Source organism: Sporosarcina aquimarina (genome assembly GCF_019748715.1).
Classification (GTDB): domain Bacteria; phylum Bacillota; class Bacilli; order Bacillales_A; family Planococcaceae; genus Sporosarcina; species Sporosarcina newyorkensis.
This window is the reverse complement of the sequence record NZ_JACLBZ010000005.1, coordinates 1-115,343: the sequence shown is the minus strand read 5'-3', so window position 1 is coordinate 115,343 and position 115,343 is coordinate 1. Positions and strand designations below refer to the sequence as shown.

Sequence of the window (115,343 nt, the reverse complement as noted above, 5' to 3'; positions counted from 1 at the left end):
TTCATCGTCACGGGTCCTACTGTCATTTTGCCTTTACTCAGGCAGGCCCGGTTGAAACCGCGTCCTGCAGCGATTTTGAAATGGGAAGGTATTGTAGTAGATCCATTTGGTGCGTTACTTGCTGTTTTCGCATTTGAAACTATAAAATTTATCAATGATGAAGTGACAGCAAAAGCGATGATGCTCTTCGTCGGAGCTTCACTATTTTCGGTCTTCCTTGGATGGGGAACGAGCCGCTTGTTAGGATCAGCGTTTGAAAAAGGCAGGATTCCAGAATATTTAAAAGCACCGATTTTATTCGGCCTCGTGCTGTTTGTCTTTGTGCTTTCTGATGAAATTATGCACGAGACGGGCTTGCTGGCTGTAACAGCAATGGGGATGACGATGGCGAATATGCGACTGACGACCTTGCAGGATATCCGGCATTTCAAAGAGAATATCTCCGTATTGCTCATCTCCGGAATTTTCGTCATGTTGACCGCCTCCCTTGATCCGCATATTTTAATTGAAATTTTGAATCCGAAGATCGTGCTTTATGTACTGGCAATGTTATTTATTGTCCGACCACTATCGATTTGGTTGTCAACGATCGGTACGGATCTAACGAATCGGGAGCGGACACTGATCGGTTGGATTGCTCCTAGAGGAATTGTCGCCTTAACGGTGTCCGGTTATTTTGCGACCATTTTGCTGGATAACGGCTACGAGGATGCCGAACTACTGACGGCGTTGACATTTGCGCTCGTATTTTCTACTGTTGTCGTGCACGGTTTTTCAATTGGCTGGTTAGCCAAGAAGTTGAACTTGACGACACCGGAAGAATCTGGCGTTGTGCTCATCGGAAGTTCTCGTTTCGTAGCGGAACTTGCCAAGAACATTCAGGAGGCGGAACACCAAGTGCTGGTTGTCGAAGATTCTTGGGGCGGCTTGTCCAATGCCCGAAAAATCGGTCTCCCGACCTATATGGGAGATATTTTATCGGAGCATACCGGCTACCATTTGGACTTGACGCCGTATCGGTATATATTGGCAATGACTAAAGTGGACGTCTACAATTCTCATGTATGCGCAGACTTCACTCCAGATCTCGGGCGTGACTTACTGTTCCAAACGTCCACGCATAAACGCAGTGCAGGACAGCAGTTCAATTTAACGACCGGCCAGTTTCTGTTCACACCCAATTTATCGATCAACGAATTAGAAGAACGCATGACCTCAGGCTTTGTTTTCCGTAAAACGTTATTAACGAATCAATACAGTTACACGCAGTACTTGCGGGAGAGGGATGACCAATCCATTTTACTGTATATCATGCGGGCTGATGGTGAGCTAGAGTTTTACACTGCAGAGAAAGAGTTGCAAGCACAAACTGGAGATACCATCGTCACGTTATCCACACCGAATAAAACGATCGAACGGACGATTGATCGTCTTGAAGGAAAAGACGGCAAATCCAACGTCAAAAAAGAGATGGTTGAAACTAAGTTTTCAGAAGAACCGACGAATGAAAAACCTGCTATCCCAGGAGAAGCTCCGCCAAAAATCAGTAAGACTGCTGAGTGATGCTTCCTTGGTAGAATGTTAAAAAGTACGCCTAACTGAACTGCACCCCAATTGTTAGACACAATCTAACAATTGGAGGTGCAGTTTTTTAATGACTAAATTTACAGCCGATATCAAATTAATGATCATTCAAAGATATGCTTTCAACACTATGCTTTTGATCGTAAAAGCCGTTTTACGTTACGGCTTTTCCTGCGGGATTAGCTCACCGCGAGCTCCGTGGAAAGCGTTCACCTGCAACGGAAATCAACGGATTTAACGTTTTACTTTGATCGTAAGTTATTTATTTCGATATATATAGCAGGTTTGTCTTTCCATTTATAAGGGTATCTACCCGAAATGAAAACTGCAAAGACTAGTAATTTTAACCTGTTCGATGAGAATGATTCAGAATAAAAAAGACTATGTCAAGTCAGTATGAAATAATTGATAATTAAGAATGCGTTCTTTAGGTGGATTGGTTAATTAAATGACTTTGCGTAAAATAGTAAGTAAAAATCCTGAACGAAAATTTTAAAACGGAGGTGAATGCTATGAATGCTGTAATGGGATTTGCAAGCGCTGCCGAACAACTGCAACGATACGATGCAGTCCGCAGAAGGAATGCTGAAAATGCCTATGAACGGCAATCCGAGTTTCGCGAACACACAAATAAAACAAAAGAAGATCTAGAAGCGCTGTTACGCGGAGTACAAGAACCTGTAGAACAAGCGTCGGAAGAAAAATCGAGATTCCAAAAACTTGATGCCGGCCAAGTAAAGAATATTGCCATCCCGCTTGGAAACAATTTAGAAGAAACAATTGACCTATGGCGTGATGTTCGAAGAGAAGCATATTCTGTGCCAGAACCTACGACAGCAGATTACCAACTCGGCAGTAAGGCTTCAGCAAAAATTGCCCAGGCAGAACTGCAACTGGCCTTGCACAACCGTGCTAAAACTATTCGCGACCAAATGTCAGCCTCGAATGCTGTGTTTACGCCTTTAGAAGTCATGACCGACACAGGAGCGGATCACATCCAAAAACGTTACGACAACGCATTCTCCGCCTACAGTCTCCAAAACCAGGCGAAAATCAACCACTACCAAATTGAATCGCCAGCCATGAATATCAGTGTTTGATTGGAAAAACCGGTTGTGTCATTGTTATTGAAAAGCTATGTCTAAACTGGAGCCTATTTTGCTAAAACTTAGTGAAATGGGCTTTTTGGATTTACAGCGTCTCTAGTTGATTGGGGTCGAAGGTGGGCGAATCCAGTGGGCTCATCCCAAGCCTCACAGAAAGCGCCCATCTGGAACAGAAATCAACGGTGTTAAAGCTGATTTATGCGAAAAAGGAGACGAGAACTTGGCAAAGAAAAACAAATCTATCAAAACCAATGCAATCCGCATTATTGAAAGTGAACAGATTCAATATGAAACTCGCAGCTATGAAATAGCAGACGGTCACAACGACGGACTTTCCGTAGCGAGTAAAACCAACGAACCTGCGGAACACGTCTACAAAACACTTGTCGCCATGGCTAGCAAAACAGACTTGCTCGTATTCATCATTCCAGTATCCGACGAACTTGACTTGAAAAAAGCCGCAAAAGCAGCCGGCTTCAAAAAAATAGACATGCTGCCGATGAAAGAGCTAACGAAAGAAACAGGCTACGTAAAAGGGGGCTGCTCACCAGTCGGCATGAAAAAGGAATTCCCGACATTTATTGACCAGCAGGCACAAATCCTTGACTACCTGTATGTCAGCGCCGGTAAAGTCGGCTTGCAGATGAAACTTACTCCGAGTGACTTAGCGCAAGTGACAAGGGCCCAGTTTGTGAATGTGGTCAAAGATTGAAGTAACATTTCGGGGCTTTTCTGTTACAATAGATAGAGAGAGAGTGTAACAACTAAGGAAAGAAGAATGTATATGCGCAATTTATTAGCTTGGAGATGGATTTTCTTCATCGGTGGAATGATGATCATGTCTCTTGGTATATCACTTACAATAAAAGGACAGCGTCTCGGAATCGGTCCTTGGGATGTTTTGCATGTTGGGCTGTTCCAAAATATTGGTTTGACGATCGGTTCTTGGAGTATCATCACAGGATTTATAATTGTTACGGTTACCTCATTGGTTCTTAGACAGTGGCCTAGATGGGGAACTTGGTTAAATATGATGATGATTGGGTTATTTATCGACTTTTTCAATTGGCTATTGCCCGATCTGACGTCACTGACTGCGCAAATCATTAGTTTTGTGCTAGGTGTATTGGTTCTGTCATATGGCGTAGGGATCTATGTCTCTCCAAATCTTGGAGCGGGACCGCGGGACAGTTTAATGTTATTATTCGTCGAGAAATTTGGCTGGAGTCTTCGATTGGTGCGTTCAGGAATCGAAGCGACAGTGACATTGGTTGGCTTTTTACTTGGTGGTCCGGTTGGGGTCGGTACGCTGCTGGTCGTGCTGTTTTGCGGACAGCTCATACAAATCGCCCTGCCACAGTGCCGTGAGATATTATTGAAGATAACAGATCAAGAGGACGAAAAAGTATTATGGCATTACAAAGGAGCATAAGCGGAGACGCTGTGCTTTTTTTTTATGCTTAAACATAGAATGAAAGGACGAAAGAAAGGATGGTTAGCATATACGGGCATATTACAGAATACATGGGAACGGCGTATACAGGAGAAGGCATCGTGCATAAGTACGGGGAGCTTATGGAGGAATCCAGGAAGACCATTTTCCTGAAATGTCTGCCTACCCACTCCTTATCCCAAGCATTGAATGATTTAGCTATCTATTTTGTTAAAAGAGGCCATGCCGTAGATCGTTTCATGAATCCGGGACATGTGGATAAAACGGATGCGATCTTTGTAAAAGAATTAAGTTTATTAATCTTGCAAGCATCTCATCCAATTTCATTTGAACCGGTGGATTTAGGCGGGCGTCATAAAGTATTCTGCTTTTATGATGTCTACCATCAAGAACACCTTTTCCAACAGCACGGTGAAGTGGGCAATTTGCTGAAAGAGGGAAAAAGCAGCTTTGAAAAGTCTTTGGTTGCACTGAGAGAAGCAAAAGCGATCCATGATGAGTGGGAAGTGGCCAATATTCAACGAATGGATTGGGAACGCCTCACAGAAATAACGGAAGAATTGAAGGATGAAATTTTCGGAACGATTGAACTGGCAAAAGAAGCGCATATATCCCATCGTATCGTGGGCTCATTATCCGCTGGCAAGGCGCACGATTTCATACCGTCGATTACGAAGCGAATGCGGCGTCGATTGCTGATCAAAGGTTTACCAGGTACAGGGAAGTCGACGATGATGCGCGCGCTTGGCGAAGAGGCAGAAAAAAGGGGAATAGATGTGCTCTACGGCTGGTGTGGTCTTGATCCGGCGAGTATCGATCTGGTCCTATTCCCTGAGCTGTCCATTTGTCTTTTCGATGCAACAAAACCGCATGCCTATGATGCTGAAAGTCCTCGCGACGAATTAGTGGATATCGTTTCGTTATGCGCGGAGGATGAGAAGATTGAGAAAGAAATTGAAGATATCCGCTATCGTTATCAAGAGAAGATCGCAGATGCTGGAGGCTATATGCAAACAGCCATGAAAGCACAGAACAGCGCCAGAGTACAGATGGACCGTACGTTAAACATTGAAGAGTTTGAGGGGAAATTAAAAAGTCTTTATGCGCTGATTAAAGCGATGGATGGGAATTAACATATTCCATGAAAGTAACGCACCAAATATTTATACCACCGCACCAATCGAGCAGATTAGCGAGCGAAATGAATCTCCGAACGCACCAAAATTGCCCCATGCCGAACCAAAAACGACAGGCACCGAACCAATCCACGATACTACCGCGCCAATGCTACTTCTGTAATCCATCTCATTGCAAAAGAACCGCAGAACTTCTGCGGTTTTTTTAGTCGAATTTATACGTATAAAAGGCTTCGTTGTGAAGCCAATCGAGTGCTTCTTCATCATCTTCAGCCCAACGCTTTTCCATATCGGGAAGCATCCAAATAGTTTGGGAAGCATGCGCTCGCAAAGTAGCGATTTTCTTTTCCCGCATATCAGCAGTATGGTGAATTACGTCTGGTTCACCGATTTTCTCGACCGTATCATTGTCGAACGCCTTGACATATAACGTAGGGCGCTTCGCTTCAGGAATCCGCCTCACAGCATCCACGACAGCCAGACCTGTAGCATTGTGATCCGGATGCACAGCTAATTGAGGGTGGAATGTGATAACGAGAGAAGGGTTTAATTCCTCAATCAAATCGGTCATCATCTTGATCAGTTTTTCAGGATCCTCGAATTCAACCGTTTTGTCACGTAATCCCATCATCCGCAAATCCGTCAGTCCCATAGCCGCACAAGCATCCAATAATTCTTGCTTGCGGACTTGCGGCAGCGTTTCGCGGTTGGCAAATGGAGGGTTCCCTAAATTCCGCCCCATTTCACCAAGTGTCAGACAGGCATATGTAACAGGCACGCCCATCTCAATATATTTTGAAATCGTTCCCGACACGCCAAACGCTTCATCGTCAGGGTGAGGGAAAATGACCAATACATGTCGTTCTTTCTGCAACATCAAAAAATCTCCCTTCTTAATAAGCAAATGGCGTTTCGCTAATCTCAAGCGCAACGGCAAGTTTGCCGTCAGGTCCCAGACCCGCCATCAATAAACGATCATGCTCATCCATCGTATAATGTGTGATACCTTGTGCGTAAATCCAGCCACTCGGCAATTTTAGTCCGATGCGGTGAGGGGAGTCGCCCGCAACTTTTCCAAGTTCGTAGCGAATCACGATATTGCGGATAAAGGCCCCCGCATTAAAAAAACCTTCTTGAAAATGAGAAGCATAAGATCCATTTGTCGTCTCCAAATGAATGTATACGTCCTTATTAGCAAAGGAGTCCAGTAACTCCTGCAAATGATTTACTTCAACAGTTTGCATACCCATCCTCCTATGTAGCGCGGTAATTCACGAACTGCAGACAAATGACTGCACAAATTATGTGCAATGATTTGTCTGCAGTCCATCTAGTATCAGTATATAGAAAGTCTCGTTTGAATGCGATTAGATGGCTCACAAAAAATTTGAGTGCAATTTTCCTAAACTTATTTAAATGAAGCCTATTGCTAAACCTTCCGATTACATGAAATTCCATAGAATTACATTAGCAGCCAATGAAACTTATTACCTTGTGAAACGTACAAATAGTTGTAGATTTATCAGGTATTTTGTCTGCTAGTGAGATGCTCTATCAGGCGTGTTGATTAGCCAATTTATAAGCTATTCACTTCGCATTCAGCCAACTAATTCGTGTGCTGTTTTGGAAAAAAGGAAGAAATAATGAGGAGAAAGGTGTAGTCCTCGGGATTTGCCCTCCAGTCGGGGACGTGTTCTGGAGGGCGCGCGGTGAGTCCGCCGTCGCAAGCTCCCTGGCGGTCTCACCCGTCACGCTGATCCTCCCAGAGTCGCCCCGCCTTCCAGGAAAATCCCCAACTTTTTGTTCTGGAAGGCGATGATTATTGTCTGGGAATTAGAGAGTGAAAAGGAGTTCATTCGTAAAAAAGAAGAATTCCAGCACTTAAAAAGCACCAGTTGTTTTAACGGATTTTAAACGGAAATCAAATTGGCTGATATACGCAATTTAGAGATTGGAGCGGAAGACGGTCGACTCCGAGAGGATCAGCGTGTGTCTTGAGACCCCGCAGGGAGCGCAGCGGACGAGGAGGCTCAAGCCACGCCCTCCGGAAAGCGTACCGTCTGGAGCGCAAATCCCCACGGATACACCACTGCCACGCTCACTAGATGATAACTCGCGAGTTGCATTTCAATGTACAGGCCACAAAAAAATCATGTGAAATATTGGTTAATCAACACGCCTGATGTCCTATCTCACTTTATTATAAAGAAAGGTCGTGAACCATGAGCAAGCATGATTCATCTGGGCGACAGAAAAAAGAAATCGAACTGGCGGAAGCTCAATCAGCCGTCACGGTCGATGAAATAAAGAAGCCTAAACGCAAGCGCAAAACAGGATTCTGGAAACTGGTACTAACTCTATGGTCCTCTTGGAGAAAAACCTACCTCTCCCTCATCCTACTGCTCGTTGCCGCTATCATTATCCTGCCGATCGCCGGCTTCTATCTTATAAAACTTGGCTCCACTTTTACCGAACAAAAAGGCGCTTTCGTCGAACAGGTACAAGAACTGCAAGAACTGACGACAGCCGAAGCTTACACGAAAGTATTGGTAGAACGTACAGACAATGAATTATTCGGCCAAAGCATCGGCGTCAACTTACCGGGCACAAAAAGAAATCTACTGGTCGTCATCCCCGGATCTGTGAAAGCAGGGATTGACCTCAGTGGCATAACTGAAAATAATTTGAAAATAGATGAAAACGAGAAGACAGCTCGTTTAACTGTACCGGCAGCTGAATTTCTTGGAGGAGCAGAAATCTTCTTCGACCAAGTAGAAGTTTATTCGGTAGCAGGATTATTTCGCGGAAAAGCGGATATAGAAGAAGGATACGAACTTGCTAACGAGGCGAAGAACTTGATCCTGGAAGAAGCATCTGAACAAGGCGTCTTACAGACGGCTGAGCGCAATGCTGAGAAAACATTGAAAGATATGTTTTCATTCGCGGGTTATGGGTTGGAGATTGAATTTGAGGAGTGATGCAGATGCAACCTAAATTCCACAATGATTGGGATACGGTGCTGAAGGATGAGTTTAATAAGCCGTATTATCAAACGCTACGGAAATTTTTGCAATCAGAATATGCTACACATGTTATTTATCCGCAAATGCAAGATATGTGGACCGCTTTTGAGTTAACGTCCTATCATGACGTTCGCGTCGTCATATTGGGGCAAGATCCTTATCATGGTCCGAATCAAGCACAAGGGTTGAGTTTCTCTGTCCAGCCTGGCGTTAAGGTTCCACCTAGTCTTCGCAACATTTTCAAGGAGTTGTCAACGGATATCGGCGTTCCTATCCCTGACAGCGGCACGTTGACAGGTTGGGCTAAACAAGGCGTACTTTTGTTAAATACAGCATTGACGGTGCGTGAAGGCGCAGCTGCTTCTCATCGCGGGAAGGGGTGGGAACTGTTTACAGATGAAGTGATCCGTAAATTGTCTCTGCGCAGGGAACCGATTGTCTTCATTTTATGGGGGCGACATGCACAAGAAAAAAAGGCTTTGATTAACCGCAGGCGGCATGCGATCATTGAATCCGTACATCCAAGCCCATTCAGCGCAGCACGCGGATTTTTCGGCAGCCGGCCGTTTTCTCAGGCGAATGACTATTTGCGGAAATGGGGGGACCAACCGATTGATTGGTCCAAAACATCAGCAGAACAGTTAAACAGATAGAAAGGAAGTGGTATAATGGCGGTCAACTGCTTTGAGTGTCAATATTTCTACACGACATGGGACCCAGCGAATCCGCGAGGTTGTAAAGCATATGGATTTAAGACCAAAATGTTGCCATCTATCGTTGTCAAGCGCTCGTCAGGTATGGAGTGCTTGAAGTTTGAACCGAAAAAGGGAGCGAGATTCCGATGATTTCATCTGACCAACTGCTGAAGGAAATGGAGCAGCAAGTCCGTTTGGCTAAACATGCGGCAAATGAACAAACGCGCAGAGAAGCGGTCTATGCTGTGCGGGCATTATGTAATGTACTGCTGAGCGACAATGCATCAGCTATTAACACACCCTCTATTCCTGTAGCATCTTTTGATAGCGCGCCTTCAACAACCAAGATGATTTCCACATTACAAGAACAACCACTGCGTGAAGAAGACGCAAATGGGGAGTCGTTGTTTGATTTTTGAATGAATATGGTAGAATATAGTATAGTACGTTATTGACAAGTTGCGAGAAAGAAGGAATTATCATGCCATTTTTTATTATAGCAGGGGCCATCAATGCCGCCATCGCAGTGGCTTTCGGGGCGTTTGGTGCCCACGCTTTGAAAGATCGTCTATCTGAACATTATTTGGCTGTTTGGGAAACTGCGGTTCAGTATCAAATGTTTCATGCCATCGGATTGCTGGCGGTGGGCATTTTGATGAGCAATACATTGCTTGGACCATCAACCCAATTAACATGGGCTGGTTATTTACTGCTTGCAGGTATTATCATTTTTTCAGGCAGTCTTTACGCGCTTAGCTTATCGGGAGTCGGTATTTTAGGTGCAATCACGCCAATTGGCGGCGTGGCGTTCATAGTTGGCTGGATCATGCTGATTTTAGCTGCAATTAAGTTTGGAAACTGAAGTTTTTCTTCACTATGAAAACAACCGCTCATTGCATATGCAATGAGCGGTTGTTTTCACATGGACTTAAGGTGTTTGATCAAAGTAATTCAATTCCTCATCGAATTCTGCATAATCAAAGTAGATCATTGGGAATAAGTAACGGCGTCCCGTGTTCGTCTCACTGAGGATCACGTGATCTCGTCCGGCCGCCTCGACCAATCCGTTGACGGCTATTGTATTCTCGCCAGCATTTACGGCATTCTCGAATGAAAAATGAAAGACTCCAGGTTTCCCTCTGTTTAACCTCAAAATATTTTCGATGTACGATTCCTCTCTGAATGGAGGCGTGTTTGGTCTGCCGCTTGGGATGGTCACTTGTGGCGGCATCATTTGTTGCTGACCATAGCCGGGATTCCAATAATATTGAACCATTTCAACATCCTTTCTCTAAATGAGTGGGCAGTCTTGTTCCGTCGGGGAGTAGAAACAGTGCGATTTGTAGCGACCGGTATTCCACTGGTTGTACCATTGGGCTGGGCAGTCTCCGGTTGGCATGAAAAACCACAGGGAGCGTTGGGCTGGGTGGAAACGTTCTCCATCGATCGTGCGTTTCGCTAGTTTGCGATCACGTTCCCGCGCACGCTGATAAAAATAACTTTTCGTAGTGGCCTCGAACCCTCCAGGTCGTTGGTATACCATATCATCGAGCGAACGAATGCCTTTAAAATCCAGACAATTGGCACGCACACGATTGACACCAACGTTTCCAACCATGAGCATCCCCAATTCACCTTCGCCTTCCGCTTCCGCACGCATTAAACGAGCGAGCAAATCGATTCCTTTTGCATTTGTCGCGATGACAGCCAAAGCAAAACCCCCTTGCTTGTATCCTATGTACGGAAGAAGCTAGGCATGACAAAAAAATTGGACGGGGATTTCTAGTGTATTGGGTAATGCTCGATTCCAGTCGACAGAAAGGGGTTAGTCATCAGACGCGAGAGGGACAAACAGCTTTATGAGCGGCTTGGTGCGGCTTTATGATCGTGGACAGACAAGTGAGGTAATAAAAGAACAAAAGCTGCCCAGGGCATCATTTTGCAATGATGTTCCGGACAGCCCTGAATGCTCTCTTATTTCACTTCAAAAAATGCAGCTCGTTTGTCATCTTCTAGAATCGTACCGATAAAGAATGAACCAAACACTCCGTAACGCGCGCTCACTTCGTCAAAACGCATTTCATAGACTAGTTTCTTGAATTGCAGCACGTCATCGGAGAATAGTGTGACGCCCCATTCGTAATCGTCAAAACCGACAGAACCGGAAATGATTTGCTTCACTTTTCCAGCGTAGCCGCGACCGATCATGCCATGGCTGCGCATTAAGCTTTTGCGATCATCCATATTGAGCATGTACCAGTTATCGTCGCCTTCGCGTTTCTTATCCATCGGGTAGAAACATACATATTGACTGCGTGGCAGTTCAGGATACAAACGGCCGCGCACATATGGATTTTGATACGGGTCTTCATCTGATTCGCCAGCTAGGTAATTTGATAACTCTACAACTGATACGTAAGAGTAAGCCGGGATTGTGTAATCTGCAATCGTTAGTTTATTGAATTCTGCTTCAAGCTGCTGTAATTCATCCATTGTCGGACGTAATGTCATGAGCATGAAATCGGCTTTTTGCCCAACGACTGTATAAAACGCGTGACTGCCTGTTTTCGCTTCATCTGCCTGTTGCAGACGCTCCAAATAGGCTAAGAATTCATTGACTGCTGCTTGACGTTCTTCTTTTGAAATTAACTTCCAAGAAGCCCAGTCCATTGTTCGAAAATCATGTAGTACATACCAACCGTCTAATGTAATTGCTGCTTCATTCACTTGAATTCAGTCTCCTTTAACTACAAAATGTTTTCTCATTCAAGTGTAGCATAAACAGACTTTAGACAGTAAGAATTAAGATGGTGGTAACTCCGAAGGTATGACAAAATTGTGCCTGCACACAAAAATGTCTGAAATTTTCGTAAGTAGTAGTGAATTCTACAATTAATTCAGGTATGATGAATAGGAAAATATAACAGAAAGTGGGGCTTACACATGGCAGATCTTTTTAATGGAATTCGAGAGCGATTGGAAGGAAAGGGAAAGACAATTGTATTGCCGGAAGGGGAAGACGTTAGGATACTTGAAGCAGCTGTACATCTTCAACAAGAAGGTATCGTGAAACCGTTATTACTGGGCGATGAAGAGGCGGTCGGGAAAGCAGCGGAAGAAGGCGGTTTCGACATTAGCGAAATAGAGCAAATCAATCCTGCAAGCGCTTCCTATTTTGATGAGCTGGTCGAAAAGTTCATGGAGCGCCGCGGCGGGAAAGCAACGCTTGAGCAAGCACGTGAGCAAGTGAAGGATGTAAACTATTTTGGAACTATGTTAATCTATACAGGACGTGTAGACGGCTTAGTGAGTGGTGCAGCCCATTCGACAGCGGATACGGTACGCCCGGCTTTGCAAATCATTAAAACGAAACCTGGTATAACGAAGACAAGCGGCGCGTTCATTATGATGAAGGAAGAACAGCGTTTAATTTTCGCAGATTGTGCAATCACAGTGAATCCTTCAGCGAATGAATTGGCTGAAATTGCAGTGGAAAGTACAAAAACCGCAAAAGCATTCGGTATCGATCCACGAGTTGCGATGCTATCCTTCTCGACAAAAGGTTCTGCCGTGACGGAAGAAACTGAAAAAGTGGTTGAAGCGGCGAAGATTGCACAAGAAATGGCACCTGAATTGCTGATTGACGGTGAATTCCAATTTGACGCGGCTTATGTTCCAAGTGTGGCGGCGAAGAAAGCACCGGAATCCGTTATTAAAGGCGATGCGAATGTCTTTATCTTCCCGACATTGGATGCGGGAAATATCGGATATAAGTTGACGGAACGTTTAGGTGGATATGAAGCGATCGGACCGATATTGCAAGGCTTGAATGGGCCTGTAAATGATCTGTCACGCGGCTGTTCTGCGGAAGATGTTTACAAATTATCACTTATTACAGCAGCGCAAAGCTTATAAACCGCAAAAGCCAAGATTGTGAAACGTCTACATACATATTAGATGAACAACAGTGGGAGAACTGGACATGTCACAATATAAAAATTTATTGAATCAATCTGCTTGGCGTTTCATTGACGAATCCATCACGGCGCGCAGTAGATCTGCGCTGGAATCTTTTGCGATGGATGATGCATTGTGCCAATTGGTAGGCCAGCAGAAAAGTGTGCCAGTCGTTCGGACATGGGTGCATGATCGAACGATTGTGTTAGGCATACAAGATCATCGCATGCCTTTTATTCAGCAAGCAATTGAAGGAATTGAACAGAATGGGTACCAAGCGATCGTACGTAATTCTGGCGGTCTGGCAGTGGTACTCGACGAAGGTGTACTGAATGTTTCATTGATTTTTTCTGAGGAAAAGTCCGCAATCGATATTCCGGTAGGCTATGAGGCAATGCTTGCTTTTGTAAAACTACTGTTCCCTGAATTAGGCGAGCAGATTAAAGCCTATGAAATTGTCGGTTCCTATTGTCCTGGCTCTTATGACTTGAGTGTCGATGGTAAGAAGTTCGCCGGTATCTCGCAGCGGCGTTTGCGCTCAGGTGTGGCTGTGCAAGTGTACCTGTGCATAGAAGGAAGCGGAGCAGAACGGGCGAAGGTGATCCGGGAACTCTATGAAACCGGATTGCAAGGGCAGCCGACAAAATTCAGTTATCCTGATATCCAGCCGGATGTGATGGCGTCTCTATCGGAAATTCTCGGTACTCAGTTGACGATTAATGAAGTAGTCATTCGTCTGCAATTGTTGTTGAGATCCTTGACCGATGATGTACAGCATGGCGGATTAACGGATGAAGAACTCGATTTGTACGGTTTTTATTTGCAGCGCGTTTGGGATCGGAATAAAAAAATGTTGTCTTGAAACAGAAAAAAGAGCTACCAATCAATGACTGATTGGTGGCTCTTTTGATGACACTAGATTGCCATTAGGCTCCATCGTGAAGATTGGCGCCACATGCTCGTTTTCTTCGTTGAGCGCAATGAGTCTGCGCGCACGATTCATGATTTGGACGAATTGTTCGTAATCGTCTTTTAATGTACGATTCTCTTTTTTCAATCCTTCCAATTCTGCTTCCATTGCTTTCAGCTGTTCTGTCGCAGTTTTTGCCGTCTGTTTCCAGCGGAGTGCGTCTGTGTCGGCACCGCCATTATGATGCATGCGAATCAAATACGCGATTACAGTATCAAGCGATAAAGCGGAAAGCGGAACTTGAATTTTTTCTTGGCCTTCTGCTCCTGCTTCTGAGCTGTACATTTGCTGGTTGCGTCTTTTAAAATCTGTACCTAGCACACGCAGCGTCTGTTTTCTCTCTTTCTTCGCTTCTGCCAACTCACCCTCGTATTCTCTTCGTACGACTGCATTCCATCTAAAGCCACATGCTGCCGCCGTCCTGTTTAGTGCGTCCCCAACTTCCTCGAACGCGCTCAATTGCGTACTTCCTTCTCTTACATGTCTAAGCACCGTCTCTGCCAACAGCTCGTCGTCTTGCTCTAACCATGCGTCTTGTCTAACTTTCACCATCTCCATGCCTCCTGTCTTGTACTCTCTTTCTACTGCCATTATGGACAGTCAACGAAACATTTATTCAGAGACTTACAAAATTCTATGAAATTTGTATTGTGCAAAAGTGGAAAGCGCCGTTTAGCTGCGACAGGCGTTGGAAGACTTACCGACAAAGGTGCGCTTTTTGCACCTTTTCGGAAAGTCTGAAACGACCCGAGCGGCTGGCGCTTGGAATTGGATGAGGCAAAAGTGGAAAGCGCCGTTTTGAGAGGGGTTTGGGTCGTTGCTCAACTTGTTTTGGACCTCGTATATAGAAAGGGTTGCACATTGTCACCGCTGCGCCGCTGGGGGATTGCCTCCCGCCAAGAGCCAACTAGCAAAGGGCGCTAGTTGTCTCCTGGCTACGGCCGACCCCGCAGTTGCGGCTCCGCTAGTATGGCTGAGATAAATGAGTGTGGTGTTTAAAAAGGAGAAATGGTTTTTGTAAGCGCCGAAGTGAGTTTAGCAACATCATTTAGTTATAGTCTGTTCCGTCGCTCGAATTTTTAATATATCCAAAACAGATAAAGGGTTGTGCATTGTCACCGCTGCGCCGCTGGGGGATTGCCTCCCACCAGGAGCCAACTAGCAAAGGGCGCTAGTTGTCTCCTGGCTACGGCCGACCCCGCAGTTGCGGCTTCGCTAGTGTGACTGAGATAAATGAGTAAGGTGTTCAAATAAAATTAGACACTCACTTATGGGAAGGGGAACAGCTTGAGCAAGTAAGGTTTTATTACTTCCGTCCGTTAAATGCAGGCGCCTTACAAGCGGTAGGCGGAGCGATAAGACAGACAGGTGACCTTCCTGACTGGCTTATTGCGGGAGCCATCCGCCAGCGCCGAAGTGTGTTCAGTGACGTTACATTATTTTTGTATTAGTATCTGGCAAGTCTCACAAAATGTTTTTGCTAGAAGGTATATCATTAGCTTGCACTCACCATCCGCCAGCACCGCAGTGTATTCAGTAACGTCACTCCTGCCAGCCACACACCAATCTTTTACATGTCGTAGGAACACAACGCACAGAAATTGATCTGAAATCCGTCATAGAGTCTATGTCACCTTCCGTCGATTTTTGCTATACTGGAAAGAATGAAGGATGAGGTGACGACATGGCGTACGAAAATGAAAAACTGCCGGAAGAGAAAGTCTTCAAAGACCCGGTGCATCGCTACATACACGTTCGTGACCGCGTAATCTGGGACGTCATCAACACGCGTGAATTCCAACGGCTGCGCAGAATCCGCCAACTCGGCACGACTTATTTGGTGTTCCATGGCGCAGAACACAGCCGCTTCCAACACTCGCTGGGGGTCTATGAAATCGTTCGCCGCATCATCGACGACGGCTTCAGCGGACGCGCCGAATGGAATGAAGAACAACGACTTGTCACCCTATGTGCGGCCCTTTTGCATGATTTAGGACACGGTCCGTTTTCTCATGCATTCGAAAAAGTGTTCAATTTGGACCACGAACACTTCACACAGGAAATTTTATTGGGTCAGACAGAGGTACACGAAGTGCTGAGCCGGGTATCACCTGACTTTCCGCAAAGAGTAGCGGACGTCATCAACAAAACCTATCCCGATAAACTAGTCGTCAGCTTGATATCCAGTCAGATCGACGCGGATCGGATGGACTATCTGCAACGCGACGCTTATTATACAGGCGTTTCCTACGGTCATTTCGACATGGAGCGTATTTTACGTGTCATGAGGCCGACAGAGGAACAGGTCGTTATTAAAGAGAGTGGTATGCATGCGGTGGAGGATTACATCATGAGCCGCTATCAAATGTACTGGCAAGTGTATTTCCATCCGGTTTCCCGCAGTGCCGAAGTCATTTTGATGAAAATTTTGCATCGTGCGAGATATTTGCACGAAACAGGGTATGCATTTACTCAAGAGCCCACACATTTCATTTCGTTCTTCGAGAAGGAATTTAAGTTGAAACAATACATAGCACTCGACGAAAGTGTGTTATTGACGTATTTCCAGCTATGGATGGAAGAGGAAGATCCGATACTCTCGGACTTGTGTGATCGCTTTGTCAATCGGCGCCTGTTTCAGTATGCTGAATTTGATCCGGCTTCCCAATATATGAAAATTGGCGAGCTCATGAAATTATTCCAAGAAGCTGGACTGGATCCGGAGTATTATTTAGTGACAGATTCTTCATCCGATTTACCATATGATTTTTACCGGCCCGGCGAAGAGAATGAGCGCGTGCCGATTTATTTGCAAATGAAAAATGGAGATTTGCGGGAACTGTCACGGATGTCCGATGTCGTCGATGCGATTTCAGGTAAACGAAGGACAGACCATAAGATTTACTATCCCGAAGACATTTTGATGGATGGGTCGAATTTATTGCATGAGAAGATTTTGGAAGTGTTACGAGGTTAAGAGAGGGGTTGCGCGAGTTGCTGCAAGAGCATGCAAAAATCGTTCAGTTTGTGTCGTTGGCGAATGAAGTGAATGGCCGCAAGAAAATGCAGAAGATGATTTATATCCTGAAGAAGATGGATTTCCCATTTGCGGAAAAGTACGAGCTCCATATGTACGGTCCGTATTCGGAGGAGTTGACGCTGCGTGTAGAGGAATTATGTGAAATGGGTTTCCTGGCAGAGCGTTTTGAAGATAAGGGATCGTACAAGCAATATTGCTATCAAGTGACGGATGAAGGATCAAAGTTTCTTGGCACGGCAGAGGAACCGAGAATGCAGTTGCCTGACTGTATCGAACGATTGAATGGCAAGTCATCCCGTTTTCTCGAATTGGTTTCGACGCTGTTGTTTTTCGATCAGTTGGACAAAGACGAGCAAATTGCTAAAGTACGTATCGTGAAAAACAAATTGAATTTTACAGATCAAGAAATGGATCAAGCTTTCGCGTTTATTGAAGAATTGCAAGCTTGTTCTGCGAGCTGAATCGGCAAAGAAAAAAGGATTCTCGCGATGAGAATCCTTTTAACTTTTCATTTATTGTTGGTCGATTGCTCTGACGCCGCCCTTGGACATATGGTTCTTCGGCATTTCTTCGATGTAGACAACGACATTTTCGGAAGGTGCACCGGTTGTTTCGACAACAGCTTCGGTGACTTTTTCACAAAGTGCACGTTTTTGTTCATCTGTGCGACCTTCGAACATTTTTACTGTTACGAATGGCATTTTGCTTCCTCCTTAGCAGAAAATTCAGGTATAGTACATATAATAACAGAGATGGAGGGAGATTTATATGGCGAGTGAGCAAAACTCCAAGCCGAAGTTAGGCTTTACGATTATTAAAAATGACCCGACAGATGGCCATAAAGGATTTGGCATCGGATCTTTGTCATTAGAAAATATTTCACCAGTGATTATTGATGTGGAAGCAGGCACAGCGCAAGTAGAAATGGGGGCAATGCATGCCCGCAGTGATACAGAACGAGGAATCAAATTTACGATCAATCGCGAGGATTCAGAAGGCGGAAAACCGTATTGGCTCGTTTGGGTAACAATTGATTACCGCGAGGAAGGGCCTTATTACGCTGGTGTCACAGCTTGTGAAATGGTCGTCAATCGCGAAAAGAGACGTGGCTATAAAGTTCTGGCCGATCATGTGAATCGTATGGATAAATCAATGAAACGACATATAATGGTGGATGATATGGATGACCGTTCTAAGAAGATTTTAGCGGACTTCTTGCAAACGCATAATATGGAACTATGGGAACGCAGCACACCGGAACTGCATGAAGGTCTGCGCACGGAGTAAATCGTTGACCAAGGGAATAGTACCGGCAGATGTCCAGTCAAATACGTCAAAGATGTGACAATTTGTTTTGGACTCTCTTTGAGGTTGAATGTCTGCTGGAAAGGAAGTAAACTGAACATACAGCTTTGCTGCTGTAAACTAGGACAACTATTGCAGATTCATATTGTGTAAGGAAGCCACAAAACCCAAGCGGGCGAATTTATGCAATTGGTTTGCTATAGTCAAAAAAGCCTCACTCTACGCGGATTCGGAGAGCGAGGCTTTTTTCTTTTTAAAAATATAGCTGATTGAAAGAATACGTCGCAGACAGAATCTATACATTTACTCGAAAAATGAAAATGGGAAAAGCTCCATCTTTGAATTTTCCTGTTCTCCGGAATTTTGCTCGCGCAACGAACGATCGGTGCATAGTTTTTTCGGTACATCCTTATCACGGACGTACATAAGTCGCTGCTTTGTGCATTCATTGACTGCTATGCCGCCCGTTTCGATATCCACGATCACTCCTTGGACTCCGGATGGAGGCAGAAACGGTTCGGGTGTGCTGCCTTCGTGTACTTTCTCCATAAAATCAATCCAAATCTTTTTCGAAGCGGCTTTGTCGTTCAAGTCTTCGAGTTGTTTTCCCCGGTCGAATCCTGTCCAAATTCCCGCCGTCAATGAAGGGGAGAAGCCGATCAAGTATTGGTCGGAAATCGTCGTGCCGGATTTAGCTGCATAAGGCCGTGATTGCTTCGGGCGCATGGACAAACCTGTAGCGGATAAATAGTCGCTGAATACCGGATCAAACATCCCCGTCATCAAATGCGTCAGCACGAAGGCATCTTGTTTCGATAGGATCTGTTTAGGATTCTTTTGCTCATATTCATAAACCACTTTCCCGGTTGAATCTGTAATCGACAACACCATTTGCGGTTTGACTTGAACACCTTCTGATGCAATCCGATTATAGGCAGTCGTCATTTCCAACAGTGTCACGTCAGACGTTCCGAGTGCAACTGCAGGGGATTCCTGGAACGATACGTCGATGCCGAGACGCTGTGCCATTTTGGTGTACTGTTTATAGCCAATTTCCTCCAACGTTTTTACGGCATAAATATTATCCGAAATCGCTATAGCCTGTGCCAATGAAATAGGCTTACCTGCGAATTTCCCGTTAATATTGCTCGGTTCATACGTTGAGCGACCGTCATCATACGTGAAGATGGTCTTCTCCGCAGTCATAAACGTCAGCGGGTTGAATCCTTTTTCCAGCGCGGCGGCATACAAGATCGGCTTCATCGCGGAACCAGGCTGTCGTTTCGCTTGTGTGACCCGGTTAAATGAGCTTTCCGCAAAATCCACACCGCCGACCATCGAGGTGATATAACCGGTGTCTGCCTCCATGGATACGAAACCGACTTGCAATTCGTTCTCTGGCATCCATTCTTTGATGACATTTTCTGCGGTTTGCTGATGTTGCTGGTCCAGCGTCGTGCGGATCGTCCAACCTCCTTCAGCAGGCACACGCCCTTTTTCCGCCAATATTTCCTCTGCTTGCTGCCAGGCCGCATCTAAAAAATACGGTGCGACTTGTTTCGTTTCTTTCCAGCTTTCCGTTTTCAACACGATGGCCCCTGTAGAAGCACGTTCTTTTTGAGAAGATGTGATGTATCCGTACTTTTCCATTTGATTTAACACAAGAAGCTGGCGGTCGCGTGATCTTTCCGGATTATCAAGCGGCGAATAAATCGATGGTCCTTTGGCGATTGCTGCGATCGTCGCAGCTTCTTCCAACGTTAGCTCATTAGCCGATTTCGAAAAATAGAAACGGCTTGCTGCTTCCACACCATACATACCGTGACCGAAATAAACTGTATTCAGATACCCTTCTAAAATCGTATCTTTATCGTAAAATACTTCCAACCGATAGGCAAAGAGTGCTTCCCGAATTTTTCGTGTCCAGGACTTCTCATGAGTTAAATATAAATTCCTCGCATATTGCTGAGTAATCGAACTGGCACCCTGCGCTTTACTCATCGTTTTGACATCTTTCAAAACAGCTCCTGCAATTCGAGAGTAATCAAAACCATTATGCTCATAAAATTGCCGATCTTCCGTCGCGATGAAGGCGTCTGCTAAAAAAGGGGAAACATCGTCTAATTTTATCCAGTAACGGCGCTGCTGTGAAAAGTGATCTCCGATCTGATGACCATTTTGATCTAAAAATAGCGAAGCCTTCGGAACGCTCAGTGACGGAGCCCCAAGTATTTGAGCGTAGAGTCTCAACGCGATCATCACTGTGACCGCAGCCGTAATCAATGTTATGGAAATCGAAAAAATACGCTTTCTATACTTTTTCCGATTCGTCGTTTTTTTATAGTCGGTACGTTTCATTGAACATCCCATCCCGTTCCATTCAGTATCTTTTGCTAGTATGGGAAGGATTGGTTTGGATTAAACGGCGCCTGCAAAAAAGTTTGGATTCGGTAACATTGAAAGTGGCAGTGAAAGAAGTGTATAATGAGTAAATCTATCTACATAAGGCGGTGAACGAATGGAAGCGCCAAAACAGCAAAAAGCGGTGCTTGTCCAGCTCCGTTCTAAAATTCAGCATCCGGGACAGCCGGCGGAAACACATGAAATGCAGGCGACAGGACAAATCATTGAAAAAAAAGGACAGGCCTATCTATTGTTTGAAGAACAGACAGAAGGTATGCCGTCTGTCCGTACGACAGTGAAGCTTCATGCGGAAGACGCGTTTATCATGCGAAAAGGCGGCGTTCAGATGAGATTGCCGTTCCGAACGGATGATGCGAGGTTTGGTACATATGGAAACGGCCCAGCCATCATGGATTTGTTGGTCGAAACGAAAAAACTTCAGTGGACACCAGGGATTTTTTCAGTGGCCTATGATTTGCATGCAGAAGGAAATTTATTAGGGAAATATCAATTGACAATAACCTATTCGGAGGTAACGAAATGAACGCAGTGGAACAAATACAGCACGAAATTAAAGAGGCATTGCAGCAGGCGGTTGAGAAGACAGGTCTCGTTGAACAGTCAGAGATGCCAGAAATTAAACTGGAGTCACCGAAAAATAAGGAGAATGGGGATTACGCAGCGAATATCGCGATGCAGCTGACGAAACTTGCAAAGAAACCGCCGCGCGCAATTGCAGAGGCGATTTTAGAGCATCTGGACACGTCCGCCACTGCGATCCAAACGATCGAAATTGCAGGCCCTGGTTTCCTTAACATCCGTCTAAAAGCTGACAGTCTCGCAGATGTTGTCAAATCGGTGCTTGATCAAGGTGAAGCATATGGTCATTCCGAAAGCGGTAAGCAGCAGAAAGTCCAAGTGGAATTCGTCTCTGCGAACCCGACAGGTGATTTGCACCTTGGACATGCACGTGGAGCTTCATTAGGCGATTCACTTTGTAATATTCTTGACGCAGCGGGTTATGATGTTTCGCGTGAATATTATATTAATGATGCAGGAAATCAAATCAATAACCTGGCATTGTCTATTGATGTCCGTTACTTCGAAGCGGTCGGTTTGGATAAAGAGATGCCAGAAGATGGCTACCGCGGATCTGATATTATTGAGATTGCAAAGGGGCTGGCGGAGGAACATGGCGACCGTTATGTACAAATGCCGGAAGAAGAACGCCTGGCATTTTTCCGTGAGCACGGTCTTCAAATTGAATTGGATAAATTAAAGAAGGACTTGGCTGATTTCCGAGTTCATTTCGACAACTGGTTCTCTGAAACATCGTTGTACAACAACGGTAAAATTGAAGTAGCGCTGAATAAGCTGCGTGAAAATGGCCATGTCTATGAAGAAGACGGAGCAACTTGGTTCCGTTCCACGACATTTGGTGATGACAAAGACCGCGTGCTGATAAAACAGGACGGTTCATTCACATATTTGACGCCGGACATCGCGTACCACGAAGATAAACTGCGTCGCGGATTCGATAAGCTCATCAATATTTGGGGAGCGGACCACCACGGCTATATCCCGCGTATGAAAGCAGCAATCCAAGCTTTGGGTTACGATCGCGACACGCTAGAAGTGGAAGTAGCGCAAATGGTTCAGCTATACAAAGACGGTGAAAAGTTCAAGATGAGCAAGAGGACAGGGAAAGCCGTCACGCTGCGTGAACTAGTCGAAGAAGTAGGACTTGATGCCGTACGTTATTTCTTCGCTATGCGTTCAGGAGATGCCCAAATGGACTTCGACCTTGACCTGGCAGTTTCCAAATCCAATGAAAACCCTGTTTACTATGCACAATACGCGCATGCCCGGATCTGTTCGATTTTGCGTCAAGCAAAAGAGCAAAACTTACAAGCTTCAACAGACAACGTCACTCAATTGCAAGACGAAAAAGAACTAGAACTGTTGAAAAAAATCGGCGACTTCCCGAAACTCGTCAGCGACGCCGCACGCCTGCGCGCACCGCACCGAATAACGACGTATATCCAAGAACTCGCTGCTGCATTCCATAGCTTCTACAACGCCAATAAAGTGCTTGACCCTGAAAACAAAGAACTATCCGAAGCGCGACTCGCCTTGGTGACTGCAACAAGCATTACGATTGCCAATGCATTGAAACTAGTCGGCGTAGAAGCACCTGAACGGATGTAATTCCGGATTCAAATTAAACAAGCCAAGCAAGAGTTATCGACAACTCTTGCTTGTTTTTTATTTCCGCTCTGATGCTGATTCGTTTTCTAGGAACTCTCTTTCATTCAATGAGAGTACCGAGGAAGTCCGTTTTACTTTTTAGACATTTGTCGTAGTGTAGGAAATGTCCGGTTTGCACCAGGTTTGGCACGGTTAATGTGAGGGGTGGCTCGGTTCGCATACACTTTGGTTCGGTCCTCTGTCTTTCTAGTTTGATTATGAGGTAAAGAGGTTAATGAAAGTGGCTTAGAATAGATACCTTCTAGAGGCGAATGTATAGCGTTAGGAATTCTTTTTATAAGTTAGTTCAATGGGCGATACTTATTCACTCGTTACATACAATGGTTTCACTTTATATCGCCTCTATTTATTTAGGGATTGGAGCATAAGACGGCTTTTGCGAGTAAAAGCGAAGCGTTAGGAACACATCTTTGCCTTAAATCCCTGGACATAACACCCAGGCCCACCCTTCCTAAGCAGTGAAAATAAGCTTAGCGCGCAGTCCAGCTGTACAACAGTCCGTTTTATAGTATAATAGAGCACGATTACAAATTACATAATTCCAAAAGGTTCTCTAAGTCAAATAGAGATGAAAAGGGAAATCGGTAAAAGCCGATGCGGTCCCGCCACTGTACGTGCTCCATGCACAAGCCAGGTACCTGCCTTTTAGGAAATGAAGTTCCGCAGCAGCCTACGAGGATAGGCACAGTGGTGGTAATCTGACATAGATTTCATCCTGTCCAATCCTTCGAAATGACCGAAGGATTTTTTTTATGTCTGCGGCAGACTACGTAATAAGTAATGAACGCAAAGGGAGGAAATCACATGAAGAAGTTTTGGCAGCTGTTGCTGACAGCGATGCTAGCAGTCCTAGTGCTTGCAGCATGCGGTAACGACAGCAAGAAAGAAGAAACACCAGTCGATTCTGATCAACCAGCAGAAACGGAACAGGAAGAACAAGCAGGAGGAAATTCTTCCAGCTATCCATATACAATCAATGATGCAGTCGGAGAAGATATCACATTTGAAAAAGCTCCGGAAACTGTCATCTCGTTAATTCCAAGCAATACAGAAATTTTATTTGGCATCGATGCAGGTGATAAAGTGATCGCTGTCACGGAAAACGATGATTTTCCAGAAGAAGTGAAAGATCTCGATAAAGTCGGAGATTATAACGTCAACGTGGAAAAAGTTATTTCATTGAAACCAGATGTCGTTTTCGCGCATGATATGATGCTAGGCTCTGGTGAAGAAGGCTTGAACCAAATTCGCGACGCGGGCATCCAGGTAGTCGTTATACCGACTGCAGAAACATTCGAAGAAACATATGAAACGATTAAAATCTTCGGCGAAATCATGGATAAAAATGAGGAAGCTAATAAGATCGTAGAAGATATGAAAGCAAAGGTTGAAGATATCAAAGCGAAAGCAGCGGATATCACAGACAAGAAAACGGTGTTAGTGGAAAACTCAGATGCACCAGAAATTTATGCGCCTGGTAAAAACACATTCCCGCAGCAGTTCTTGGACATAATCAATGCAGAAAACATCATCACAGAAGAAGGATGGGTGATGATCAGTCCTGAAACGATCGTCGATGAAAGTCCGGACGTCATTCTTGTGTCCTACAGCTATGTGCCGGATGTTGTTGAAAACATTAAGAAGCGTGACGGTTTCGATACGGTCACTGCAGTGAAAGAAGATCAAGTCATTCAAGTGGATGAAAATATCACAAGCCGGACAGGTCCGCGTTTAGCGGACGGATTGGAAGCTTATGCAAAAGCGATCTATCCAGAGGTGTTTGGTGAGTAAAACGGCTATCGCCTATACTGTGTCAATTGCCACGCTACTTGTGGCAATTTGGCTCGGTGTATCGATCGGCACAGTGAAGATACCGATTGAGACGCTATGGAACGATGCAGATGCAACTGCGAGCAATATTCTTTGGAAAATCCGCATGCCGCGTGTGCTGCTGGCTGGAATTGTCGGCGCATCTCTTGCAATTTCAGGCGCTGCTTTCCAAGGGTTGTTGAAAAATCCATTAGCAGATCCATACACCCTCGGAGTGTCATCCGGTGCCTCTGTAGGCGCTGTGATTACACTCTTTTTTGGTATCTCCCTGCCGTTCTTAGGCGCCTTTACCTTACCCGTCTTCAGTATGGTCGGGGCAGCTGCGACGATGTTCTTGGTCATCGGCTTTGCCCGTCTGGTCGATCGGTCAATGAAAATGGAAACGATCATTTTAACAGGTATTATTTTTGGTTCATTTTTAGGTTCTGTTTTATCCTTGATGATTGCGTTAACACAAGAAGAGCTGCGCCAAATCATTGGCTGGCTGCTCGGTAGTGTCTCCATGCGCGGTTGGAAATATATCACGATGGTGTTACCGTTTTTCATCATTGGTTCATTCATTCTTTGGCTTAATCGCAGAGAACTGAACGCCATGCTATTTGGTGAAGAGCGTGCACATCATTTAGGAGTCAATGTGAAACGCCGTAAAATGATGATTTTGATCGGCGGCTCTGTACTGACAGGCTCTGCGGTTGCAGTTTCCGGGACCATCGGCTTTGTCGGCTTGGTTGTTCCGCATATGACGCGCTTGATGTGGGGGTCGGATCATCGGCATGTCTTGCCGTTGTCCTTATTTAACGGAGCTTCCTTATTGATTATTTGTGATTTAGTGGCGCGGACGATTATTTCGCCGGCTGAACTGCCTGTTGGTGTCATTACGGCATTTATCGGGGCTCCAGTCTTTGCCTACATCTTTTACAAGCAACGCAGAAAAGGAGCGATGTGACATGCTGCAGGTAGATGAAGTGTCAGGAGGATACGGTAAGGAACCGGTTGTACGGGGGGTGTCATTCCACGTAGAAAAAGGAGAGGTCCTTGGAATTTTAGGACCGAATGGCAGTGGGAAATCCACGCTGTTGAAAATTATTTCAGGCATTTTACCGAAGCAAGGCGGAAAGGTCACGATTGATGGAAAATCCGCTTCCGCTTATACACAGAAACAATTTGCACGAAAAGTGGCAGTGTTGCCGCAGCTTCATGCCCATGCATTTTCCCATTCGGTGAAGGATACCGTCGGGCTCGGGAGATATCCACATCAGACCGGGCTGTTCTCCAGTTGGTCCGATCAGGACGAACTTGCAGTACAGGAAGCGATGAACTATACAGGTATCACGCGCTATGAAGATACGCCGATTGAGTTATTGTCGGGAGGCGAGCAACAGCGTGTATTTGTTGCCCAAGCGCTCGCCCAGGAAGCACCGATTTTATTGCTCGATGAACCGACGAATCATCTGGATATTGCGCATCAGCAACAATTGCTCGATACCATTCGCAATCAAGCGCATCAAAAAGGCATCACCGTTGTTTCTGTATTCCACGATATTAACTTAGCGGCGCTTTATTGTGATCGATTGCTGTTAATGAAGAATGGTGAAGTGGCAGCAATCGGAACACCACAGGAAGTTGTACTTGAACAGGAAATCCGCTCGGTTTATGAGGCGCGCGTCAAAACACAGCCTCACCCAGAAATGCCGAAACCGCAAATGACGCTATTGCCGGATTTGAAAGAAGAAACAGAGCAGTTCCGGATCATGAAAGAAGATGTGAAAATTCGTGAAGATCATGTAGTTTTGCAGGCGCAACAGCCACTCAAGACAATTTCATCCGCTGTCCACAATGCGGGCATGGGCTGGTATCGAACCTTTATTAACCGTGGGGTGCGGCACGATTATCACTGCGATGATGTACAAAGTGAGCTGGCGGATTACTTGTTGTCATATGATTATCAGCTGACGGATACGGTCGCGATGATGACGGCCGTCAGCCCAGAGTATGTCAACGTGCAGGAGTTCAAAGCGGAATTCGGATCGATCGTGATTGCGGTGACAGTAGGAATCGGCAATGCGGTGGATGTTTCGAAAGCTTGGCAACGCGAAGAGTTGCCGTATATTGGCACAATCAATACATGGATTTTCATTAATGGCTTACTGTCAGAAGAAGCATTCGTTCAAGCGATGATTACAGCAACCGAAGCCAAAACGAAAGCTTTACAGGACGAAGAAGTCATCGATCCCGAATCAAAGACGATTGCAACAGGCACTTCAACAGACAGTTTGTTGATCGCGTCGACACAGCAAGGGGCTTCGCTTCCTTACGCTGGGCCGATTACGCAGCTTGGGAAATTGATTGGCCGTGGGGTTTATGAATGCACTGTACACGCGATTCATTCGTACCGACAAGCGAAGGATGAAGTAGAATGATTCCTGCACATTTTATTGCGATTGCCATTGGCATAGTACTTGACCGAATCATCGGTGATCCTCCTAATTGGCCGCATCCAGTGAAGTGGATCGGCACATCGATACATAATTTGACGAAGCTGCTGAATAAAGGGAAGCTGCGTACGATGAAAGGTGCATTGCTCTGGCTGATCATTTGCGGAGTGACTTTTCTTTTGGTCATTTGGCTTGTCAGCTTTGCGTATCGCCTTCATTTACTTGCAGGAATTGCGGTGGAAGGAATTCTGGTTGCAGCGGGACTTGCGCAAAAGAGTTTGCGGGACGCAGCTCTGCTAGTCTATGAACCATTGCAGTCAGGAGAAATGAAAGAAGCGCGTGAAAAACTCAGCTGGATAGTCGGGCGAGATACGGATAAGTTAAATGCCGGTGAAATTTCACGTGCAACGATCGAAACGGTATCAGAAAACACATCAGACGGCATTACGGCTCCGTTATTTTGGGCGTTCTTGCTCGGAGCACCGGGTCTTTGGCTATACAAGGCGGTCAATACGCTCGATTCAATGGTCGGTTATAAAGATGATCGCTATCTGCAATTCGGTAAAGTGTCGGCGCGAATGGACGATTTGTTCAATGTCATACCATCGCGGATTACGGGCTTGCTGATTGTTTTATTCACTTCGAATGAAGGCGGCTTATCGCTCGGTAAACGTTTTAGAGGATGGCTGCGTGATGCCAAGCGTCACCCGAGTCCGAACAGTGGATATTTGGAAGCTGCAACAGCTTGGCAACTGAATATTCAGCTAGGGGGTAAAAATACATACCGCGGCGTGACTTCGGAACGCGCGAAGATGGGACCGCTCAAGGATCTCGTTCCGACATCTGCTTCCCATATCCGCTCTTCCATTAACCAAATGCACGTCGTTTCATGGATCTTCTGGTTCCTATTCACAGCGATTGGAGTGTTGATGTATGCAATTGCCTGAACATGGCGCGAATAGCTCAAGATTGTACGAGGTGTTTGGTTTGTCCGTGCCGGATGAAGTATTGGATTTTAGCGAGAACTGTAATCCAGCAGGGCCGCCTGCATTGATCGTGGAAGCATGGCCGTATTTAATAACGAAATTAATGAATTACCCCGATCCGGATGGTCAACCATTCAAGGCGGCTGCTGCTCAATTTCACGGCGTCAGCGAACGGCAATTGCTTGTGGGCAACGGTGCAGCAGAATTATTGTCCTTGCTTGCCGGGCGTTACCGCGGGAAACGAGTAGTGCTGATTGACCCTGCGTTTTCCGAATACCGCGCTACATTGGAAGCAAATGGAGCGGAAGTTGTATCGGTTAAAGCGAGTGAGGCAGAAGATTTCAAATTGCCCATTGCAGAAATTGAAAAGGCTTTGCCTGGTGCAGCGGCCATATATTTATGCACGCCGAATAATCCAACAGGTATTTTGCCGTCCGTTGATGAATTGCTGGCAGTTATCATTACAGCCAAGTCGAGCGGAACGGAAGTGGTGCTGGATGAAGCATTTATTGATTTTGTTGATGAAAACTATTCATTTATTCAGCATCTCGAAGCATATCCTCACGTGATTGTTGTGCGCTCTATGACGAAAATGTATGCCATACCTGGAATTCGACTGGGGTATATGGTAGCCCATCCTGAAATTATTGCGGATGTGAAACGGCAGGCTCCTCATTGGAATGTGAATGGATTGGCTGCTGAAATTGGGGTGCTATGTTTGCAAGAAGCATCATATCGTGAGCAAGCGATTCAATATGCGGAAGCTGAACGTTTGAAGATGGTGAGATTCCTGCGTGCACATGATTGCAAAGTGATTGATTCGGCAGCGAATTACCTGCTGTTCAAACCGCAACGAGATGCGAGAGAGTTGTATCGAAATTTATTGGAACAAGGCATGGTTCTTCGTCACACAGAGAACTTTCTCGGGTTGGAAGGAAAATGGTTGCGGGTTGGCATGAAATCAGAAACGATGATGGAACGGCTGCGGGAGGCGATGACAAAATGGCTCAAGGCACAGTAACCTTCATTAGCGGCGGTGCCCGCAGCGGGAAAAGCGCATATGCTGAACGACTGCTCGTTGCACAGGCGACGGGGCGACTTGTCTACATTGCGTCTGGCGTGGCATTTGATCATGAAATGGAAGAACGGATCGCGAAACATCAGCATGACCGGAAAGACCATGCCTGGCTAACGATTGAACAGCCGGTGGATCTTCACCAAGTAGTTCCTCTTTTACAACAGGGCGATTTCGTGTTGTGGGATTGCCTGACAACATGGTTGACGAATGAAATGTATAAGGGGATTGAAGACGGTGCGCCATGTTGGAAACGTCCGGATTGTCTAGATCAGAAAAGGTGTGAACTGTTACACACCATCGAGCAAATTAGAGAGATTGCCGCCCATCTCGTCATTGTTTCCAATGAAGTGCTCGATGAATGGCCGCATTATGATGAAGAAACAGAATTTTATCGGAACGCAATCGGCACGACGCACCAGCAAATCGTTCAGTGCGCGGACGCGGCAATAGAAATGGATCACGGATTACCTGTCGTTTGGAAGGGTGACGTTCGATGAGTAGCATTTTATTGGCACTCCAATTTTTTACTTCATTGCCTGTCAGGAAAGAATTGCCACTCGGAAAGAACGAAGTGTCCGGCATGTATATCGCCTTGCCGCTCATTGGCGGGGGAATCGGTTTGCTGCTTGCGGGAACTGCAATGGTCTTCAGTGATTTCAATAGTTTCCTAGCCGCGATGCTCATACTGATTGCAGGAATCATCGCAACAGGCGGGCTGCATGTGGACGGCTTCGCAGATCTCGGAGATGCCTTCTTTTCCTATCAAGACCGTGAAAAACGACTGACGATCATGGAAGACCCCCGACTCGGCGCATTTGGCACCCTTTCGCTGCTTGTCTTGCTTGGAATAAAGGTTGGACTGTTCATGGAAATTTTGGGAATGAAACATGGCTGGGTCTTGCTTGTTGTGGTGCCGATCTTGTCTCGAGCGGCAATGGTCTTCTATTTCGTAACGACAGAAACAGCGAAGCAAAGCGGCCTGGCGTACTTTTTTAAACAGCATTTCCTGCGGAAGCGTATGGTGGCAGCAGCGGCTGCTGTCAGTCTTCTAACTGCAGTAGGGGTAGGATTGCTGTACAGTTCATTGGGCATCATCGTCGTCGCGTTGCTGACACTAATCATAGCTGTTTTGTTTTATCGAAGTTGGACCGTCAAACATTTTGGCGGTGTGACAGGAGATCTATGCGGCGCGTTCATTGAAGGAATGGAGGTGCTTTTATGGCTCGTCCTTATCATTTATTTATCATTCGGCATTTGAAAACAGCTGCCAATGAAAAACGACAATATTGCGGATGGACGGATGTTGAGTTGGCTTGTGCTAAAGGAGTTCCCGTTGAATTTCCGAACAGTGTCGACCAAGTGTATGGAAGTGATCTGCAAAGAACACGTCAAACGGCAGCGATCTATTTTCCTGAAGCTGCCTATCATGAGGATTCACGTTGGCGAGAGTGCCACTTTGGAGATTTTGAAGGTAAAACCTATGAACAATTAAAGGACGACACCGATTACCGCAGCTGGTTGGAAGCACCGTGGCAAGTGGCTCCGCGTAATGGAGAAACTTTGCTGCAAGTGAAAACACGGGTCTTCGACGCCTTGTATGACTTGCCGAATGAAGCGGTCGTCGTGACACATGGCGGGGTGATTCGATTACTGTTGGAAGCATTCTCAACGGATTCACGTTCATTTTGGGAATGGCATGTAGGGAACGGTTCGGTTTGGCAATTCGAGTGGGAAAATGAGCAGCAATGGAAAGAAGGGAAGCCATGCACATCTTTATCGGTGGTGCCTATAACGGCAAAACAGAATATGTAAGGCGCTGGATTGGAGATCAACCATCGTTCTTCTGTACAATGGAAACAGCAGGTTCTGCAGCGCCTGGCGAACGGCTCGTCATCTCGGATCTACATGATTGGCTGCAATCTACATCATTAAGTGAGTCGGAATCGCTTCATGCAATTCGCGAAATCAGCTCGCCTGATACTGTGTTCATTTTAACCGAAGTGGGCCGCGGCATTGTCCCGCTCGGATCAGAACAACGTGACTTGCGTGATCGGTGCGGCCGGTTGTATCAGCAATTATTTGCAGAAGCAACAGACATCATACGGATTTGGTACGGTATTCCCCAAACTATCAAAAGGAGTGGACTGTTATGAAAATCTATACAAAAACAGGTGATAAAGGCACGACAAGTTTAATCGGAGGACGCGTCGCAAAGGATGATTTACGCGTAGAAGCATACGGAACAATTGATGAATTGAATTCGTTTATCGGAAAAGCAATGACTGAGTTGGAAGGCGATAAATTCTCAGATATTCTGACCGATTTGGAGACCATCCAAAATGAATTGTTCGACGGTGGCGGCGACTTGGCGAACGTCATGAAAGAGCGTCATTATAAGTTGGATGAAGCGCCAATTGCTGTGCTTGAAGAGCGCATCGACAAGTTGATGGAAGAAGCACCGGAACTGGAACGTTTCATCCTGCCTGGCGGCTCGTCCGCGGCCGCTACATTGCACATCGCCCGCACGATCACTCGCCGCGCAGAGCGTGTGACGGTGACGCTGATGAACGCGGCAGACGACGTTTCCCCGATAGTTCAGCGCTACTTGAATCGATTATCCGACTACCTATTCGTAGCAGCCCGAATCGTCAACGCACGCCTTGGTATTTCCGACAACGAATACGTTCGCAGTGCGAAAGTATTCCGCACGAGTGAGAAGAAAGAAAAGTGAGCAATTAAAAACAGAGACTTGGTTGGCGTCGCGTCATCCCAAGTCTCTGTTTTTGACGTGCTGTGTGACTTTTCGCGCTCATACTCCTGTGTTCCGCGCTCATAACCTACTCCTTAATCAAATAATAAAGCTCCGTCAATTGCTTCCTATTCAAAATTTCCGGCACTGGATACAATGGATTGGCTTCCGCCGCGGCCCGTTTGACCATCAAAGGGATATCCTTCTCCGCAATACCACTCACCTTGTCCGGAATATTCAACGCACGATTCAACTTTTTGATCTCCTCAATGAACTTCTGCGCTTTCATTTGCTTCGGGTCGGTTGGCAACGTAATTCCGATAAGATCTGCAAGCTCAGATAGCGGTTGGTAGACACTCTTACCGTAATACTCCAAAACATATGGCAAGATGATCGCGTTGGCTTTTCCGTGGGGGACATTATAAAATCCGCCCAGCGTATGTGCTATCGCATGGGCATTGCCGACATACGCCCGAGTAAACGCCTTGCCTCCCAAGTAAGCCGCCTTTAGCATATTTGTGCGTGCTTCCAGATTTTTCCCATTGGAATACGCTTCGAATAAATTCTCGAAAACCAACTGAACAACCTCTCGGCTCCACTGCCACGTGTTTTTTGTATTGCTTTTTCCGATATATGCTTCTACCGCATGGGTCAACGCATCAATCCCGGTAGCCGCTGTAATCGCCGGCGGTAATTTAAGAGTGAGCAACGGATCAAGCACGGCATAGTGCGGGATCAGTGACGTATCCATGATTGCATATTTTTCATGCGTCTCACTATTCGTCACGACTGCAGCTAATGTTGCTTCGCTTCCGGTTCCCGCTGTAGTCGGCACTGCAATTAACGGAGGAATAGCTTTTTGTACGCGGAACATTCCCTTCAATTGAGGAATACTCTTATCCGGCCTCGCAATCCGAGCACCGACAGCCTTCGCGCAATCGATCGGTGAACCACCACCAAACGCAATCAATGCCTCACATTGATTCGCCACGTACAAGCTGCGAGCCTCTTCAATAGAATCAATCGTCGGATTCGGAACGGTGCGATCATAGACCAAATACTTGATTCCCAATGCATCCAGCGCACACAACATCCCATCCATCAACCGGAGCTTCGCGATTTCCCGATCTGTAATGACCAATACAATGCCGATCCCCAAATCCTTAATCTTCTGCGGCAACTGACCGAGACTGCCAGGTCCTTCCAACAGCTCCGGATCTCGCCAAGGCAAAAAATTCATCCCCAACTTAAATGTTCGCTGATACAAACGGGCATATAAATCGTACATTTAACCCACCCCTTTCAAAACTATTTCATGTATAATAAAAATAGTAGCATAGAGTCGGAATATTTACTGTAGTTAAATTGTTCAATTACTTTTAATGATTCACTTCGAATTTGGAGGCATTCCTCGCATATACAATTGACTATTCTAAAAATAAATTTTCGGAAAATGGTTGACTGAATGCTCATTCATAAATTACACTGTACATATATTAAATACTTGTAAGCGATTTCTCGTAAGGGGTCTTTGGGAGAGTCAGAGGAAGGGGAGAAAGAAAATGAATGTGTTACTCATCGCAAACTGGATATTGTTTTTAGCAGTAACCGTTTATGGTGTCGGGTTATTTCTCTATCTATTGAAAACCCGGTTCGAATTTATTCGACTAGGAAGAAAAGAAGAATTTGACCACAACGTCAAAGAACGTCTCAGAAAAATCTGGGTGTACGTATTTGGACAAAAGAAACTATTGAAAGATAAAAAGAGTGGGGCAATCCATGTCCTGTTTTTCTATGGATTCTTACTCGTTCAATTCGGCGCAATCGATTTAATATGGAAAGGATTAAAACCTGGATCACATTTGCCGTTAGGCCCATTGTATCCCGCGTTTACCTTCTTCCAGGAAATCGTCGTATTCTTAATTTTAGTTGCAGTCGTATGGGCATTCCATCGCCGTTATGTTGAGAAACTTGTCCGGTTGAAACGCGGTTGGAAATCAGGATTGGTCCTTATTTTCATTGGTTCATTGATGGTTTCTACGCTTGTAGCAAACGGAGCGAACATGATTTGGCACAATGAAGGTGCAACTTGGACAGAACCGATGGCCTCGCTTATAGCCATGGCGTTCAGCGGAGTTCCTGAAGGTGTAGCAATAGCTGTTTTCTTCATAGGCTGGTGGGTGCACTTACTGACATTGCTGACATTCTTGGTCTACGTGCCGCAATCGAAACACGCGCACTTGATCGCGGGTCCTGTAAACGTTTACTTCCATCGTCTCGACAATGCCGGCCACTTGAAGCCAATTGATTTTGCAGCGCTCGAGGAAATTGAAGATGAAGAGGACATGCCTCCACTTGGAGTAGGTAAGATCACAGACTTTACACAAGCTCAAATGATCGACTTCTACGCATGTGTAGAATGTGGACGCTGTACAAATATGTGTCCGGCAACGGGTACAGGGAAAATGTTGTCACCGATGGATTTGATTACGAAATTACGTGACCACTTGACGAATACAGGCGCTGTTATGACAAAGCAAAAGCCATGGGTGCCGCAACTGATGTTCACTCAGACAAAAGGTAATCAACTGGCACTCGCAGCGGGAGCGGAAGGTGTCTCCATCGATGAATTGTACAGTCCTTCATTGATTGGCGACGTCATTACAGAGGAAGAAATTTGGGCATGTACGACGTGCCGTAACTGTGAAGACCAATGCCCGGTTATGAACGAACACGTCGATAAAATCATCGACCTTCGCCGTTATCTTGTGATGACAGAAGGAAAGATGGATGCGGACGCTCAACGCGCGATGACCAACATCGAACGTCAAGGGAATCCGTGGGGCTTGAACCGTAAAGAGAAGGAGAACTGGAGAGATGCTCGTCCTGACTTGCACATCCCGACAGTGAAAGAAGCGAAAAAAGCAGGCGAGGACTTCGAATACTTGCTATGGGTCGGTTCGATGGGTGCATTTGATAACCGTTCGCAGAAAATCGCATTATCTTTCGCACATCTATTGAATGAAGCGGGCGTAAGCTTTGCGATTCTCGGCAACAAAGAGAAGAACTCAGGAGATACGCCACGCCGCTTAGGAAATGAATTTTTATTCCAGGAACTGGCGACTGCTAATATTGCAGAATTCGAGAAAGCAAACGTCTCGAAAATTGTCACGATCGATCCGCATGCATACAATATTTTTAAGAATGAGTATCCGGATTTCGGATTGCAAGCAATCGTTAAGCACCATACGGAATTATTGTATGAGTTGGTGATGGCGGGCAAATTAGTTCCGAAGCATGCAATCGATGAAACGATCACGTTCCATGACTCTTGTTATCTAGGACGCTACAACGATGTCTATGACCAGCCGCGGGAAATCCTTAAAGCAATTCCTGGAGTGCAATTGGTCGAAATGAAACGGAATCGTCAGGACGGCATGTGCTGTGGAGCAGGCGGCGGGATGATGTGGATGGAAGAAGATACAGGTCAGCGCGTCAACGTGGCGCGTACCGAGCAGGCGCTCGAAGTCAGCCCGGGAATCATTTCTTCTGGTTGTCCATATTGTTTGACGATGCTATCTGACGGAACAAAAGCTGTGGAAGTGGAAGAGCAAGTCGGCACATACGATATCGCGGAATTGCTGGAACGTTCGATTTTCGGTGAACAACAGTTAGAACCTGAAACAGCGGAGGAACTAGTTGAAGAACTAGAGTTGGAGACTGAAATGGCTGCAACGGTCGAAAAGGTGGATGAAACACCGTAAAACACGGATAGAATGTCAAATTAAAATATTGCGAATAACATGATAATACAGTACAATTAGAGTATCTAAAACGCAGACAAATTAGATAATAGATAAATCAGAGGGTCTTAGTACCCTCTTTTTATCGAGATCTAGTCGAGTGAGCGTTCAGTCAGTATAAAACGGGAGGGAATGGAATGACGAGAACTGTTATTTTACAAGGTGCAAGAACACCATTTGGGAAATTAGGGGGCGCGTTGCACTCGCGGACAGCCAGCGATCTAGGGGGAGTGGCGATCAAGGCTGCATTGGAGAAGTCAGGGGTTCAAGCCGACCAAGTCGATGAAGTGATCATGGGAACTGTATTGCAAGCAGGGCAAGGCCAGATACCTTCAAGACAGGCGGCGACAAAAGGTGGTATTCCTTATAATGTCAAGACGGAAACAATCAATAAAGTATGCGCTTCCGGAATGCGCAGTATTACGCTTGGCGATCAGTTGATTCGATTAGGGGAAGAAAACGTCATCGTAGCAGGCGGAATGGAATCGATGTCCAATGCTCCATATTATTTGCCGGGCGCTCGATCCGGTCTGAAGATGGGCAATGCGACGCTCGTCGATGGCATGATTTACGACGGACTATCCTGTGCGTTTTCACCCGACCGTGTTCATATGGGTACATACGGCAACAGCACAGCGAATGAATTTTCATTGAGCCGCGAAAAGCAAGATGAATGGTCATTAAGAAGCCATGAACGCGCGCTTGCTGCCATGGATAATGGATTTTTCAAAGAAGAAATCGTAACGGTCAGCATCCCGCAGCGTAAAGGCGAGCCACTTGTCGTTTCCGAAGACGAAGCACCGCGCAAAGGTAGTTCACTAGAATCATTGGCGAAACTGCGCCCGGCTTTCGATAAGGACGGTACGATTACAGCGGGTAACGCACCTGGCGTCAATGACGGAGCATGTGCAGTCGTGCTGATGAATGAAGACGAAGCGAAAAAACTAGGTAAAAAACCACTTGCCATAATTCTAAGTCATACGGAAGTTGCGATTGAGCCAGAGCGATTCCCTGAAACTCCAGGTCACGTCATCAAAGCGTTACTTGAGAAAACAGGGAAGTCATTAGAAGAAGTCGATTTATTCGAAATCAATGAAGCCTTTGCCGCAGTTGCACTTGTCAGTTCGCAAATTGCCGGACTGGATGAAGACAAAGTGAACGTCAATGGAGGCGCAGTCGCGCTTGGCCATCCGATCGGAGCGAGCGGAGCACGAGTCGTCCTAACACTTGCCAATGAACTAAAACGCCGCGGCGGTGGAATCGGCATTGCAGCGATTTGTTCAGGCGGCGGGCAAGGTGACGCGATCATGATCGAAGTACCGAAAAACTAATGGACAGGAGGCATTATAAATGACGATCCAGCAAGTATTTGTCATAGGGGCAGGCCAGATGGGCGGAGGCATCGCACAAGTTTGTGCTCAAGCAGGCTACCAAGTAACACTTCACGATCTCAATGAAGAATCCTACGAACGCGGTTTTCAAGTTATCACGAAAAACTTAACGCGCAACGTAGAAAAAGGGCGCATGACGGAGGAAGAGAAACAAGCAGTCCTCGGTCGTTTCACAAAATCACTAGATTTACAAAATGCTAAAAATGCAGACATCGTCATTGAAGCTGCTGTCGAAAATATGGAAGTGAAAACATCTATCTTTGCGGAGTTGGATAAAATCACCCCAGCTCATACGATTTTAGCCTCAAACACATCTTCCTTACCGATTACCGAAATCGGCGCAGCAACGAAGCGGCCTGAAAAAGTGATCGGCATGCACTTCATGAATCCGGTGCCTGTTATGCAGCTAGTGGAAATCATCCGCGGACTCGCAACAGACGATGAGGTTTACGAAGCAGTGGAAGAGATGACGAAGAAGCTGAAGAAAACTCCAGTCGAAGTAAATGACTACCCAGGCTTTGTCGCCAATCGCATATTAATGCCGATGATCAACGAAGCGATCTTCACACTGTATGAAGGTGTAGCGACAAAAGAAGCGATTGACGATGTCATGAAAATGGGAATGAATCATCCGATGGGACCCCTGCAATTAGCGGATTTCATTGGACTTGACACATGTCTATATATTATGGAAACCCTCTATGAAGGCTTCGGAGATTCAAAGTATCGTCCATGTCCGCTGCTACGTAAGTATGTTAAGGCAGGCTGGCACGGCAAGAAGACCGGACGCGGGTTTTATACTTATTAATGATGAAGTAAAGTTTTTCATGAGCAAAAAGTTCGCTTAGATTATTTCCGTGGAAAGCGTCTGCCTTCTACGGAAATCAACGATGGGTAATCAAACAAATGATTTATTAACTAATGCCGGAAGCAAGAGGTGAAGAAGATGGATTACAACTTATCAGAAGAACAACAAATGATGCGCCAAATGGTCCGTGATTTCGCAAAAAAGGAAATTGAACCTTGGATTCCACGGATGGAAGCGGGAGAATTTCCGCGCGAGCTGCTAGAAAAGATGGGTGAACTCGGTTTAATGGGGATAACGGCACCTGAAAAATATGGGGGGGCCGGAATGGACTTCCTGTCATATATCATCGCCATACATGAGCTATCTAAAGCAAGCGCTGTCATGGGGGTCATCTTGTCTGTTCATACTTCAGTGGGAATGAATCCCATCCTCTACTTCGGTAATGAAGAACAGAAAAATCGCTACTTGCCGAAAATGGCGTCAGGTCAATACTTAGGTGCGTTCTGTCTGACGGAAACCTCTTCGGGGTCCGACGCTGGATCGTTGAAAACCAAAGCGAAACGAGTAGATGATCACTATGTATTGAATGGATCTAAAATGTTTATCACAAACGGAGGAGAAGCAGATGTCTACATCGTTTTCGCCAATACAGCACCGGAAAAAGGAACGTACGGCATCTCGGCATTTATTGTAGATCAAGATACACCTGGACTTTCAATCGGCAAAGATGAAAAGAAAATGGGCTTGCATGGCTCGCGAACCGTAGCGCTCAACTTCGATAACATGAAAGTGCCGGCAGAAAATCGACTGGGAGCAGAAGGTGAGGGCTTCAAAATCGCCATGGCGAACCTGGATGTAGGCCGAATCGGCATCGCAGCCCAAGCACTGGGCATTGCTGAAGCCTCACTAGAAGCTGCGACTGCCTATGCAAAAGAACGGGAACAATTCGGCAAACCAATCGCTGCAAATCAAGGCGTAGGCTTCAAACTAGCCGACATGGCCACAGCTACGGAAGCAGCACGACTACTAGTCTACCGAGCAGCATGGCTACGGGCAGAAAACAAATCATGCGGCAAAGAAGCCTCCATGGCCAAACTCTTCGCCTCCCAAACAGCCGTAGACAACTCAATCGAAGCCGTCCAAATCTTTGGAGGCTACGGCTACACCGAAGACTATCCGGTAGAACGTTATTTCCGAGACGCCAAAGTATGTCAAATCTACGAAGGCACCAGCGAAATTCAAAGAGTAGTCATAGCCAAGCACTTAACAAATTAGATTTAGCACGGTACGTACGTGGATTGGTTCGTTGCACAACGAGTTACGCACGATTCACCGAACGATTGGCGCGTTCCTAGATAGGTTTGGTTCGTTGCTCAACAGGAAAGGTGCGGTGCAACAACAGTTACGCTCGTTCCTCACCATGATTGGTGCGTTTCGAGTCTAGAATAGTGCGTTTCTACAAAAGATACGCTCGTTCCGGGGTGAACTTGACTATCTTTATTACTTACCAGCTACAGTGAGCTTGCAAAGTATCTTAACATATATTTTTAGGGATTGTAGCGGAGGGCGGCGACTCCGGAAGGATCAGCGTGAGCCTTGAGACCCTGGACTGAGCGAAGCGAAGGAAGCGGCTCAAGCCACGCCCTCCGGAAAGCGTCCGCCTGCAGCGCAAATCCCCGGACCACAAGCCATTGTTAACCAGAAAACAACTTTAAACAAACATAAAGGGTGGGAGAAAAAATGGATTTTAAACTATCAGAAGAACATGAAATGATCAGAAAAATGGTACGCGACTTTGCAGAAAAGGAAGTCGCGCCATCCGCGGCACAGCGCGACGAAGACGAAAGCTTCGACATGAACATATTTCACAAAATGGCCGAACTTGGACTAACGGGAATCCCGTGGCCTGAAGAATATGGCGGCATCGGCAGCGACTATCTGGCCTACGTCATCGCGGTCGAAGAACTCTCACGCGTTTGCGCATCCACAGGCGTCGTCCTGTCCGCACATACCTCACTGGCAGGATGGCCGCTATTCAAATACGGCAACGAAGAACAAAAACAAAAATACCTGCGTCCTCTTGCGGAAGGTAAGAAAGTCGGTGCATACTGTTTAACGGAGGCGGGCTCCGGCTCAGACGCAGGCGGTATGAAAACAACAGCGAAACTAGATGGCGATGACTATGTACTGAATGGTTCGAAAATCTTCATCACCAATGGCGGCATCGCGGACACATATATCGTCTTTGCTGTAACGGACCCAGAATCAAAACATAAAGGGACGAGTGCATTTATTGTAGAAAGTTCATTTGAAGGATTCTCAGTAGGTAAGAAAGAGAAGAAAATGGGGATTCGTTCTTCACCTACTACAGAAGTCGTTTTGGATAACTGTCGTGTGCCGAAAGAGAACCTTCTCGGCGAAGAAGGCGACGGATTCATTATCGCAATGAAAACGCTCGATGGCGGACGAAATGGGATTGCATCACAAGCAGTCGGTATTGCGCAAGGCGCACTCGATGCAGCGGTGAATTACTCGAAAGAACGTGTACAATTCGGAAAACCGATTGTTGCGAACCAAGGTGTCAGCTTCAAGCTGGCAGACATGGCGACTTCCATCGAAGCATCCCGTCTGTTGACGTATCAGGCAGCATGGCTGGAATCCAATGACCTGCCATACGGTAAGGCATCCGCCATGGCAAAATTAATGGCTGGGGATACAGCGATGAAAGTCACGACAGAAGCGGTTCAAGTATTCGGTGGCTATGGTTATACAAAAGACTACCCAGTGGAACGCTATATGCGTGACGCGAAGATCACTCAAATTTACGAAGGAACACAAGAAATTCAACGTCTCGTCATCTCTCGTATGCTGACAAAATAACAGAGGGGAAGGGAAGGGACCCAATGCCAAAACATGAAGTGAAATCTACCGTGAAAGACGAAGATTTGATTCAGAAACGACGCGAACAAATTAGCCAAGGCGCCGTGAAACTATTTATCGCGAAAGGGTTCCATCGAACGACAACGCGCGAAATCGCCAAGGAAGCCGGCTTCAGCATCGGTACGTTGTATGAGTATATTCGTACGAAGGAAGATGTCTTATATCTCGTTTGTGACCATATTTATCACGAAGTGAAGATCCGTCTTTCTGAATTGGATACGAATGACAACACGGTGGAAGGGTTGCGAATGGCGATAGCGAAGTACTACGAACTGATTGATGACATGTCCGATGAGTTTGTCGTCATGTATCAGGAATCGAAGTCCTTGCCGAGTGAAGCACTGCGTTATGTGCTGACGAAAGAACTTGAAATGGTGGAATTGTTTGAAATGATTGTGCGGCGCTGTATGGAAGCAGGCAATCTGCGCATCGGTCCTGAGGAAGTATCGCTCGCAGCGCATCATATTCTTGTGCAAGGTCAAATGTGGTCATTCCGAAGATGGGCGCTGCGCAACACTTATTCACTTGAACGGTATATTCAGATACAGACGGATCAAATCATTAATGGACTTGCGAAATAAATAAAAGGCTCCGCTGCGGATTTGTTCTGTGGCGGAAGTCATTGTTTAGGAAGGGCGGAGAGCAAATGGCAACTGAGGAAATTTACAAACCAAAGCACCATATCCGTTTTGTGACGGCATCCAGTTTATTTGACGGGCATGACGCATCAATCAATATCATGCGAAGAATTTTACAATCGACCGGAGCGGAAGTCATTCATCTTGGACATAACCGATCTGTCGAGGAAGTTGTAAACGCTGCCATTCAGGAAGACGTACAAGGCATTGCAATTTCTTCTTATCAAGGCGGGCATGTTGAGTATTTCAAATATATGTATGATCTGCTGAAAGAACGCGGTGCTTCTCATATCAAAATCTTCGGTGGTGGCGGAGGCGTCATTATTCCGAAAGAAATCAAAGAGCTGCATGAATATGGCATCCAGTGGATCTTCTCTCCGGAGGATGGGCGGAAAATGGGTCTTCAAGGAATGATCAACCGCATCATGGAGCTATCCGACTTCTCCACTACTCCCGAAAATGAAGAAGCCAATCTGGAAAAACTCACAGCAGAGACACCGGGAATCTTGGCTAATTTGATTACCTATGTTGAAGAAAAGCATTTGCATAAGGATAAGGCAGCTGAACAGTTGCTTGCGCATGCACGAAGTCTTTCCAAGAAGACGCCGGTACTCGGAATCACGGGCACTGGGGGTGCGGGAAAAAGTTCATTAACAGATGAATTGATTCGACGTTTCTTGCAAGAGTTTCCTGATAAACGTGTCGCCATTCTTTCAATCGATCCGACGAAGCAAAAAACAGGCGGTGCGTTGCTCGGTGACCGAATCCGTATGAACGCCATTTTCACTGACCGCGTCTATATGCGTAGTTTGGCAACGCGGGGTTCACGTTCGGAGTTGACGACTGCGATTCATGATGTGCTTGATGTGACGAAAGCGGCAGGCTACGACTTGATCATCGTTGAAACGAGCGGTATCGGGCAAGGTGACGCACAGATTACGGACATTTCCGATGTCTCGATGTATGTCATGACGAGTGAATTTGGCGCACCGACACAGCTTGAAAAGATTGATATGATCGACTTTGCAGATTTGATTGTCATCAATAAATTCGAACGTAAAGGCTCTGAAGATGCATTGAGCCAAGTCCGCAAGCAGTACCAACGCAGCCATCTGTTATTTGACGAAGAGTTGGAAAACATGCCGGTATTCGGTACGATCGCCAGCCAATTCAATGATAGAGGAACGAATATCCTGTTTGCAGCATTGGTCGAACAGTTGAATAAATCAGCTGGCCTCGACTGGACAACAAGTTACGCGGAATCTGTGACGAATCAAAAACAGACAGTCATCATCCCGCCTGACCGCAGTCATTATTTGCGTGAAATCGCCGCGACCGTTCGTAATTACCATGCGAAATCCAAACAGCAAGAAGAGCTTGCGCGCCGACTGTTCCAATTGGAAGGTGCAATTGAAGCTGTCAAGGAAGCTGATTCCAATGAAGCGCTCTTGAATTCATTGACTAGTTTAAAAGAAGGTATAGAAGAGCAGCTGACAGATGAATCAAAGCGCACGTTGAAGAACTGGCAGTCTTTGAGAGAGTCGTATAAACAAGACGAATATGTCGTCAAGATCCGAGATAAAGAGATTAGGACTGCACTCAATACGGTCAGTCTATCCGGGCTGAAAATACCGAAAGTGGTCTTGCCACAGTATAAAGACTATGGAGAAATCTTACGCTGGGTCTACAGTGAAAACGTGCCGGGCTCATTCCCTTACACGGGCGGCGTTTTCCCATTCAAACGTGAAGGTGAAGATCCGAAGCGCCAATTCGCGGGTGAAGGGACACCGGAGCGTACGAACCGCAGATTTCATTATGTATCGAAAGACGATGACGCGAAACGCTTATCAACGGCATTCGACTCCGTCACGCTTTACGGAGAAGATCCAGATGAACGTCCGGATATTTATGGTAAAGTCGGCGAATCGGGCGTTAGTATTTGTACACTTGAAGATATGAAAAAACTCTATGCCGGATTTGATCTTTGTGCACCGTCCACTTCGGTCTCGATGACGATCAACGGTCCTGCACCGATCATCTTGGCAATGTTCATGAATGCTGCTGTCGATCAGCAAGTACGGAAGAAAGAACAAGAGCTCGGTCGTCCGCTGACTGTCGAGGAATTCACCGATGTACGTGAAATGACATTCCAAACGGTACGCGGCACAGTGCAGGCGGACATCCTGAAAGAAGACCAAGGTCAAAACACCTGTATTTTCTCTACGGAATTTGCATTGCGACTGATGGGCGATATCCAGCAGTATTTTATTGATAAAAAAGTTCGTAACTATTATTCTGTTTCGATTTCAGGCTACCATATCGCGGAAGCAGGCTCGAATCCGATTTCCCAGCTGGCCTTCACATTGGCGAACGGCTTCACGTACGTCGAATATTACTTGAGCCGCGGAATGAATATTGATGATTTTGCACCGAATCTGTCGTTTTTCTTCTCGAATGGGCTAGATCCGGAATATACGGTGATTGGACGTGTCGCTCGTCGCATTTGGGCTGTTACGATGCGCGATAAATACGGCGCCAATGAACGCAGCCAAAAGTTGAAGTACCATATCCAGACTTCGGGCCGCAGTTTGCACGCGCAGGAAATCGACTTCAACGATATCCGCACGACATTGCAGGCATTGATGGCTTTGCAGGATAACTGTAACTCGCTGCATACGAATGCGTACGACGAAGCGATCACGACACCGACGGAAGAGTCTGTACGCCGTGCGATGGCGATTCAGATGATTATCACCAAAGAGCATGGATTGTCGAAAAATGAAAATCCTCTGCAAGGAGCATTCGTCATCGAGGAGCTGACAAGCTTAGTAGAAGAAGCGGTACTTCAAGAATTCGATCGTCTGAATGACCGCGGGGGCGTACTGGGCTCGATGGAAACACAGTATCAGCGAGGTAAAATCCAGGAAGAATCGATGTACTACGAAATGAAAAAACATTCAGGTGAGCTGCCGATCATCGGCGTCAATACGTACTTGAACCCGAATCCGCCATCTGAAGAAGATATCGACAATATGGAACTGGCACGCGCAACAAAGGAAGAGAAAGAAGCGCAAATCCGCAACTTGCGGGCTTTCCAGTCGGCGCACGCAGAAGAAGCTGAACAGGCACTGCGGAATCTTCAACAAACAGCTGTTTCAGGAGGCAATGTCTTCGCGGAATTGATGAAAACCGTACAAGTCGCAAGCTTAGGACAAATCACCAACGCTTTATATGAAGTAGGCGGCCAGTACCGAAGAAATATGTAATTACCCCGAGAAAGCTGCGTGAATCACGCAGCTTTTTTGAGATTGCAGGGTGGAGTGTGAAACGGCGCTCATAAGGTTTTGCTCCGCGCTCATAAAACTACTCGTAGCGCTCATAAAGTCCCGTTTCACGCTCGTAAAGCCACTCGCCACGCTCATAGGACCTTGTTCTGCGCTCATAAACAACCCTACATACAAAATCACTTCACATCAAAGTGGATAAACTGGTAATTTTATCTGTATAATGAAAAGAACGAATAGAAAGGGATGTGTTGAAGGTGAGATGGTATTATCATTTGATCATAATTGTGCTTCTAATTCTTCTCACATTCATCTTTTATAGCAGCGGTCTAGGAGTAATACCCTTCGCCTTCACAGCCATCTACCTAGGGTGTCTGACTATCAAAGAATACAGAAACGTAAAGAGAAGCAAAAGAATGTAGCATATTGGAACACAAACTGTATATAATGTAAACTATGCTTATGTGTTGAAGAAAGGACGTGCCATACATTGAATATCCATGAAATGACAAAAGAACAATTAGCAGAAGAGTCGTTCATTAATATTACTTTCCAAATCCTTACTGAACGACGTGAATCTCTTACCCTACAGCAACTGATGGACGAAATCCAAAAACTTACGGGTGTTTCCGACAAAGACCTAAAAGAACGCCTCGTTCAATTCTATACAGATCTGAACATTGATGGCAGATTCCTGGCTATCCAAGACAACCGTTGGGGCTTACGCGAATGGTATCCAGTCGACCAAATCGAAGAAGAAACAGCACCTGTCGTAAAAGTCCGCAAAAAGAAAAAGAAGAAAAAGGACTACGATGACGAAGAAGAGATTGAAGAAGATGACGAGGACGAAGAACTCTTCGATGAAGAATATGTAGAACTCGGCGAAGAAGACGAGGAAGACGTGGACGACGAAGAGGAAGATGAGGAAGTTATCGAAATCGAAGAAGACCTGATTGATCCGGATGACGACTTGGAAGTAATTCCTGATGAAGAAATCGACCTTGATGAAGAAGATGAAGAGGACGATGAAGAAGAGGAAGACTTCGAGGAAGAAGAATAACAAGACTTGACTTTTGGCGCCTGAAAATATAAGATTTGTATGGGCTCCTGAAAAGGACACATGAATTCGTGTATACGCGCTCCTTATTGTAGTTATGCTACAACTGGGGCGCTTTTTTGATTTTTCATCTTAGCCTTCGAGCATGTAAAAAGAACAAATGGAGGAACCACACATGACAAAATATATTTTTATTACGGGCGGCGTTGTCTCGTCCTTAGGTAAAGGAATCAACGCTGCATCACTCGGGAGATTGCTGAAAAATCGCGGTTTGAAAGTAACCAATCAAAAATTCGACCCATACATCAATATCGATCCGCGCATGATGAGTCCATACCAGCACGGTGAAGTGTTCGTAACGGAAGATGGCGCGGAAACGGATCTCGATATCGGACATTACGAGCGTTTTATCGACATTAAATGCAATCGCTACTCCAACGTCACTATGGGGAAAGTCTATGACCTAGTCTTACGAAAAGAGCGCAGCGGTGAATATAAAGGAGCTACTGTACAAGTAATTCCACATATTACAAATGAAATTAAAGAACTCGTTAAACGTGCAGGCGAAACGTTGAACGCTGACGTAGTCATCACGGAAATCGGGGGAAGTGTCGGCGATATCGAATCCTTGCCTTACCTGGAAGCAATCCGCCAGCTGAAGACAGATTTAGGCAAAGACGACGTCATGTACATCCATAACACATTAATTCCATACCTCCATGCAGCAGGCGAAATGAAAACAAAACCAACTCAGCACAGCGTTAAGGAACTGAGAAGTCTTGGGATCCAGCCGAATATGATTGTGGTGCGCAGTGAGTACCCTGTACCGCAAGAAATGAAAGATAAAATTGCGTTATTCTGTAACATCAAGCCAGAAGAAGTGATCGAAGCACTGGATGCAGAAACATTGTATGAAGTGCCGCTTCGTTTGCACGAACAACATATGGACCAAATTGTTGTCGATTTCCTTGGATTGGAAACACCACAGCCAGAGTTGGCAGAAGTTGAAGAACTTGTGAAGTTGGTTAAATCACTGAAAGAAAAAGTGAAAATTGGTCTTGTCGGAAAGTATGTAGAGCTACAAGATGCGTATATTTCTGCTGTTGAAGCTATGCGTCACGCAGGTTATGCCTTCGATACAGATGTGGAGATCAAGTGGATTAATTCCGAAGAAGTCACTGCAGAGAATGTTGAAGAATTCCTTGGAGATGTCGATGGAATTCTTGTTCCAGGTGGTTTCGGAGATCGCGGAATCGATGGGAAGATCGAAGCGATCACATATGCACGCGAACATAAAGTTCCGTTTTTTGGAATCAGTTTAGGTTTGCAACTAGCAGCAACCGATATCGCGCGAAACGTTCTTGGCTTGAAAAATGCTCATTCCTTGGAGTTTGACGCAAATACAGAACACCAAATTACGACATTCCATCCGGATTGCCGTACGGCGGATGAAGCAGACAGCACATTGCGTCTTGGCGCATACCCATGTAAACTTTCAGAAAATACGAAAGCGTACACTGCATATGGTGAAGAACTTGTTTATGAACGTCACCGTCACCGTTATGAAATTAATTTAGCTTATCGTGCGCAGTTGGAAGAAGCTGGTTTTATCGTTTCTGGTATCAGCCCGGACGGCCGCTTGATCGAAATTATGGAACTGCAAGAGCACCCATTCTTCGTAGGCTGCCAATTCCATCCGGAGTTTGCATCCCGTCCGACACGCCCACAACCATTGTTCCGCGAATTTATCCGCGCTGCATTGGATTATCGTTAAAAAGGAAAAAGCCGACAGGATCCTATAGAATTCTGTTGGCTTTTTCACATTTATTTAACTTATTCATCATCCAATAATTCATCCAGCGACAGTTTTACAGCTTCATAAATGAAGAGAGCAGCGAGTGCGTGTGGCTCGACAATGCGTTCACCTGTTGGTCCGGGAAGAAGTCCTTTTTTCAAGCCGGTGGATATGTACGTTAAAGCAAGATCGGCAAGTTCATTGGAGTCCTCTGCTGAATCGGCTGCCAATACAGCGAATGGAATGAATTGATCCGCCAGTTGTTTTGCCAATTGAACGGCTGCAGGATGATCTGCCTTTCTAACAATCAGCCAAACGCGATCGGCTGTAGTAAGGGAAATATCGCCAGTATAGCGAACAGCCTGCCGCAATGGTTCCGCACCGTGTAAAGCGGTAGCTGTAACAGCTTCCATCTCATCAAAAGCAGCAAGGATGATCCGTCCTTCACCTACTAGTGCCTGTGCAAGCAGCCGAGCTGTTTCCTCGATTGCCTCCTCCTGAGATCCTGAGATCCGCTCTAAAAGTCCTCTGATCTGTGTCGTTAATATTTTCAATTGTATCCCTCCAAAGATTTAGTATATTAGACAAGAGTTAGAAGTGCAAAAACAGATTGCTGAAAAAAGAAGGAAAACTTTGGATTGTTGCGAATAATATACAATAGAGAAGTATAGACAAACTTTAGATATGAAATTTCTTTGAACGCTTTAATAGATTAAAGCGTTGGAACTCGAAAAGGTAATTTCATCCTCTCAGCAAATCGGTTACACTGTATGTACTGTTGCAAAATCTTGTTGCTAATGAAATAAATAAAGAAGGTGAATGGATTGAAGCAAATATTGATAATTGATGACCAGCCAGGCATTCGGTTGCTGTTGGAAGAAATATTCAGACAAGCAGGTCTCGGAACGACATTAGCTTCAAATGGAAAAGAAGCCTTGGATAAATTAGAATACCTGCAACCAGACTGTATCTTGCTGGACATGAAAATGCCTGGCATGAACGGTGTTGAAGTTCTGCGCGAAATTAGAAAGCGAACTCCAAATGCTCTTGTCATGATGATGACAGCTTACAGTGAAATTGAGTTGACAGAAGAAGCTGGGAGACTCGGCATTGACAATCATTTCACCAAGCCGTTTGATATATTTGAAGTACGGGACACGGTCTTAAAAAGGTTGCAAACACAGGACGCATGACAGTAGTAATAATGAAGTGGATTTGGTATGCTAGAGAGCAGAAAGTATAATGAAAACAGACAGAAACCCGTAGACAACTCAAGGAGGAATTTTGCATGCCACTCGTCTCGATGAAAGAAATGATGATTCAAGGAAAAAAGCAAGGATACGCAATCGGTCAATTCAACTTAAATAATTTAGAATATACACAAGCGATTTTGCAGGCTGCTGAAGAGGAAAAATCGCCAGTCATTTTAGGAGTTTCCGAAGGTGCGGCTCGTTATATGGGCGGCTTCAAAACCGTTGTTATGATGGTTAAAGGACTAATGGAAGATTACGGTACAACTGTGCCTGTTGCCATTCATTTAGACCACGGTTCCAGCTTCGAAAAATGTAAAGAAGCGATTGAAGCGGGGTTCACATCCGTCATGATCGATGCATCTTCTAAACCACTCGCGGAAAACATCGAAATCACGAAGCAGGTAGTGGACTTCGCAAAACAGAATAACGTATCCGTAGAAGCTGAACTTGGAGTCGTTGGTGGACAGGAAGACGACATCATTGCAGACGGCGTGATCTACGCAGATCCTGCTGAGTGTAAAGAATTGGTGGAAAAGACAGGTATCGATTGCTTAGCTCCAGCGCTTGGTTCAGTACACGGACCATATAAAGGGGAGCCGAACTTAGGTTTCAAAGAAATGGAAGAGATCTCAAGCCAAAGCGATCTGCCACTCGTATTGCATGGCGGCACAGGGATTCCGTTAAAGGATATCCAACGTGCGATTTCATTGGGCACATCTAAAATTAACGTCAACACTGAAAATCAGATTCAAGGCACGAAAGCAGTGCGTGAAACACTTGGAGCAGATACTGAAGTGTATGATCCACGTAAATATCTTGGCCCAATGCGCGAAGCAATCAAACAAACTGTCATCGGCAAGATGCGTGAATTTGGCAGTTCTCAGCAAGCGTAAATCAGGAATAACCGGATAGAAAAAAGGAGGAGCAAATTATGTCTCCTTCTTTTATATTTGAATTAAGACAAAAAACAAACTAGCAGGGGGATCATTCACTTGAAATTTTTCATAGATACCGCAAACTTTGATGAAATTAAAGAAGCACACAGCTGGGGCATTGTTTCCGGCGTGACGACCAACCCTTCACTTGTAGCAAAAGAAAATATTTCATTTCACGATCGCTTAAAAGAAATTACGGCTCTCGTACCAGGATCTGTCAGCGCGGAAGTCATTTCGCTCGACGCGGAAGGTATGATTGAAGAAGGACGTAAACTTGCAAGCATCGCAAAAAATATTACCGTGAAACTACCGATGACGCCTGAAGGATTGAAAGCTTGTTCAGTGTTCGCAGCGGAAGGCATTCAAACGAATGTCACGCTCGTCTTCAGTGCCAATCAAGCATTGCTTGCAGCGCGTGCAGGCGCAACATACGTCTCGCCTTTTATTGGGCGCTTGGATGATATTGGTCAAAACGGGGTCGAATTAATCGAAACCATCTCTGACATTTTCACAATCCACGATCTAGATACACAAATCATTGCAGCTTCAATCAGACACCCTCAGCATATTACCGCCGCCGCATTAGCAGGAGCTCATATCGCGACGACACCATTCAACGTGTTGAAGAGTTTATTCGCACATCCGTTAACAGCTAAAGGAATCGATCAATTTTTGAAAGACTGGGAAACTAGAACGAATAAGTGACGAAATCAATCATGCCGCGGTGTGATTGCGTCTGGATTTTGAATCGAGGCCTGCATGATGCAGGTCATGCAGTCTTTGCTGTACAATGTGGAGCAAAGACTGCGTTCCTATTTTATACTCCTTACAAAATCCATGACATCCGCCGGAGGCTTTTATTTGGATTCAGCGGGCCTTAGAACACCCGCTGAACTGAAAAAAACATTTGCATTCTTACCGCCACATATAGAAGTGTGGTAGACTGCTGAATTCAAATAAAAGGAGATCGAAATGGACGTTTACAAAATTAAAGGCGGAAATCGGCTTCAGGGGAAGGTGAGAGTAAGCGGTGCGAAAAACAGTGCGGTTGCTCTTATTCCCGCAGCCATTCTTGCTGACTCACCTGTAACGATTGCAGGTCTTCCGGAGATTTCAGATGTTATGACATTGCAAAAACTAGTGGAAGAGATTGGTGGAAATGTAGAAATAGAAGAAGGCAAGATAACGATCGATCCTTCAGAAATCGTTTCCATGCCACTTCCGAATGGCAACGTGAAAAAGCTTCGCGCTTCTTCTTACATGATGGGCGCGCTGCTCGGCAAGTTCAAGCATGCGGTGATTGGCTTGCCTGGAGGTTGTCACTTAGGACCTCGGCCGATTGACCAGCATATCAAAGGTTTTGAAGCACTTGGAGCAAAAGTCACGAATGAACATGGTGCCATTTATTTGCGGGCAGATGAATTGCGCGGTGCCAAAATTTATTTGGACGTAGTCAGTGTCGGTGCCACCATTAATATTATGTTGGCCGCTGTCATGGCAAAAGGAAAAACAGTTATCGAAAATGCTGCGAAAGAGCCTGAAATCATTGATGTAGCGACATTATTATCGAATATGGGCGCGAATATCAAAGGGGCCGGTACGAACGTCATTCGGATTGAAGGTGTGGAAAAACTTCATGGCACTAAGCACACAATCATCCCGGATCGGATCGAAACGGGTACTTATATGATTATGGCAGCGGCAATCGGAGACGGCATCACGATCGACAACGTCATACCGCTGCATGTTGAAGCAGTCACCGCCAAGCTTCGTGAAATGGGCGTCAAAGTAGAAGTCGGAGAAGAACAAATCTACATTCCGAAGACAGAGAAATTCGAGGCGGTTGACGTCAAAACACTCGTCTATCCAGGGTTTCCTACAGATCTCCAACAGCCGTTCTGTGTGCTATCAACACAAGCGGAAGGTTCATCAATCCTGACTGACACTATCTATCCGGCAAGGTTCAAACAAATAGATGAACTTCGCCGAATGAACGCAGATGGAAGAGTGGAAGGTCGCTCGGCAATTATTACCGGACCGACAGCAATGCAGGCTGCTACAGTACGCGCAACGGATCTGCGGGCTGGTGCAGCATTGATAATTGCGGGATTGATCGCCAGCGGAGAAACAGAAATCCAGGGAATTGAACATATCGAACGCGGCTATAGCCAAATTATTCCGAAGCTAAAAATGCTCGGTGCTGATATCAACAAAGTAGAAGGACTCAAAACAGCTTCTATTTCTGAGTGACGACAATTATCGATTTCGTGTATAATAGACTGCAACGACACATCCAGAGTAAAGTCATTTAAGTAATGATGGATGCGGACGTAGGCAAATGAAGGTAAAACGCGTCGAGCGCCTTACCGCAAACAGGAGGAACAAAACAGTATGGAACGTAGTTTATCGATGGAACTAGTACGTGTTACAGAAGCGGCAGCCGTTGCGGCAGCTCGCTGGATGGGACGCGGTTTGAAGAATGAAGCGGATGATGCAGCAACAGAAGCCATGCGGACGGTTTTCGACACAATTCCGATGGAAGGTGTTGTCGTTATTGGTGAAGGCGAAATGGATGAAGCGCCAATGCTCTATATCGGTGAAGAACTAGGAACGGGCCATGGACCGGCAGTGGATGTTGCGGTCGATCCTGTAGAAGGTACGAATATTGTCGCTGCTGGCGGCTGGAATGCGCTTGCGGTACTTGCTGTTGCAGATAAAGGAAACCTTTTGAATGCACCTGATATGTATATGGATAAAATTGCGGTGGGTCCTGAAGCAGTTGGCAAAATCGATATTGACGCGTCCGTTACAGATAACTTGAAAGCTGTAGCAAAAGCGAAAAATAAATCTGTTTCCGATATCGTTGCTTCTGTCTTAAATCGTGAACGTCATAAAGATATTATCGAAGAAATTCGCCATGCTGGCGCGCGTATCAAGTTGATTGAAGACGGCGATGTAGCAGGCGCTTTGAATACGGCTTTTGACGATACAGGCGTTGATATTTTATTCGGAAGAGGCGGGGCTCCTGAAGGTGTCATCGCAGCAGTCGGCTTAAAATGCTTAGGTGGAGAAATCCAAGGGCGTCTTGTTCCTTCCAATGACGAAGAAAGAGAACGTTGCATCAAGATGGGCATCGATGTAGATAAAGTCCTAAAAATGGATGACTTGGTTAAAGGAGACGACTGTATTTTCGCAGCGACTGGAGTAACAGACGGCGAATTGCTTGGCGGTGTACAGTTTAAAGGGACATACAGCCGAACACATTCGATTGTCATGCGCTCTAAATCAGGTACAATCCGCTTTGTCGAAGGTCGCCACAGCATGAAGAAAAAACCACTTCTCGTTATGCAAGACTAACTCCCTCATTACCCGGCGTCACAGCCGGGTCACTTTTTCCTGAAACTATAAAACCATAATGCACGTAATGAATTATGCCTTGGCATAATGGCGTTCGAATACTCTCTGAACAATAACGAACTCGCATTCATTTCACTATCTATTGAGATGGGAGTTTTCTGCTTAATTCAGATAAAAGGAAAGGAAGCGCACTAAGTATCTTCCTTTCTATTTCTCGCGTCGAAATTTTCTTATACTATAAATGAAGAGTGGTGTACGCATAGATGACAATGATTACCCTTGCAGACCTAGAGAATATGACGCTGAAAGAGCTATATGCACTAGCGAAGGAGTTTAAAATCACGAACTATGGCAAGCTGACAAAGAAAGAATTAATTTTCGCTATTTTGAAATCTCGTGCCGAGCAAGAAGGCTTCTTTTTCATGGAAGGTGTATTGGAGATTATCCAATCAGAAGGATACGGTTTCTTACGACCGATCAACTATTCTTCGAGCTCAGAGGATATATACATATCTGCCTCCCAAATCCGTCGCTTTGATTTGCGTAACGGCGATAAAGTAACAGGGAAAGTCCGTCCGCCAAAAGAGAATGAGCGATACTATGGCTTGCTGCAGGTTGAAGCAGTCAATGGACAAAATCCCGAAGTGGCACGTGAACGTGTTCATTTCCCAGCATTGACCCCATTGTATCCAGAACGCCAAATTCAATTAGAAACGACACAAAGTCGTATATCTACACGTATCATGGACCTCGTATCACCTGTAGGATTCGGCCAACGTGGATTGATCGTCGCACCGCCGAAAGCAGGGAAGACGATGCTGTTGAAAGAAATCGCCAACGCCATCACGACGAATCATCCGGAAGCTGAACTAATCGTCTTGCTGATCGATGAACGCCCTGAGGAAGTAACCGATATTGAGCGTTCTGTCAAAGCAGATGTTGTCAGCTCTACATTTGATGAAGTACCGGAAAACCATGTCAAAGTAGCTGAACTCGTATTGGAACGTGCAATGCGCTTAGTTGAACATAAACGTGATGTCATCATTTTAATGGACTCCATAACCCGACTGGCTCGTGCATTTAACTTAGTGATCCCGCCGAGCGGACGTACATTGTCCGGAGGGATTGATCCGGCCGCATTCCACCGTCCAAAACGATTCTTCGGTGCAGCACGTAACTTGGAAGAAGGCGGAAGCCTAACAATCCTGGCAACGGCCCTCATCGAAACGGGCTCCCGCATGGACGAAGTCATCTATGAAGAATTTAAAGGAACGGGCAACATGGAGCTTCATCTAGATCGAAGCCTGGCTGAACGCAGAATCTTCCCGGCACTCGACATCCGCCGTTCCGGAACACGGAAAGAGGAGCTGCTCATTCCGAAAGAAAAGTTAGAAAAACTATGGGCTATCCGAAAAACCTTCTCCGACGCTCCGGACTTTGCCGAACGTTTCCTGAAAAAACTTCGCCAATCCGAAAACAACGAAGAATTTTTCGAGAAATTAAATGAAGAAATGAAAGCCCATCGTAAGGGTAAGGGATTGATTTAAGTTAGCGAAGAGTGGTGATAGGAGGTGTGGTCCGTGGATTTGCGCTCTCAGTGGAGGCGAAGTAGTATGTACTCCGGGATTTACGCTCCAGACGGTACGCTTTCCGGAGGGCGTGGCTTGAGCCGCTTCCTCCGCTTCGCTCAGTCCAGGGTCTCAAGGCGCACGCTGATCCTCCCGGAGTCGACCGTCTTCCGCTCCAATCCATAGTTAGTGTGTAGAGACACATAGCAAGCTCCTTGTAGTTGTTTAGATCTGAGAAGAGTTCACACACTCAGAGTACAAAACTGGCATCTTTCATTGACTTAGTTTAAGGTCGTAAATGATTTTTTGGACAATTAGCCTGCGGGCAATATTATTTAGTATTAACTTTTAAACTTTGAGCATTATTGTAAGGATGCATCACTTTATTGCTAATAAATTACAATGAACTAGCCATTATACTTCTCATCAAAAAGTAGGGATTGGAGCGGCGGGTGGCGACTCCGGCGGGATTAGCGCGACAGGTGAGACCCCACAGGAGCGAAGCGACGAGGAGGCTCACCGCGCGCCCCGCGGAAAGCGTCCACCCAGAGCGCAAATCCCGGACATTCACTGATTAATCTTTTATTTTTAAGCATTTATTGGCGCCCTAAAGCCCAATAAAAACCCAAATCAAACAGTTGCGCCGAACACTCGATTTTGCTATACTGTTCAAGTACGGTATTCACCGTGCACTGCATATGCGGCTGACATATACGGGCCGTGTACGGCATCGATCCGTTTTATTGGCAATCGGTCAATAAAACACCCTATAATTCATACTCTGTTCCAGATGGTTCAGGGCGAGAGGAGAGAGACCGATGAAAGCAGGAATTCATCCAGATTACAAACTTGCAAAAGTTGCTTGCTCATGTGGCAATACATTCGAAACAGGTTCTGTAAAAGAGGATATTCGAGTAGAAGTTTGCTCAGAATGTCACCCATTCTACACTGGACGCCAAAAGTTTGCTGCAGCGGACGGCCGTGTCGACCGCTTCAACAAAAAATACGGCATCAAGTCAGAAGGACAAGAGTAATCAAATGCCAGATACCCGTCAGGTGCAGTCGTGCCAGACGGGTATTTTTATAAGTAAAAGCAGAGAACGATCATAAACAGTGGGTAAGCGCTCATACCAACGTTGCACGCGCTCATAACCCAGGCAAACGCGCTCAAAAGCAAGACCGGTGCGCTTGTAACTTGTGCTTACACGCTCATAACCCTAGCCAAAACACACCATACATAGCACGACACTGAAAGGAGATTGACCATGTACGTTTCAATGCAAGGCGGCTGGATGGAAGTCATCTGCGGCAGTATGTTTTCAGGTAAATCGGAGGAGCTCATTCGCCGGATTCGCCGGGCGGAATTCGCTAAACAGAAAATAGCGGTATTCAAGCCGGCAATCGATGATCGATACAGCGAGGAAGCTGTTGTCAGCCATGACGGCACATCGATGATCGCCAATCCTATAGCGAGAGCCAATGAAATTCCGAATCTCGTCACAGATGATTTCGATGTGGTCGCCATTGACGAAGCACAATTTTTTGATGAAGAAATTCTAGACGTCGCGATCAGTTTAGCCGATCGCGGTTTTCGCGTCATCATCGCCGGGCTCGACCAAGACTTCAGGGGCGAACCGTTCGGGCCAATGCCACGATTGATGGCAGTAGCAGAACTCGTCACAAAACTTCAGGCGGTCTGCACCGTTTGTGGATCTCCGTCAAGTCGGACGCAACGATTGATCGATGGAAATCCTGCCCGATACGATGATCCGATCATTCTCGTTGGCGCGTCGGAAGCCTACGAACCGCGATGCCGCCAACACCATGAAGTCCCAGTCGGTCAAGCGGAGCGCGCAAAATAAAGATAATTCACCGTCTATCCATATGCACGAAAGGATAGGCGGTTCTGCTATATCCTGAAAACCCATACTACAGAAGAGGTGAACGCATTATGTTCGACAGACTGCAAGCAGTAGAAGACCGATATGATCGACTCAATGAACTTCTGAGTGATCCAGAAATTGTGAATGACTTGGAAAAACTTCGAAACTACTCCAAAGAACAGTCCGATTTGCAGGAAACCGTTGAAGTGTACCGAGAATATAAAGAAGTCCAAGCACAATACAAAAATGCGAAAGATATGCTCGAAGAACCACTCGATGACGAAATGAAAGAACTTGTCAAAATGGAAATCGATGAACTGGAAGACCGAATCGAGCCGCTCGAGGAACAGTTGAAGATTTTGCTCGTTCCGAAAGATCCCAATGACAATAAAAGTGTCATTATGGAAATCCGAGGTGCGGCAGGCGGAGATGAAGCCGCTCTATTCGCAGGCAGCCTATACCGTATGTATACTCGCTTTGCTGAGATGAATCACTGGAAAGTGGAAGTGATCGACTCGTCACCAACAGAGCTTGGCGGCTTCAAGGAAATCATTTTCATGATTGACGGCAACGGTGCCTATTCAAAACTGAAGTACGAAAATGGAGCACACCGCGTACAGCGTGTACCGGAAACCGAATCAGGCGGTCGAATTCATACATCCACCGCCACGGTCGCTTGTTTGCCGGAAGCGGAAGAAGTAGAGATCGAAATCCATGACAAAGATGTCCGTACCGATACATTCGCTTCATCTGGACCCGGGGGACAGTCCGTCAACACGACAATGTCTGCAGTCCGGCTTACGCATTTGCCAACAGGCATCACGGTGTCATGTCAGGATGAAAAATCTCAAATTAAAAACAAAGAAAAAGCGATGAAAGTATTGCGTGCACGTGTCTACGATAAATTTATGCAAGAAGCGCGTGCAGAATACGATGAGAAACGTAAATCGGCGGTCGGATCAGGAGATCGCTCAGAGCGTATCCGGACATATAATTTCCCTCAAAACCGAATAACTGATCACCGAATCGGTTTGACGATCCAAAAGCTTGATCAGATCATCGAAGGGAAATTGGATGAAGTGATCGATGCGTTAATAATTGAAGAACAAGCACACCGCTTGGAAAGTTTGGATCAAAATGACTGAAACTATTCTAGAATCTGTACAGCGTGCGAAGCAACTATTGAATGCGAAAGAGCTGGATGTGAATGCAGCTGAGTTGGCGATGCAAGCTGTAACAGGCAAAAGTCGGGCGGGTTATTTTGCCGCACTCCGTGATCAATTACCGGAAGAATCTCGATCGCTATTTTGGGAGTATATTGAAGAGCTTTTAACAGGCAAACCAATTCAATATATTCTTGAAGAAGAATCATTTTACGGCTATTCCTTCGAAGTGAATGAACGTGTCCTGATCCCTCGGCCTGAAACAGAAGAATTGGTATTCCATGCATTGAGTCGTGCAAGGCGGCTGTTTGGAGACAAGGTGATTCAATTTGCAGATATCGGGACAGGAAGCGGGGCGATTGCTGTCGCGTTCAAAAAAGAACGACCCAATGCACAAGTGACCGCGACGGATGTTAGTGAAGAAGCGTTGCAAGTAGCCAAACGTAACGCGCAGCGCAATGACGTAGAAATAACGTTTCGGCAAGGTGACATGGAGGAGCCGCTCATGGGACAAACATGGGATGTCATTCTTTCCAACCCTCCTTATATCGCAGAACATGAAAAAAGCGATATGTCGGCGACGGTATTTGACTTCGAACCGTCTTCCGCTTTATTTGCCGAAGAGGATGGACTGTACTTTTATCGAAGACTAGCAGAACGGTTAGCTCCTTTGATGAATAAACGGGCGCTGATCGGATTTGAAATCGGTTATCAACAAGGTGAAATTGTGCAGCAATTCCTACAGAAAGCCTTCCCTGAAGCCAATGTAGACATCGTGCAAGATATTAATAAAAAAGATCGAATGATATTTTGTGAGATTCAGTGAATAAAACATCTTCCTTCGGGTCATGATAGATTCAGGAGGGGATGACATGTTACAAGATTACACGATTAAAAAACAACCGACAAAAACTTCAAAATTAATTGCTTCTATAGAATTTATACTCGTGCTGTTAGCGATTCAAGGGGTACTGTTATTATTCAATCAAGAGATACCAACAAGTGAAGTAGCTCAATTTCGTATTCTAGCAAACTCAAATACCGCTGAGGATCAACGGATAAAACAAGAAGTACAGAAAAAGATTGCACCACTACTCGATCAGGCGATCAGTCAGTCAACGACGCAACAACAGTTGCATGACAGGCTTCAACATTTGGGACCTACGATCGAACAACTTGCTGGAGAATATGCAAATGGTTCAGCTGTAACATTTGAACACAAAGCTGCACTTATTCCGCCGAAGAGAATTGGTTTTGCGATTCAGCAGCAGGACGTTTATGATGCCTATATTTTGAAAATCGGCAAAGGAAAAGGGGATAATTGGTGGTGTGCACTATTCCCAAAAGTCTGTTATCCAGAGGAAGCGACAGTAACTGAAACAGAAGAAGAGCCTGTTAAGTTCTTCGTCTGGGAGTGGATAAAATCATGGTTTTCGTAAAACTATTCACAGATTTTGTGGATAAATTGAATGAAATGTGTATAAGAGGGGGTTGGACAGATGGAAACAATACTAAACTCAGTGGATAACCTCGTGGATAACGAAAAAACATATGAACAAGCTGTGGATATCCTGAAATCAGGAGGTCTTGTTGCATTCCCTACTGAAACAGTATATGGATTGGGAGCTGTTGCTACGGACGAACAAGCTGTGCGGAAAATCTTTGAGGCGAAGGGAAGACCTGCTGATAATCCGCTCATCGTACATATCGGAAGAAAGTCAGACATGGAGCGCTTTGTTGCGGAAGTGCCTGAAGTAGCCGAACAATTAATAGAAGCTTTCTGGCCTGGTCCGTTGACATTGGTAATGGAGAAGAAGCCGGGAGTCATCGCGGAAACCGTCACGGCAGGCATGGTGACAGTGGCGATTCGTATGCCGGATCATCCTGTAGCACTGCAATTATTGAAAAAACTTGAACTTCCACTCGCTGCACCGAGTGCGAACCGCAGCGGTAAACCTAGTCCGACAGAGGCGGAGCACGTATACCACGATTTATTCGGTAGGATTCCACTCATTTTAGACGGTGGTGCGACAGGTATTGGTGTAGAATCCACAGTACTGGACATCACCGTCACACCACCCGTCATTTTGCGCCCGGGCGGCATTGTCAAAGAACAACTGGAAGCTTTGATCGGAACAGTTCATTTGGCGGCAAAATCAGAAGATGAAATAGAAACACCGCGTGCTCCTGGAATGAAATATACCCATTATGCACCGGAAGCGCCTTTATACGTCATCGAATCGGATGCTTCAAAACTAGAGGATGCACTCGACAGTATTCATCGTCAAGGTAAACGGGCTGCCGTCATCGGGCCAGACGAGTTGCACACGGCAAAAGCGGATTGGTACTTTACAACGGGTGCACTCGACAGCAGTGAAGCAATGGCTGCGCATCTGTACAAGGCGATTCGTCAATGTGACAACACCGAAGCGGACATCATCTTGGCGATCGAAACCGACCAAGCAGGTATAGGGGCAGCTGTCATGAATCGATTGGATAAAGCCTCCGACGGCAAACGATATTTCGAATAAAACAAAAGACGAATAGCCCCCTGAAGCAGACGCATAAGATGGATAGATGCGAACTGTAAGGGGGCTTACTCATTGATTGAAATCATAGCGGCCGTCGTTACGACGATCGATATCCTCATCGTCTACACAATTCTTCAATTGCGGCGCGGAAGATTCATGATCGCGCTATGGACTACCTTTTTGAATATGCTATTGCCGCTAATCGGGTTTTATATGGGCGAGTGGACCGTCCACTTCTTTGCAGGATGGGGTCCCCTACTATCGGGTGTCCTAATTGGACTAGTCGGTCTCCATATGTTACTTGATGACGGAGAACAGCCTTCAGTAATGGATAAAATCTCGCCTTTTTTCTTGGCATTGCTCGTCAGTATCGATGCCTTCACTGTCAGTGTGACATTTGGCATGATGCAGTTGAATAAGTGGCTATTCATTTTTGTGTCAGGTTTCTTTTCATTCGTCTTTTCTATTGTCGCATTGTTATCCACAGGGCGTATTAAATTGATCAATGGAACCTATATTAGACGCATTACTGGAATTGTTTTCATTATTATAGGTGTAATGTCCTTTATCTTTTAACAATTAGTGTTTCTTTTCTCTCATAAATCCGTTATTATTTATAGTAGGTGAGGAAAATGAATATTTATTTTATTTGCACAGGTAATACATGTAGAAGTCCTTTAGCGGAAGCTCTGTTGAATAATGAAAAGTTGCCGGGCGTCACGGCAAAATCTGCAGGCATCCACTCAATGGATGGACTGCCGATTTCCGTGAATTCCGCTCAATTGCTGAAGGAAGCCGGAATTCCGTACAGTGAATTTTCAAATGAACTCAAGTTCTCTGAAATGCAGTGGGCTGACCTCGTCCTGACAATGACAGTTGGCCACAGGGATTTCCTGCACAGCAGCTATCCCGAAATGAAGGAAAAGATTTTCACATTAAAGGAGTATGTAGGGGAGAAGAATGGTTTTGACGTCCATGATCCATATGGTGGCGACTTAGCGACATACCGTACAACGTTCATGGAACTAACAGAACTTATTAAAGCGGTAACCCGAAAGCTCTCGGAGGGAAATTTATGACGGAAACAAGAACAAGGAAAGTGGGTCTGCGAAAAAAGTTTGTCTATTTTATCGTCATTCTCGCAGTCATCACTTATTCAACGAGTGCGGTGTTCATTAATTGGGTACAACCGACATTCTTCCCCAATGTAAAGCCATTTGTATTTCAACTGATTACATATGCTCTTGGCGTTTTATGGTCAGGTATTTTGGCGGCATTATTCAGTGTAATTTTAACGAAACCATTGCAGCGATTGGAAACAGCTGCGATGAGAGTAGCAGATGGGAAGATTGGGCACGATATCGAACTGTCAAATTCATCTGATGAAATTCATTCAGTCGCGAAAGCATTCCGGCAAGTTGTCGTGAACTTGCGGAGCATCATCGAACAAATCGAATCAAACTTTCAAACGACCGTTCAATCAGTAGACGCGTTGACGAAAGAGACAAGCTCGGCATCCGGTCAATCGGACGCTATCGCGCGTACAATCGGAGAAATTTCCAATGGGGCAGAATCGACAGCGAGCGCAATCCAGGAAACGGTCGGAGCAATTGAAGATGTTCGTCAATTGGCTATGGAAGTCAACAGTCGGGCGGGACAGTCTTCAGAGCACTCCAAAGCGATGCTGCAAGAACTCCACACGACCACAGAGGTATTCCAATCGGTGCTGGCAGGCATCCATCAAATGACGGAACAGAGCGAACATTCATTGGAAACAATCCAAGTGCTGGATGAAAATGCACATAAAATTGGAGAAATCGTCGAACTTGTCGGTAACATCGCAGGACAAACGAACTTATTGGCGCTCAATGCATCTATCGAAGCGGCACGTGCAGGAGAACACGGAAAAGGCTTCGCTGTCGTGGCGGAAGAAGTACGTAACTTAGCCGACGAAAGCGCAAATGCTGTACAAATGATCTCAACACTTGTTCAAAGTATCCAAGCAGACGTCAAAAAAGTCGTTTCCGAAATGAAGCAACAAGTCGACACAGCTTCAGCCGAAGCAAAACGCGCAACGAAAACAAACGAAAACGTACAATCCATGACCGAAACAATCCACACGATGGCAGCCTCGGTCGTAGAAATCAGTGAAATCGTCAGTCAGCAAATGCAAAAAATCGAACTAACAGCCAAACAATCCATGGAAGTCGCCTCCATTGCAGAAGCTACTTCAGCGGGCGCAGAAGAAGTACGAGCCGCCACAGAGGAACAAGTGGCGTCCATAGAACAAACTGACGCCAAAGCGATGGAACTTAAAGTACAATCCGAAGAACTCTACAAAGTAATCCGCAAATTCGATCGCTCGGTTGATTGATGGATTAATAGGTGGACAGGCTACTATGAAGTCAGGAATTATTGACTATTCATAGGGGCCTGTTTTTTTATTCAGGGGGTATGCGAAACGGGTGGAAAGGTTCGGTGTCCGACTTGTTTGGTGCGGATGAGACAAGGATTGGTTCGGTGCAGTGCTGTTAACGTGCGGTCCAAAAGGTTTTTGGTTCGTTCTGGCAATGCTTTGGTGCGGTGCTGTGCAATTTTGGTTCATTACTCGGCTTCTCTTGTCTGGATGCAAAAGTTAAAGTATTGATGTAGCATTTACTTCATCACCTAGCTTTGTTTATAATATACGATTCCCTATTCAATGGGCTAAACTAGTTGATTGTAGCGGAAGCGGCTCACCCGCGTCCCGCGGAAAGCGTCCCATCTGTAGCGGAAATCAACGGTAGCAAACCCGTCACCCTAATTCGAAAACACACGGACGTTAATCGTCTTTAAGTTGATAAATATTCGTGTTTTTGACGAATCTCCCTAATTCAGACATGAAAACCTCAAAAATAATGCAGTAAAACCGATGATTTTTTTATTGAACAGTGGTAGAATAAGCGATAAGTAAAAATAGAAATGAGGGTGCGCAGTGAAAGTTGCAATTTCTTCAGACCATGGAGGCAACCAACTCCGAAATGAAATCACCAATCTATTGACCGAACTCGACATAGAATTTGTCGACTACGGACCAGATTCCGGCGCTTCCGTCGACTACCCGGACTACGCAGTACCAGTAGCCAACGACGTAGCAGCAGGAAAAGCCGACCGCGGAATCTTGATTTGCGGGACTGGCATCGGCATGTCGATTGCAGCGAACAAAGTAAAAGGCATCCGCTGTGCACTCGTACATGACGTCTTTAGTGCAAAAGCAACACGAGAACATAACGACTCCAACATTCTTGCGATGGGCGAGCGTGTCATCGGACCTGGTCTTGCGCGCGAAATCGTCAGCACTTGGCTTGGAACTGAATTCGAAGGCGGTCGTCATGAACGCCGTATTGATAAAATGATGGACTTGGAAAAGCAATAATGAAAGTGGGTGGAACATGTGGATGCGATTGAATTATGGAAACTGCAACTCGAACAGGCATTGACTGAGTTTGCGGAACAAGCGCCACCTGCAGCTAATACGATTTTCGTCGTTGGCTGCTCCACGTCTGAGGTAGCAGGTGCGCGGATCGGTACGAACGGCGCGCTGGAGATTGGTGAAGCATTATTCGCACCGCTTCGGAAATTTGCAGACCAGCATCAGATTCATTTAGCATTTCAAGGATGCGAGCATATTAATCGCGCTGTCACAATTGAACGCAAGACAGCCCAACAGTTTCAATTGGAACCTGTTTCTGTCATACCGGTCGTCAATGCGGGCGGCTCCATGTCTGCGTACGTCTATCAGCAATTCAAAGATCCGGTAGTAGTGGAGTCCGTACAGGCAAACGCCGGTATTGACATCGGCCAAACCTTGATAGGCATGCAATTGAAACCTGTCGTCGTGCCGATTCGCACATCCATTAAACAAGTCGGTGAAGCAATCATCACACTGGCCACGACACGACCGAAATTGATCGGCGGAAGTCGTGCGCAATACGAATGAAATGTGTACAATACAAGATAGCATACAAAACATCAGAAAAAGGGGATACTAACCAATGGACTTAAGCAATGTACAACGCGATGACTCGGCTGTTTTTGAAGCGATCATGGCTGAAAAGAACCGTCAAAATTCCAACATCGAACTAATCGCATCAGAAAACTTCGTTACACAGGCAGTCATGGAAGCACAAGGATCATATTTGACGAATAAATATGCAGAAGGCTATCCGGGACGCCGTTATTACGGTGGCTGTGAACATGTCGACGTTGTGGAAAATATCGCACGCGACCGCCTGAAAGAATTATTCGGTGCAGCCTATGCAAACGTGCAGCCTCACTCAGGTGCACAAGCAAATATGGCAGTCTACTTTACAGCACTAGAGCCGGGCGATACAGTGCTTGGAATGAACTTATCCCATGGCGGTCACTTGACGCACGGTTCACCTGTAAACTTCTCTGGTATTCTATACAACTTCGTAGAATACGGTGTAAGTAAAGAAGACGAAAAAATTGACTATGAAGACGTTCGTCAAAAAGCGCTTGAGCATAAACCGAAAATGATCGTAGCCGGTGCGAGTGCGTATCCGCAGGAAATCGACTTCGCAAAATTCCGTGAAATCGCGGATGAAGTCGGCGCATATTTGATGGTCGATATGGCGCATATCGCAGGCCTTGTTGCAGTAGGCGAGCACCCGAATCCAGTGCCACACGCACATTTCGTAACGTCTACAACGCATAAAACATTGCGTGGACCACGTGGCGGTTTGATTTTATTGAACGAAGAATTCGGGGAAGAATTTGGCCGCAAAATCGACAAAACGGTATTCCCTGGCGTTCAAGGCGGTCCATTGATGCACGTTATCGCTGCAAAAGCTGTTGCATTCAAAGAGGCGCTGGAGCCGGAATTCAAAACATACATCCAACAAGTGAAGAAAAATGCGAAGGCATTGGCAGAGCAATTTAACAAGGAAGGTATTGATGTAGTTTCAGGCGGCACGGACAATCACATCGTACTTGTGAAGTTGAAATCACTTGGTTTAACAGGAAAAGTTGCTGAGCATGTATTGGACGAAGTTGGCATTACAGTGAATAAAAACACAGTGCCTTTCGATACAGAAGGACCATTCGTCACTTCAGGTATCCGCATCGGTACGCCTGCTGTCACAACACGTGGATTCAAAGAGGAAGACATGCAAGAAGTCGGCCGCATCATTGCGAATCTATTGAAAAACCACGAAGATGAAACTGCAAAAGCCGAAGCACGCAAAGCAGTAACAGCTCTTACAGATCAACATCCTTTATACGCATAAAAATCAAGCGTCTGACCATTGTGTCAGGCGCTTTTTGGAGTGTAAAATGTCTATGTATGATCGCGGATGAGGTGTTTATGATCACTTAGGCGGTGTGTATGAGCGAGAGTCGGGATTTTATGATCGAGAATCGATAGTTTATGAGCGGCAATACGTCTTATACGAGCACGTGAAAGATTTTATGAGCACGCTGCAAAAGTCTGAATCTAAAAACATCTGACATATCTGCGCCTATCGCATGATTTCTGTTATAATGTACAAGATATTCCGAAAAGGAGCGAAACCAATGGCAAAAGTACATGTATTTGATCACCCATTAATTCAGCACAAACTGACGTTTATTCGAAAAGCAGATACAGGCACGAAAGAATTCCGTGAATTAGTCGATGAAGTATCGACGCTAATGGCATTCGAGATCACACGTGAGCTGCCGCTTACAGAAATCAACATCCAAACGCCGGTATGCGAAGCAACTTCCAAAGTATTGGCAGGTAAGAAATTAGGAGTCGTTCCAATCCTGCGTGCAGGAATCGGAATGGTAGAAGGGATCTTGAAATTAATTCCGGCTGCTAAGGTAGGACATGTTGGTCTTTATCGGGACCCAGAGACGCTAAAACCAGTGGAGTACTATGTGAAATTGCCTTCTGACGTATCAGAACGCGAATTCATCGTAGTGGACCCGATGCTCGCAACAGGCGGCACAGCGATTGAAGCGATCAATTCATTGAAAAAGCGCGGTGCGGTTAATATTAAGTTCATGTGTTTGGTCGCGGCTCCTGAAGGCGTCGAATTACTGACTAAAGAGCACCCTGACGTTGATGTCTATATCGCGGCTTTGGATGAAAAGTTGAACGATAAAGGGTATATCGTGCCTGGACTTGGTGACGCAGGTGACCGTTTATTCGGCACGAAATAATGGAGGGAACATTCATTGACTAAAAAGTGGAAAGTGATGACGATTTTCGGCACAAGACCGGAAGCGATTAAAATGGCGCCGCTAGTTCTAGAACTAGAAAAGTATCCCGATCAAATCGAATCCATCGTTACTGTCACTGCCCAGCATCGGCAAATGCTCGATCAGGTGCTGGAAACATTCAAAATCAAGCCGAATTATGATTTGAATATTATGAAGGACCGGCAAACTCTAATCGACGTGGCGACACGTGGTTTAGAAGGTCTCGACAAAATTATGAAAGAATCCAAGCCCGATATCGTGCTCGTTCACGGAGACACGGCGACGACATTCATCGGCAGTTTGGCTGCATTTTACAATCAAATCGCTGTTGGTCACGTTGAAGCGGGATTGCGTACGTGGAATAAATATTCTCCATATCCGGAAGAAATGAACCGCCAATTGACAGGCGTCATCGCCGACTTACATTTCGCACCGACTGAAAAATCAGCACAAAACTTGCTGAATGAAGGCAAAAATGAAGAACGCATTTTCATCACAGGCAACACAGCGATCGATGCACTTCAGACAACGGTCGATCCGGATTATCATCATCCGATTTTCGATCGACTCGGCGACGACCGTTTGATCTTGCTGACAGCACATCGCCGGGAAAACCTCGGAGAACCGATGCGCAACATGTTCCGCGCGATTAACCGTCTGCTCGACAAGTATGATGACATTCAAGTGATCTATCCTGTGCATATGAACCCGGCCGTGCGTGAAGTGGCGGATGAACTGCTGGGGAACAACGAACGGGTGCACTTGATTGAGCCGCTAGAAGTGCTGGATTTCCACAACTTTGCTGCGCGTTCGCATATCATTCTTACGGACTCCGGCGGTATTCAAGAAGAAGCACCTTCCCTCGGAAAACCGGTCATCGTCCTGCGAGACACGACCGAACGCCCAGAAGGCATCGAAGCAGGAACGTTACGCTTGGCTGGAACAGATGAAGAAACCATCTTCGAGCTAACCGACACGCTCTTATCAGACCATGCCGAGTACGAAGCAATGTCTAAAGCCTACAATCCATACGGCGACGGCCACGCATCCGAACGCATCGTCGAATCTTTATTGAAATATTTATCTTCATTATAAGAAACATAAACCCAGCAGAAGGAGAATCTTTTGCTGGGTTTTTCGTAAAAGGGGAAAGGAGACTTGGGGTTGTGGTCCGGGATTTGCGCTCCAGACGGTACGCTTTCCGGAGGGCGTGGCCTTGAGCCTCTCCTCGTTCGCTACGCTTCCTGCGGGGTCTCAAGACGCACGCTAATCCCCCAGGAAAAGCCGTCACGAAGAACGGCTTTTGCGACTAAAAGCGAAGCGTTAGGAGCACATTTTTGCCTTTCGACCGTCTTCCGCTCCAATCCTTAGTTCGCTTGCAGAATCATATAGCGTACTTTTTATAGTTATTTAAAATCTGAGAAGACTAGCCATTGTCAGAGTACAAAACGGGCATCTCCCTTTGACTAAATTCAAGTGCATTAAACGAACTCACGGACAATAAGCCTTTAGGCAATGCTATTTATCATTCGCTTTTGAACTTTGGTCACTATCTTAAGGAAGCATCACTTTATTGCTTAAAAATTACAGTGAACTAACCATTATACTTCCTGTTTAAAAGTAGGGATTGGAGCGGCGGGTGGCGACTCCGGCGGGATTAGCGCGACAGGTGAGACCCTGGACTGAGCGAAGCGAAGGAAGCGGCTCACCGCGCGCCCCGCGGAAAGCGTCCACCCAGAGCGCAAATCCCCGGACCGCCTAGCTAAGTCACCAACCCTCTTTCAACCAAGCAAAAAAAGCAACAAAAACTTTATAAACAAATATGTCGAATGTTTGACAATGCGAACACTTTGTGAATAATTTATCTTGAATCAATTGACATAAAAAAACCCCTATTGTATGCTAACAAAGGGTAAGATTGATAAGGAACTCATACATATCTTAGGTAAAGAAATGATGTTTTCGAGCTTTCTAGTCTTTCCACCATGAACGCCTGCTAGCCTCTTTGACTGCGTTATGCAAAGCAACGCTACCTGGTGAACAAAAAGGCGTTTCACTTACAATTTCCAGATTCCAATGCAAGGAATCTATGTCGTAAAAGAATGATGGAAACGACAAAGTCTAATCACGTTCGACACTTGTCGAAAAAACTACTGAGCACTTCACCAAAACCACTTGGAATCCAAATACGAAATAGGAGAATCACCGACAATGCAAAGTATGCAGGAAATTTTCAATCGGCAAAAGAAGAGCTTCTTTTTTTTGCTTGCATTGTTTGGGCTCGGCTGGTTCTTTTTGGACTACCGGACAATCTTCGCGGGACTCATCTTAGGTTCATCTTTCGGAATGTACAACTTTTGGATTTTGGTGCGGCGGATGGAACGATTTGATCGGGCCATTACCGAAGAAAAGCGTGCGAAGTCATTAGGGATGGGCTTACGTTTTGCATCAGGTGTAGCGGCGGCAGCCATTGCACTTTCTCTGCCGGAAGAGTTTGATTTGATCAGCACGGTAATCGGGTTAATGGTACCTTATGTATTGCTGTTCACTGATCGTCTGCTGTTCCATGGGAAGCATTGACACTTTACTAGCAAGGGGAGGTGAACAAAAACGTGAATCATGAAAATCCACAGTTTGTTTTATTCGGAATTGGGTTTAACCCTTCGAATATATTGATGCTGTTTGTGACGTGTCTGGTCGTTTTCTTGATTGCAGTAGCATCCACTCGGCGGCTTCAAATGAAACCAACGGGCATGCAAAACTTCATGGAATGGGTCATGGACTTTGTCAAAGGCATCATTAAAAATAACATGGACTGGAAAACGGGAGGACGCTTCCACGTACTAGGGATCACCTTAATCATGTTTGTCTTCGTGGCGAATATGCTCGGATTGCCATTCGCAATCGTCTGGGACGATCAACTTTGGTGGAAATCTCCGACAGCCGATCCAGTTATCACGTTAACCCTCGCTTCTACAGTTGTTGCGTTAACGCATTTCTATGGCGTCAGACAGCTTGGACTTGGTGGGTATCTTAAAACATACGTCCAGCCGATTCCTTTCTTGGCACCACTGAAAATCATTGAGGAATTCGCAAATACGTTGACACTCGGTCTTCGTCTTTACGGTAACATCTTTGCAGGTGAGATCTTGATCGGTCTTCTTGCGACACTCGGTGCAGGAAGCGTCTTCGGTTTAGTCGGAGCTGTGATCCCGGCACTTGCATGGCTAGGTTTCTCCGTGTTCATCGGAGCGATCCAAGCATTTATCTTTGTTATGTTAACGATGGTCTATATGGCTCACAAAGTCAGCACGGACCACTAAACATAGAAATACCCTATTTAGGGAAACCAAAACTATACAAATATTAGGAGGAAATACACTATGGGTTTATTGGCAGCAGCACTAGCAGTTGGTCTAGGTGCACTTGGCGCAGGTATCGGTAACGGTTTGATCGTTTCTAAGACAGTTGAAGGGATCGCTCGTCAACCAGAAGCACGCGGCGTTCTTCAAACAACAATGTTCATCGGGGTTGCATTGGTTGAGGCACTTCCAATCATCGCAACAGTTATCGCGTTTATCGTAATGAACAAATAATTTTCGAATTATATGGCGAAGCACGTAGTATAGGTCTTCGCCATTGCTTTATGTGGATAAATAGTTGAAACATCTGAACATAGAATAATTTTGCCAATCAGGCAGAAGACTGAAACGAAAGAGTCATGAGCTCTTGAAGGGAGTGAAACAATCGTGTTGGATACCTTCGTCCTCTTATCAGCAAACGCTGACGCAGGATTTTTAGCAAGTTTGAACCAGCGACTCAATTTAGGTGACATCATCGTCACTGTCGTATTTTTCACGATTCTCATGGTACTTCTCAAGAAGTTCGCATGGGGTCCGTTAATGGGCATAATGGATCAACGGGCGCAATTAATCGCTACGGAGATCGAACAAGCCGAAAAAAGCCGTCAAGAATCTGCAAAGCTTCTTGAAGAGCAACGTGCTCTATTGAAAGAAGCACGCGACAATGCACAATCTATCGTCGAAAACGCTAAGAAACAAGGTGATACTCAACGTGAAGAGCTGATTACGGCTGCACGCGCTGAAGTAAGCCGAATGAAAGAAGCTGCTACTCTCGAAATCGCTACAGAAAAAGAGAAAGCAGTGGCTGCAGTTCGCGAAGAATTCGTATCTCTATCTATTTTGGCTGCGTCTAAAGTTCTTGGAAAAGAAATTTCCGAAGACGATAACCGCGCATTGATCGAAGAAACGATTGTGAAGGCAGGCGAAGGGCGATGAGCCAATCGGTAATCGCAAAACGTTATGCCGTTGCATTGTTTGATGCTGCACAGGAAAAACAACAAGCTCTTGCTGTGCAAACAGATTTAAAAGAGCTGAAGAAGATTTTTGAAGGGGAAAAGGAATTGAGTGAGATGCTAATTTCTCCAAAATTCTCGATCCAAAAGAAGAAACAATTAATTGGGCAATTTTTCAGTGAAGCAAATCCGCTCGTATTGAACACACTATATGTTCTAATCGACGCGGGGCGTATTGGAGAAGTACTGAACGTTATCGAAGATTACCAGGACATTGCAAATGAAGCATCCGGTGTCGCCGAAGCAAAAGTATACTCTACACGTCAATTGACGGTTGAAGAGAGCAATGCGATTTCCACTGCCTTTGCACATAAGGTCGGGAAGCAATCATTGCATATCGAAAACTTGATTGACCCAAGCCTAATCGGAGGCATCCGCCTTCAGATCGGCAACCAAATTTATGACAGCAGCATCAGCGCAAAGCTGGCGCGTCTTGAACGTCAATTAATCAATTAATTTGAATTAAGAGGGGTGACATACATGGGCATCAAAGCTGAGGAAATTAGCGGTCTGATTAAACAGCAGATCGAAAATTATCAGTCTGAAATGGAAGTAAGTGAAGTAGGTACTGTAATCCGTGTAGGTGACGGTATCGCACTTGCTCATGGCCTCGACAATGTCATGGCGGGAGAGCTTCTTGAGTTCTCTACCGGCGTAATGGGTCTGGCACAAAACTTGGAAGCGAACAACGTAGGTATCGTTATCCTCGGGCCATACACAGACATTAAAGAAGGCGATGAAGTACGTCGCACAGGACGTATTATGGAAGTACCAGTCGGAGAAGAATTGATCGGCCGTGTCGTCAATTCACTTGGACAACCAGTTGACGGACTAGGTCCTATCAACACAACAAAAACACGCCCTATCGAAAGCCCTGCACAAGGGGTTATGGCGCGTAAATCTGTTCATGAACCGTTACAAACAGGAATCAAAGCGATCGATGCGCTTGTTCCGATCGGCCGTGGACAGCGTGAATTGATCATCGGTGACCGTCAAACAGGTAAAACAACTGTTGCGATCGATGCGATTCTAAACCAAGCAGACCAAGACATGATCTGTATTTATGTAGCGATTGGACAAAAAGAATCCACTGTTCGTGGCGTAGTAGAAACATTGCGTAAAAACGGTGCTCTTGACTACACAATCGTTGTAACAGCATCTGCATCAAGCCCGGCGCCAATGCTTTATTTGGCACCATATACAGGTATTTCAATGGCAGAAGAATTCATGTTCGCAGGCAAGCACGTACTGATTGTTTATGATGACCTATCTAAACAAGCAGCAGCTTACCGTGAACTTTCCTTGCTACTTCGTCGTCCTCCAGGTCGTGAAGCTTATCCAGGGGATGTCTTCTACCTACACAGCCGCCTGTTAGAGCGTGCTGCGAAATTGAACGACTCTTTAGGAGCAGGTTCAATCACTGCACTACCATTCGTTGAAACTCAAGCAGGAGATATCTCTGCTTATATTCCAACAAACGTAATTTCCATCACGGACGGACAAATCTTCCTTCAATCCGACCTCTTCTTCTCAGGCGTACGCCCTGCAATCAACGCAGGTCTTTCCGTATCCCGAGTTGGTGGTTCGGCGCAAATTAAAGCGATGAAGAAAGTTGCCGGTACACTTCGTTTGGATCTTGCTGCATTCCGTGAGTTAGAAGCATTCTCACAATTCGGTTCGGATCTTGATCCGTCTACAAGAGCGAAACTGGACCGCGGTCAGCGTACAGTTGAAATCTTGAAGCAGGACTTGAACAAACCATTGAAAGTCGAATACCAAGTTATCAGTCTATATGCACTGACACGCGGTTACCTCGACGATATTCCAGTAAAAGACGTACTGCGTTTTGAAAGTGAAATCACTAGCTGGTTAGAATCAAACCACACGGAAGTTTACGATCACATCCGTACAACAAAAGATCTTCCAGCGGACGACGTAATGAGCGCAGCGTTCAACGAATTCAAGAAAAACTTTGTGACTTCTGAAGCGTAATTTTTCTCTTGATGGATCTTAAAATAAAGGTGGTGAATAGCCAGTGGCGTCCTTACGCGAAATAGAAAGCCGTATTGCTTCAACGAAAAAGACGAGTCAAATCACGAAAGCGATGCAAATGGTCTCTGCTTCCAAACTGAACCGTGCTGAAATGAACGCTAAGAAATTCGTTCCCTACATGGACAAAGTGGAAGAAGTGGTCGGTGCCATTGCATCCGTAACGAAAGATTCCGGGCATCCTCTTTTAACTGCACGTCCCGTTAAGAAAACTGCGTACATCGTAGTGACTTCTGACCGTGGACTCGTAGGTGGATACAACGCGCACATTTTCCGTGCCGTAACCCGCGCAATCGAACAACGCCACAAGTCAAAAGACGAAGTGGTCATTATCGCGATTGGTCGAAAAGGCTATGAATTCTTCAGTCGTCTTGGATTCAAGATTGAAGAAAGTCTGATCGGGCTTTCGGATCACCCTCGTTTTGAAGAAGTAAAAGATATCGCGAATCGGGCTGTTGGCATGTTCACAGAAGGCGTTTATGATGAAGTGTATTTATACTACAACCACTTCATCTCCGCCATCTCCAACGAAGCAACTGAACGTAAATTGCTTCCACTCACAGATATTTCATCCGTATCTGCAACTTCATCTTATGAGTTCGAGCCTTCTGCTGAAGCGATACTCGAAACCCTTCTCCCGCAATACACGGAGAGCCTCATTTATGGAGCAGTACTGGATGGAAAAGCGAGCGAACATGCTTCCAGTATGACAGCGATGAAGACGGCGACAGACAATGCGTCTGAACTAATCGATTCGTTAACATTACAATTTAACCGTGCACGTCAAGCAGCGATCACTCAAGAAATCACAGAAATCGTAGCCGGCGTAGCAGCACTTGAATAAAAGATTTGAAGGAAAGTAAGACAGGAGGGAAAAGCATGAGTAATGGACATATTCTTCAGGTTATGGGTCCGGTTGTTGACGTTAAATTCGAAGACGGTCAGCTTCCTGCAATCTATAACGCATTGAAGGTAAATATCGACCGCGGAAACGGCGAGGTCGAAGTGTTGACTCTAGAGGTGGCACTACACCTTGGTGACGACGCGGTTCGTACGATTGCAATGTCCTCGACAGATGGTCTGAAACGTGGTACTCCAGTAGAAGATACAGGCGCACCTATTTCTGTTCCAGTCGGAGACGTTACACTCGGACGTGTATTTAACGTACTAGGCGAGGAAATCGACCTAGCTGAGCCAGTTCCAGCTGATGCACAACGTGATCCAATTCACCGTTCTGCACCTACATTCGAACACCTTTCCACAGAGGTTGAGATTCTGGAAACTGGAATTAAAGTAGTTGACTTGCTTGCGCCATACATCAAGGGTGGTAAAATCGGACTCTTCGGTGGTGCGGGAGTAGGTAAAACAGTTCTAATCCAAGAATTGATCAACAACATCGCACAAGAACACGGTGGTATTTCCGTATTCGCAGGTGTTGGAGAACGTACTCGTGAAGGTAATGACTTATTCTTCGAAATGACAGACTCAGGCGTTATCAAGAAAACGGCAATGGTCTTCGGTCAAATGAACGAGCCACCTGGTGCGCGTATGCGTGTTGCACTTTCGGGCTTGACAATGGCTGAACACTTCCGTGATGAGCAAGGACAAGACGTTCTATTGTTCATCGATAACATTTTCCGCTTTACACAAGCAGGTTCTGAAGTTTCTGCCCTTCTTGGACGTATGCCTTCTGCGGTTGGTTACCAGCCGACATTGGCTACAGAAATGGGTCAGTTACAAGAACGAATCACTTCTACAAATAAAGGTTCCGTTACATCGATCCAAGCGATCTATGTACCAGCGGATGACTATACGGATCCAGCTCCGGCAACAACATTCGCTCACTTGGATGCGACAACGAACTTGGAGCGTAAGCTTTCTGAGATGGGTATCTACCCAGCAGTAGATCCGCTTGCTTCATCTTCTCGCGCATTGAGTGCTGAGATTGTTGGAGAAGAGCACTACCGTGTAGCACGTGAAGTTCAGACGACGCTTCAGCGATACCGTGAATTGCAAGACATCATTGCAATCCTAGGTATGGATGAGTTGGATGAAGACGACAAGCAGGTTGTTGACCGCGCGCGTCGTATCCAGTTCTTCTTGTCTCAAAACTTCCACGTAGCTGAACAGTTTACAGGACAAAAAGGTTCTTACGTTCCAGTTGCTGAAACAATTAAAGGCTTCGGAGAAATTTTGGAAGGTAAGTATGACCACTTGCCGGAAGATGCATTCCGTTTGGTCGGACGCATCGAAGAAGTTATCGAAAAAGCAAAAGGCATGGGCGTAGAAGTCTAAGAATAGGGACCAGGAGGGGAAAAAATGAGTAAAATCAAAGTGAATATCGTCACTCCCGACGGCCCTGTTTGTGAAATGGATGCGAACATGGTGATTGCAGTTACCGAAGCTGGTGAGATCGGGGTTCTTCCCGGCCACATCGCAATGGTAGCACCACTTCAAATTGGTGCACTTCGCCTTAAAACAGACGGCAAGACAGAAACCGTCGCAGTCCACGGAGGTTTCATCGAGGTCCGTCCTGAAGTGGTTACTGTATTGGCGCAGAGTGCTGAAATGGCTAAGTCCATTGATATTGCACGCGCAAAGAGAGCAGCCGAAAAAGCAGAAGCGGACTTGAAAGCAAAAACAGATAGTCTTGATCTGCGTCTAGCTGAACTTGATTTGAAGCGTGCCATCAACCGTATGCAAGTGTATGAGCAACGTGTATAAATAGAAGTACGAAGGCGGACAGACAATATTTCTGTCCGCCTATTTTTTTAGAATGTATAGTTTGGGATTGGCAACTGACAAAATTATTTCACAACGATCCAAAAAACGTTCGAACGTTCGTAACTCCTTGCGAACCGAGCCAAAAGTTCATTTAACCGAACGAAACACGGCTGGGACCGAACCAAAGTTGCAGTGAACCGAGCGTAACGAGTTCAGTGCCGAACCAAAGTTTATACAATTCTTGAAAGGAGTTTGAACGATGAGCACACTCGGCAGTAATCCGCTGCTTGCGATCGTTTCGCATATTTTTTTCATTGGGATTAGTTTTTATGCGTTACAAGCAATTCTTACCCAAGCAATTATTCGTAAAAATCATGTTTTCCAAACACAACTTTTGTTTATTTTGCTAAGTATTGCAATTGGTTCGACCGTATCAAATTTCTTTTTAGACATATCCTATTGGTCAGGAAGATGGTCTACCTGGTTTTGATTTCCTTCAGCTGAAGTTTGTCAACATCTTCTCAGCAGGAGTCAGAACTCCGGCTGAAAGAAGTTAAAACCAAAAAGTTTGTTGTTCTGGTGAGTACAATGAAAAAGCGAGTGGGTGGGACATCGTTGATCTACGCTGCAGGCGGACGCTTTCCGGGGGGCGTGCGGTGAGCCGCTTCCTTCGCTCCGCTCAGTCCAGGGTCTCACCTGTCCGCAAATCTCCCAGGAGTCGCCGCCTTCCGCTGCGATCAACTGGTATAGTTTTCAGGCAGTGTGATTGGGAATTTGTTCTCCCCCTAAAAAACAATGGGTAAACCTTGGCTATGGTTTCGTTGTTTTATTGAACTTTAAGACAGAACACATTGAATTTTTAAAATAATGAAGGTAGTTATCTTAATTATTTACTTGATATGTGCAGTGAAATCTATAAGTATTTATACTTCACCTCTTAGGGATTGGAGCGGCGGGTGGCGACTCCTGCGGGATTAGTGCGACAGGTGGCAGGAGCGTAGCGACGAGGAGGCTCACCGCGCACCCCGCGGAAAGCGTCCACCCAGAGCGAGAGCCGTAACGAAGAACGGCTTTTGCGAGCATAAGCGAAGCGTTGTGAGCACATCTTTGGTTTAAATCCCCGGACACTAATTCTCATTTATAGCTAGGATACAATTCTTTGCCGTAACTATACACCAAAGAAAATTCCGTGGAATACGTGTAAGTACTGGATGACTCGGGTATTACGATTAATATGTCCAATTTGGCCTCGCTAATTACAAACACATTGTGTCGAATTGCCACATATACTACATTACGTAAGAAATACCCGAAAATTGCGCCGGAAGTTACTTGTCTACTAAAGTTTTACAAGGTACAATAGAATGTGTTTTATGTGTAAACTTTCAATAAGAACAAGTATGTACTGGATATTAATAACAAAAATGTTTATGGATAATTATAGCTTGTGGGCAGAAGGATAAATTTGACTCGGAGGGGCTAGTGGTGGAAAAAATTATTATTAACGGCGGACGGACTTTACAAGGGAACGTACGTGTAGAAGGTGCGAAGAACGCGGTACTGCCGATCTTGGCAGCAGCTTTATTGGCATCTGAAGGTGTAAACGTGATTCGTGACGTGCCGAATCTTTCGGACGTGCGGACAATCAATGAAGTACTCAAAAGCTTAAATGCAAAAATTACACACGATCCTGAAAAAGGCGAAGTGATTATTGACTCTCGTGGAAAATTGGCAGAGGAAGCGCAATTTGAATTCGTACGTAAAATGCGGGCATCCATTTTAGTGATGGGACCCTTGCTGGCACGTAACGGCTTCGCACGTGTCGCGTTACCAGGCGGCTGTGCAATTGGCTCAAGACCGATCGATCAGCATTTGAAAGGCTTCGAAGCAATGGGAGCTGAAATTTCATTTGGACATGGGCATGTGGAAGCAAAAGTCGATGGCCGCTTGAAAGGTGCAAAAATCTATTTGGATTTCCCGAGCGTGGGCGCAACGGAAAATATCATGACAGCTGCAGCTTTGGCTGAAGGCACTACAATTATTGAAAATGCCGCAAAAGAACCTGAGATCGTCGACTTGGCAAACTTTATCAATGAAATGGGTGGTAAAGTGGTGGGTGCGGGTACGGATAATATCCGTATCGAAGGCGTCTCTACACTCTATGCTTCTATCCACCACATTATTCCTGACCGCATTGAAGCCGGCACATTCATGGTGGCTGCTGCAATCACAGGCGGCGATGTCATCATTGACAACGCGGTGCCAGAACATAGCACGGCATTGATCTCTAAATTAACTGAAATGGGTGTAATCGTCACGGAATTGGATGAAGGTGTTCGCATTACAGCGAAGCATCCTTTGAAGGCAGTCGATTTGAAAACGATGCCGCATCCTGGATTCCCTACGGATATGCAATCACAAATGATGGCGTTGATGCTCACTGCAACAGGTACAGGAGTATTGACTGAAACTGTGTTTGAAAATCGTTTCATGCATGTGGAAGAATTCCGCCGCATGAATGCGGATGTGAAAATTGAAGGACGCTCAGTGATCGTTTCAGGACCTTCTAAAATCCAGGGAGCTGAAGTCGCTGCAACTGATCTGCGTGCCGCTGCATCACTTATCCTAGCTGGCCTCGTCGCAGAAGGGGTCACTCGTGTTACTGAACTTATCCATTTAGATCGCGGCTATGTTGATTTCGACAAAAAGCTGAAGGCCTTGGGAGCAGATATTACACGCGTTTCATCTGAACAAGAAATCACGGAAACACAATTTGCATAAACTATCGAAAACCACGGACGTTCATCGTTCGTGGTTTTTTGAGCGCTCAGATAGGTCGTATGATCGTGCATAGCTTGTTTATGAGCGCTCAGGAGATTTTATGAGCGCACCCGAAAGATTTATGATCATCTACACAAATTTATGAGCGTCTAAGAATTTTATCCTTCGAATCAACGATCACTCTATAAGCATACGAGCTCCACTAACCGCATATAGTGCAGTATGTACAAAAAACTACTCCTTTTATTCATTATTCTTTCATTATTTTTTATTCCAATCCTAGCAAAACAAGCGCCGGATCTGAAGCTGGCAGACCAACGAAAGGAGAAGAAGTGTGACATCATGATTTCCGTTACTGGAGTGGACGAGCCAATTCCTTTAGAAGAGTACGTGGTTGGTGTCGTTGCGGGTGAAATGCCGGCTGACTTCCATGAAGAGGCATTGAAAGCTCAAGTGATCGCTGCACGTACATATGCGGCGCGAAATACGGATAAAGGGGCTAAACCGATAGCGAAGGATGTTTCCGCGCAAGTGTATCGGACGGAAGCAGAACGCAAAGAGCGCTGGGGGAAGGCCTTTAAACAGAACGAGAAAAAAATCAGGAAAGCAGCAGAAGCAACAAGAGGTGATATTATCGTTCATGGTGAAGAAATCATCTCAGCAATGTTCTTCTCTACATCTAATGGTAAAACCGAAGCCGCACAAAACTTCAGTGGAAATCCAGTGGAGTATTTACAAAGCGTGGATAGCCCTGGTGAAGAAAAAGTAGCACCGACTGTCGAACGTAAATTGCAAATGACTTTAACAGAATGGAATCGGAAACTTGGATTGAAGTGGGATGCGGACGAATTCCGCGAACTTCAATTAGTGAGAAATCAAACAGGACGGGTTCAAAAAATCATCACGGGCAATTATGAGACAAGCGGACGACAGGTTCGGGAGAAATTGAATTTGGCCTCAACAGACTTCAATATTGCATATGATGTCAACAATCAAATTGTGCATATTACGACGCTCGGATATGGACATGGTGTCGGGATGAGCCAATACGGAGCTGAAGCGTATGCTCAAAAAGGCTGGACGGCAGATAAAATCATTTCACACTATTATACAGGTACACGGATACAAAAAATAAATTTACCTGAAGATGAATGTTTAAAATCCTCTTAACTTGCAAAGAATGCAAGTGAGGTGATGACAATGCGAGAAGAAAAACCAAAGGCCCCTTCTCAGGAAAACAAAAAAATGAAAAACGGCTGGTTCTGGCCTGCCATTTATACGGGCGTAGCGCTCCTATTTATCGGCATGGTATGGGGCTACTCCGCAATGACGACGAAAGATGAAGCAGTAACGTCGGATGTGGCGAAGCTCGATCAGCCGAATGACGATGTCACGGTGGAAACAAATGCAGCAAACGAAACACTCAAGTATCCATTCCATGAAGATCAACTAGATCAAGTCGCTATTTTACAAGAATTTTACGATCCTACAGCAGAAGAGTCGGTGCGTGAAAAGGCATTGCTCGTATTCAAGCAATCTTATGTCACAAGCAAAGGTCTATCTCTTTCGATGGACGGACAACCGTTTGAAGTAGTGGCGGCACTGAGCGGTACAGTAGAGGCTGTCGTCGCGGATTCATTCAAAGGCAGTGAGATCAGACTAAAACATGCGGACGGTATGACAACGGTCTATAGTTCATTGACAGGCGTACTTGTGAAGGAAGGCGAAGAAATCCAACAAGGACAAGTCCTCGCAACGACTACACAAAACGATTGGAATCCACAAGCAGGCGTACATTTGCAATTTGAAGTTCAAAAAGACGGCGTGGCTGTCAACCCACACGACTACTTGGCGTTCTAATTAAATAAACAATCCACTAAGCCATTCCAGCCCCCCGGAATGGCTTTTTCATATGTTCGTAAGTGTTTGCATACAATAGAACACCATAAAGGAGTGAAAAGAGAAAGGAAGAGGGCGTGCACGAGCAAATTAGAAGGCGTTGCGTACGTCTTGGGAGGATGCTGATTGAAACGAACTTGACAGTGCGTGCGTTAGCCAATGCGACCGGCTATTCCAAGAGTACGGTGCATAAAGATTTGACCGAGCGACTGCCGAATGTCGATCCCGGCCTATCGGAACAAGTCGCAAAGATTCTTGCCTATCATAAATCGATCCGCCACCTTCGCGGAGGAGAAGCGACCCGCCAAAAATGGAAAAATGAAACCCCTAAGCAACAGGCGGATGCCTAGGCTCACCACTAACCTCTGACCGCCAATCCCATTACTTGTAATAAGCTCAAATTATGATACAATCTAAGTAAGTTAATACTTCTGGTTTGAGTTACTGAGAGACCTCAAAGGATGATTGCATTCAGCAGTCATTCTTTTGAGGTTTCTTTTTTTCATACTTCATTAAAAAAGGGAGAGAGACAAATGACAACATTTTCTTCATTGGAACGTACTGCGTTAGTTGATCAATTGAATTCCGAGCTTTTTGACGTCGTGATAATCGGCGGCGGCATAACGGGAGCAGGTATTGCACTCGATGCGGTAACACGCGGACTGAAGACGGCACTTGTTGAGATGCAGGATTTCGCTTCCGGAACATCCAGCCGCTCCACGAAACTTGTCCACGGAGGATTGCGTTATTTGAAGCAATTTGAAATCAAAGAAGTTGCAGAGTTAGGTAAAGAGCGGGCGATCGTCTATGAGAATGGTCCGCATGTCACAACGCCTGAACGCATGTTGCTTCCATTTCACACAGGCGGCACATTCGGAAGCTTCTCCACTGCAATCGGCTTACAAGTATATGATTTCTTGGCAGGCGTTAAAAAGTCTGAACGACGGACGATGTTGAATGTGGAACAAACGCTGAAACAAGCTCCCCTTGTAAAAAAAGAAGGTCTTCAAGGCAGCGGTATGTATGTAGAATACCGGACCGATGATGCGCGATTGACGATTGAAGTGATGAAAGCAGCAGCAGAAAAAGGAGCGTTCATCCTTAATTACGCTACTGCTGAAGGATTTGTCTACAATGATCAGAATAAAATCTCGGGTGTGCAAGTCCGCGATACGATTGCGGATCAGCAGTTCACAATCCAAGCGAAGAAAGTGATCAACGCGGCAGGTCCTTGGGTGGATGAAGTCAAAAATATGGACGGTTATTCTGCGGGTAAACATTTAATCCTTTCAAAAGGCATCCATCTTGTTTTTGACCAAAGTGTCTTCCCTCTGCACCAAGCGATTTATTTCGATACACCAGACAAGCGTATGATTTTTGCAATTCCGCGCGAGGGGAAAGCGTATGTCGGCACGACGGATACCTTTTACGAAGGAGATCCTAAAGAAATGCAGATTACGGAAGCGGATCGAACGTATATACTCGACTCCATCAAGTTCATGTTCCCGGAAGTCCAAGTGACAGAAGACGATGTTGAGTCCAGCTGGGCAGGCGTACGACCGCTCATTCACGAAGACGGCAAGAATCCATCTGAAATTTCGAGAAAAGATGAGATTTGGGAATCGAAAAAAGGACTCATCACAATTGCTGGCGGTAAATTGACCGGCTACCGTAAGATGGCGGAGACGGTTATCAATAAAGTAGTCCAGCAGCTTTCGAAAGAAACCGGCCGGAAATTCCCGCGCAGCATCACGAAACATTTCCCGATTTCAGGCGGAGATATCGGCGGGTCGTCCAACTACAAACGATTCATTCAGCAATCCGTAGAACGTGGACAAGCATTAGGCTTTACAGAACGCGAGAGTCGGCACCTAGCTGCATTGTACGGTTCAAACGTGGAGAAAGTATTCACAATTCCTTACGAACCTGTAACGGATATGCCGCGTATTCTATACGTCAAACTGCGCTACGCTATTGAACAAGAAATGGCGGTAAAGCCGACTGACTTCTTCATCCGTCGTACAGGAGATCTCTATTTCCATATGGCCAACGTGACAGCCGGCAAGTCCGATGTATTGAATGAAATGGCTGCCATCTTAGGATGGACAGAACCGGAAAAGTCAAAATACGAGCAAGAATTGGATGAAGAGGTTAGAAAGGCAACGACAGTCATCTAACATGGTATAGTAAAGAAAAACTTTGATGGAGGAGTGATCATCGTCATACCTTTTCATGGTCAGAAAATCTTACCTGCGGCTCGGACGATGAAGCAATTCGAACGGCTGCTGGACAGTCCATTTGAATATATCGTGTTACTGGAAGTGCATATAAGCAATGTGAAAACCTTGAAACAAGAAGCGGATAGACGATGCAAGAAACTCATTATCCATGCAGATTTGATTCAAGGCTTGAAAACAGATAATTTTGCTGCCGACTTCCTATGCAATGATATTCGTCCGGCCGGTATCATTTCAACCAGATCCAATATGATTGCAAAAGCGAAGGCAAAAGGCATTATTGCGATCCAACGCATGTTCTTGCTCGATACGATCGCTCTTGAGAAAAGCTACTCGTTAATTAAGCAAACTGCTCCAGATTTCATTGAGATGCTGCCCGGTGTGATTCCTGAATTAATCCAGGAAGTACAGGAACATACGGGCATTCCGATCATCAACGGTGGTCTGATCCGCACAAAACAGCATATTGACGATGCGCTCGGTGCAGGAGCGGTGGCGGTGACTACGTCCGATCACTTGCTGTGGGAGTCGTTTACAAAAGATATTAATTCCGGAAATTAATGTTGACAGATAATTCAACCGGCGATATACTTATTGGTAAGTTCATACAAGTGGTTGAGTACAGGAGCCCACAATTAATTTCTTGCATCGCGCAAGGGGTTAGTTGTGGGTATTTTTGGTTTTCAATCACGCATCATGAAGATAGGGGAGGATACGGGAGATGACACCTTTTGTTGGGGAATTAATCGGAACCATGATACTGATCATTTTTGGCGGCGGTGTAGTCGGTGGAGTTCTCATGAAAAAGTCCAAGTCGGAAGGCGCAGGCTGGATTGTCATTACAATTGGTTGGGGACTTGCGGTAGCCATGGGGGTGTATGCAGTCGGCGGTGCTAGCGGAGCTCATTTGAATCCTGCCGTCACAATCGGTTTCGCTACGATCGGAGACTTTGCATGGGCGGACGTGCCGATGTATATCGCAGCCCAAATGATCGGTGCTATAGTCGGCGCGGTCATCGTATATTTACAGTACTTGCCGCATTGGAGAGAAACGGAAGATCAGGATGCAAAGCTATCGGTGTTCGCAACGATTCCGGCAATCCGTCATCCGCTATCAAATCTGACAAGCGAAATCATCGGAACATTTGTCTTACTGCTCGGTCTGCTGTCGATCGGAGCCAATGAATTTACAGAAGGGTTGAATCCGCTCATCGTCGGAGCGCTCATTATCGCGATCGGCATGTCGCTCGGCGGCACAACAGGCTACGCCATCAATCCGGCACGTGATCTCGGACCGCGTATCGCACATTTCTTCTTGCCGATACCGGGAAAAGGAAAATCCGATTGGGGTTATGCCTGGGTTCCGGTTGTCGGTCCAGTACTCGGAGGTGCGTTTGGTGCGTTATTTTATAAACAGTTTTTTATTGGAGAAAACAGTGCAGCGTTTTGGATTGTAGGGGCAATCGTTTTAGCTGTTCTATTGGCTGCCCAGTTCTCTGTGAGTAAGGGAATGAAATCAGAGTAGTCATCACGAAGCGCTTTAAAGTTCGGAGCGAAGTCAGAACGTGTATAATGGAAACCAACTAGTAAATTGGAGGAATTGAAGATGACAGAAAAATATATACTGGCACTCGACCAAGGAACTACGAGTTCACGGGCTATTTTATTTGATTCAAAAGGCGAGATCTATCATACTGCACAGCAGGAATTCACACAGTACTTTCCGAAATCCGGTTGGGTCGAACACAATGCAGATGAAATTTGGAGCTCGATATTATCTGTCATTGCAGCAGTGATCTCCGAGAAAAACATTACAGCTACGCAGATTGAAGCAATCGGTATTACCAATCAACGCGAAACAACTGTCGTTTGGGATAAGCATACAGGAAATCCTGTGTACAATGCGATTGTCTGGCAATCACGTCAAACGTTGGATATTTGTGAAGAGTTGAAAGAAAACGGTTACAATGAACTGTTCCGCAATAAAACCGGTTTGCTTGTCGATGCGTACTTCTCAGGAACGAAAGTGAAATGGATTCTCGACAACGTCAAAGGTGCGAGGGAACGAGCGGAGAATGGTGATTTGCTGTTCGGTACGATAGATACGTGGATCATTTGGAAGCTCTCCGGCGGCAAAGCCCATGTGACCGATTATTCGAACGCCTCCCGGACATTGATGTACAATATCCACGAACTTAAGTGGGATGAAGAGCTGCTGTCGATCTTAGATGTGCCGGCTTCCATGCTTCCTGAGGTTCGTCAGTCTTCCGAAATCTATACGCACACCGATGCAGCCCATTTCTTCGGCTACGAAGCACCGATTGCAGGAATAGCGGGAGACCAGCAAGCCGCGCTATTCGGCCAAGCATGCTTTGAAAGCGGCATGGTGAAGAATACCTATGGAACAGGCTGCTTCATGCTCATGAATACCGGCGATAAGGCTGTCACATCCGAACATGGATTGCTGACAACGATTGCTTGGGGCATCGACGGCAAGGTGGAATATGCTCTGGAAGGAAGCATCTTCGTCGCAGGCTCCGCCATCCAGTGGCTGCGCGATGGCCTGCGCATGTTCCGCAAATCAGCAGAAAGTGAGATGTATGCCAATCGAGTGGACTCTACGGAAGGCGTCTACGTCGTGCCAGCTTTTGTAGGACTAGGCACACCATACTGGGACAGCGACGTCAAAGGAGCAGTCTTCGGCTTGACCCGCGGCACGACGAAAGAACATTTCGTCCGTGCAACACTCGAATCGCTTGCCTACCAAACAAAGGACGTACTCGATGCAATGGAAGCAGATTCAGGAATTTCATTGAAAACATTGAGGGTCGATGGCGGAGCCGTTGCCAACGACTTCCTCATGCAATTCCAAGCAGATCTGCTGAATGTACCTGTCGAACGTTCAACAGTCAATGAAACAACTGCACTCGGCGCCGCTTATCTAGCAGGCCTAGCAGTAGGCTTTTGGAAAGATAGCAAAGAAATCGCAACCCACTGGCGCCTAGACCGTCCATTCAATCCGGAGATGGAAGACAGTCAGCGAGAAGAACTGTACAAAGGTTGGCAAAAAGCCATCAAAGCCACTACCGCATTTAAATGAGCGAATAAAATAGTAGCGCCTGCAGCCGCAGAAGTTGGCTGCAGGCATTTTTAATTGGCAACTGTCTCGCTCATACGCCCAGCCATTGCGCTCATAGAGCATCTGTCTGCGCTCGTACGCCCAGCCTTTGTGCTCATAAAGCGTCTATCTGCGATCATACACCCAGGCATCGCGCTCATAAAGCATCTCTCCACGCTCATAACCACCCGTCACGCGCTTATACAACCAAACCAAATCCCCTAAAATTCGACAATCAAGGTAAAAATCTAAACGAACTATGCAAATTAAATAGGAAATATGATACAATTAATAGTTAGAGACTACATATAAACAGGGTGGAAGGGGAAGCGGCAGCGATGTTTTCGAAAGATATAGGGATTGACCTGGGAACAGCCAACTTATTGATTCATGTGAAGGGGAAAGGGATCGTTATTAACGAACCCGCGATTGTAGCCATTGAGAAACAGTCGAAAAAAGTATTGGCTGTCGGAGATGAGGCGTACCAGATGGTCGGACGGACGCCGGGGAACATCGTCGTTGTACGTCCAATGAAAGATGGGGTCATTGCAGATTTTGACGTGACAGAAGCAATGCTGACACATTTCATTAATAAATTAAACGTCAAAGGCTTCTTGTCCAAGCCGCGTATTTTAATTTGCTGCCCAACTAATATTACAAGTGTCGAACAAAAAGCCATTCGGCAAGCAGCAGAAAAAGCGGGCGGCAAGCAAGTGTTCTTAGAAGAAGAGCCAAAAGTCGCAGCGATCGGAGCGGGTATGGATATCTTCCAGCCAACAGGTAATATGGTCATCGATATTGGCGGGGGCACAACAGATGTCGCGGTTCTTTCGATGGGCGATATCGTGACATCGGAATCTATCAATGTCGCGGGCGATCAATTCGATCACGACATTATCCAGCACATTAAAAAACAACATAAATTACTGATCGGTGACCGAACTGCCGAACAAGTGAAAAAGGAAGTAGGTACCGTGTTTCTCAGCAAAGCGAAATCGAGCACAATCGATATCCGCGGTCGTGACATGGTGTCGGGATTACCGAGAACGTTGACAGTCACATCTGAAGAAATCAATCAAGCGCTTCATGAATCGGTGAGCATGATCGTGCAGGCAGCCAAAAACGTACTAGAAAAGACACCACCTGAACTTTCCGCGGACATTATCGATCTCGGCGTATTCTTGACAGGCGGGGGCGCGATGCTGCATGGTATTGACTTATTGCTTGCAGAAGAGCTAAAAGTGCCTGTATTTGTTTCGGAACATCCTTTAAATTGTGTCGCAATTGGGACGGGTGTCCTGCTTGAAACGATCGGAAAGTCACCAGCACGCACGCGTTGAAGCGGCATGGAGTGAAAAAATAGTGTATAATAAAAAGATCGTTTCATTTAGGTTAGACTGAATGAATTTAGGTACGGAAAGAAAAGGAGTGAAATAAAATGTTTCGTGGCTTTTACACAGTAGGATCGGGCATGATCGCCCAGCAGCGTCGGACGGAAATGTTGGCGAATAATATGGCTAACGCCAATACACCTGGCTACAAAGCGGAGCAGTCGACAATTCGGGCATTTCCTGAAATGTTCATGTCTCGTCTCGATGCGGCGCGCGTGCCGACGGAAAAAGGTTTGAGTTTCAAAGGACTGAACCCGGTCGGAGGACTGTCGACAGGTGTCTATATGCAGGAGACCTTGCCTTTATTTGCCCAAGGACAGCTGAGGGAAACGGAATTGAAGACGGATGTGGCACTGATTGACGGACCGATGGATGTCAATGAAGAGACAGGTGTAGCGGGTACGGTGTTCTTTACGTTGGAAGGCGAAAATGGCGATCAATACTACACACGAAACGGTAATTTCACCGTCAATGCGGAAGGCTACTTAACGAATCCATCCGGACTCTATGTACTAGATGCGACAGGCAATCGAATCGAACTGCCGAATGACGACATCCGCATCTCGGAAGAAGGCTTCATATTCACCGGCGATACGCAAGCTGCAACACTGGGAATCGCATATGCTGCAGAACCGGATACTTTGTCGAAGCGGGACAACGGTCTGTTCACCACTGCGGATGGACAACCTCTTCCGATGGGCGGCACATACTCGATACAGCAAGGTTTCATTGAAGGCTCCAACGTCGACGCAGGCCGTACGATGACGGATATGCTGACGGCCTATCGAGCATTCGAAGCCAATCAAAAAATTCTGCAAGCCTACGACCGCAGTATGGAAAAAGCGGTCAATGAAGTCGGGCGCGTGAACTAATGACCACCGAATATAGATGCCCCAAGCAAGAGAGGAGTCACTTTTTATGATTCGCACAATGACAACAGCTGTCAATACGATGAACCAGCTGCAGCATCGCCTTGATTTAATCGGCAATAACTTGGCCAACACGGCGACACATGGCTATAAATCATCCGATGCCAAATTTCAAGAACTGCTTTTTCAGCAAATGAACAATGACAAAGCAGACCGGGCAGATCGACGTTCAGAAGACGGAATCCGTATCGGCAGCGGTGCAATGCTCGGAAGTATGCAAATGAACTGGAAGGTTGGATCCGTTCAAGTGACGGACCGTCAGCTGGACTTTGCCTTGACGGAACCAAAGCAATATTTTAATTTGATTCAACCGACTGAAGGCGGAGAAGAAATCATTTATTCGCGTAAAGGGAACTTTTATGTATCGCCGATGGATAATGGACAAAACATGCTAGTCAATGAAGAAGGACTTCCGGTGGCGGATAGCGCAGGCCGTCCGATCGTCTTTTCCGGTCAAGCAACGAATTACAATGTCCATCCGAATGGCTTGCTCGAAATAACCCAACCAGGCGGCAACCAGACATTCGAACTTGGTGTGACAGTACTTGAAAAGCCGGATTCCATGGTGCGGCTGTCTGCCACAAACTTCGGATTACCTGCAGACATGGCGGGACTTGGACTCGAGGCGAACGATTTACTGACAGAAATGACAGGAGCAGCACGCAGTCAGATCGGCTTGCAGAACCGTGCACTCGAGACATCCAACGTCAACTATGAAAAAGAAATGACAGATTTGATTGCTACGCAGCGTGCCTATCAATTCAACGCGCGTTCTGTAACGCTGGCCGATCAAATGCTAGGTCTTATCAATGGCATCCGCTAAGCGTGCACTAGGAGTACTGACGATGACAGATGAAAAACAGACAACTGAAAAGCAGCTACCTCAGCCAAGTGAATCCGCCAAGCAGGCATCTGAAGCCAATTCACCTGTCGCACGCAAAGAGCGACATAAAAAACAGACAGAATCAGACGCCAACTTCTGGACACGGATCAAAGCCAAATGGCCACGCAAAGATCAAAGCGAACAACCCGAAACTCCAGTCGGCGAACTAAAATGGGTACGAGTCCGCATGTTCCCGATCTGGCTGCGTATACTGATTCTACTCGTTTCAATAGCCATAGCCGCCATCCTGGGCGCAATCATCGGCTTCAGCGTCGTAGGAGACGGCTCAGCAGGTGATGTCTTCCAAAAAGAAACCTGGAAACATATTTTTGATATCATGAATGGGAAATGAATTTCGGATATAGGCACTGAATTTTCATTACAAGATATCTAGGAATTGGAGCGGAAAGCTTTCGCCCGCAGCGTAAATCCCGGCGCCAGTACTTCTAATTTGGTCCCGATACGAATAAGAATATAGCTGACGAGACATACTCGAACAAAGGAGAATTTTCCAATGCTAACAGCCCAACAAATTCAAGAAATCATCCCGCATCGCTATCCATTTTTATTGGTCGATCGCATTGAAGAAATAGAAGAAGGAAAACGTGCCGTCGGATTGAAAAACGTCACGATCAACGAAGAATTCTTCAACGGCCACTTCCCAGGCTATCCAGTCATGCCCGGCGTACTCATCGTTGAAGCACTTGCGCAAGTCGGCGCAGTAGCCCTTCTAAAACAAGAAGAGAACAAAGGACGCCTTGCATTCTTCGCAGGCATTGACAACTGCCGATTCAAGCGCCAAGTCACACCAGGTGATACACTGCGCCTGGAAGTTGAGATTGTTCGCTTTCGCGGATCAATCGGCAAAGGAAAAGCAATTGCAACTGTCGGTGGCGAAGTAGCGTGTGAAACGGAAATCACATTCGCACTAGGTCCTGTACAAGAACGTTAATTACAGTTTGCACGGAAGTAAAAATTTGATACAATGAACATTGGATTGCCGGCGACGGCATACAGTGGGAGGTTACAAAAGAGCATGTTTAAAAAGCTTTCTCCAAATATAAAAAGCAGTATTACCCGTTCCATTTCGCAATCATTCGAGCAATATATGAGCGATATCGGTTGGACGGAAGATCAATACGACATAGAACAATTTTACGCAAATTGGCGGGAATACATTACAACCAAAGCACTTTGGTATGAAAAAATTCCTGATGAGATCAAAGCAGATCCACAATTTCATAAGGAGCTGGCACAACGAGTGGAGGAAGTTTTAATCCGAATCCTCAACGAGCCGCCTTCTGAAGAGCAGATCGCTCAAATCGAAATCTTGCAAGAACAGCTGAATACTCATTATGAATATGGCTGTAAAGCAGAAGCTCTGTACGTCCAAAATTTATTGGAAGCAAGAGCGGAGCAGCGTAAATAATTGAATGAATAGTTCCTTCCTTTTCGCACAAGCTAACAAAGATCGTACCACCATGTATGATTGACAGCTTGTAAAAAAAGGAGGGAACTTTTTTATGATCAAAAAAGCATTGCCTGTAGTCTTCGCTTCCGCACTCGTTTTAACGGCATGTAATACGGACAACGGCGCTCTTCCAGACAATAATGAAACACCGATGCAAGACGTGGAACGAGACAACCGTACGCCAAACGGCAACGAGCGCATGGGACCGAACCTTGATGGTCTCGATGACAACAATCGTGACAATGGCGGCGTCATGAACCGCGACCGTGAAGGCTCCATGGAGAACAACAACAATGACCTTATGGAAGATAATCTTAACCGAGAAGAAGGTCTCCTTGATGGGGAAGAAGGTCTCCTGGACGGGGAAAACGGCAACCGCGGTGCGCGTGACGACAACACCATCCAAGGGAACACGAACGGCAACGACACAGCTCCTGACGGCGTTATTCGCGATAAAGATCGTAAAGATTACAACCGATAATACGCCAGCTGTCAAAAACGGCTCCCGCTAATGGCAGGAGCCGTTTTTATGTGCTTATAACATGGTGTTCCTTTGCCTTCCTCGCTCATACCTCTGCTTTCCACGCTCATAAAGCCTTCATGTGCGCTCATAACCATACTCCCTGCGCTCATACATACACAAAAAACCGCCACAACCAAGCGACGGCTCACAACAATCAATCTTCCGGCGGTATCTGATCGCGCCTCAACTTGGGCCGATCCCACATTCCTGTCTCAAACTGCTCCAGCAGCTCATCACCTTCAAAACCGTCTTCCAGTAATTCCTCCAGCAAATGCTCGGCATACTTCGAACGAGCGCGCTTCAGACGGCCCTTCATTAGCACTGAGATCCGGTCACCGATCTGCCGCCAATCTTCTACCGCGACAATGAAAGATGCAGGCTCATTTCCCGGATACGAAATTACCACGCGAGCCGTCAGCACCTTTTTCTCGACCTTCCATTGCTCCATTATGTCTTTATATTTTTCATCAATAAACAGTTCTAACACCCACAGACGATGACTGTTTTCCTGGTTGATGATAATTCCGTCATATAAAGGAAATGGAAGCACTCCATCGTCCTGCACTACCTCCACGGACAGCATTTTAAACGTTTTCATTCGACTCACCTCGGTACAATTTCCCTCAGTATAGCATAAAACTTCAGAACACTCGAAAATTCAATAATGCCTAAAACCAAATCATCTTAAAACTTGACCGCTCCGCCAAACCTCTCAAAAATGGCTAAATGAAAACTGAAAAATGATCTCATAAACCATCTCAAAATTCATTTTTGCTACTTTGCCAGAAGTACTCCATCTGTCATACGATAGGGGCAATCCAATGAAGGGAGGGACAAACTTTGAACCAAGTGGCTTTAGTAGGGCGTATCACCAAAGACCTTGTGCTCAAGGAACACACATCAGGACGAGTCAATACGACATTCTTTCTCGCCATTAACCGCAGTTTTAAAAACGTCAGTGGAGAAGTCTTGACGGATTTTGTTTTATGCTCCGTTTGGGGAAGGACCGCCGAGAATCTCGTCCGTCACTGCGGCAAAGGTTCACTCGTAGGCGTCAGCGGCAGTATCCAGACCCGTAATTATGAGCGTGAAGATCGGACCAAAGTGTATGTAACCGAAGTGGTGTGCGATGACATTCGTTTTCTATCAAGATCATCAAAGACGAGCACAGCAGAAATGAAAACGCCTTCAACTGCAGAGCCTGCACGTTTCGAAACCACAGCAAGCGATTCGGCACTACCTATTTTCTGATACTCACTAAACAATCTCAAGAAAGGGGGAGATGTAGAGGCATAACCGCCGCCATACCGGACACTTTTCGCTAATGATCAATTCTTGAAGAGAAGATGGGGAAATACACAATTGAAGAGCAATACGAGAAAAGAGAAAAATGGAAAGACACTACAAGCATATTCGCCAGTATTAAGAAAGTCCGGATGAAGGGGAGGGGACCCCTGATATCCAAGAAAATATTCAGCAAAGGGACTGAATACAATTTACGCCAAATCATCCGCCGCTCAACGGTTTGGAGACCACTTCCAAAACAGAGCTGGCGGAATACATATCATTCGAACGACAGAAAGGAGGTGGACATGAATGCCAGCAAACCACCAAACAGCAGCCAAGCAAAAAGCCCAGTCATTCACAACCGAACTGCCTATCTTCAAAAAGAAATACCAGGACGACATCCAGCGCCTCGAAAACCAGGTAGGCCAACTCATCCGCATCATCGCCAACTTGAACGAACGCCTGAACTACCTCGAAACAACCCAATCAAACCCCTTTTTCCTATCCCCCGATCGAAAATAAAACCTCAAAAAGACCTGTATCCACATACGATACAGGTCTGATACTTTTATTCGGAAGCCGTAAATGGTCAGGAACGAGCGTAACATTGCCGCGACCGAACCAATCTGTATCCAGACCGAGCCAAACCCGGCCCGGACCGAGCCAAACTATGCCTGGACCGAGCCAAACCCAGCCGCGACCGAACCAAACTCTGCCTGAACCGCACCAAACTCCGCTCATCCCGAACCAATCCCAGCCAAACTCCCCAACTCAATTAAACGTCAAAAGATCCTCCAACTCCCGATCATTCAACTCCGTCAGCCACTGACTCGAATGAATTAAATCGGCAGACAAAGCGGCCTTCTCTACAAGCATCTGATCAATCTTCTCTTCAATCGTCCCGACCGTCACGAATTTATGCACATGCACAAACTTGGTCTGACCGATTCGGTAAGCGCGGTCCGTCGCCTGATTCTCGACAGCCGGGTTCCACCAACGATCCGCATGCAGCACGTGATTCGCCTGCGTCAAGTTCAATCCGGTACCACCGGCCTTCAGCGAGAGAATGAAAACTGGGAACTCGCCGCTCTGGAACGCGTCCACCAATGCATCCCGCTGGCCTTTTGGCATACTGCCCGTCAAGAACGGCACATCGATTCCGTGCAGTTCTGACAAACACTGGCGCAGCATCTGGCCCATGCCGATATACTGCGTAAAGATCAAACATTGCTCGCCGTTCGCCGCGATTTCTGCTGCCATCGAGACGATCCGCGCCATTTTATTTGAACGCTTCGTCAACTCGGCAGCTGGAGCTTGCGGCTCTTTCAAAAACAGTGCCGGATGATTACACAGTTGCTTCAGTCGGCTGAGCATCTTCAAAATCAAGCCTTTACGCTCAAAGCCAGTCAACGTCTCAAGCTTGAACTTCGTCTCATCCACAAAGCTCTCGTATAGCGCCGCCTGTTCCGTTGTGAGTGGAACATACTCATTTTGTTCCAACTTCTCCGGCAAATTCAAGCGCAACTCCGGATCATTCTTTGTCCGTCGCATCATGAACGGTTGAATGCGGGCGCGCAATTTCCGCTTCTCCGCCTCCAAGTCATCCCGCTCAATCGGCACGATGAATTCATCGCTGAACTTACGGAAGCTGCCTAAATATCCTTTGTGAATGAAATCAAAAATGGCCCACAGCTCGGACAGACGATTCTCGATCGGCGTCCCTGTCAACGCGATATGATGAAGCCCATGCAATCTGCGAATCGCACGCGACTGCTTCGTCTGCAAGTTCTTGATGTTTTGCGCTTCATCGATCGTCACGCTGGCGAATGTAAACGCTGAAAGCATCTCGCCGTCCTGCGTGGCAGTACCGTACGTCGTCAAAATAATATCGGCTTCACGGTTTGCGATAATCGACTCGAACTGCTCATCCCGAGACCGATTCGCACCGTAATGAACGTGTACCCGCAAAGAAGGCGCAAATCGCTCCAATTCCTTCTGCCAGTTGCCCATGACGCTCGTCGGACAAATGATCAAGGAGGGCGAATCCGTCTCGGGCAAATTGTGCACATACAATAAGTACGTAATGAGCTGAACTGTTTTCCCAAGCCCCATATCATCCGCCAAAACTGCACCGAAATGGTTATCACGCATGAAATGAAGCCACTCGAAACCTTCCTGCTGATATGGACGCAGCTCCGCCTGCAATGCTCCCGGCACCGCGACTTCCGGCAGTCCCTTCTTCTCCTGCAACATCGTCATCACTTGGCGCAACGACTGCTGCATCGAAAACGCAACGAGCGGATCATCCTCATCTTCTTCATCAAAAACCGGTGCGATTTCTTCCGGCACTTCATGGAACAGCAAATCCTTCACCGTCCACTCGCCGTCATCCACCTGCTCCATCAACTCCCGAATGCGCTTCAGCCAAGCCGGGTCCAAATGAAACCACTCATCTCCCGCGCGGATGTACTCGCGGTTCTCATCAACCATTCGCTGAAACTGCTCCCGGTCAATATTTTCGCCCGCCAGTGAAAATTGCCAATCAAACGACAGCACCTGATCGAGACTAGCAGACGAACGATACGACTGCATCCCGGCAGAAGTCCGGATTTTCAACTTGGTCTCCGTTACGGACTTCAACCAAGCCGGCAAAATCACTGGATAATCAAACGCCTGGCAAAGCGGCAAATCTTCCTGAATGAACACACGAACTTGTGCATCGTTTAAAAACTCATGAACGAACTGCTCATCTGCCTGCAACTCAACCGAACGAAAAATCCCGATCATCTCCGCTTGGCGCTCTTGAATATCCTTAGCATACGGCTTGCGCTTTGCGGGCAAGGCCTCTTCAATCGAAGCCGACACTTTCCGGACAGCTGGTACCCACTGTGTCCCACGCTCGTTGATCAGCACCGTCTCAAGCAACCATTCTGTTTCATCGATATCAGGCTCCGTCAAGCGCAACGCCACACGAAACGGCAACTTTGTCGTCTCGCCACTCGGCCATCCATATTGCTGGAAGTGGGGAAGCAAGGTCGGAAAATCCGCCATCGACACACCAAGCGCAGCAAGCTGACCGCGCACCGCAAGCGACACATAGCGTCCAGCTTGCTCAGACAGCCCAGTCTGTCCCATATCAAACGACAATCCTTCTGCTGACGCCTCGATATGTGAAAACAACGCCGGATCCTGCCAAAGTTTCGCGGCCTCACGGATTCCGTCCAAAATCACGTTATCCGCATCTGTTGCTCCTGCGTACTGGACATATGGGTGTCCTGTCGCAGAAAACAATCGAAGCAACTCATCGATCGTCGCTTCTATCCAGCCGTCACGCTGCGGAACGAGCATGCCGTACATGGTCGGTTCATCTGAATAAAACAGATAGGACACAAGCATATCCGCGTCAATCATCTTCGATTCTCCTGCGACATTCGCACAGACGAGGAACGCACCGTCCTGTCCTTCTTTTAAAGTTAATTCCAAGGCAAGTTGCAAGATGTTCGAATCGGTCATAGCAGCAAGTTTCCTTTCTCCATTTCTTCCATCAGTGCACGCAGGCGGGGAAATTGCTGGCGGACTGTATTGATGTAACGATTCCAAAATTCATTGCGGCCATCACGTTTGGCGGCCGTCTTCATTTGTTTCCATAAACGTACGGCACGGCGATAACTATCGCGATTCTTCTCTTTTACCAATTTCAGTGCTTCTGCATGCATGAGCGGGAACACCGCTTGCGAATCTTCAGCCAGCGCCGTTTTCAACAGTGAACCATCGATCATGTCGACAGAGCCACGCGTCAAATGCATCAGCGCGGCCCACTCTTCATAGCGACCGCGTTCAAAAAGAAATTGTCCATACGCTCGTCCTGCTTCTGACCCATACGATTGAAATAACTGATCGCGCTGTTCTTCCGACACATCCGAAAGCGCAAGCAACTGATCGATATCTTCCGCAAAAGACGCACGATTGCGCGATGCCAATTGCTGATAATGTCCCGCAAGATGGGGAAGAAGCTGCAGCATGATCGACTGGACAATATCGAAGTCCTCGTCTTCTTTCGCATAGAGCGCAAACGCCAGCCATTGCGGCACTGCGGTCGGATCCAATGAATTCAATTCCCGATCAAGCTCGTCAAAACGACCCGACGTCAAATAAAGGAATGCACGGAACAACGGTGCATCCGCTGCAGTTTCATTTTCCAGCCGCCCGAGCGCTTCCGTGAGTTCTGATTCATCAGTATAGAGCTCAGTATAGACCAATCGAAACGCTTCAAAACGCTTGGAAAATAACCCTTCCACTTCAACTGCGAATGAATGGATCAAATCCTTCAATTTCGTATGGAAGGCATCTGTCTCGAAAAGCTTGGACTTCGAACTGAGCTGAATGATACTGGCCTTCAATTCGGACATCTGCTCATTGAGCCAAATTGTCAGCTGCCACTTGCCATAGTGATACGAATCATTGGAAGCCAACTCGCCCTTCAAAAAAGGCCAAGCCGCACGTAACACCGTCAACTGATAATATAGAGAAAAGAGCGGCTTCCATTCCCATTCAAAAGGAGAAAGCCGCGTCTTCTGCTGTTCAATTTTGGAAACATAATGCAAAAATCCGGTCGGACCGTCTTTCGGATCCAACTGGGCAAGAGGTTTCACGAGCAACGACAAAGCCGAAAGCCATGCATCCGGCGTACGCTCCGCAATCGAAAGCTGTGCCTGCACATCAGATTGCCGCCAACTATGCAACCAATCCGAAAGCGAATGAAACTGCGAATACAAATGAAAGACGACTGCAATCTGATGCGCGCACCAGCTGTCGTTCAAGCACGTGCAATACGGCTCCATCGACTGGAAAGACAACCGGGCAAACTCGGACTCCGTACCCGAAATATTGGCCATCAGCGACTGCTCGTTTTCTGTATAGCGATAAGCTCCGATCGCGTTCATTCGAACAAGAGAAGCCGCCTTGCGAATAATTTCCGCTTGTTGCGGCACAGACGGCTGAAATGTATGTTTAATATGGTTCATGAACTCTTCAATTTCACGTTCGTGCAAATTTGCAATCCGTTCAATCGTCATTTGCATCGAATCAACTCCTTCAGAAAGCATTCCTCCTATTATAACGTTTTTTTTGCCTCTTTGCCACTGCTTAAGAACGCTTTGGAGGAATCTTATTTAACGATGCGATTGATTGCCGAATAATTGCAATAAGTTTCGGATGCCGGATAAAAATAACTGCCGCTCTTCCTTGTTCAGATGGGCAGTTCGCATGATAATCTCTTTTAATATCGGTTCTGACTCTATTAAATCAGCATGCTGCTCGACAAAGGAATCCGAATAGCTGCTTTGATATTCTAATGTTTGAAGCCCTTTCAATGAAAGAACTGTTTTTAGGGGCCGGTCCAAGATCATTGCTAGGAAGACGTCATCTGGAATATCGTAGACTTTCTGTACATGGGGCAAATGGCTGATGGGGAATTCTCGATGATTCGATTCATATCTTGATAGGTTTCCAGCATCCAAGCCTAAATCCATTGCCATCTGCTTTTGAGTAATTTCAAGATGCTCTTCACGATATTCACGTAATTGCGTACCAAAACTCATACTCTATCACCCATTTTTCTCGCAATCGTATAAGAAAAGTGGAACGATTTCTCGATAATTGACAATTAGACAATCAGTCATGTCAAATCGGCAATTTAATAGTTTTTGGTAATAATTATGAGAATATTAACATAATGGATAGAGGAGGGGAGGGAATAGAAACAATGCAATTGACTTTACATATACCTCAATTGCAATACCATTTAGAAAATATGGAGCCCATACTTTTCAATAAAATGCCAATTATGAAAATAGCAGAAAAGCTGAGACATGATGCGCAGCGTAAAGTATTCTACATACACGAGATGGTACTTTGTGAGATGACTTTTCAGCAAGTGGCAATTTATTATGAGAACAATCAAATCGTCTTTTTGTACAGCACGTCGGGCACAGATGTCTGCCAAAAACTGCAGACCCAATTGGCCAAGCATGAAATTCCTTTTGTACCTTTACAAAAATCGTTTGTCTTACGCTAGAAAGATAGGGAAAACGGCAAGCTGAGCAAATATGACAGCAATCAGAAAATTCTCTTGACATATTGAGTGCATTCTGACACATATCATTCACAAAACCCTTCTAATTATGATATATTATTAATAATCGGAATATTCGTATGATTAGTAAAGGGAGGGGAAAACATGCTGCTCATAAAGCGAATCCAGCCTTTTTTCACGAGTAGAGAAGAGTTCAATTTGCGCCTTGTATTCGCCTATCAGTATTTCTCGATCATTAAAAATGAAGAAGTGTTTCAGTTCGTGCCGACAGAAGGCAAAGAGATCGTCATCAACACGCGGAGCTTACAGATTGAGAATCTAGGGGAGGTATTCGTGTTTCAACGGGGGCGTCGGTTCATTCGGATCCCACTTTATCAATTATTGCTAGTTTCCGATTTGCATTTGCATTTGTCGACTATACTCGAAGGAGCGATGGAAGTGGACGGCCATCTTCAGGAAGAAGGTATGCGGGAAGCAGAGGGATTGGTGGAGCAATTGGAAAGAGAGAATTGGGAACGTATGGTAGATTACGCACTGGAAACGAAAAACCGACTCTTGTTTAAGGAGTTGATGGAAGGACTGCGAGTAATTTGAGAATGACCGATTAAAAAACACCTCAGTTGACCGCGCATCTCATATGCGTCAAAACCGAGGTGTTTTTATGTTGATTGAAACATGATCTTCCACGTCCTCATAGTGTTAGGAAATGGAGCGCCAATACGAAAATCCCTGATCCACCCAGCCCAAGTGCAAAGTCTTGCCACGTAAACTCAATCGTCTTCTCCAAATTCATCGCTCATCACTCCTTTGTATAGTTGCGAGGAACATCTCGTCCTTACTGCTTGACATACCCGCCATACATCCCATTATAACCGATGTTACGGATTTTTAAACATTCAGACAACTAATTAGATAGATTGAACTACCGTTTTTGGTATAAATGAGGCTGTGGACCAACACATACACTATGGTGTGAGATGAATAGAGAATTGTAGTCCGGCATAGTGAAAACCATTACGCTTCTATTAATTTACCACCAAACAAGACAATCGTTGCAAATTCGTCATTTTCTGATAAAGTAAGAGAGATAGAAACTGATACTATTCGCACGAATATGTTGAAGGTAAAGGAGAAGTACATATGTATTCTAATTACGGTTATTGGCGTTCAATAGTCTATCCAGACCGGCTTGCCGTTGAACTTGGACAAGGGACAGTGACGGGTTTCAAGCGTCGTGTGTTTGGCGTGTTTATTTTTGGTATTATCCTGTTCGTGCTTCGCGATATGTGGGGGATGAACACGGAGACGATGACATATATTTTGGCGAACGGCACGTTAGACGACTACACTATCGCACGTTACGCCGCACTGATCGGATCGGTTATATGGTCGGTGATCTACATGTCGTTCCATTTTTGGGGCGTAGCATGGATTTTGAGCAAGGTGACGAATATCCCTTTCAAACCACTGCTGAAATTGCAGTTGGTGGTGACAGGGTTGCTAGTATTCGAAAAAGCGATCTTGTTCATCGTCTTCGCATTGGCGGGCAAAACGGCAAGCATCTCAATTTTTTCATTTGGACCGCTGGCAATGAAGTTTCTCGAAAACTGGTACATTATTTATTTCGTCAATCAGCTGACGATTTTCACTGCGCTTATCGTGGCAGTGCAATATCGCTTTATTCGTTTCTATGAGGGTGATGAAATTCGCAAAGATGTCCTCTGGCTGCTAATCGCCATACAGATTGCCTTTGCTTTAATTACAGCAGCGGTCGGTTTTATACCTGTTGAAAAACTGCTGAATCTATTAATGATAGGAGGGCTATAAATGGTGAAATGGCGAAAAATTATCGCAATGATCCTTATACTGTCCTTTATAGCCTTGAACAGTTATCTTGTTTTCTTCGGAAAAAGCGACATTCCGAAATCATACTATGTGAATGATTATGAACGATTGGCAACGGGTGACTACACAAAAGAGCTCGACAAGGAAGGCTTTATTGCACCAAAAGATTTGTATACCGTCTACTTGAAAGAAGATCAGACAATCGATTCCTGGCTCGTTCAAGAAGGGGAGTCAGTCGACTTCGGCACAGAACTCGCCTCCTTGAAAACCGAGTACTTCGACGAACAGCACAACGAATTAAATGCTGAACGATCGGCATTGCAAAACCAAGTCTCCACGATTCGCCAGACGATCAGCGACTTGGAAGATGAACAGGAACGCAGCGATAGCATGAGAAACGACAACAATTCCTATGATTCGCTTTACGAAGAGAAAGTGCAAGTGAATGTGGATGTGGCGGGGAGTGGAGCATTCGCACAAGCTATCGCGGACGCAGAGCGAGACCTCGCTCAAGTGCAACGCCAAATCGAAACACTGGATTCGAAAATTGACCGATTACCGACCGAAGCTGCGATGACAAGTCCGGTCAATGGCTATGTCGTCAAAATCAACCGCGAAGGTGCCGCGCCATCAATCGATATTTACAGCACGGATCAGACCATCGTCACCTACGTTCGGCATGACGAGTGGCTCGACATCGAACCCGGCAGTTTCGTTACCATCCAGCACGAAGCCATCCGCACACCTTATATGATCGATGAAGATTCGGACAGTGTGAGCAGTATCGGAGGCAGCGATGTGGCGGTTGCCGCAACCGAAGATCCATACGATGACTTGGACCATGAAGTTGACGGCAATTCATTCGATGACCAGATGGATGAATACGATGTTGATTCGGACGAGCCGGTTAACGGCACCGATGATCCTTACATCGACAATCCGGACAGTGACACAAACGATGATCTGCAATTCGAAGAAACACCTGAAGGTTCATCTGAACAAACACCAGATGAAAAAAAGCAAGTGAATGACCGCAAGCGCATCCAAGGGGATTATCCGGAAGAAGTTTCGACGATGAGCGGAACCGTTGTTTCGGTTTCCAAAGTGCCTGCCCAGGACGATAACTGGTTAAAATCATACAAAGCATTAGGCGGCACGCAAAAAGAAAATTCGCAGGCGTACTATGAAGTCCGTATCGCGCCATATGACGAACAACTAGAATTGCCATTCGCTACTAATGTCAACATCTTCATTCAAACAAACGAAGCCAACCAAGCAACTAGCGTCAAAACGGGTTGGCTGGTCAACAAAACCAGTGACAGTGCAAAAGTCTGGACGCTCGACAGTAAGGGGCGCGCTATCCAAACTAGCGTCAGTACACCATTTACCTCGCTTGACCGTTCCATCTTAACAAGCGGAACCGAATCAGGTATGGTCGCACTGTACAACGACAATCTTAACAACAACCTGGATAACCAGACTGTCTTCCATCCACTTCCACTCTATCTACCGGAATGGGACAAATGGAAAGGCGTCCACTGGAAAAGCTATGCACGCTATATGATCAAACATTAAAAACTGCCCCTGTGGCAGTTTTTTTTATTGATCCGGCGGGTGTCCGCGCTCATAAGCCTCCCGTAAGCGCTCATAAAACCCCTACACGCGCTCATACCCCTTGCCCTGTACTTGTTTATCTAAGCAAGGGGAGAGTAGGGTCGCTCGCGCTCATAAAACTTCTTCAAGCGCTCATAAATCCTTCTGCCGCGCTCATAAGCCCTCCACCCACGCTCATAAACTTGCCCGCGCCGCTCATAACATTGCCTCCCGCGCTCATAAACCCTCCACTTACGCTCATAAACTTGCCCGCGCCGCTCATAACATTGCCTCCCACGCTCATAAACCCTCCCTATCCGCTCATAGCCCGCGCATCACGCCTCACAACCCGACACCCCACACCAAGTAGGTCGAAATACACATTTTTTACAAAACACCCAAACTCCAGTGACATGCCGGACGCGGAAATTCATTTCCAACTATTAAAACACCTGCAAAATCGAATTTCATCTCCAAATTCAGCATCAAAATCAAATTTCTCCTAAAAATTCCCACATCCTTATAATCTTGATATAATGAGGATTACAACACTAATACAGGAGGGAATCCATCTGATCTACAAAACACGCGCCACGCCTAAACTGATCATTGGTCAACACGCACTGTTGAAACGACTGCCGCCTACTCATCATAAATACGAAAAAATCAGCACTGACTTTTACAATGGCAAAGCGGGATTCGGTGGGTAGAGGGAGTTTGACTATCAACTAAGGGAGTTTGCGCCGGGCTATCCACATGCTGTTTTGCACGACCTCTATTTAAAACAAGATCAAGTCTATTTCCAAATTGATTCGCTGCTTATTACACCAAGCATGATTGTTCTGTTTGAAATCAAAAACATTGCGGGCAAATTGCATATTAAGCAAAATCCTACACAATTCATTCGAGAGATGGCGACCGGAGAACGTACTGTGCTAAGAAGCCCGATCGAAGAATTGGAACGGAAAAAATACTTCTTAGGCAACTGGCTGAAGCAGCGACAAATCGATATCCCCCTTATAGATTTCGTCGTATTCGCGTATAACAACGAACTTCTTATCGAAAACCTGGCAGCCCACCGCATTGCATTTTCGTATGAGGTGCCAAATAAGCTGCGCGCGCTGGAAATAGATGCCTCCATTCTGAATGAAAACCAAGTTCAGCAGCTGGCAAATGAACTGACCCACGCTCATCGGGTATTCGAACCTCACTCACTCAACCAAAAATACCAACTATCCTTAGAAGAGCTCGAAATGGGCGTCACTTGTCATGGTTGCAATCGCCTCACCATGCAATGGGGGCAAAAGATGTGGCAGTGCCAAGCGTGCGGATATCAAGATAAAGCCTCCCACCTGAATACGTTGCAGGAATGGTATTACATAAATGGAAAGCAACTCACCAACCGGCAGTTTAGACAATTCAGCAGAATTCATTCACGGCACACGGCGAAGCGATTGTTAGCCAATCCATACACCGAACTGAGCGGAAAAAACAAAAGCTCTATCTACCAACTATCTCCCAAACTTCTCACCTTGCCTACGAACTTATCACTCTAGCAAGCGCATGGATTTTTCATGCGCTTTTTCTAACCATGATCATAAATTTGCCGCAAGCGCTCATAAAACTTTGATCCGTGCTCATAACACCCCTCCGTGCGCTCATACACCCCCGCATTCCGCTCATACAACGCCCCTTCGCGCTCATAAACCCCACCTACGCGCTCATAACCTCACACAAAAATCCCAAACCCCCTACCAAATCCACCCCAATATCCAGTATACTCATACAAAAGGAGGCCAAACCTATGAAACTTAAAAACACTCAAACCCACCGCAATAAAAATAGATTCATCGGCACAACCACCATCACCATAGCTGCCACCGCAGTCGCCGCAACCTACGCGCCGACTGCCGAAGCCGCAACATTCAAAGATGTCCCAGCCAATCACTACGCAAACGAAGCCATCACCTACATGGCTGCCAATAAAATCATCAACGGCTACCCGGACAACACATACCGTCTCAACCAGCCCGTCACGCGCGCCCAGGCCGCCAAGATGATCGCGCTCGCCATCAAAGCGAATCCAAGCAACGCCTACAAGCTGAATTTCACCGACGTCACACCAACGCACGGCGCCTACGACCACATTCGCGCACTCACCGAAAAAGGTCTATTTGCCAATCAAACGAAATTCAATCCGAACGCTCCGCTCACGCGCGGACAAATGGCGAAGCTGCTCGTCCTCGGCTACAACATCATCACCGACGACAACGACTTCATCCGGTTCGCCGACGTCACGAAATCCAATGGCGCCTACGCGCACATCATCACGATCGCCGAACTCAACATCACGACAACGCGTCCGGGCACCCATTTCAAGCCGAATGAACCCGTCACCCGTGCGCAAATGGCTGCATTCCTACACCGTACGATCGAATTCGACAACAAACGCGCAATAGGGCTGATCACCTACGACAAACAAAAGAAAATGTACGTCGACAACCAACAGCCGTCCAAGCCAACAACGCCGAAACCAGAGGAACCAAAGCCCGAGCCGCCAAAACCAGAACCACCAGTCACTCAACCATCACTAGCGGCCCAAACGATCATCAACGTCAACGCCGAACGCAAAGCTGCCAAAGTCTCAAGCCTACAAGCAGACCCGGCACTCAATAAAATCGCCGCCGCCAAAGCCGAAGACATGGCAAAACATGGGGAACTCTCACACACCTCCCCGACTTACGGCACCGTGCCCGAAATGCTTGCGAAATTCAACTACAAATGGAAAGCTTACGGAGAAAACATCGCAGCCGGCTACATCAGCGCCAAAGGAGTCACCGACGCCTGGCTCGCATCACCCGGCCACAAGGAAAATCTCCTAAGCCCGACATTCACCCACATGGGAGCCGGCACAGCCACCGACAAAAACGGCAAAATCTACTGGGTCAACCTCTACTCGAAAAAATAAACCCATCTACTCTGCTTAATACCGGCCAGGTAGGGTATAGTGAGTAGATACATAAAAAAACTGCCCAATAATAAGGAGGAAACCCAATGAAACAAGCAGCCATCGCGGCAGCAGCCATCATCGCATGGCTCTGCCTGACGCCCGTATCCGAGGCAGCCACACTAGATGAAGTCAAAGAAATTGTGGAACTCTACTACTACGGCGAAAAACCGAACAACATTCAAAAAGCCAAAAACGTCAAGGAAATCGTCAGCCAACTCGATGAATACTCGGTCTACCTAACACCGGCGGAATACAAAGAGTATCTGAATCAATACGCAAGCGCCGGCACACCGACACAAGTAGCGGCTACCGCAGCGCCAGTGGTACATAAAACCAATGTCCAATCACATATGATGTATGGAAATGTCGGTTATTTGAAAATCAAGACTTTTTCATCGCATCTACTGGAAGACGTCAATACCCACTGGACACAATTGAAAAAGCAAGGTGCCGAAAAACTGGTATTGGATCTACGTTTTAACGGTGGCGGCTATGTCGAAAGCGCCGAACAACTACTAGGCTTTTTCCCGAAAGTAAAAGACGCCTACAAACTGAAAACACGCATGGGCACCGAATCCGCAAAAGCGATCCCAGCGAAAAATAAATTCCCGGCCGACACCTACGTACTCGTCAATCGCTACTCGGCTTCCGCATCGGAAATCGTCGCCGTTAGCGTCAAGGACCAAGAAGCAGCCGTAGTGGTAGGGGAGAACACGAAAGGCAAGGGCAGCGTCCAATCCCTATTTGAACTAGCGAACGGCGGAGCGCTCAAACTAACAACCGGACACTACACAGGACCAAAAGGCACGCCCGTCCAACACAAAGGCGTCCAACCGACCATCAAAATGGCACCAGGCACGGAACTGACCGGTCTGCACAAACGCATGATCACATTCGATCTAGCGAATAAAAAATATAAACACATCGAAATTCCGACCGCCGTACCGCAACAAAAAACATTCAACGTCGAGTTTACCCAGCCGATGAACTTCGGCCCGGCAAAAAACTACGACAAAATGGAACTTATCAAATTCGGCAGCGTCTCTATACCTACAACAAAAAAGCAAACAAACGACAAAACGATGACCATACAACCCGTCAAACCGATGCAACTTGGCGCTGAGTACATGCTCATCGTCCATCCAGGAACAAAAAGCACCGCTGGACGAACCGTAAAACAAGGAACCTACACAACATACAAGGTACAGACCACTCAAAAGAATTAAAATTGGTCGGTAAGTCAATAACTTGGTATACTATGTAGATGTCAATATAAACATGAATGTTTTTCTTTAATTTTTACTTACTCTAAACAGTGTGGGCAAAATATCTCCTCATACATTCTTTAGGGTCGAAGCGGAAGATGTGCTTGCAACGTTGCGCTTATGCTCGGAAAGCATCCCATCTGTAGTGCAGACCCTGGAGACGATCCCACGGAAAGCGAAGGTAGAATACATTATGCAAAAGAAACTATGCGTGGTCGGTCTCGGCTACATCGGCCTGCCAACTGCTGTCATGTTCGCGAACAGCGGCCTACAAGTACACGGCGTGGATAAAAACGAACGCGCGGTGAAACTCATCAACAATAAACAACTACATATAGAAGAAAATGGTCTGCAACAACGTCTCGAACAAGCAGTGGATGAAGGACACTTCACAGCTTCGGCGACGCCAGTAGAAGCGGATGTCTACATCATCGCCGTTCCGTCGCCAATCAACCCTGACAACACGGCAAATCTAGAATTCATCCGCCAAGCGACGGCATCCATCGTGCCATACGTCAAAAAAGGCGCACTCGTCATTCTGGAATCTACCGTCCCACCAAAAACGGTCGAAAACGTCATGCTGCCGGAACTACGCAAAACGGGTCTGATCCTTGGTGAAGAACTGTTCGTCTCCCATTCACCAGAACGCGTCATCCCAGGCAAGATCTTCGAAGAACTTGTCAACAACGACCGTATCGTAGGGGGCATCAACCCGAAATCAGCAGAACTGACGAAGGAGTTGTACCAAGCGTTCGTACAAGGCACGATTCACCTGACAGACGCTACCACAGCGGAACTCGTCAAAGTAATGGAAAACACCTACCGCGACGTCAACATCGCGTTCGCGAATGAACTAGCGAAAATCGCAGAAGGCATCGACGTGGACATTTGGGAAGCGATCAAGTTCGCGAACTTCCATCCACGCGTCAACATCCATACACCAGGACCAGGCGTTGGGGGACACTGCATCGCGGTCGATCCATGGTTCCTTGTCGAACTGGCACCGGATAAAGCGGACATCATTAAAAAAGCACGCCTGACAAACGACGGCATGCCGATGTACACAGCTAAGAGAGCACAGAAATTATTAGAAGACTACGGCATCGAAAACGGCAAAGTGGCGGTTCTCGGACTTGCATTCAAAGGCAACGTCGACGACATGCGCGAAAGCCCGGCAACGAAAGTCATTGAGTCGCTGCAAGAACTGGGTATCGAAGTCACTTCTTTCGATCCACACATCAAGCAACTGCAGCACGCAACGCAAACGGCAACACTAGAAGAAGCAATCCAACATGCCGATCTTCTTCTATTAACTACCGATCATGACGAATTCAAACAGCTCAACCCGGCGAGCCTGCAAACGAAACAACCAAGACCGATGATGCTCGACACGAAAAACGCCCTCAACCCTGATAAGTGGGAGCAAGCGGAATATCGCTTCTTCAAACTAGGGGACGGCAAAAAAGAAGGGCAACTTCACTCATGAAAGAAGAAATTCTAGGCGTTTCTGTCAATACCGAAAACTACGACGAACTGATCCCAAAAGTGTTCGCGAATATAGATGAGGGAAAAAAATCCCTCGTCGTCGCGATCAATCCTGAAAAGCTTATGAAAGCGAAAGAAGACGCCGAACTGAAAGCCTTGCTCAACCGAGCGGAATTCCAAATCCCGGATGGCATCGGCGTCATCCTCGCGTCCAAGCTGAAAAAGGGCCAGATCAAATCACGCGTCACCGGCATCGACATGATGGACCGTATCGTACAAGAGGCAGCCAAAAGAGGAAAACGAATCTTCCTCTACGGCGCCAAACCCGGAGTAGCCGACGCAGCAGCTGCTAGATTACAAGAACTACATCCAAACATCCAAATCGCCGGTGTACAACATGGCTACGAAAAAGATACTCAAGTCGTACTGGAAACCATCAACAAAGCCCAGCCTGACATCCTGTTCGTCGCAATGGGATCACCCAAACAAGAACAATGGATTGTACAACATCGAAATCAACTGAACCCGACTCTCTACCAAGGAGTCGGCGGCTCATTCGATGTACTGGCCGGCAATATCAAACGCGCACCTGTCGCATTCCAAAAAGCAGGAGCTGAATGGTTATACCGATTGCTGCTAGAACCAAGCCGGATCAAACGGCAAATGAACTTGCCGAAGTTTTTATTGGAAGTTTTACAAAAACAAAAGTAATCTACGAAAAGTATCTTGTAATCTAGTAAACTCAATGATAGAATACGGAAGTGTAAGGATAATTTTCTCTCAGCATATAATACAATGCCACGCGAAGCGTAACGGTTGGTTGACCGCAACAAAAAGGCTTGAACAGTTCCCATCTGTTCAAGCCTTTTTGTATTCATAGGTTCCAGCCAAGATTTAAACAAACAATTTTAAGAACATGTTGACAAATACTTGCATCTTCTAGTTTTCTTGGTAGAATAGAAGTTGCGGCAAAAAAGATTTGTCGATGTTTGTTAGGAAACTAGCAAACTTTCCAGAATTCAATTGACATCTTTACCGTTCTTATCTATACTTTACTGTGTAATGCCTGCTACTTTCATACATAGGTAGTATTACGGCAAAAACAGAGAGACCTAAGAGGAGGAAATTATTCAATGGCTAACCAACCAACGAAGTATCGCAAGTTTATAGTAGGAGCTGCATCAGCTGCACTAGTTGCATCTGCAGTAGCGCCAATTGCAAGCGCGGCAGAATTCAATGACACAAAAGGTAACACACACGAAGTGGCAATCGATGCACTTTCGGAATTGGGAATCATTTCAGGATACCAAGATGGTTCTTTCCAACCAAACAAAACATTATCACGCTCTGACGTTGTTAAAATGATGGGGAAATGGCTTGTATCTCTTGGAAATTCAGTGCCAACAGATTACAAATCAAACATGCGTTTCACTGACCTAACAGCTGATTCCAACAACGAATTGCTACAATATGCAGCATTAGTTGCGGATCACGGTGTATTCCAAGGAAACAATGGTAAATTGGACCCTACAGGAAACATCACTCGTGAAAACATGGCTTTAGTTCTTGTGCGTGCATACGATGCAATTCACGAAACAGACCTTGTTGAAAAGGTTAAAGCGGAAGATTTCAAACGTGATGTAACAGACCTTAAATCAGCTAAAGCTGAAGCACAACCATATATCGACGTATTAGACTTTTACGATATCACAAACCCAGCTGCACCAGTTTTCAACCCAAAAGGAACGACTACTCGTGGACAGTTCGCTTCATTCCTACACAGAACAGCTAGCCTGAATGAAGAAGCTCTAACATTGCGTATTCTTAGTGTCGAGGGTCTTAACGATACGAACCAATTCTTGCAAATTGATTTCAGCAGACCGGTTACAACAGGTCTTGAGCCTTCTGATATCTCAATCAAAGATGCGAAATCTGGTGAGTCTTACGGTGTGAAAGCAGTGAAACTTGCAGCGGATGGTAAGAGTGCACAAGTTGAACTATTCCAATCGTATGAAAATGCAAACGTCCTAAAATATGTAACAGACTATGCAGTTTCCGTAAAAGCAAACAATGAACTTTTAACATTCACATTCAATCGTCCGAATTTCTCTGAATCACGTATTACTGACATTGATGTTGAAAACAAAAAATTCACAGCTGTTGACGATAAAACAGGCGCTTCTGTAACTATTAAAGTACTTAAAGACGAAGACTTTGATTACCAAGCTGCATTAGGTGAACTAGTACGTGTTTGGTACAACGGCGAGAAAGAATTGGTTAAATACGAAATCCAATCAGCTACTGCAAAATACGATTCAATAGAAATCGATAAAGTAGATGCAGTTAAACTTCTTACAGAAGATAAAAAGTACGACATCACTGATGATACGTACCGTAATGAAAAAGACAGCAATAAAAAATTCGAAATTTATATCGATGGTAAAAAAGTCACGACAGATAACGGTAAAATTCCAAGTGAACTTGTTGGTAAAAGATACAACTTCGCTAAAGTCGGATATGACAAAGCTGGCGACATCGAATATGTTGGCGCATATAGCCTAAACGAATTCTTAGTTGTCGATAAAGTTGAAGACAAAGAAGTCGTAGGTATTGAAGGCGATACTGCTGGTTCATTCAACGCAAAAGACGCTACGATCATTAAAGACGGTAAAGTTATCAGCCTCGATGACCTTAAAAAAGGTGACGTTTTATTCTTCAGCAACGATGCGAACGATAAAGACGGATTTGCTGAAGTATACAACAAAACAGTTACAGGTAAAATCACTGATACATTCTATGAAGCAATTCGCGTAGATGGAAAAACATATGACTTCGTTCACAATGCAAAAGACAACGACAAGTATGCGAAGAAAGACTATGCAAAAGCAGTCTACTTGAATGATAAAAACAAACTAGAATACATTGACGAAGACTCTGCTGAAGAACTTCAAGCAGCAGGAGAAGTTTCATTGTATCTTGACCGTGCAGGCAACTTAGTATACGTGGGCGGAGACACTGCAGACGTAATTAAGAATACGAAAACTTCAATCTTGACTGAAGATATCAAGACAAAAATCGACTTTAACAAAGCAGTTGCTCAATTTGAAACTGTTGACCAAGACGGCAAAGACAAACTTTACCAAGTTGAATTAGAAACACTTAAGAAAATTACGATTAACGGTGTAGACTACACGATCAAGAAAAACGCAAAAGACGCAAAAGAGTATGAAGTATCTCTTGCAGGCGGCAACAATAGCGATATCGTATTGACAAGCGGCACTGGAGTAAAAGAAACAATTAGCCTTAAAGCAGCTAGCACAGTTGTAAACTTCAAGTTGGATGATTCAAATGCAGTTAAAGAACTTGAATTCTTTACTAGCACTTCATCTAAAAATGGTGGATTCGGTACTTCGGATAAAACTGTTGAAGCGAAAGACAGCTATGTTGGCGGTAAGAAACTTCAAAGCAGTACAGTTGTATTTGATGCGAAGAAAGCTAGCAGCAACGGTGTAATTGACGAGAAAGATGTAAAAGTTACAACTTGGGGCGACTACAAAGGCTCTGACATCATTTCTTCTTACTACGTCTACAATGAAGATGGCGAAGTAATCGCTCTAGTCATTAAAGAAACAAGTGCGCAAGATACAGTTGATGAAGCTGCATTGATTACAAATGTACTTCGCAACTCTGACAAAGAAGTTGTTGAGATCACAGCATTTGTTAACGGTTCAAAAGAAACTTACAAAGTGGACGATGTGCGTTATGACAACCTAGATAAAGGTTCAGTAGTTGTTCTTCGTTTCGATAAAGACAACAAAGGAACAGTCGACAACATTACTGCAGCATCTTCTTCATTCGTCAAGAAAGATCTAATCGTGGATAGCGTAGACACTGGCCGTAAAGAAGTTACATTTGTTGACGGAACTACAGCTCGTCTTGTTAACAGCGGTTTAATCCTAAATGCAACAGACAAAACAGACATCTCTACAAAAGCAATGAGTGATCTACGTGGCGAGAACATCAAAGTTACTGTTCTTTACGACGAAAAGAACTCTCAGTTCGCTAAGTACTTTGTTTATGAGAAAGTTTCAAAAGCGGAGTATGATCGTCTGAAGGATCAGCAGACAAATGCTGACCCAGCAGTTTCTAACGTAATTTCTAAAATCAATGCACTTCCAGCAGTTGCAGACATCACGCTTGCAAACGAAACAGCTGTGAACGAAGCACGTAAAGCTTACGATGCATTGACAACTGCACAGAAGGACCAAGTTACAAAATCAACTGTTGATCGACTTGAAGCTGCAGAAACTAAAATTGCTGAGTTGAAAGCTGAAAACCCAGGTGAAATTACTTTCACTACAGTTAAAGCTGAATCTGCAAACATTTTGGCTCAAACATTTGCTGGAGCAGTATCTTATGATATCCAAGGCACAATCGCTGATGCTGGTGTTTCTGAAGTAACAATGACTTTCACTGGTAAAGAAGATGGACCAGAGACTGTAACTGCAACTGTTACTGATGGTAAATTTACTTTCACTAAAGCTGAAGATGATTTCTTCGGTGATTTCAACAAAGTTGTTGTAAAGTACACAGTTGATGGTAAAGAAAAAACAGGCGAAACTGCAATCAAAGTTGACCTTCGCTAATTATAATTAACGCAAACTGAAAGTCTATCGGGGCCTATAAGCGCCCCTTTAGACTTCAAGTTTAATAATGATAAAAATATATGTGAGAAACTTGGAGGTATTTTAATGAAGAAAGCTCTAAAAGTTACGTTAGGTGCTGCTTTAGCTGCATCAGCACTAACGCCTGCTGCTGCATTGGCTGCTGAAACGCCTGCTGCCGTTGCTAAGACAGGTATTTACGATATTAAAACAGGTGATTTCGTTAGTAAAACAGAATTTAAAAACCTTTCAAATGCTGATAAGAAGGTTTGGTTGTTAAACAGTAATGCTTATCTAGCAACTTCTGGTACAGTATATGCAGCTTCTGCAATGCTTTTACCTTCAGATCAGTTACTTGAAGCTGCTGTAAATCAAGATAAGTTCCAAGAAGATAATAACGTTACACTTACTCCAGAAGGTACTGTATTGGATAAGGACGGTAATGTTATTGCTCCTGCAGGTGATTTGAAAGTTGAATCGGTAAGTGCGATTAACAAGACAACTGTTGAAGTAACATTCAACAAAGCTGTTGATACAGCTACTGCAGCTAACTTCTCAATCGACGGAGCAAAAGTAAATTCTGCGAATCTATCTGACGACCAGAAAACTGTGAAACTTGATATCTCCGGCCTAGAATATGGCAAGAATTATACAGTGGTAGTTAAAGATCTTCATGTTGATGGTGAAACTCTTGAGAATCTAACTGCTACGTTTACAACACCGGCAGTAACAGATCTTTGGAATTTGGAAGTAACACCTGCTAAGAGTACAATCGAAGCAGATGGTCACGATAACACAACCGTAACGTTCTCACTTGTTGATAAAGTTACAGGACAAGTAGATACGAATGCAAATGATATTGTTTTGGATCTAAATACTACCTATGGTCAGTTAGCACAAAAACGTGCAACTATCCAAAATGGTAAAGCGACTGTCGTTCTTCGCTCCGAGTTCTATGCTCAAGGCATGACAGCAAAAATTGACGCTCAAATTATTGAAGCTTCTGGCGACTACAAGGATCTAATTGGTCAAGTAGTAGGAGTTGGAACTGTCAAATTTGAAGCATCAGGCTCAACTGAAGTAGATTCAGTTAACTTAACAGCTGCAAACTCAAACGAAGCTGACCGTGTAACATTGACATTTGATAAACCTGTTTCTTTAGCTCAGTTTATTGAAACGGATGCACAAGGCCGTCTAACAGACGTTCTTAAAGATAATGTTGCAGTCACTCAAGGAGCTACAGAAAAAGAAGTCGTTGGTTTCTTACCAGGACCAAACAATAAAACTGTTATTGCTGTTTTAAAAAGAGATGAATTCCTAACGGATAACTCTGATGTACAAGTAGTTTCAACTGTAGAAAACTCACTTGGAAAAGAAACAGTTTCTGACGTTGCATTCAAATTTGTTGATGCGCGTACGCCAAATGTAACTTCCGTTACTCCTGAAGGACAAAACAAGCTAGTTGTTAAGTTCTCAGAGCCTGTTGATAAGGCTACGTATTTAATCGATGGGAAATATAAAGAAACAACACATTTCACTGTAGCACCAGGCCAGTTCTACTTTGATCACGAGGCTAAGCAATTTGTTGATGAGCGTCATCTGGCAACACTTACATTAGGCAATGGTTACAATGAAGATCCAGACCGTTTAGGTTACTTCAAACCAGGCAAACATGCTTTACAAGTATCCAAAATCTATGATTTTGCCGCTAACAGTGATGAGAACAACATTGGCACAACACAGAATCTTGACTTTACAGTAGCTGAGAATAACGACGTTGCTAAAGCATCTGTAATCGTTGATTCACCAGAACAATTCCGCGTGTCATTTGATAAAGCAGCTACTCTAGCAGACCCATCTGGAAGTATCGCTTTAGAAGTTTATGATGCAGAGAACGATGTTTGGAAACTTGCAAACGGAACAGAAGGAACGAAGAATGTACCGTTTAAAGTTGTTACTATTCCTGGTAAAGTAAATCAGTATAAAGTTGCACTTAAACAGGACTGGACTGAAATTTACGATACTACTGAAACAAAAGACAACTACTATAATGATAAGTACCGTTTGGTAGTTAAAAAAGATAAAGTAACAACAGAAGTAAACGGCAAGAAAAATACTGAAGATATCAATCTAAGCCTTAACTATGTTGGCTCGGCATTAAATACTCCAGATATTACAAGCCCGGAAATCGCGGATATTACGCCTGTAAATAATGCAGATGTTGAAGGACAATTTGTCGTTACAATGGATGAACCAATTAAACTATATGGATCTGAACAAGATGAGACTCTTGCACAAGGTCAGGAAGAGCTTCCAAGAACGACAGTTGAATTTATTGGTAAAGACAAAGATGGCAAAACTCGTACATTCATCGGAAAAGTAGGAGAGCTTGTTGATAACGGTATTGATAACAAGTTCTTAGTTAATTGGGTGGAAAGAGATGGAGCTACACCACAAACTGTTGTGAATGACGGCGGAAGTGAAAACTGGACAGTTGTAGTTAAGTCGATTTCCGATGATGTAGGAAACACTGCAGCAACTACTTCTAAGACGTTTACAATCAAAAAAGAAGTTACTGAAGCTTCTAATTTTGCTGTTAAGAAATCAGGAGCTACTTACCTTGTGGCAGGTACTGAAGGTGCAGAGAATGATACAATTACCATCACATTCACTGATTCAGTTGCTTTAACTGGAACTGGTAGTGCAACAGACCCTGCAAACTATACATTGAATGGTAAAGCATTGCCTGTAAGCACAGCTATCGAATTGGTAGATAGTGAAGATGGTATTGACGATAATACAATTCAAATTACTGTAGGACCAAACACATTACTACCTTCTAATGTTATTACTTTAGGTAAGAATCTTGAATCTAAAGATGGCAAAGTGCTTGAAGGTGAGTATAGTTTCACGTTTGATGTAACTCCTGCTGAAAATCCAGACACAACAGCACCAGATGCTTTGGTAGCAGATAATGCTACTATGTCTGATACAGGCTTTATTGCAACAGACTTAGAAGCTGATGCAACAGTGAACGTATATGCTGAAGGTAC

The 115,343-nt window shown here is 45.6% G+C and carries 108 protein-coding genes, 1 pseudogene and 1 riboswitch (1 of these 110 running past the window's edge); of the genes and pseudogenes, 94 read left to right on the top strand and 15 right to left on the bottom strand.

The window, feature by feature from the left end:
• The 5 genes from H7J92_RS02175 to H7J92_RS02155 form a co-directional block, all read left to right on the top strand.
• On the top strand, positions 1-1,563 hold the 3' portion of the coding sequence (locus H7J92_RS02175) for a cation:proton antiporter (RefSeq protein ID WP_078817409.1). Its footprint begins 375 nt before the window's first position; 1,563 of the gene's 1,938 nt are visible here — the last part of the coding sequence; its start codon lies beyond the left edge, outside the window; its stop codon occupies positions 1,561-1,563.
• A 533-nt stretch (positions 1,564-2,096) separates the two neighbouring features.
• Entirely contained in the window at positions 2,097-2,684 is a 588-nt protein-coding gene (locus H7J92_RS02170) for a hypothetical protein (RefSeq protein WP_009766278.1), read from the top strand.
• Between the two features lie 226 nt (positions 2,685-2,910).
• Positions 2,911-3,402 carry a Cys-tRNA(Pro) deacylase gene (gene ybaK, locus H7J92_RS02165; protein WP_078817408.1) on the top strand — a complete coding sequence of 164 codons (492 nt, stop codon included), beginning with the start codon at positions 2,911-2,913 and terminating at the stop codon, positions 3,400-3,402.
• A gap of 72 nt (positions 3,403-3,474) precedes the next feature.
• Positions 3,475-4,122: a YczE/YyaS/YitT family protein gene (locus H7J92_RS02160; protein WP_040758537.1), complete on the top strand. Its 648-nt coding sequence runs from the start codon at positions 3,475-3,477 to the stop codon at positions 4,120-4,122.
• 59 nt (positions 4,123-4,181) lie between these two features.
• Entirely contained in the window at positions 4,182-5,276 is a 1,095-nt protein-coding gene (locus tag H7J92_RS02155) for a hypothetical protein (RefSeq protein WP_009766275.1), read from the top strand.
• A 208-nt stretch (positions 5,277-5,484) separates the two neighbouring features.
• Here the strand turns inward: H7J92_RS02155 and bshB2 are convergent, their stop codons facing one another.
• Together bshB2 and H7J92_RS02145 are read right to left on the bottom strand one after the other, a co-directional pair.
• A complete protein-coding gene (gene bshB2, locus H7J92_RS02150; protein ID WP_078817407.1) occupies positions 5,485-6,159 on the bottom strand; it encodes a bacillithiol biosynthesis deacetylase BshB2 in 675 nt (224 codons plus the stop codon).
• A 13-nt stretch (positions 6,160-6,172) separates the two neighbouring features.
• Positions 6,173-6,523 (bottom strand): YojF family protein, encoded by a 351-nt coding sequence (locus H7J92_RS02145; protein WP_040758534.1) that lies wholly within the window; start codon positions 6,521-6,523, stop codon positions 6,173-6,175.
• Between the two features lie 978 nt (positions 6,524-7,501).
• Between H7J92_RS02145 and H7J92_RS02140 the strand changes: the two genes are divergently transcribed.
• The 5 genes from H7J92_RS02140 to H7J92_RS02125 all read left to right on the top strand — a co-directional run bounded on the left by H7J92_RS02140 (position 7,502) and on the right by H7J92_RS02125 (position 9,859).
• A complete protein-coding gene (locus H7J92_RS02140) occupies positions 7,502-8,257 on the top strand; it encodes a DUF4230 domain-containing protein (RefSeq protein ID WP_221835181.1) in 756 nt (251 codons plus the stop codon).
• Positions 8,257-8,955 carry a uracil-DNA glycosylase gene (locus H7J92_RS02135; RefSeq protein ID WP_078817405.1) on the top strand — a complete coding sequence of 233 codons (699 nt, stop codon included), beginning with the start codon at positions 8,257-8,259 and terminating at the stop codon, positions 8,953-8,955. Before H7J92_RS02140 ends, H7J92_RS02135 begins: the two co-directional genes overlap by 1 nt.
• A 15-nt stretch (positions 8,956-8,970) precedes the next feature.
• Positions 8,971-9,147 carry a uracil-DNA glycosylase gene (locus H7J92_RS17585; protein WP_078817404.1) on the top strand — a complete coding sequence of 59 codons (177 nt, stop codon included), beginning with the start codon at positions 8,971-8,973 and terminating at the stop codon, positions 9,145-9,147.
• The gene (locus H7J92_RS02130) at positions 9,144-9,416 is read left to right on the top strand and encodes a YwdI family protein (RefSeq protein WP_221835180.1); all 273 of its coding nucleotides are present in this window, start codon (positions 9,144-9,146) and stop codon (positions 9,414-9,416) included. Before H7J92_RS17585 ends, H7J92_RS02130 begins: the two co-directional genes overlap by 4 nt.
• A gap of 62 nt (positions 9,417-9,478) precedes the next feature.
• Positions 9,479-9,859 carry a DUF423 domain-containing protein gene (locus tag H7J92_RS02125; RefSeq protein WP_221835179.1) on the top strand — a complete coding sequence of 127 codons (381 nt, stop codon included), beginning with the start codon at positions 9,479-9,481 and terminating at the stop codon, positions 9,857-9,859.
• A gap of 66 nt (positions 9,860-9,925) precedes the next feature.
• Here the strand turns inward: H7J92_RS02125 and gerQ are convergent, their stop codons facing one another.
• The 3 genes from gerQ to hemQ form a co-directional block, all read right to left on the bottom strand.
• Complete coding sequence (gene gerQ / locus H7J92_RS02120; protein WP_078817401.1) at positions 9,926-10,273, bottom strand: spore coat protein GerQ; 348 nt, start codon at positions 10,271-10,273, stop codon at positions 9,926-9,928.
• A gap of 15 nt (positions 10,274-10,288) precedes the next feature.
• Positions 10,289-10,657 (bottom strand): cell wall hydrolase, encoded by a 369-nt coding sequence (locus H7J92_RS02115; protein WP_425516837.1) that lies wholly within the window; start codon positions 10,655-10,657, stop codon positions 10,289-10,291.
• A 314-nt stretch (positions 10,658-10,971) separates the two neighbouring features.
• Positions 10,972-11,724: a hydrogen peroxide-dependent heme synthase gene (hemQ, locus tag H7J92_RS02110; RefSeq protein ID WP_078817399.1), complete on the bottom strand. Its 753-nt coding sequence runs from the start codon at positions 11,722-11,724 to the stop codon at positions 10,972-10,974.
• A gap of 216 nt (positions 11,725-11,940) precedes the next feature.
• On the opposite strand from hemQ, the gene pta reads away from it, so the two are divergent.
• Together pta and lipL are read left to right on the top strand one after the other, a co-directional pair.
• Complete coding sequence (pta, locus tag H7J92_RS02105) at positions 11,941-12,912, top strand: phosphate acetyltransferase (protein WP_221835177.1); 972 nt, start codon at positions 11,941-11,943, stop codon at positions 12,910-12,912.
• 67 nt (positions 12,913-12,979) lie between these two features.
• On the top strand, positions 12,980-13,816 hold the full coding sequence (gene lipL / locus H7J92_RS02100) for an octanoyl-[GcvH]:protein N-octanoyltransferase (RefSeq protein ID WP_221835176.1): 837 nt from the start codon (positions 12,980-12,982) through the stop codon (positions 13,814-13,816).
• 21 nt (positions 13,817-13,837) lie between these two features.
• On the opposite strand, the gene H7J92_RS02095 is transcribed toward lipL, so the two are convergent.
• Complete coding sequence (locus H7J92_RS02095; RefSeq protein WP_221835175.1) at positions 13,838-14,476, bottom strand: RsfA family transcriptional regulator; 639 nt, start codon at positions 14,474-14,476, stop codon at positions 13,838-13,840.
• A 1,132-nt stretch (positions 14,477-15,608) separates the two neighbouring features.
• Between H7J92_RS02095 and H7J92_RS02090 the strand changes: the two genes are divergently transcribed.
• Both H7J92_RS02090 and H7J92_RS02085 read left to right on the top strand, forming a co-directional pair.
• Positions 15,609-16,901, top strand: a complete 1,293-nt coding sequence (locus H7J92_RS02090; RefSeq protein WP_221835174.1) for an HD domain-containing protein — start codon at positions 15,609-15,611, stop codon at positions 16,899-16,901.
• Between the two features lie 17 nt (positions 16,902-16,918).
• Positions 16,919-17,425, top strand: coding sequence for a YwgA family protein (locus tag H7J92_RS02085; RefSeq protein WP_221835172.1), 507 nt, complete (start codon positions 16,919-16,921; stop codon positions 17,423-17,425).
• 51 nt (positions 17,426-17,476) lie between these two features.
• On the opposite strand, the gene H7J92_RS02080 is transcribed toward H7J92_RS02085, so the two are convergent.
• Positions 17,477-17,665: a 2-hydroxymuconate tautomerase gene (locus H7J92_RS02080; protein ID WP_221835170.1), complete on the bottom strand. Its 189-nt coding sequence runs from the start codon at positions 17,663-17,665 to the stop codon at positions 17,477-17,479.
• Positions 17,666-17,732: 67 nt separating this feature from the next.
• On the opposite strand from H7J92_RS02080, the gene H7J92_RS02075 reads away from it, so the two are divergent.
• Positions 17,733-18,251, top strand: coding sequence for a YwhD family protein (locus tag H7J92_RS02075; RefSeq protein ID WP_078817392.1), 519 nt, complete (start codon positions 17,733-17,735; stop codon positions 18,249-18,251).
• 321 nt (positions 18,252-18,572) lie between these two features.
• Here H7J92_RS02075 and H7J92_RS02070 read toward each other — a convergent pair whose 3' ends face one another.
• Complete coding sequence (locus tag H7J92_RS02070) at positions 18,573-20,627, bottom strand: transglycosylase domain-containing protein (RefSeq protein ID WP_221835168.1); 2,055 nt, start codon at positions 20,625-20,627, stop codon at positions 18,573-18,575.
• A 160-nt stretch (positions 20,628-20,787) separates the two neighbouring features.
• On the opposite strand from H7J92_RS02070, the gene H7J92_RS02065 reads away from it, so the two are divergent.
• From H7J92_RS02065 to H7J92_RS02010, 12 genes are all read left to right on the top strand, one after another.
• Complete coding sequence (locus H7J92_RS02065) at positions 20,788-21,216, top strand: YwiB family protein (protein ID WP_221835167.1); 429 nt, start codon at positions 20,788-20,790, stop codon at positions 21,214-21,216.
• A complete protein-coding gene (gene argS / locus H7J92_RS02060) occupies positions 21,213-22,880 on the top strand; it encodes an arginine--tRNA ligase (protein ID WP_221835165.1) in 1,668 nt (555 codons plus the stop codon). Before H7J92_RS02065 ends, argS begins: the two co-directional genes overlap by 4 nt.
• A gap of 589 nt (positions 22,881-23,469) precedes the next feature.
• Positions 23,470-23,600, top strand: a riboswitch (cobalamin riboswitch).
• A gap of 144 nt (positions 23,601-23,744) precedes the next feature.
• Positions 23,745-24,731 (top strand): ABC transporter substrate-binding protein, encoded by a 987-nt coding sequence (locus tag H7J92_RS02055; RefSeq protein ID WP_040758522.1) that lies wholly within the window; start codon positions 23,745-23,747, stop codon positions 24,729-24,731.
• Positions 24,724-25,716 (top strand): FecCD family ABC transporter permease, encoded by a 993-nt coding sequence (locus tag H7J92_RS02050; RefSeq protein ID WP_009766252.1) that lies wholly within the window; start codon positions 24,724-24,726, stop codon positions 25,714-25,716. Before H7J92_RS02055 ends, H7J92_RS02050 begins: the two co-directional genes overlap by 8 nt.
• A gap of 1 nt (position 25,717) precedes the next feature.
• Positions 25,718-27,190: an adenosylcobinamide amidohydrolase gene (locus H7J92_RS02045; RefSeq protein WP_221835163.1), complete on the top strand. Its 1,473-nt coding sequence runs from the start codon at positions 25,718-25,720 to the stop codon at positions 27,188-27,190.
• Positions 27,190-28,152, top strand: a complete 963-nt coding sequence (cbiB, locus tag H7J92_RS02040) for an adenosylcobinamide-phosphate synthase CbiB (protein WP_221835202.1) — start codon at positions 27,190-27,192, stop codon at positions 28,150-28,152. Before H7J92_RS02045 ends, cbiB begins: the two co-directional genes overlap by 1 nt.
• Positions 28,139-29,212 carry a threonine-phosphate decarboxylase CobD gene (gene cobD, locus H7J92_RS02035; RefSeq protein WP_221835161.1) on the top strand — a complete coding sequence of 358 codons (1,074 nt, stop codon included), beginning with the start codon at positions 28,139-28,141 and terminating at the stop codon, positions 29,210-29,212. The genes cbiB and cobD overlap by 14 nt, the downstream gene beginning before the upstream one ends.
• Positions 29,194-29,766 carry a bifunctional adenosylcobinamide kinase/adenosylcobinamide-phosphate guanylyltransferase gene (locus H7J92_RS02030; RefSeq protein ID WP_009766248.1) on the top strand — a complete coding sequence of 191 codons (573 nt, stop codon included), beginning with the start codon at positions 29,194-29,196 and terminating at the stop codon, positions 29,764-29,766. The genes cobD and H7J92_RS02030 overlap by 19 nt, the downstream gene beginning before the upstream one ends.
• Positions 29,763-30,527 carry an adenosylcobinamide-GDP ribazoletransferase gene (gene cobS, locus H7J92_RS02025; RefSeq protein WP_221835159.1) on the top strand — a complete coding sequence of 255 codons (765 nt, stop codon included), beginning with the start codon at positions 29,763-29,765 and terminating at the stop codon, positions 30,525-30,527. The genes H7J92_RS02030 and cobS overlap by 4 nt, the downstream gene beginning before the upstream one ends.
• Positions 30,488-31,081, top strand: coding sequence for a histidine phosphatase family protein (locus tag H7J92_RS02020; protein WP_221835157.1), 594 nt, complete (start codon positions 30,488-30,490; stop codon positions 31,079-31,081). Before cobS ends, H7J92_RS02020 begins: the two co-directional genes overlap by 40 nt.
• Positions 31,033-31,422: a bifunctional adenosylcobinamide kinase/adenosylcobinamide-phosphate guanylyltransferase gene (locus tag H7J92_RS02015; protein WP_040758520.1), complete on the top strand. Its 390-nt coding sequence runs from the start codon at positions 31,033-31,035 to the stop codon at positions 31,420-31,422. The genes H7J92_RS02020 and H7J92_RS02015 overlap by 49 nt, the downstream gene beginning before the upstream one ends.
• Positions 31,419-32,000 carry a cob(I)yrinic acid a,c-diamide adenosyltransferase gene (locus tag H7J92_RS02010; protein ID WP_009766244.1) on the top strand — a complete coding sequence of 194 codons (582 nt, stop codon included), beginning with the start codon at positions 31,419-31,421 and terminating at the stop codon, positions 31,998-32,000. The genes H7J92_RS02015 and H7J92_RS02010 overlap by 4 nt, the downstream gene beginning before the upstream one ends.
• Before the next feature lie 106 nt (positions 32,001-32,106).
• Here H7J92_RS02010 and H7J92_RS02005 read toward each other — a convergent pair whose 3' ends face one another.
• Positions 32,107-33,306, bottom strand: a complete 1,200-nt coding sequence (locus H7J92_RS02005; RefSeq protein ID WP_078817385.1) for an iron-containing alcohol dehydrogenase — start codon at positions 33,304-33,306, stop codon at positions 32,107-32,109.
• 274 nt (positions 33,307-33,580) lie between these two features.
• Between H7J92_RS02005 and H7J92_RS02000 the strand changes: the two genes are divergently transcribed.
• From H7J92_RS02000 to pyrG, 9 genes are all read left to right on the top strand, one after another.
• Entirely contained in the window at positions 33,581-35,782 is a 2,202-nt protein-coding gene (locus H7J92_RS02000) for a (Fe-S)-binding protein (RefSeq protein WP_009766241.1), read from the top strand.
• Between the two features lie 176 nt (positions 35,783-35,958).
• Positions 35,959-37,152, top strand: a complete 1,194-nt coding sequence (locus tag H7J92_RS01995; RefSeq protein ID WP_009766240.1) for an acetyl-CoA C-acetyltransferase — start codon at positions 35,959-35,961, stop codon at positions 37,150-37,152.
• 19 nt (positions 37,153-37,171) lie between these two features.
• Positions 37,172-38,020, top strand: coding sequence for a 3-hydroxybutyryl-CoA dehydrogenase (locus H7J92_RS01990; RefSeq protein WP_009766239.1), 849 nt, complete (start codon positions 37,172-37,174; stop codon positions 38,018-38,020).
• Between the two features lie 138 nt (positions 38,021-38,158).
• Complete coding sequence (locus H7J92_RS01985; RefSeq protein ID WP_078817383.1) at positions 38,159-39,295, top strand: acyl-CoA dehydrogenase; 1,137 nt, start codon at positions 38,159-38,161, stop codon at positions 39,293-39,295.
• Positions 39,296-39,760: 465 nt separating this feature from the next.
• Complete coding sequence (locus tag H7J92_RS01980; RefSeq protein WP_078817382.1) at positions 39,761-40,900, top strand: acyl-CoA dehydrogenase; 1,140 nt, start codon at positions 39,761-39,763, stop codon at positions 40,898-40,900.
• 23 nt (positions 40,901-40,923) lie between these two features.
• The gene (locus H7J92_RS01975; RefSeq protein ID WP_009766236.1) at positions 40,924-41,541 is read left to right on the top strand and encodes a TetR/AcrR family transcriptional regulator; all 618 of its coding nucleotides are present in this window, start codon (positions 40,924-40,926) and stop codon (positions 41,539-41,541) included.
• A gap of 65 nt (positions 41,542-41,606) precedes the next feature.
• Entirely contained in the window at positions 41,607-44,864 is a 3,258-nt protein-coding gene (icmF, locus tag H7J92_RS01970) for a fused isobutyryl-CoA mutase/GTPase IcmF (protein ID WP_221835154.1), read from the top strand.
• A 508-nt stretch (positions 44,865-45,372) separates the two neighbouring features.
• Complete coding sequence (gene rpoE, locus H7J92_RS01965; RefSeq protein WP_009766233.1) at positions 45,373-45,942, top strand: DNA-directed RNA polymerase subunit delta; 570 nt, start codon at positions 45,373-45,375, stop codon at positions 45,940-45,942.
• Between the two features lie 172 nt (positions 45,943-46,114).
• Entirely contained in the window at positions 46,115-47,713 is a 1,599-nt protein-coding gene (gene pyrG / locus H7J92_RS01960; protein WP_221835152.1) for a CTP synthase, read from the top strand.
• A gap of 59 nt (positions 47,714-47,772) precedes the next feature.
• Here pyrG and H7J92_RS01955 read toward each other — a convergent pair whose 3' ends face one another.
• On the bottom strand, positions 47,773-48,288 hold the full coding sequence (locus H7J92_RS01955) for a DUF2529 family protein (protein ID WP_009766231.1): 516 nt from the start codon (positions 48,286-48,288) through the stop codon (positions 47,773-47,775).
• A 270-nt stretch (positions 48,289-48,558) separates the two neighbouring features.
• On the opposite strand from H7J92_RS01955, the gene H7J92_RS01950 reads away from it, so the two are divergent.
• The 45 genes from H7J92_RS01950 (at position 48,559) to H7J92_RS01730 (ending at position 91,005) form a co-directional block, all read left to right on the top strand.
• The gene (locus H7J92_RS01950; protein WP_040758514.1) at positions 48,559-48,927 is read left to right on the top strand and encodes a response regulator; all 369 of its coding nucleotides are present in this window, start codon (positions 48,559-48,561) and stop codon (positions 48,925-48,927) included.
• A 95-nt stretch (positions 48,928-49,022) separates the two neighbouring features.
• Complete coding sequence (locus tag H7J92_RS01945) at positions 49,023-49,880, top strand: class II fructose-bisphosphate aldolase (RefSeq protein WP_009766229.1); 858 nt, start codon at positions 49,023-49,025, stop codon at positions 49,878-49,880.
• 99 nt (positions 49,881-49,979) lie between these two features.
• Positions 49,980-50,627: a fructose-6-phosphate aldolase gene (gene fsa, locus H7J92_RS01940; protein ID WP_009766228.1), complete on the top strand. Its 648-nt coding sequence runs from the start codon at positions 49,980-49,982 to the stop codon at positions 50,625-50,627.
• A gap of 267 nt (positions 50,628-50,894) precedes the next feature.
• Complete coding sequence (locus H7J92_RS01935; protein ID WP_221835150.1) at positions 50,895-52,172, top strand: UDP-N-acetylglucosamine 1-carboxyvinyltransferase; 1,278 nt, start codon at positions 50,895-50,897, stop codon at positions 52,170-52,172.
• A gap of 141 nt (positions 52,173-52,313) precedes the next feature.
• Positions 52,314-53,279, top strand: coding sequence for a class II fructose-bisphosphatase (glpX, locus tag H7J92_RS01930; RefSeq protein WP_221835149.1), 966 nt, complete (start codon positions 52,314-52,316; stop codon positions 53,277-53,279).
• Positions 53,280-53,542: 263 nt separating this feature from the next.
• On the top strand, positions 53,543-54,826 hold the full coding sequence (gene rho, locus H7J92_RS01925; protein ID WP_009766225.1) for a transcription termination factor Rho: 1,284 nt from the start codon (positions 53,543-53,545) through the stop codon (positions 54,824-54,826).
• An 839-nt stretch (positions 54,827-55,665) separates the two neighbouring features.
• Positions 55,666-55,881, top strand: a complete 216-nt coding sequence (gene rpmE, locus H7J92_RS01920) for a 50S ribosomal protein L31 (RefSeq protein WP_009766224.1) — start codon at positions 55,666-55,668, stop codon at positions 55,879-55,881.
• A 231-nt stretch (positions 55,882-56,112) separates the two neighbouring features.
• Positions 56,113-56,709 carry a thymidine kinase gene (locus H7J92_RS01915; RefSeq protein WP_009766223.1) on the top strand — a complete coding sequence of 199 codons (597 nt, stop codon included), beginning with the start codon at positions 56,113-56,115 and terminating at the stop codon, positions 56,707-56,709.
• Between the two features lie 89 nt (positions 56,710-56,798).
• Positions 56,799-57,875, top strand: coding sequence for a peptide chain release factor 1 (gene prfA / locus H7J92_RS01910; RefSeq protein ID WP_221835147.1), 1,077 nt, complete (start codon positions 56,799-56,801; stop codon positions 57,873-57,875).
• Entirely contained in the window at positions 57,868-58,719 is an 852-nt protein-coding gene (prmC, locus tag H7J92_RS01905; RefSeq protein WP_221835146.1) for a peptide chain release factor N(5)-glutamine methyltransferase, read from the top strand. Before prfA ends, prmC begins: the two co-directional genes overlap by 8 nt.
• 46 nt (positions 58,720-58,765) lie before the next feature.
• Positions 58,766-59,332, top strand: coding sequence for a stage II sporulation protein R (locus H7J92_RS01900; protein ID WP_221835144.1), 567 nt, complete (start codon positions 58,766-58,768; stop codon positions 59,330-59,332).
• A gap of 60 nt (positions 59,333-59,392) precedes the next feature.
• Positions 59,393-60,424 (top strand): L-threonylcarbamoyladenylate synthase, encoded by a 1,032-nt coding sequence (locus H7J92_RS01895; RefSeq protein ID WP_221835142.1) that lies wholly within the window; start codon positions 59,393-59,395, stop codon positions 60,422-60,424.
• A 72-nt stretch (positions 60,425-60,496) separates the two neighbouring features.
• On the top strand, positions 60,497-61,000 hold the full coding sequence (locus tag H7J92_RS01890; RefSeq protein ID WP_221835140.1) for a manganese efflux pump: 504 nt from the start codon (positions 60,497-60,499) through the stop codon (positions 60,998-61,000).
• Between the two features lie 56 nt (positions 61,001-61,056).
• Positions 61,057-61,503 carry a low molecular weight protein arginine phosphatase gene (locus H7J92_RS01885; protein ID WP_221835138.1) on the top strand — a complete coding sequence of 149 codons (447 nt, stop codon included), beginning with the start codon at positions 61,057-61,059 and terminating at the stop codon, positions 61,501-61,503.
• Positions 61,500-62,798 (top strand): methyl-accepting chemotaxis protein, encoded by a 1,299-nt coding sequence (locus H7J92_RS01880; protein WP_221835137.1) that lies wholly within the window; start codon positions 61,500-61,502, stop codon positions 62,796-62,798. Before H7J92_RS01885 ends, H7J92_RS01880 begins: the two co-directional genes overlap by 4 nt.
• A 600-nt stretch (positions 62,799-63,398) precedes the next feature.
• Positions 63,399-63,839 (top strand): ribose 5-phosphate isomerase B, encoded by a 441-nt coding sequence (gene rpiB, locus H7J92_RS01875; protein WP_009766213.1) that lies wholly within the window; start codon positions 63,399-63,401, stop codon positions 63,837-63,839.
• Between the two features lie 18 nt (positions 63,840-63,857).
• Positions 63,858-64,403: a TIGR01440 family protein gene (locus H7J92_RS01870; RefSeq protein WP_139365943.1), complete on the top strand. Its 546-nt coding sequence runs from the start codon at positions 63,858-63,860 to the stop codon at positions 64,401-64,403.
• Positions 64,404-64,458: 55 nt separating this feature from the next.
• Positions 64,459-65,712, top strand: coding sequence for a serine hydroxymethyltransferase (glyA, locus tag H7J92_RS01865; protein ID WP_009766211.1), 1,254 nt, complete (start codon positions 64,459-64,461; stop codon positions 65,710-65,712).
• Positions 65,713-65,998: 286 nt separating this feature from the next.
• On the top strand, positions 65,999-66,628 hold the full coding sequence (gene upp / locus H7J92_RS01860; RefSeq protein WP_040758508.1) for a uracil phosphoribosyltransferase: 630 nt from the start codon (positions 65,999-66,001) through the stop codon (positions 66,626-66,628).
• Between the two features lie 15 nt (positions 66,629-66,643).
• Complete coding sequence (wecB, locus tag H7J92_RS01855) at positions 66,644-67,762, top strand: non-hydrolyzing UDP-N-acetylglucosamine 2-epimerase (RefSeq protein WP_078817030.1); 1,119 nt, start codon at positions 66,644-66,646, stop codon at positions 67,760-67,762.
• A 1,116-nt stretch (positions 67,763-68,878) separates the two neighbouring features.
• Positions 68,879-69,247 carry an ATP synthase subunit I gene (locus tag H7J92_RS01850; RefSeq protein WP_078817031.1) on the top strand — a complete coding sequence of 123 codons (369 nt, stop codon included), beginning with the start codon at positions 68,879-68,881 and terminating at the stop codon, positions 69,245-69,247.
• A 32-nt stretch (positions 69,248-69,279) separates the two neighbouring features.
• Positions 69,280-69,990 (top strand): F0F1 ATP synthase subunit A, encoded by a 711-nt coding sequence (gene atpB / locus H7J92_RS01845; protein WP_040758506.1) that lies wholly within the window; start codon positions 69,280-69,282, stop codon positions 69,988-69,990.
• 60 nt (positions 69,991-70,050) lie between these two features.
• Positions 70,051-70,263, top strand: coding sequence for a F0F1 ATP synthase subunit C (gene atpE, locus H7J92_RS01840; RefSeq protein ID WP_009766206.1), 213 nt, complete (start codon positions 70,051-70,053; stop codon positions 70,261-70,263).
• A 150-nt stretch (positions 70,264-70,413) separates the two neighbouring features.
• Positions 70,414-70,965, top strand: a complete 552-nt coding sequence (gene atpF / locus H7J92_RS01835) for a F0F1 ATP synthase subunit B (RefSeq protein ID WP_139365944.1) — start codon at positions 70,414-70,416, stop codon at positions 70,963-70,965.
• The gene (locus tag H7J92_RS01830; protein ID WP_078817032.1) at positions 70,962-71,498 is read left to right on the top strand and encodes a F0F1 ATP synthase subunit delta; all 537 of its coding nucleotides are present in this window, start codon (positions 70,962-70,964) and stop codon (positions 71,496-71,498) included. The genes atpF and H7J92_RS01830 overlap by 4 nt, the downstream gene beginning before the upstream one ends.
• A gap of 24 nt (positions 71,499-71,522) precedes the next feature.
• Positions 71,523-73,034 carry a F0F1 ATP synthase subunit alpha gene (gene atpA, locus H7J92_RS01825; protein ID WP_009766203.1) on the top strand — a complete coding sequence of 504 codons (1,512 nt, stop codon included), beginning with the start codon at positions 71,523-71,525 and terminating at the stop codon, positions 73,032-73,034.
• Positions 73,035-73,077: 43 nt separating this feature from the next.
• The gene (gene atpG / locus H7J92_RS01820) at positions 73,078-73,935 is read left to right on the top strand and encodes an ATP synthase F1 subunit gamma (protein ID WP_009766202.1); all 858 of its coding nucleotides are present in this window, start codon (positions 73,078-73,080) and stop codon (positions 73,933-73,935) included.
• A 35-nt stretch (positions 73,936-73,970) separates the two neighbouring features.
• On the top strand, positions 73,971-75,386 hold the full coding sequence (gene atpD, locus H7J92_RS01815; RefSeq protein ID WP_009766201.1) for a F0F1 ATP synthase subunit beta: 1,416 nt from the start codon (positions 73,971-73,973) through the stop codon (positions 75,384-75,386).
• Between the two features lie 24 nt (positions 75,387-75,410).
• Positions 75,411-75,815: a F0F1 ATP synthase subunit epsilon gene (locus H7J92_RS01810; protein ID WP_009766200.1), complete on the top strand. Its 405-nt coding sequence runs from the start codon at positions 75,411-75,413 to the stop codon at positions 75,813-75,815.
• Between the two features lie 259 nt (positions 75,816-76,074).
• Positions 76,075-76,305: a DUF1146 family protein gene (locus tag H7J92_RS01805; protein ID WP_221835136.1), complete on the top strand. Its 231-nt coding sequence runs from the start codon at positions 76,075-76,077 to the stop codon at positions 76,303-76,305.
• A 995-nt stretch (positions 76,306-77,300) separates the two neighbouring features.
• Positions 77,301-78,596 carry a UDP-N-acetylglucosamine 1-carboxyvinyltransferase gene (gene murA / locus H7J92_RS01800; RefSeq protein WP_221835135.1) on the top strand — a complete coding sequence of 432 codons (1,296 nt, stop codon included), beginning with the start codon at positions 77,301-77,303 and terminating at the stop codon, positions 78,594-78,596.
• A gap of 222 nt (positions 78,597-78,818) precedes the next feature.
• Positions 78,819-79,766: a stage II sporulation protein D gene (gene spoIID / locus H7J92_RS01795; RefSeq protein WP_009766197.1), complete on the top strand. Its 948-nt coding sequence runs from the start codon at positions 78,819-78,821 to the stop codon at positions 79,764-79,766.
• A gap of 30 nt (positions 79,767-79,796) precedes the next feature.
• A complete protein-coding gene (locus tag H7J92_RS01790; protein ID WP_245799451.1) occupies positions 79,797-80,456 on the top strand; it encodes a M23 family metallopeptidase in 660 nt (219 codons plus the stop codon).
• A gap of 116 nt (positions 80,457-80,572) precedes the next feature.
• Positions 80,573-80,845: a sporulation transcriptional regulator SpoIIID gene (locus tag H7J92_RS01785; RefSeq protein WP_078817033.1), complete on the top strand. Its 273-nt coding sequence runs from the start codon at positions 80,573-80,575 to the stop codon at positions 80,843-80,845.
• Between the two features lie 183 nt (positions 80,846-81,028).
• Positions 81,029-82,672: a glycerol-3-phosphate dehydrogenase/oxidase gene (locus H7J92_RS01780; RefSeq protein WP_221835134.1), complete on the top strand. Its 1,644-nt coding sequence runs from the start codon at positions 81,029-81,031 to the stop codon at positions 82,670-82,672.
• Between the two features lie 45 nt (positions 82,673-82,717).
• A complete protein-coding gene (locus H7J92_RS01775; protein ID WP_221835201.1) occupies positions 82,718-83,293 on the top strand; it encodes a glycerol-3-phosphate responsive antiterminator in 576 nt (191 codons plus the stop codon).
• A gap of 160 nt (positions 83,294-83,453) precedes the next feature.
• Positions 83,454-84,257 carry an MIP/aquaporin family protein gene (locus H7J92_RS01770; RefSeq protein ID WP_221835133.1) on the top strand — a complete coding sequence of 268 codons (804 nt, stop codon included), beginning with the start codon at positions 83,454-83,456 and terminating at the stop codon, positions 84,255-84,257.
• An 81-nt stretch (positions 84,258-84,338) separates the two neighbouring features.
• A complete protein-coding gene (glpK, locus tag H7J92_RS01765; protein ID WP_221835132.1) occupies positions 84,339-85,832 on the top strand; it encodes a glycerol kinase GlpK in 1,494 nt (497 codons plus the stop codon).
• A gap of 356 nt (positions 85,833-86,188) precedes the next feature.
• Entirely contained in the window at positions 86,189-87,190 is a 1,002-nt protein-coding gene (gene mreB, locus H7J92_RS01760) for a rod shape-determining protein (protein WP_040758497.1), read from the top strand.
• Between the two features lie 98 nt (positions 87,191-87,288).
• On the top strand, positions 87,289-88,113 hold the full coding sequence (locus H7J92_RS01755) for a flagellar hook-basal body protein (protein WP_221835131.1): 825 nt from the start codon (positions 87,289-87,291) through the stop codon (positions 88,111-88,113).
• Positions 88,114-88,159: 46 nt separating this feature from the next.
• Positions 88,160-88,993, top strand: coding sequence for a flagellar hook-basal body protein (locus H7J92_RS01750; RefSeq protein WP_040758494.1), 834 nt, complete (start codon positions 88,160-88,162; stop codon positions 88,991-88,993).
• A 22-nt stretch (positions 88,994-89,015) separates the two neighbouring features.
• Positions 89,016-89,405 (top strand): DNA-directed RNA polymerase subunit beta, encoded by a 390-nt coding sequence (locus H7J92_RS01745; protein ID WP_221835129.1) that lies wholly within the window; start codon positions 89,016-89,018, stop codon positions 89,403-89,405.
• A 162-nt stretch (positions 89,406-89,567) separates the two neighbouring features.
• On the top strand, positions 89,568-90,005 hold the full coding sequence (gene fabZ / locus H7J92_RS01740; RefSeq protein ID WP_009766185.1) for a 3-hydroxyacyl-ACP dehydratase FabZ: 438 nt from the start codon (positions 89,568-89,570) through the stop codon (positions 90,003-90,005).
• An 84-nt stretch (positions 90,006-90,089) separates the two neighbouring features.
• On the top strand, positions 90,090-90,482 hold the full coding sequence (locus H7J92_RS01735) for a hypothetical protein (RefSeq protein ID WP_040758490.1): 393 nt from the start codon (positions 90,090-90,092) through the stop codon (positions 90,480-90,482).
• 109 nt (positions 90,483-90,591) lie between these two features.
• Positions 90,592-91,005 (top strand): hypothetical protein, encoded by a 414-nt coding sequence (locus H7J92_RS01730; protein WP_221835127.1) that lies wholly within the window; start codon positions 90,592-90,594, stop codon positions 91,003-91,005.
• Positions 91,006-91,201: 196 nt separating this feature from the next.
• Here the strand turns inward: H7J92_RS01730 and H7J92_RS01725 are convergent, their stop codons facing one another.
• The gene (locus tag H7J92_RS01725) at positions 91,202-91,645 is read right to left on the bottom strand and encodes a YwpF family protein (protein ID WP_009766181.1); all 444 of its coding nucleotides are present in this window, start codon (positions 91,643-91,645) and stop codon (positions 91,202-91,204) included.
• A 251-nt stretch (positions 91,646-91,896) separates the two neighbouring features.
• Here H7J92_RS01725 and ssb point away from each other — a divergent pair, with 251 nt between their 5' ends.
• Positions 91,897-92,298, top strand: coding sequence for a single-stranded DNA-binding protein (gene ssb / locus H7J92_RS01720; RefSeq protein ID WP_252989973.1), 402 nt, complete (start codon positions 91,897-91,899; stop codon positions 92,296-92,298).
• Between the two features lie 345 nt (positions 92,299-92,643).
• On the top strand, positions 92,644-92,856 hold the full coding sequence (locus H7J92_RS01715; RefSeq protein ID WP_040758487.1) for a hypothetical protein: 213 nt from the start codon (positions 92,644-92,646) through the stop codon (positions 92,854-92,856).
• Here H7J92_RS01715 and H7J92_RS01710 read toward each other — a convergent pair.
• The 4 genes from H7J92_RS01710 to H7J92_RS01695 form a co-directional block, all read right to left on the bottom strand.
• The gene (locus H7J92_RS01710) at positions 92,836-93,075 is read right to left on the bottom strand and encodes a hypothetical protein (protein WP_009766178.1); all 240 of its coding nucleotides are present in this window, start codon (positions 93,073-93,075) and stop codon (positions 92,836-92,838) included. The two genes, H7J92_RS01715 and H7J92_RS01710, sit on opposite strands and share 21 nt — an antisense overlap.
• A gap of 30 nt (positions 93,076-93,105) precedes the next feature.
• A complete protein-coding gene (locus tag H7J92_RS01705) occupies positions 93,106-95,847 on the bottom strand; it encodes a DEAD/DEAH box helicase (RefSeq protein WP_009766177.1) in 2,742 nt (913 codons plus the stop codon).
• Entirely contained in the window at positions 95,844-97,415 is a 1,572-nt protein-coding gene (locus H7J92_RS01700; RefSeq protein WP_221835125.1) for a hypothetical protein, read from the bottom strand. The genes H7J92_RS01705 and H7J92_RS01700 overlap by 4 nt, the downstream gene beginning before the upstream one ends.
• Before the next feature lie 90 nt (positions 97,416-97,505).
• The gene (locus tag H7J92_RS01695) at positions 97,506-97,934 is read right to left on the bottom strand and encodes a helix-turn-helix domain-containing protein (protein ID WP_009766175.1); all 429 of its coding nucleotides are present in this window, start codon (positions 97,932-97,934) and stop codon (positions 97,506-97,508) included.
• Between the two features lie 164 nt (positions 97,935-98,098).
• On the opposite strand from H7J92_RS01695, the gene H7J92_RS01690 reads away from it, so the two are divergent.
• From H7J92_RS01690 to H7J92_RS01640, 11 genes and pseudogenes are all read left to right on the top strand, one after another.
• Positions 98,099-98,410 (top strand): hypothetical protein, encoded by a 312-nt coding sequence (locus H7J92_RS01690; protein ID WP_040758484.1) that lies wholly within the window; start codon positions 98,099-98,101, stop codon positions 98,408-98,410.
• A gap of 162 nt (positions 98,411-98,572) precedes the next feature.
• Complete coding sequence (locus H7J92_RS01685; RefSeq protein WP_009766173.1) at positions 98,573-99,022, top strand: hypothetical protein; 450 nt, start codon at positions 98,573-98,575, stop codon at positions 99,020-99,022.
• Between the two features lie 546 nt (positions 99,023-99,568).
• The gene (locus H7J92_RS01680; RefSeq protein ID WP_009766172.1) at positions 99,569-100,255 is read left to right on the top strand and encodes a hypothetical protein; all 687 of its coding nucleotides are present in this window, start codon (positions 99,569-99,571) and stop codon (positions 100,253-100,255) included.
• On the top strand, positions 100,256-101,848 hold the full coding sequence (locus tag H7J92_RS01675) for an HlyD family secretion protein (protein ID WP_009766171.1): 1,593 nt from the start codon (positions 100,256-100,258) through the stop codon (positions 101,846-101,848).
• Between the two features lie 743 nt (positions 101,849-102,591).
• A pseudogene (locus H7J92_RS01670) lies at positions 102,592-103,422 on the top strand (nuclease-related domain-containing protein); the annotation flags it as partial.
• 248 nt (positions 103,423-103,670) lie between these two features.
• The gene (locus H7J92_RS01665; protein ID WP_009766167.1) at positions 103,671-104,834 is read left to right on the top strand and encodes a CAP and S-layer homology domain-containing protein; all 1,164 of its coding nucleotides are present in this window, start codon (positions 103,671-103,673) and stop codon (positions 104,832-104,834) included.
• Between the two features lie 86 nt (positions 104,835-104,920).
• Complete coding sequence (locus tag H7J92_RS01660; protein WP_009766166.1) at positions 104,921-106,102, top strand: S41 family peptidase; 1,182 nt, start codon at positions 104,921-104,923, stop codon at positions 106,100-106,102.
• 232 nt (positions 106,103-106,334) lie between these two features.
• Positions 106,335-107,627: a nucleotide sugar dehydrogenase gene (locus H7J92_RS01655; protein WP_040758477.1), complete on the top strand. Its 1,293-nt coding sequence runs from the start codon at positions 106,335-106,337 to the stop codon at positions 107,625-107,627.
• A complete protein-coding gene (locus tag H7J92_RS01650) occupies positions 107,624-108,337 on the top strand; it encodes a WecB/TagA/CpsF family glycosyltransferase (RefSeq protein ID WP_009766164.1) in 714 nt (237 codons plus the stop codon). The genes H7J92_RS01655 and H7J92_RS01650 overlap by 4 nt, the downstream gene beginning before the upstream one ends.
• A gap of 422 nt (positions 108,338-108,759) precedes the next feature.
• Positions 108,760-112,272, top strand: coding sequence for an S-layer homology domain-containing protein (locus tag H7J92_RS01645; RefSeq protein ID WP_221835123.1), 3,513 nt, complete (start codon positions 108,760-108,762; stop codon positions 112,270-112,272).
• A gap of 105 nt (positions 112,273-112,377) precedes the next feature.
• The coding region (locus H7J92_RS01640) for a hypothetical protein (RefSeq protein ID WP_221835121.1) at positions 112,378-115,343 on the top strand (2,966 nt) is incomplete at its 3' end.

Excerpts from the sequence above, each read along its gene's own strand:
- H7J92_RS01995 (WP_009766240.1), top strand. The coding sequence starts at position 35,959 with ATGACGAGAACTGTTATTTTACAAGGTGCAAGAACACCATTTGGGAAA.
- H7J92_RS02000 (WP_009766241.1), top strand. The coding sequence starts at position 33,581 with ATGAATGTGTTACTCATCGCAAACTGGATATTGTTTTTAGCAGTAACC.
- H7J92_RS01695 (WP_009766175.1), bottom strand. The coding sequence starts at position 97,934 with ATGAGTTTTGGTACGCAATTACGTGAATATCGTGAAGAGCATCTTGAA.
- rpmE (WP_009766224.1), top strand. The coding sequence starts at position 55,666 with ATGAAAGCAGGAATTCATCCAGATTACAAACTTGCAAAAGTTGCTTGC.
- H7J92_RS02135 (WP_078817405.1), top strand. The coding sequence starts at position 8,257 with ATGCAGATGCAACCTAAATTCCACAATGATTGGGATACGGTGCTGAAG.
- H7J92_RS01810 (WP_009766200.1), top strand. The coding sequence starts at position 75,411 with ATGAGTAAAATCAAAGTGAATATCGTCACTCCCGACGGCCCTGTTTGT.
- icmF (WP_221835154.1), top strand. The coding sequence starts at position 41,607 with ATGGCAACTGAGGAAATTTACAAACCAAAGCACCATATCCGTTTTGTG.
- H7J92_RS01665 (WP_009766167.1), top strand. The coding sequence starts at position 103,671 with ATGAAACTTAAAAACACTCAAACCCACCGCAATAAAAATAGATTCATC.
- H7J92_RS01700 (WP_221835125.1), bottom strand. The coding sequence starts at position 97,415 with ATGCAAATGACGATTGAACGGATTGCAAATTTGCACGAACGTGAAATT.
- H7J92_RS17585 (WP_078817404.1), top strand. The coding sequence starts at position 8,971 with ATGGCGGTCAACTGCTTTGAGTGTCAATATTTCTACACGACATGGGAC.
- H7J92_RS01680 (WP_009766172.1), top strand. The coding sequence starts at position 99,569 with ATGTATTCTAATTACGGTTATTGGCGTTCAATAGTCTATCCAGACCGG.
- H7J92_RS01985 (WP_078817383.1), top strand. The coding sequence starts at position 38,159 with ATGGATTACAACTTATCAGAAGAACAACAAATGATGCGCCAAATGGTC.
- upp (WP_040758508.1), top strand. The coding sequence starts at position 65,999 with ATGGCAAAAGTACATGTATTTGATCACCCATTAATTCAGCACAAACTG.
- H7J92_RS02130 (WP_221835180.1), top strand. The coding sequence starts at position 9,144 with ATGATTTCATCTGACCAACTGCTGAAGGAAATGGAGCAGCAAGTCCGT.
- H7J92_RS01880 (WP_221835137.1), top strand. The coding sequence starts at position 61,500 with ATGACGGAAACAAGAACAAGGAAAGTGGGTCTGCGAAAAAAGTTTGTC.
- atpE (WP_009766206.1), top strand. The coding sequence starts at position 70,051 with ATGGGTTTATTGGCAGCAGCACTAGCAGTTGGTCTAGGTGCACTTGGC.
- argS (WP_221835165.1), top strand. The coding sequence starts at position 21,213 with ATGAACGCAGTGGAACAAATACAGCACGAAATTAAAGAGGCATTGCAG.
- H7J92_RS01980 (WP_078817382.1), top strand. The coding sequence starts at position 39,761 with ATGGATTTTAAACTATCAGAAGAACATGAAATGATCAGAAAAATGGTA.
- lipL (WP_221835176.1), top strand. The coding sequence starts at position 12,980 with ATGTCACAATATAAAAATTTATTGAATCAATCTGCTTGGCGTTTCATT.
- H7J92_RS01745 (WP_221835129.1), top strand. The coding sequence starts at position 89,016 with ATGACAGATGAAAAACAGACAACTGAAAAGCAGCTACCTCAGCCAAGT.
- H7J92_RS01735 (WP_040758490.1), top strand. The coding sequence starts at position 90,090 with ATGTTTAAAAAGCTTTCTCCAAATATAAAAAGCAGTATTACCCGTTCC.
- glpX (WP_221835149.1), top strand. The coding sequence starts at position 52,314 with ATGGAACGTAGTTTATCGATGGAACTAGTACGTGTTACAGAAGCGGCA.
- H7J92_RS02155 (WP_009766275.1), top strand. The coding sequence starts at position 4,182 with ATGGTTAGCATATACGGGCATATTACAGAATACATGGGAACGGCGTAT.
- H7J92_RS01705 (WP_009766177.1), bottom strand. The coding sequence starts at position 95,847 with ATGACCGATTCGAACATCTTGCAACTTGCCTTGGAATTAACTTTAAAA.
- H7J92_RS01895 (WP_221835142.1), top strand. The coding sequence starts at position 59,393 with ATGGAAACAATACTAAACTCAGTGGATAACCTCGTGGATAACGAAAAA.
- H7J92_RS01650 (WP_009766164.1), top strand. The coding sequence starts at position 107,624 with ATGAAAGAAGAAATTCTAGGCGTTTCTGTCAATACCGAAAACTACGAC.
- H7J92_RS01690 (WP_040758484.1), top strand. The coding sequence starts at position 98,099 with ATGCAATTGACTTTACATATACCTCAATTGCAATACCATTTAGAAAAT.
- H7J92_RS01945 (WP_009766229.1), top strand. The coding sequence starts at position 49,023 with ATGCCACTCGTCTCGATGAAAGAAATGATGATTCAAGGAAAAAAGCAA.
- H7J92_RS01755 (WP_221835131.1), top strand. The coding sequence starts at position 87,289 with ATGTTTCGTGGCTTTTACACAGTAGGATCGGGCATGATCGCCCAGCAG.
- H7J92_RS02145 (WP_040758534.1), bottom strand. The coding sequence starts at position 6,523 with ATGCAAACTGTTGAAGTAAATCATTTGCAGGAGTTACTGGACTCCTTT.
- H7J92_RS02015 (WP_040758520.1), top strand. The coding sequence starts at position 31,033 with ATGCACATCTTTATCGGTGGTGCCTATAACGGCAAAACAGAATATGTA.
- H7J92_RS02090 (WP_221835174.1), top strand. The coding sequence starts at position 15,609 with ATGGCGTACGAAAATGAAAAACTGCCGGAAGAGAAAGTCTTCAAAGAC.
- H7J92_RS02045 (WP_221835163.1), top strand. The coding sequence starts at position 25,718 with ATGCTGCAGGTAGATGAAGTGTCAGGAGGATACGGTAAGGAACCGGTT.
- gerQ (WP_078817401.1), bottom strand. The coding sequence starts at position 10,273 with ATGGTTCAATATTATTGGAATCCCGGCTATGGTCAGCAACAAATGATG.
- H7J92_RS02010 (WP_009766244.1), top strand. The coding sequence starts at position 31,419 with ATGAAAATCTATACAAAAACAGGTGATAAAGGCACGACAAGTTTAATC.
- H7J92_RS01790 (WP_245799451.1), top strand. The coding sequence starts at position 79,797 with ATGCGAGAAGAAAAACCAAAGGCCCCTTCTCAGGAAAACAAAAAAATG.
- H7J92_RS01805 (WP_221835136.1), top strand. The coding sequence starts at position 76,075 with ATGAGCACACTCGGCAGTAATCCGCTGCTTGCGATCGTTTCGCATATT.
- pyrG (WP_221835152.1), top strand. The coding sequence starts at position 46,115 with ATGACAAAATATATTTTTATTACGGGCGGCGTTGTCTCGTCCTTAGGT.
- glyA (WP_009766211.1), top strand. The coding sequence starts at position 64,459 with ATGGACTTAAGCAATGTACAACGCGATGACTCGGCTGTTTTTGAAGCG.
- H7J92_RS02170 (WP_009766278.1), top strand. The coding sequence starts at position 2,097 with ATGAATGCTGTAATGGGATTTGCAAGCGCTGCCGAACAACTGCAACGA.
- H7J92_RS01710 (WP_009766178.1), bottom strand. The coding sequence starts at position 93,075 with ATGAGCGGAGTTTGGTGCGGTTCAGGCAGAGTTTGGTTCGGTCGCGGC.
- spoIID (WP_009766197.1), top strand. The coding sequence starts at position 78,819 with ATGTACAAAAAACTACTCCTTTTATTCATTATTCTTTCATTATTTTTT.
- H7J92_RS01850 (WP_078817031.1), top strand. The coding sequence starts at position 68,879 with ATGCAAAGTATGCAGGAAATTTTCAATCGGCAAAAGAAGAGCTTCTTT.
- fabZ (WP_009766185.1), top strand. The coding sequence starts at position 89,568 with ATGCTAACAGCCCAACAAATTCAAGAAATCATCCCGCATCGCTATCCA.
- H7J92_RS02095 (WP_221835175.1), bottom strand. The coding sequence starts at position 14,476 with ATGGTGAAAGTTAGACAAGACGCATGGTTAGAGCAAGACGACGAGCTG.
- H7J92_RS01750 (WP_040758494.1), top strand. The coding sequence starts at position 88,160 with ATGATTCGCACAATGACAACAGCTGTCAATACGATGAACCAGCTGCAG.
- atpD (WP_009766201.1), top strand. The coding sequence starts at position 73,971 with ATGAGTAATGGACATATTCTTCAGGTTATGGGTCCGGTTGTTGACGTT.
- H7J92_RS01780 (WP_221835134.1), top strand. The coding sequence starts at position 81,029 with ATGACAACATTTTCTTCATTGGAACGTACTGCGTTAGTTGATCAATTG.
- H7J92_RS01645 (WP_221835123.1), top strand. The coding sequence starts at position 108,760 with ATGGCTAACCAACCAACGAAGTATCGCAAGTTTATAGTAGGAGCTGCA.
- H7J92_RS01660 (WP_009766166.1), top strand. The coding sequence starts at position 104,921 with ATGAAACAAGCAGCCATCGCGGCAGCAGCCATCATCGCATGGCTCTGC.
- H7J92_RS02125 (WP_221835179.1), top strand. The coding sequence starts at position 9,479 with ATGCCATTTTTTATTATAGCAGGGGCCATCAATGCCGCCATCGCAGTG.
- H7J92_RS01975 (WP_009766236.1), top strand. The coding sequence starts at position 40,924 with ATGCCAAAACATGAAGTGAAATCTACCGTGAAAGACGAAGATTTGATT.
- mreB (WP_040758497.1), top strand. The coding sequence starts at position 86,189 with ATGTTTTCGAAAGATATAGGGATTGACCTGGGAACAGCCAACTTATTG.
- H7J92_RS01935 (WP_221835150.1), top strand. The coding sequence starts at position 50,895 with ATGGACGTTTACAAAATTAAAGGCGGAAATCGGCTTCAGGGGAAGGTG.
- H7J92_RS02030 (WP_009766248.1), top strand. The coding sequence starts at position 29,194 with ATGGCTCAAGGCACAGTAACCTTCATTAGCGGCGGTGCCCGCAGCGGG.
- H7J92_RS01655 (WP_040758477.1), top strand. The coding sequence starts at position 106,335 with ATGCAAAAGAAACTATGCGTGGTCGGTCTCGGCTACATCGGCCTGCCA.
- pta (WP_221835177.1), top strand. The coding sequence starts at position 11,941 with ATGGCAGATCTTTTTAATGGAATTCGAGAGCGATTGGAAGGAAAGGGA.
- H7J92_RS02020 (WP_221835157.1), top strand. The coding sequence starts at position 30,488 with ATGGCTCGTCCTTATCATTTATTTATCATTCGGCATTTGAAAACAGCT.
- H7J92_RS01990 (WP_009766239.1), top strand. The coding sequence starts at position 37,172 with ATGACGATCCAGCAAGTATTTGTCATAGGGGCAGGCCAGATGGGCGGA.
- prmC (WP_221835146.1), top strand. The coding sequence starts at position 57,868 with ATGACTGAAACTATTCTAGAATCTGTACAGCGTGCGAAGCAACTATTG.
- prfA (WP_221835147.1), top strand. The coding sequence starts at position 56,799 with ATGTTCGACAGACTGCAAGCAGTAGAAGACCGATATGATCGACTCAAT.
- H7J92_RS02005 (WP_078817385.1), bottom strand. The coding sequence starts at position 33,306 with ATGTACGATTTATATGCCCGTTTGTATCAGCGAACATTTAAGTTGGGG.
- cobS (WP_221835159.1), top strand. The coding sequence starts at position 29,763 with ATGAGTAGCATTTTATTGGCACTCCAATTTTTTACTTCATTGCCTGTC.
- H7J92_RS01900 (WP_221835144.1), top strand. The coding sequence starts at position 58,766 with ATGTTACAAGATTACACGATTAAAAAACAACCGACAAAAACTTCAAAA.
- H7J92_RS01685 (WP_009766173.1), top strand. The coding sequence starts at position 98,573 with ATGCTGCTCATAAAGCGAATCCAGCCTTTTTTCACGAGTAGAGAAGAG.
- H7J92_RS01915 (WP_009766223.1), top strand. The coding sequence starts at position 56,113 with ATGTACGTTTCAATGCAAGGCGGCTGGATGGAAGTCATCTGCGGCAGT.
- H7J92_RS02075 (WP_078817392.1), top strand. The coding sequence starts at position 17,733 with ATGGCGAGTGAGCAAAACTCCAAGCCGAAGTTAGGCTTTACGATTATT.
- atpA (WP_009766203.1), top strand. The coding sequence starts at position 71,523 with ATGGGCATCAAAGCTGAGGAAATTAGCGGTCTGATTAAACAGCAGATC.
- cobD (WP_221835161.1), top strand. The coding sequence starts at position 28,139 with ATGCAATTGCCTGAACATGGCGCGAATAGCTCAAGATTGTACGAGGTG.
- H7J92_RS01830 (WP_078817032.1), top strand. The coding sequence starts at position 70,962 with ATGAGCCAATCGGTAATCGCAAAACGTTATGCCGTTGCATTGTTTGAT.
- H7J92_RS01715 (WP_040758487.1), top strand. The coding sequence starts at position 92,644 with ATGCCAGCAAACCACCAAACAGCAGCCAAGCAAAAAGCCCAGTCATTC.
- H7J92_RS02055 (WP_040758522.1), top strand. The coding sequence starts at position 23,745 with ATGAAGAAGTTTTGGCAGCTGTTGCTGACAGCGATGCTAGCAGTCCTA.
- H7J92_RS02065 (WP_221835167.1), top strand. The coding sequence starts at position 20,788 with ATGGAAGCGCCAAAACAGCAAAAAGCGGTGCTTGTCCAGCTCCGTTCT.
- H7J92_RS01675 (WP_009766171.1), top strand. The coding sequence starts at position 100,256 with ATGGTGAAATGGCGAAAAATTATCGCAATGATCCTTATACTGTCCTTT.
- H7J92_RS02115 (WP_425516837.1), bottom strand. The coding sequence starts at position 10,657 with ATGCGTGCGGAAGCGGAAGGCGAAGGTGAATTGGGGATGCTCATGGTT.
- H7J92_RS02140 (WP_221835181.1), top strand. The coding sequence starts at position 7,502 with ATGAGCAAGCATGATTCATCTGGGCGACAGAAAAAAGAAATCGAACTG.
- H7J92_RS02160 (WP_040758537.1), top strand. The coding sequence starts at position 3,475 with ATGCGCAATTTATTAGCTTGGAGATGGATTTTCTTCATCGGTGGAATG.
- H7J92_RS01885 (WP_221835138.1), top strand. The coding sequence starts at position 61,057 with ATGAATATTTATTTTATTTGCACAGGTAATACATGTAGAAGTCCTTTA.
- glpK (WP_221835132.1), top strand. The coding sequence starts at position 84,339 with ATGACAGAAAAATATATACTGGCACTCGACCAAGGAACTACGAGTTCA.
- H7J92_RS02070 (WP_221835168.1), bottom strand. The coding sequence starts at position 20,627 with ATGAAACGTACCGACTATAAAAAAACGACGAATCGGAAAAAGTATAGA.
- H7J92_RS01770 (WP_221835133.1), top strand. The coding sequence starts at position 83,454 with ATGACACCTTTTGTTGGGGAATTAATCGGAACCATGATACTGATCATT.
- rho (WP_009766225.1), top strand. The coding sequence starts at position 53,543 with ATGACAATGATTACCCTTGCAGACCTAGAGAATATGACGCTGAAAGAG.
- H7J92_RS01725 (WP_009766181.1), bottom strand. The coding sequence starts at position 91,645 with ATGAAAACGTTTAAAATGCTGTCCGTGGAGGTAGTGCAGGACGATGGA.
- H7J92_RS02080 (WP_221835170.1), bottom strand. The coding sequence starts at position 17,665 with ATGCCATTCGTAACAGTAAAAATGTTCGAAGGTCGCACAGATGAACAA.